Annotated in this window: 98 protein-coding genes, 2 tRNA genes, 3 rRNA genes and 1 other RNA gene (2 of these 104 cut by a window edge); 68 read left to right on the forward strand and 36 right to left on the reverse strand. The window is 71.0% G+C overall.

Features of this window, described 5'->3' with window-relative positions; translation table 11 throughout:
* Positions 1-364 carry the 5' portion of a low molecular weight protein-tyrosine-phosphatase gene (locus AB5J73_RS18145; RefSeq protein ID WP_370970851.1) on the reverse strand. The gene continues 98 nt to the left of window position 1, outside the view, so the window shows 364 of its 462 coding nt (coding positions 1-364); its start codon is at positions 362-364; its stop codon lies off the left edge, out of view.
* Positions 365-573: 209 nt separating this feature from the next.
* Positions 574-1,152 (reverse strand): gamma subclass chorismate mutase AroQ, encoded by a 579-nt coding sequence (gene aroQ, locus AB5J73_RS18150; RefSeq protein WP_370970852.1) that lies wholly within the window; start codon positions 1,150-1,152, stop codon positions 574-576.
* Positions 1,153-1,183: 31 nt separating this feature from the next.
* Here aroQ and AB5J73_RS18155 point away from each other — a divergent pair, with 31 nt between their 5' ends.
* The 4 genes from AB5J73_RS18155 (at position 1,184) to AB5J73_RS18170 (ending at position 5,804) form a co-directional block, all read left to right on the forward strand.
* The gene (locus AB5J73_RS18155; RefSeq protein ID WP_370970853.1) at positions 1,184-2,020 is read left to right on the forward strand and encodes a Nif3-like dinuclear metal center hexameric protein; all 837 of its coding nucleotides are present in this window, start codon (positions 1,184-1,186) and stop codon (positions 2,018-2,020) included.
* Positions 2,017-2,754 carry a zinc ribbon domain-containing protein gene (locus AB5J73_RS18160; protein ID WP_370970854.1) on the forward strand — a complete coding sequence of 246 codons (738 nt, stop codon included), beginning with the start codon at positions 2,017-2,019 and terminating at the stop codon, positions 2,752-2,754. The genes AB5J73_RS18155 and AB5J73_RS18160 overlap by 4 nt, the downstream gene beginning before the upstream one ends.
* Positions 2,751-3,878 (forward strand): bifunctional RNase H/acid phosphatase, encoded by a 1,128-nt coding sequence (locus AB5J73_RS18165; RefSeq protein WP_370970855.1) that lies wholly within the window; start codon positions 2,751-2,753, stop codon positions 3,876-3,878. Before AB5J73_RS18160 ends, AB5J73_RS18165 begins: the two co-directional genes overlap by 4 nt.
* Positions 3,879-4,061: 183 nt before the next feature.
* Positions 4,062-5,804: a hypothetical protein gene (locus tag AB5J73_RS18170; protein WP_370970856.1), complete on the forward strand. Its 1,743-nt coding sequence runs from the start codon at positions 4,062-4,064 to the stop codon at positions 5,802-5,804.
* On the opposite strand, the gene AB5J73_RS18175 is transcribed toward AB5J73_RS18170, so the two are convergent.
* The 6 genes from AB5J73_RS18175 to AB5J73_RS18200 form a co-directional block, all read right to left on the reverse strand.
* Positions 5,788-6,189, reverse strand: coding sequence for a contact-dependent growth inhibition system immunity protein (locus tag AB5J73_RS18175; protein WP_370970857.1), 402 nt, complete (start codon positions 6,187-6,189; stop codon positions 5,788-5,790). The two genes, AB5J73_RS18170 and AB5J73_RS18175, sit on opposite strands and share 17 nt — an antisense overlap.
* Positions 6,190-6,192: 3 nt before the next feature.
* Positions 6,193-7,434 carry an SLC13 family permease gene (locus AB5J73_RS18180; RefSeq protein WP_370970858.1) on the reverse strand — a complete coding sequence of 414 codons (1,242 nt, stop codon included), beginning with the start codon at positions 7,432-7,434 and terminating at the stop codon, positions 6,193-6,195.
* A 116-nt stretch (positions 7,435-7,550) separates the two neighbouring features.
* Positions 7,551-8,663, reverse strand: a complete 1,113-nt coding sequence (gene sfnG, locus AB5J73_RS18185) for a dimethylsulfone monooxygenase SfnG (RefSeq protein WP_370970859.1) — start codon at positions 8,661-8,663, stop codon at positions 7,551-7,553.
* Between the two features lie 31 nt (positions 8,664-8,694).
* Positions 8,695-11,544: an AAA family ATPase gene (locus AB5J73_RS18190; protein ID WP_370970860.1), complete on the reverse strand. Its 2,850-nt coding sequence runs from the start codon at positions 11,542-11,544 to the stop codon at positions 8,695-8,697.
* A 31-nt stretch (positions 11,545-11,575) separates the two neighbouring features.
* Positions 11,576-11,929, reverse strand: a complete 354-nt coding sequence (locus AB5J73_RS18195) for a hypothetical protein (RefSeq protein WP_370970861.1) — start codon at positions 11,927-11,929, stop codon at positions 11,576-11,578.
* Entirely contained in the window at positions 11,926-12,504 is a 579-nt protein-coding gene (locus tag AB5J73_RS18200) for a sigma-70 family RNA polymerase sigma factor (RefSeq protein WP_370970862.1), read from the reverse strand. The genes AB5J73_RS18195 and AB5J73_RS18200 overlap by 4 nt, the downstream gene beginning before the upstream one ends.
* Before the next feature lie 248 nt (positions 12,505-12,752).
* Here AB5J73_RS18200 and AB5J73_RS18205 point away from each other — a divergent pair, with 248 nt between their 5' ends.
* From AB5J73_RS18205 to AB5J73_RS18270, 14 genes are all read left to right on the forward strand, one after another.
* Positions 12,753-13,421: a DUF4142 domain-containing protein gene (locus AB5J73_RS18205; protein ID WP_370970863.1), complete on the forward strand. Its 669-nt coding sequence runs from the start codon at positions 12,753-12,755 to the stop codon at positions 13,419-13,421.
* Between the two features lie 8 nt (positions 13,422-13,429).
* Entirely contained in the window at positions 13,430-14,230 is an 801-nt protein-coding gene (locus AB5J73_RS18210) for a 4Fe-4S domain-containing protein (RefSeq protein ID WP_370970864.1), read from the forward strand.
* Positions 14,227-15,450, forward strand: a complete 1,224-nt coding sequence (locus AB5J73_RS18215; RefSeq protein ID WP_370970865.1) for an NAD(P)/FAD-dependent oxidoreductase — start codon at positions 14,227-14,229, stop codon at positions 15,448-15,450. The genes AB5J73_RS18210 and AB5J73_RS18215 overlap by 4 nt, the downstream gene beginning before the upstream one ends.
* A gap of 20 nt (positions 15,451-15,470) precedes the next feature.
* Positions 15,471-15,866: RNase P RNA component class A (rnpB, locus tag AB5J73_RS18220), an RNA gene on the forward strand.
* A gap of 50 nt (positions 15,867-15,916) precedes the next feature.
* Entirely contained in the window at positions 15,917-16,771 is an 855-nt protein-coding gene (locus tag AB5J73_RS18225) for a hypothetical protein (protein ID WP_370970866.1), read from the forward strand.
* 631 nt (positions 16,772-17,402) lie between these two features.
* The gene (locus AB5J73_RS18230; RefSeq protein WP_370970867.1) at positions 17,403-17,537 is read left to right on the forward strand and encodes a hypothetical protein; all 135 of its coding nucleotides are present in this window, start codon (positions 17,403-17,405) and stop codon (positions 17,535-17,537) included.
* A gap of 520 nt (positions 17,538-18,057) precedes the next feature.
* The gene (locus tag AB5J73_RS18235; protein WP_125307003.1) at positions 18,058-18,324 is read left to right on the forward strand and encodes a hypothetical protein; all 267 of its coding nucleotides are present in this window, start codon (positions 18,058-18,060) and stop codon (positions 18,322-18,324) included.
* 12 nt (positions 18,325-18,336) lie between these two features.
* Positions 18,337-18,864, forward strand: a complete 528-nt coding sequence (locus tag AB5J73_RS18240; protein ID WP_370970868.1) for a hypothetical protein — start codon at positions 18,337-18,339, stop codon at positions 18,862-18,864.
* Positions 18,865-18,867: 3 nt separating this feature from the next.
* Entirely contained in the window at positions 18,868-21,822 is a 2,955-nt protein-coding gene (locus tag AB5J73_RS18245; protein ID WP_370970869.1) for an ATP-binding protein, read from the forward strand.
* Positions 21,819-23,903, forward strand: coding sequence for a magnesium transporter (locus AB5J73_RS18250; RefSeq protein WP_370970870.1), 2,085 nt, complete (start codon positions 21,819-21,821; stop codon positions 23,901-23,903). Before AB5J73_RS18245 ends, AB5J73_RS18250 begins: the two co-directional genes overlap by 4 nt.
* Before the next feature lie 3 nt (positions 23,904-23,906).
* Positions 23,907-24,506, forward strand: a complete 600-nt coding sequence (locus tag AB5J73_RS18255; RefSeq protein WP_370970871.1) for a hypothetical protein — start codon at positions 23,907-23,909, stop codon at positions 24,504-24,506.
* A gap of 2 nt (positions 24,507-24,508) precedes the next feature.
* Entirely contained in the window at positions 24,509-25,510 is a 1,002-nt protein-coding gene (locus AB5J73_RS18260) for a C40 family peptidase (protein ID WP_370970872.1), read from the forward strand.
* Positions 25,511-28,413: 2,903 nt separating this feature from the next.
* Positions 28,414-28,623 carry a hypothetical protein gene (locus AB5J73_RS18265; protein ID WP_370970873.1) on the forward strand — a complete coding sequence of 70 codons (210 nt, stop codon included), beginning with the start codon at positions 28,414-28,416 and terminating at the stop codon, positions 28,621-28,623.
* Positions 28,624-28,654: 31 nt separating this feature from the next.
* Positions 28,655-28,852 carry a hypothetical protein gene (locus AB5J73_RS18270; RefSeq protein ID WP_370970874.1) on the forward strand — a complete coding sequence of 66 codons (198 nt, stop codon included), beginning with the start codon at positions 28,655-28,657 and terminating at the stop codon, positions 28,850-28,852.
* Here the strand turns inward: AB5J73_RS18270 and AB5J73_RS18275 are convergent.
* The gene (locus AB5J73_RS18275; RefSeq protein ID WP_370970875.1) at positions 28,849-29,793 is read right to left on the reverse strand and encodes an AAA family ATPase; all 945 of its coding nucleotides are present in this window, start codon (positions 29,791-29,793) and stop codon (positions 28,849-28,851) included. The genes AB5J73_RS18270 and AB5J73_RS18275 overlap by 4 nt on opposite strands.
* A gap of 130 nt (positions 29,794-29,923) precedes the next feature.
* Here AB5J73_RS18275 and AB5J73_RS18280 point away from each other — a divergent pair, with 130 nt between their 5' ends.
* Together AB5J73_RS18280 and AB5J73_RS18285 are read left to right on the forward strand one after the other, a co-directional pair.
* Positions 29,924-31,324, forward strand: a complete 1,401-nt coding sequence (locus AB5J73_RS18280) for an RNB domain-containing ribonuclease (protein WP_370970876.1) — start codon at positions 29,924-29,926, stop codon at positions 31,322-31,324.
* Positions 31,321-32,094 carry a helical backbone metal receptor gene (locus AB5J73_RS18285; protein WP_370970877.1) on the forward strand — a complete coding sequence of 258 codons (774 nt, stop codon included), beginning with the start codon at positions 31,321-31,323 and terminating at the stop codon, positions 32,092-32,094. Before AB5J73_RS18280 ends, AB5J73_RS18285 begins: the two co-directional genes overlap by 4 nt.
* Here AB5J73_RS18285 and AB5J73_RS18290 read toward each other — a convergent pair.
* The gene (locus AB5J73_RS18290; RefSeq protein ID WP_370970878.1) at positions 32,091-32,588 is read right to left on the reverse strand and encodes a hypothetical protein; all 498 of its coding nucleotides are present in this window, start codon (positions 32,586-32,588) and stop codon (positions 32,091-32,093) included. The genes AB5J73_RS18285 and AB5J73_RS18290 overlap by 4 nt on opposite strands.
* Positions 32,589-32,662: 74 nt before the next feature.
* On the opposite strand from AB5J73_RS18290, the gene AB5J73_RS18295 reads away from it, so the two are divergent.
* On the forward strand, positions 32,663-33,370 hold the full coding sequence (locus AB5J73_RS18295) for an MBL fold metallo-hydrolase (protein ID WP_370970879.1): 708 nt from the start codon (positions 32,663-32,665) through the stop codon (positions 33,368-33,370).
* Between the two features lies 1 nt (position 33,371).
* On the opposite strand, the gene AB5J73_RS18300 is transcribed toward AB5J73_RS18295, so the two are convergent.
* Together AB5J73_RS18300 and gabT are read right to left on the reverse strand one after the other, a co-directional pair.
* Positions 33,372-34,799 (reverse strand): aldehyde dehydrogenase family protein, encoded by a 1,428-nt coding sequence (locus tag AB5J73_RS18300; protein WP_370970880.1) that lies wholly within the window; start codon positions 34,797-34,799, stop codon positions 33,372-33,374.
* Positions 34,796-36,151, reverse strand: coding sequence for a 4-aminobutyrate--2-oxoglutarate transaminase (gabT, locus tag AB5J73_RS18305; protein ID WP_370970881.1), 1,356 nt, complete (start codon positions 36,149-36,151; stop codon positions 34,796-34,798). The genes AB5J73_RS18300 and gabT overlap by 4 nt, the downstream gene beginning before the upstream one ends.
* A gap of 107 nt (positions 36,152-36,258) precedes the next feature.
* On the opposite strand from gabT, the gene AB5J73_RS18310 reads away from it, so the two are divergent.
* The gene (locus tag AB5J73_RS18310; protein WP_370970882.1) at positions 36,259-37,704 is read left to right on the forward strand and encodes a PucR family transcriptional regulator; all 1,446 of its coding nucleotides are present in this window, start codon (positions 36,259-36,261) and stop codon (positions 37,702-37,704) included.
* A 79-nt stretch (positions 37,705-37,783) separates the two neighbouring features.
* Here AB5J73_RS18310 and AB5J73_RS18315 read toward each other — a convergent pair whose 3' ends face one another.
* The 3 genes from AB5J73_RS18315 to AB5J73_RS18325 form a co-directional block, all read right to left on the reverse strand.
* Positions 37,784-38,911, reverse strand: coding sequence for an IS481 family transposase (locus AB5J73_RS18315; RefSeq protein WP_370970883.1), 1,128 nt, complete (start codon positions 38,909-38,911; stop codon positions 37,784-37,786).
* A 132-nt stretch (positions 38,912-39,043) separates the two neighbouring features.
* Entirely contained in the window at positions 39,044-39,757 is a 714-nt protein-coding gene (locus AB5J73_RS18320) for a cache domain-containing protein (protein ID WP_370970884.1), read from the reverse strand.
* 35 nt (positions 39,758-39,792) lie between these two features.
* Positions 39,793-40,527 (reverse strand): FadR/GntR family transcriptional regulator, encoded by a 735-nt coding sequence (locus tag AB5J73_RS18325; RefSeq protein ID WP_370970885.1) that lies wholly within the window; start codon positions 40,525-40,527, stop codon positions 39,793-39,795.
* A 111-nt stretch (positions 40,528-40,638) separates the two neighbouring features.
* Between AB5J73_RS18325 and AB5J73_RS18330 the strand changes: the two genes are divergently transcribed.
* The 5 genes from AB5J73_RS18330 (at position 40,639) to AB5J73_RS18350 (ending at position 46,141) form a co-directional block, all read left to right on the forward strand.
* Positions 40,639-42,060 carry a gamma-aminobutyraldehyde dehydrogenase gene (locus tag AB5J73_RS18330; protein WP_370970886.1) on the forward strand — a complete coding sequence of 474 codons (1,422 nt, stop codon included), beginning with the start codon at positions 40,639-40,641 and terminating at the stop codon, positions 42,058-42,060.
* An 8-nt stretch (positions 42,061-42,068) separates the two neighbouring features.
* Complete coding sequence (locus tag AB5J73_RS18335) at positions 42,069-43,136, forward strand: ABC transporter ATP-binding protein (RefSeq protein WP_370970887.1); 1,068 nt, start codon at positions 42,069-42,071, stop codon at positions 43,134-43,136.
* 79 nt (positions 43,137-43,215) lie between these two features.
* A complete protein-coding gene (locus AB5J73_RS18340; RefSeq protein ID WP_370970888.1) occupies positions 43,216-44,418 on the forward strand; it encodes an ABC transporter substrate-binding protein in 1,203 nt (400 codons plus the stop codon).
* A 76-nt stretch (positions 44,419-44,494) separates the two neighbouring features.
* Positions 44,495-45,334, forward strand: a complete 840-nt coding sequence (locus AB5J73_RS18345; protein WP_370970889.1) for an ABC transporter permease — start codon at positions 44,495-44,497, stop codon at positions 45,332-45,334.
* Positions 45,335-45,343: 9 nt separating this feature from the next.
* Complete coding sequence (locus AB5J73_RS18350; protein WP_370970890.1) at positions 45,344-46,141, forward strand: ABC transporter permease; 798 nt, start codon at positions 45,344-45,346, stop codon at positions 46,139-46,141.
* On the opposite strand, the gene AB5J73_RS18355 is transcribed toward AB5J73_RS18350, so the two are convergent.
* Entirely contained in the window at positions 46,138-46,884 is a 747-nt protein-coding gene (locus AB5J73_RS18355) for an SDR family NAD(P)-dependent oxidoreductase (protein WP_370970891.1), read from the reverse strand. The genes AB5J73_RS18350 and AB5J73_RS18355 overlap by 4 nt on opposite strands.
* Before the next feature lie 93 nt (positions 46,885-46,977).
* On the opposite strand from AB5J73_RS18355, the gene AB5J73_RS18360 reads away from it, so the two are divergent.
* Positions 46,978-47,532 carry a TetR family transcriptional regulator gene (locus AB5J73_RS18360; protein WP_370970892.1) on the forward strand — a complete coding sequence of 185 codons (555 nt, stop codon included), beginning with the start codon at positions 46,978-46,980 and terminating at the stop codon, positions 47,530-47,532.
* Here the strand turns inward: AB5J73_RS18360 and pip are convergent.
* Positions 47,518-48,462: a prolyl aminopeptidase gene (gene pip, locus AB5J73_RS18365; protein ID WP_370970893.1), complete on the reverse strand. Its 945-nt coding sequence runs from the start codon at positions 48,460-48,462 to the stop codon at positions 47,518-47,520. The genes AB5J73_RS18360 and pip overlap by 15 nt on opposite strands.
* 427 nt (positions 48,463-48,889) lie before the next feature.
* Here pip and AB5J73_RS18370 point away from each other — a divergent pair, with 427 nt between their 5' ends.
* Together AB5J73_RS18370 and AB5J73_RS18375 are read left to right on the forward strand one after the other, a co-directional pair.
* Positions 48,890-49,816: an undecaprenyl-diphosphate phosphatase gene (locus AB5J73_RS18370; RefSeq protein WP_370970894.1), complete on the forward strand. Its 927-nt coding sequence runs from the start codon at positions 48,890-48,892 to the stop codon at positions 49,814-49,816.
* Position 49,817: 1 nt separating this feature from the next.
* Entirely contained in the window at positions 49,818-50,666 is an 849-nt protein-coding gene (locus AB5J73_RS18375) for a cytochrome c oxidase assembly protein (protein WP_370970895.1), read from the forward strand.
* A 110-nt stretch (positions 50,667-50,776) separates the two neighbouring features.
* Here the strand turns inward: AB5J73_RS18375 and panB are convergent, their stop codons facing one another.
* A complete protein-coding gene (panB, locus tag AB5J73_RS18380; protein WP_370970896.1) occupies positions 50,777-51,652 on the reverse strand; it encodes a 3-methyl-2-oxobutanoate hydroxymethyltransferase in 876 nt (291 codons plus the stop codon).
* 416 nt (positions 51,653-52,068) lie between these two features.
* On the opposite strand from panB, the gene lysX reads away from it, so the two are divergent.
* The 3 genes from lysX to AB5J73_RS18395 all read left to right on the forward strand — a co-directional run bounded on the left by lysX (position 52,069) and on the right by AB5J73_RS18395 (position 56,673).
* Positions 52,069-55,392, forward strand: a complete 3,324-nt coding sequence (lysX, locus tag AB5J73_RS18385) for a bifunctional lysylphosphatidylglycerol synthetase/lysine--tRNA ligase LysX (RefSeq protein WP_370970897.1) — start codon at positions 52,069-52,071, stop codon at positions 55,390-55,392.
* Positions 55,393-55,455: 63 nt separating this feature from the next.
* Positions 55,456-56,022, forward strand: a complete 567-nt coding sequence (locus tag AB5J73_RS18390) for a hypothetical protein (RefSeq protein WP_370970898.1) — start codon at positions 55,456-55,458, stop codon at positions 56,020-56,022.
* Positions 56,023-56,094: 72 nt separating this feature from the next.
* The gene (locus AB5J73_RS18395; RefSeq protein WP_370970899.1) at positions 56,095-56,673 is read left to right on the forward strand and encodes a DinB family protein; all 579 of its coding nucleotides are present in this window, start codon (positions 56,095-56,097) and stop codon (positions 56,671-56,673) included.
* Positions 56,674-56,682: 9 nt separating this feature from the next.
* Here AB5J73_RS18395 and AB5J73_RS18400 read toward each other — a convergent pair whose 3' ends face one another.
* Positions 56,683-57,213 carry a methylated-DNA--[protein]-cysteine S-methyltransferase gene (locus tag AB5J73_RS18400; protein WP_370970900.1) on the reverse strand — a complete coding sequence of 177 codons (531 nt, stop codon included), beginning with the start codon at positions 57,211-57,213 and terminating at the stop codon, positions 56,683-56,685.
* 82 nt (positions 57,214-57,295) lie between these two features.
* Here AB5J73_RS18400 and AB5J73_RS18405 point away from each other — a divergent pair, with 82 nt between their 5' ends.
* Together AB5J73_RS18405 and AB5J73_RS18410 are read left to right on the forward strand one after the other, a co-directional pair.
* On the forward strand, positions 57,296-58,633 hold the full coding sequence (locus AB5J73_RS18405; protein WP_370970901.1) for a S8 family serine peptidase: 1,338 nt from the start codon (positions 57,296-57,298) through the stop codon (positions 58,631-58,633).
* A gap of 7 nt (positions 58,634-58,640) precedes the next feature.
* Positions 58,641-59,255: a VOC family protein gene (locus AB5J73_RS18410; protein WP_370970902.1), complete on the forward strand. Its 615-nt coding sequence runs from the start codon at positions 58,641-58,643 to the stop codon at positions 59,253-59,255.
* Here the strand turns inward: AB5J73_RS18410 and AB5J73_RS18415 are convergent.
* Both AB5J73_RS18415 and secA2 read right to left on the reverse strand, forming a co-directional pair.
* A complete protein-coding gene (locus AB5J73_RS18415; protein WP_370970903.1) occupies positions 59,252-60,973 on the reverse strand; it encodes an NAD+ synthase in 1,722 nt (573 codons plus the stop codon). The two genes, AB5J73_RS18410 and AB5J73_RS18415, sit on opposite strands and share 4 nt — an antisense overlap.
* 102 nt (positions 60,974-61,075) lie before the next feature.
* Entirely contained in the window at positions 61,076-63,415 is a 2,340-nt protein-coding gene (secA2, locus tag AB5J73_RS18420; RefSeq protein ID WP_370970904.1) for an accessory Sec system translocase SecA2, read from the reverse strand.
* 156 nt (positions 63,416-63,571) lie between these two features.
* On the opposite strand from secA2, the gene AB5J73_RS18425 reads away from it, so the two are divergent.
* Both AB5J73_RS18425 and AB5J73_RS18430 read left to right on the forward strand, forming a co-directional pair.
* Positions 63,572-65,134: an alpha/beta hydrolase gene (locus AB5J73_RS18425; protein ID WP_370970905.1), complete on the forward strand. Its 1,563-nt coding sequence runs from the start codon at positions 63,572-63,574 to the stop codon at positions 65,132-65,134.
* Positions 65,119-66,591: an alpha/beta hydrolase gene (locus AB5J73_RS18430; RefSeq protein WP_370970906.1), complete on the forward strand. Its 1,473-nt coding sequence runs from the start codon at positions 65,119-65,121 to the stop codon at positions 66,589-66,591. Before AB5J73_RS18425 ends, AB5J73_RS18430 begins: the two co-directional genes overlap by 16 nt.
* Here AB5J73_RS18430 and AB5J73_RS18435 read toward each other — a convergent pair.
* Entirely contained in the window at positions 66,588-67,244 is a 657-nt protein-coding gene (locus AB5J73_RS18435; RefSeq protein WP_370970907.1) for an LppX_LprAFG lipoprotein, read from the reverse strand. The two genes, AB5J73_RS18430 and AB5J73_RS18435, sit on opposite strands and share 4 nt — an antisense overlap.
* An 87-nt stretch (positions 67,245-67,331) precedes the next feature.
* Here AB5J73_RS18435 and AB5J73_RS18440 point away from each other — a divergent pair, with 87 nt between their 5' ends.
* The 6 genes from AB5J73_RS18440 (at position 67,332) to rrf (ending at position 77,313) form a co-directional block, all read left to right on the forward strand.
* Positions 67,332-68,612: an MFS transporter gene (locus AB5J73_RS18440; protein WP_370970908.1), complete on the forward strand. Its 1,281-nt coding sequence runs from the start codon at positions 67,332-67,334 to the stop codon at positions 68,610-68,612.
* A 230-nt stretch (positions 68,613-68,842) separates the two neighbouring features.
* Positions 68,843-70,186, forward strand: coding sequence for a type I glutamate--ammonia ligase (glnA, locus tag AB5J73_RS18445; RefSeq protein ID WP_370970909.1), 1,344 nt, complete (start codon positions 68,843-68,845; stop codon positions 70,184-70,186).
* The gene (locus AB5J73_RS18450; protein WP_370970910.1) at positions 70,186-71,742 is read left to right on the forward strand and encodes an amidase; all 1,557 of its coding nucleotides are present in this window, start codon (positions 70,186-70,188) and stop codon (positions 71,740-71,742) included. The genes glnA (AB5J73_RS18445) and AB5J73_RS18450 overlap by 1 nt, the downstream gene beginning before the upstream one ends.
* A gap of 435 nt (positions 71,743-72,177) precedes the next feature.
* A 16S ribosomal RNA gene (locus tag AB5J73_RS18455) occupies positions 72,178-73,697 on the forward strand.
* A gap of 310 nt (positions 73,698-74,007) precedes the next feature.
* A 23S ribosomal RNA gene (locus AB5J73_RS18460) occupies positions 74,008-77,127 on the forward strand.
* 69 nt (positions 77,128-77,196) lie between these two features.
* Positions 77,197-77,313: ribosomal RNA gene (gene rrf, locus AB5J73_RS18465) — 5S ribosomal RNA — on the forward strand.
* Together the 16S, 23S and 5S rRNA genes form the textbook arrangement of a ribosomal RNA operon.
* A 62-nt stretch (positions 77,314-77,375) precedes the next feature.
* On the opposite strand, the gene AB5J73_RS18470 is transcribed toward rrf, so the two are convergent.
* A complete protein-coding gene (locus AB5J73_RS18470; protein WP_370970911.1) occupies positions 77,376-77,816 on the reverse strand; it encodes an Lrp/AsnC family transcriptional regulator in 441 nt (146 codons plus the stop codon).
* Between the two features lie 111 nt (positions 77,817-77,927).
* On the opposite strand from AB5J73_RS18470, the gene AB5J73_RS18475 reads away from it, so the two are divergent.
* From AB5J73_RS18475 to AB5J73_RS18500, 6 genes are all read left to right on the forward strand, one after another.
* Positions 77,928-78,350, forward strand: coding sequence for a rhodanese-like domain-containing protein (locus AB5J73_RS18475; RefSeq protein WP_370970912.1), 423 nt, complete (start codon positions 77,928-77,930; stop codon positions 78,348-78,350).
* Between the two features lie 15 nt (positions 78,351-78,365).
* A complete protein-coding gene (locus AB5J73_RS18480; protein WP_370970913.1) occupies positions 78,366-79,115 on the forward strand; it encodes a type 1 glutamine amidotransferase in 750 nt (249 codons plus the stop codon).
* Between the two features lie 97 nt (positions 79,116-79,212).
* The gene (locus AB5J73_RS18485; RefSeq protein ID WP_370970914.1) at positions 79,213-80,346 is read left to right on the forward strand and encodes an anion permease; all 1,134 of its coding nucleotides are present in this window, start codon (positions 79,213-79,215) and stop codon (positions 80,344-80,346) included.
* Positions 80,347-80,375: 29 nt separating this feature from the next.
* A complete protein-coding gene (locus tag AB5J73_RS18490; RefSeq protein ID WP_370970915.1) occupies positions 80,376-83,351 on the forward strand; it encodes a bifunctional [glutamine synthetase] adenylyltransferase/[glutamine synthetase]-adenylyl-L-tyrosine phosphorylase in 2,976 nt (991 codons plus the stop codon).
* 14 nt (positions 83,352-83,365) lie between these two features.
* Entirely contained in the window at positions 83,366-83,791 is a 426-nt protein-coding gene (locus tag AB5J73_RS18495) for a thioesterase family protein (protein ID WP_086861906.1), read from the forward strand.
* Complete coding sequence (locus AB5J73_RS18500) at positions 83,788-84,273, forward strand: N-acetyltransferase family protein (RefSeq protein WP_370970916.1); 486 nt, start codon at positions 83,788-83,790, stop codon at positions 84,271-84,273. Before AB5J73_RS18495 ends, AB5J73_RS18500 begins: the two co-directional genes overlap by 4 nt.
* A gap of 69 nt (positions 84,274-84,342) precedes the next feature.
* Here the strand turns inward: AB5J73_RS18500 and glnA (AB5J73_RS18505) are convergent, their stop codons facing one another.
* A complete protein-coding gene (glnA, locus tag AB5J73_RS18505) occupies positions 84,343-85,767 on the reverse strand; it encodes a type I glutamate--ammonia ligase (RefSeq protein WP_370970917.1) in 1,425 nt (474 codons plus the stop codon).
* Between the two features lie 270 nt (positions 85,768-86,037).
* Between glnA (AB5J73_RS18505) and AB5J73_RS18510 the strand changes: the two genes are divergently transcribed.
* A complete protein-coding gene (locus AB5J73_RS18510) occupies positions 86,038-86,427 on the forward strand; it encodes an RDD family protein (protein WP_247025318.1) in 390 nt (129 codons plus the stop codon).
* Between the two features lie 56 nt (positions 86,428-86,483).
* Here AB5J73_RS18510 and AB5J73_RS18515 read toward each other — a convergent pair whose 3' ends face one another.
* Complete coding sequence (locus tag AB5J73_RS18515; protein WP_370970918.1) at positions 86,484-87,212, reverse strand: DUF4191 domain-containing protein; 729 nt, start codon at positions 87,210-87,212, stop codon at positions 86,484-86,486.
* Between the two features lie 56 nt (positions 87,213-87,268).
* On the opposite strand from AB5J73_RS18515, the gene AB5J73_RS18520 reads away from it, so the two are divergent.
* The 6 genes from AB5J73_RS18520 to AB5J73_RS18545 all read left to right on the forward strand — a co-directional run bounded on the left by AB5J73_RS18520 (position 87,269) and on the right by AB5J73_RS18545 (position 92,197).
* Complete coding sequence (locus AB5J73_RS18520) at positions 87,269-89,368, forward strand: ATP-dependent DNA helicase UvrD2 (protein ID WP_370970919.1); 2,100 nt, start codon at positions 87,269-87,271, stop codon at positions 89,366-89,368.
* 694 nt (positions 89,369-90,062) lie between these two features.
* On the forward strand, positions 90,063-90,320 hold the full coding sequence (locus AB5J73_RS18525) for a hypothetical protein (protein ID WP_370970920.1): 258 nt from the start codon (positions 90,063-90,065) through the stop codon (positions 90,318-90,320).
* Positions 90,321-90,470: 150 nt separating this feature from the next.
* A complete protein-coding gene (locus tag AB5J73_RS18530; protein WP_370970921.1) occupies positions 90,471-90,824 on the forward strand; it encodes a WhiB family transcriptional regulator in 354 nt (117 codons plus the stop codon).
* Entirely contained in the window at positions 90,821-91,075 is a 255-nt protein-coding gene (locus AB5J73_RS18535) for a hypothetical protein (protein ID WP_370970922.1), read from the forward strand. The genes AB5J73_RS18530 and AB5J73_RS18535 overlap by 4 nt, the downstream gene beginning before the upstream one ends.
* Before the next feature lie 70 nt (positions 91,076-91,145).
* Positions 91,146-92,018, forward strand: coding sequence for a class I SAM-dependent methyltransferase (locus AB5J73_RS18540; RefSeq protein WP_370970923.1), 873 nt, complete (start codon positions 91,146-91,148; stop codon positions 92,016-92,018).
* Positions 92,015-92,197 carry a hypothetical protein gene (locus AB5J73_RS18545; protein WP_370970924.1) on the forward strand — a complete coding sequence of 61 codons (183 nt, stop codon included), beginning with the start codon at positions 92,015-92,017 and terminating at the stop codon, positions 92,195-92,197. Before AB5J73_RS18540 ends, AB5J73_RS18545 begins: the two co-directional genes overlap by 4 nt.
* 325 nt (positions 92,198-92,522) lie before the next feature.
* Here the strand turns inward: AB5J73_RS18545 and AB5J73_RS18550 are convergent, their stop codons facing one another.
* From AB5J73_RS18550 to AB5J73_RS18560, 3 genes are all read right to left on the reverse strand, one after another.
* On the reverse strand, positions 92,523-93,410 hold the full coding sequence (locus AB5J73_RS18550) for a hypothetical protein (protein ID WP_370970925.1): 888 nt from the start codon (positions 93,408-93,410) through the stop codon (positions 92,523-92,525).
* A gap of 162 nt (positions 93,411-93,572) precedes the next feature.
* Positions 93,573-94,913, reverse strand: coding sequence for an ABC1 kinase family protein (locus AB5J73_RS18555; protein WP_370970926.1), 1,341 nt, complete (start codon positions 94,911-94,913; stop codon positions 93,573-93,575).
* 60 nt (positions 94,914-94,973) lie between these two features.
* Positions 94,974-96,020: a TOMM precursor leader peptide-binding protein gene (locus AB5J73_RS18560; RefSeq protein WP_370970927.1), complete on the reverse strand. Its 1,047-nt coding sequence runs from the start codon at positions 96,018-96,020 to the stop codon at positions 94,974-94,976.
* A gap of 230 nt (positions 96,021-96,250) precedes the next feature.
* On the opposite strand from AB5J73_RS18560, the gene AB5J73_RS18565 reads away from it, so the two are divergent.
* Entirely contained in the window at positions 96,251-96,760 is a 510-nt protein-coding gene (locus AB5J73_RS18565) for a M48 family metallopeptidase (protein WP_370970928.1), read from the forward strand.
* Positions 96,761-97,165: 405 nt separating this feature from the next.
* On the opposite strand, the gene AB5J73_RS18570 is transcribed toward AB5J73_RS18565, so the two are convergent.
* The gene (locus AB5J73_RS18570) at positions 97,166-98,578 is read right to left on the reverse strand and encodes a zinc-dependent metalloprotease (protein WP_370970929.1); all 1,413 of its coding nucleotides are present in this window, start codon (positions 98,576-98,578) and stop codon (positions 97,166-97,168) included.
* 182 nt (positions 98,579-98,760) lie between these two features.
* On the opposite strand from AB5J73_RS18570, the gene AB5J73_RS18575 reads away from it, so the two are divergent.
* Positions 98,761-99,786: a PDZ domain-containing protein gene (locus AB5J73_RS18575; RefSeq protein ID WP_370973225.1), complete on the forward strand. Its 1,026-nt coding sequence runs from the start codon at positions 98,761-98,763 to the stop codon at positions 99,784-99,786.
* Between the two features lie 10 nt (positions 99,787-99,796).
* On the opposite strand, the gene AB5J73_RS18580 is transcribed toward AB5J73_RS18575, so the two are convergent.
* Positions 99,797-100,336: a PPA1309 family protein gene (locus tag AB5J73_RS18580; RefSeq protein ID WP_370970930.1), complete on the reverse strand. Its 540-nt coding sequence runs from the start codon at positions 100,334-100,336 to the stop codon at positions 99,797-99,799.
* Between the two features lie 149 nt (positions 100,337-100,485).
* Between AB5J73_RS18580 and AB5J73_RS18585 the strand changes: the two genes are divergently transcribed.
* The gene (locus AB5J73_RS18585) at positions 100,486-103,488 is read left to right on the forward strand and encodes a UPF0182 family protein (protein ID WP_370970931.1); all 3,003 of its coding nucleotides are present in this window, start codon (positions 100,486-100,488) and stop codon (positions 103,486-103,488) included.
* Between the two features lie 67 nt (positions 103,489-103,555).
* Positions 103,556-103,629, forward strand: a tRNA-Met gene (locus tag AB5J73_RS18590).
* A gap of 45 nt (positions 103,630-103,674) precedes the next feature.
* On the opposite strand, the gene AB5J73_RS18595 is transcribed toward AB5J73_RS18590, so the two are convergent.
* Positions 103,675-105,093, reverse strand: a complete 1,419-nt coding sequence (locus tag AB5J73_RS18595) for an FAD-dependent monooxygenase (protein WP_370970932.1) — start codon at positions 105,091-105,093, stop codon at positions 103,675-103,677.
* A 94-nt stretch (positions 105,094-105,187) separates the two neighbouring features.
* Between AB5J73_RS18595 and AB5J73_RS18600 the strand changes: the two genes are divergently transcribed.
* From AB5J73_RS18600 to AB5J73_RS18635, 8 genes are all read left to right on the forward strand, one after another.
* Complete coding sequence (locus AB5J73_RS18600; RefSeq protein ID WP_370970933.1) at positions 105,188-105,772, forward strand: TetR/AcrR family transcriptional regulator C-terminal domain-containing protein; 585 nt, start codon at positions 105,188-105,190, stop codon at positions 105,770-105,772.
* A gap of 77 nt (positions 105,773-105,849) precedes the next feature.
* A tRNA-Met gene (locus AB5J73_RS18605) sits at positions 105,850-105,923 on the forward strand.
* Between the two features lie 415 nt (positions 105,924-106,338).
* Complete coding sequence (locus tag AB5J73_RS18610; RefSeq protein ID WP_370970934.1) at positions 106,339-106,839, forward strand: PadR family transcriptional regulator; 501 nt, start codon at positions 106,339-106,341, stop codon at positions 106,837-106,839.
* A gap of 63 nt (positions 106,840-106,902) precedes the next feature.
* Positions 106,903-108,006 (forward strand): peptide chain release factor 2, encoded by a 1,104-nt coding sequence (gene prfB, locus AB5J73_RS18615; protein ID WP_370970935.1) that lies wholly within the window; start codon positions 106,903-106,905, stop codon positions 108,004-108,006.
* Between the two features lie 112 nt (positions 108,007-108,118).
* Entirely contained in the window at positions 108,119-108,808 is a 690-nt protein-coding gene (gene ftsE, locus AB5J73_RS18620) for a cell division ATP-binding protein FtsE (RefSeq protein ID WP_003082104.1), read from the forward strand.
* 48 nt (positions 108,809-108,856) lie between these two features.
* Positions 108,857-109,750 (forward strand): permease-like cell division protein FtsX, encoded by an 894-nt coding sequence (gene ftsX, locus AB5J73_RS18625; protein ID WP_370970936.1) that lies wholly within the window; start codon positions 108,857-108,859, stop codon positions 109,748-109,750.
* A gap of 47 nt (positions 109,751-109,797) precedes the next feature.
* Positions 109,798-110,280, forward strand: a complete 483-nt coding sequence (gene smpB / locus AB5J73_RS18630) for an SsrA-binding protein SmpB (RefSeq protein ID WP_086849338.1) — start codon at positions 109,798-109,800, stop codon at positions 110,278-110,280.
* Positions 110,277-111,173, forward strand: a complete 897-nt coding sequence (locus AB5J73_RS18635; protein ID WP_370970937.1) for an amidohydrolase family protein — start codon at positions 110,277-110,279, stop codon at positions 111,171-111,173. The genes smpB and AB5J73_RS18635 overlap by 4 nt, the downstream gene beginning before the upstream one ends.
* On the opposite strand, the gene AB5J73_RS18640 is transcribed toward AB5J73_RS18635, so the two are convergent.
* The 5 genes from AB5J73_RS18640 to AB5J73_RS18660 all read right to left on the reverse strand — a co-directional run.
* Positions 111,163-112,476, reverse strand: a complete 1,314-nt coding sequence (locus AB5J73_RS18640; RefSeq protein ID WP_370970938.1) for an acyltransferase — start codon at positions 112,474-112,476, stop codon at positions 111,163-111,165. The two genes, AB5J73_RS18635 and AB5J73_RS18640, sit on opposite strands and share 11 nt — an antisense overlap.
* Before the next feature lie 94 nt (positions 112,477-112,570).
* Positions 112,571-112,786: a hypothetical protein gene (locus tag AB5J73_RS18645; protein WP_370970939.1), complete on the reverse strand. Its 216-nt coding sequence runs from the start codon at positions 112,784-112,786 to the stop codon at positions 112,571-112,573.
* Between the two features lie 152 nt (positions 112,787-112,938).
* The gene (locus AB5J73_RS18650) at positions 112,939-113,529 is read right to left on the reverse strand and encodes a HEAT repeat domain-containing protein (protein ID WP_370970940.1); all 591 of its coding nucleotides are present in this window, start codon (positions 113,527-113,529) and stop codon (positions 112,939-112,941) included.
* A gap of 47 nt (positions 113,530-113,576) precedes the next feature.
* A complete protein-coding gene (locus tag AB5J73_RS18655; protein ID WP_370970941.1) occupies positions 113,577-114,218 on the reverse strand; it encodes a response regulator in 642 nt (213 codons plus the stop codon).
* Positions 114,219-114,257: 39 nt separating this feature from the next.
* Positions 114,258-114,593, reverse strand: partial view of a sensor histidine kinase gene (locus AB5J73_RS18660; RefSeq protein WP_370970942.1) — the final stretch only. It continues 798 nt past the right edge of the window; the window shows 336 of its 1,134 coding nt (coding positions 799-1,134); its start codon lies off the right edge, out of view — the gene reads right to left on this strand; its stop codon occupies positions 114,258-114,260.

The raw sequence follows: 114,593 nt of genomic DNA on the forward strand, positions 1-114,593 counted from the left end.
CCGGGACCTCGGCACCCTCGGGAGCCGACGGGTCGAACGACCGCAGCAGCCGCACCTTCCCCGGATCATCGACCCGCGAGCGCAGGAACTCGGCATGCCCTTCGTCGGCGGCCAGCAGCAGATCGGCGGCGAGGTCTTCGCCCGACACCTCGGACGCCACGTGCGCGGTCGGGTAACCGTGCGCCTTCAGCGTCGCCCGCGCCCGCTTGTCGGCAGGCTCCCCGGCATGCCACGGCCCGGTACCGGCACTGGTGACGCGGACGGCGTCGCCGAGGCCCGCCTCTTCCAGCTTGGCCCGGAACACCAGCTCGGCCATCGGGGAGCGGCAGATGTTGCCGGAGCAGACGAAGACGATGTGGGTCACGTCCGCGAGCGTAACCGGCCGGTTCACCCGGTCACCCGCTCGCTCGGCGGTACCCGTGGCCCGCGATCGGCACTTAGCGTGATCACGCGAGGACGCGAACCGGAAGGAAAGCGATCATGCACGGATGCTGCTCGAAGTGCACCGGTCAGGGTTGCGGCTGCTGCGGCAACTGCAACTGACGCTCCACCCGGCGCTCACGGCGGCGGCGGTCAGACGCCGCCGGGGCGCTGTTCTCGATCCGCGCACGTAGCCGCGGTCGCCGTGCCGAGTGCGCGGGTGTGCAGCGCGTCGAAGTGGTGGACGACGTCCGCCACGGCCGCCGACACCAGTTGGCGGGCCGGGCAGATGCGGGTCGCGCGGATGGTCGAAGTCGCCGCCAGCTCGGTCAGCAGGTCCGTGTTCAACCGGTCGATCACCGGGCGGAGGAGTGCGAGGTCGGGCCTCGGGGACGGGATCTCCGCCGGGTGCGCGGCCCAGCGCTCGTACAGCCCGCGCTGCACCAGCTTGTTCGCCTCGATCTGCGCGCGGAAGAACCGCACCGCGTCCGCCTGGGCGAGGCCGAGGTCCGGGGCCCGTGCCGCCACCGAGTCGTAGATCTGCTGCTCGCGCACCGGGTCGTCGATCGGCGACGGCGTGCCGTACTTCGCCGCGGCCACCCGGTCGGCGATTTCCACGCGCCGCGCGGCGAGATCGGTGAGCCGCCAGAGGCCGGGCGCCGAAGCCGAGGCCGGCGCCGTCACCAGGAAGAGACCGGACACCACCGCGAAGAGCACCGCCAGTACCCGCATGGCCCGCGAACGTACATGCGAAGATCCCCGGATGCCCGCACTCTCCGAAATCATCACCGTGCTGGAGCAGGCCTACCCGCCCGCGCTCGCCGAGTCGTGGGACGCCGTCGGCCTCGTCTGCGGCGACCCCGCCGAGCCCGTCACACGCGTGCTCTTCTGCGTCGACCCCGTCGCCGAGACCGTCGACGAAGCCGCGGAGCTCGGCGCGCAGCTGATCGTCGCGCACCACCCGCTGCTCCTGCGCGGCGTGCACGGCGTCCCGGCCGACACCGCCAAGGGCGCGCTCGTGCACCGGATGATCCGCGCGGGCATCGCCCTCTACTGCGCCCACACCAACGCCGACTCGGCCGACCCCGGCGTCTCCGACGCGCTCGCGCGGGCGATCGGGCTGCGCGTCACCGGCCCGCTGGCGCCCAACGCCGACGGCGTCACCGGCATCGGCCGCGTCGGCGAGCTGCCCGAGCCGGAGCCGTTCGGGGTCTTCGTCCAGCGCGTCGCCGACGCCCTGCCGGGGACCGTGCCCGGCGTGCTCGGCGCGGGCGACGAGGACCGCGCGATCCGCACCGTCGCCGTGTCCGGCGGGGCCGGGGACTCCTACCTGAAGCAGGCCACCGCGGCCGGCGTCGACGCCTACGTCACCGCCGACCTGCGGCATCACCCCGCCGGCGAGCACCTCGCCGGGGCGCACCCGGTGCCCGCGCTGGTCGGGCTGACCCACTGGGCCAGCGAATGGCCGTGGTGCGGGCAAGCCTCGGCGGTCGTGGCGCAGGCGTTTGCGGGTAACGTCGACGTTCACGTCTCCACGCGGCGCACCGACCCGTGGAACGTCCGCGCCGAGCGCACATCGAATCAAGAGGGAGCACCGTGAAGGCCGAACCCGCCGTGCAGCGCCAGTTGCTCGAGCTCGCCAAGGTGGACGCCGAGCTCTCGCGCACCGCACACCGCCGCCGCACCCTGCCGGAGCTGGCCGAGATCGACGCGGGGGAGAAGACCGCCCGCGAGCGCCGCGACGCGCTCGTCTCGGTGGAGACCGCCGCCTCCGACCTCGACCGCGAGATCGCCCGGCAGGAGAAGGAGATCGAATCGGTGCGCGCCCGCGAGGACCGCGACCGCAAGCTCCTCGCGTCCGGCTCGGTCAACTCGAAGCAGATGACCGACATCGAGCACGAGCTCCAGTCGCTGGAGCGGCGCCAGCGCGCGCTGGAGGACGACCTGCTGGAACTGATGGAGCAGCGCGAGGCCCTCGGCATGGACGCGCAGCGCACCGGCGCCGAGGTCGACAAGGCCGAAGCCGAGGTCGTCGCCGCGACCGCCCGCCGCGACGAGGCGTTCAAGGACCTCGACACCACTCGCGCGCGTCGCGAAGAAGACCGCGAGAAGCTGCTGCCGCGCTTCCCGGAGCCCCTGCTCAAGCTGTACGAGCGGGTCCGCGAGCACAAGGGCATCGGCGCGGCGCTGCTGCGCGCCCGCCGCTGCGGCGCCTGCCAGCTGGAGCTGGACCGCAACACCGTCAACGAGATCAAGGGCGCGCCGGAAGACGACGTCATCCAGTGCGAGAACTGCGGCGCGATCCTGGTCCGGACCGTGGAGTCGGGTCTGTGACGTCGCACGTGATCGTCGAAGCCGACGGTGGTTCCCGGGGCAACCCCGGGCCCGCCGGCTACGGCGCGGTCGTCAAGGACGCCGACGGCGGAGTGCTCGCTGAGCGCAAGGAGGGCCTCGGCGTCGTCACCAACAACGTCGCCGAGTACCGCGGGCTGATCGCCGGGCTCGCCGCCGCGGCCGAGCTCGGGGCGTCCACTGTGGACGTCCGGATGGACTCGAAGCTCGTGGTGGAGCAGATGTCCGGGCGCTGGAAGATCAAGCACCCGGACATGCAGCCGCTCGCCGAACAGGCCAAGGAGCTGGCCGCCGGCTTCACCCGCGTCAAGTACGAGTGGATCCCGCGCGCGCAGAACTCCCACGCCGACCGCCTGGCCAACGAGGCCATGGACGAGGCGACCGGCAAGCCGGCCGCGGGGAAGCCCGCCAGCCCGCCGAAGCTGCCGACCCGGAAGCCCGACCGCGCGACGGTGGCCTGGACCGGCGCGAAGGGCACCCCGACCCGGCTGCTCCTGCTGCGCCACGGCCAGACGGAGATGTCGGCGCTGCGCCGCTACTCCGGCCGCGGCGACGTCCCGCTCACCGAGCTGGGCCGCGCGCAGGCCGCCGCGGCGGCGAAGCGGCTGGCCGCGATGGACGGCCTGGTCGTCGACGGCGAGGCCGTTCCGATCATCTCGTCCCCGCTGACCCGCACGAAGCAGACCGCGCAGGCCGTCGCCGACGCGCTCGGCGGCCGCGTCGAGACCCACCCCGGGCTCATCGAGACCGACTTCGGCGACTGGGAAGGGCTGACGTTCGCCGAAGCGGCCGACCGCGACCCCGAGCTGCACGGTTCGTGGCTGGGCGACAGCTCGGTGCCGCCCCCGGGCGGGGAGAGCTTCGACGTCGTCCACCGGCGCGTCCGCAAGGCCCGCGACGAGCTGATCGCCGAGTACGGCGGCCGGACGTTGCTGCTGGTCAGCCACGTGACGCCGATCAAGACGCTGCTGCGGATGGGCCTCGACGCCGGCCCGCAGCTGCTGTTCCGGCTGCACCTCGACCTGGCGTCGCTGTCGATCGTCGAGTTCTACCCGGACGGCAACGCGTCGGTCCGCCTGGTCAACGACACCTCGCACCTGTCCTGACCGGTCGAATGTGGGGTGGATCACGCTCAATGCCGACGCGTGGCCGACCCCCGATGGGGTATTGGCTACAGTGTCTCGACCGCGTCGCCGCGGTGGCGGGTCGGCGGATCGACCCACTTCAGGGGGCGCCAGCTCGCGCGTATCCCACCGGCAGAAGCCTGCGGGCGGAACAGTGACGAGGACATGACGGCTAGCGCACTCACCGAGACCTCCCCGAGCGACGTCCCCGAGGACCCCGCGCCCGCGACGACCACGCGGAGCTGGGGCTCGCGGCTCGCGCCGGTGCTGGCCGTGCTCGCCGGCGTCGCGGCGGTCGCCGTCCACGCCACCCGCTACGGCCACTGGATCGTCGACGACGCCGCCATCACGTTCTCCTACGCGCGCAGCTTCGCCGACGGCCTCGGCCCGGTGCTGCAGCCGGGCGCCCCGCCGGTCGAGGGCTTCTCCGACCCGACGTGGATGGTGCTGCTCGGCCTCGGCAAGCTCGTCGGCCTCTTCGACCACGGCTCGCTCTTCGGGCTGCCCGACTACGTGCTGTTCCCGAAGGCGCTGGGCCTGCTGTTCACCGGTGGCATCCTGACCGCCTGCTACTTCGCCGCGAAGCAGATCTTCACCCGCTTCGCGTGGCTGGCCACGCTGATCGCCGGCCTGACGCTGGCGACCATCCCGTCGTTCGTCATCTGGGTCGTGTCCGGCCTGGAGAACTCGCTGTTCGCGTTCGCGGTGGTCACGCTGGCCGTGACGCTGTTCGTCTCGGTCAAGCGCGACGTGCTGCTGACCCCGAAGGTCGCGATCTGGGCCGGGGTCATGGTGGCCTTCGCCGCGCTGACCCGGCCGGAAGGCCTGATCTACGCGGGCGCGTACCCGCTGGCGGCGCTGTTCCTGCTGCGCTCCGGGCTGTTCTGGAAGAGCTTCCGCCTCGCGCTGCTGTCCGTGGCGGCGTTCGCGGTCCCGTTCGGCGCGTACGTCGTCTGGCGCCACGCCGAGTTCGGCCGGCTCCTGGCCAACCCGTCGGTGGCGAAGCAGCAGGGCCTGCCCGGCTTCGACGCGGTGAAGCGCCCCTTCGAACTGGTCGGCTACGCGGGCTGGGCCGGCGTGGTCGTACTGGCGCTGGTGATCGTGTTCGCGCTGGTCAAGGCCCCGTGGCGGCGGTCGCTGATCGCGCTGCTGGTGCCGCTGGGGCTCGGGATCGTCGCGTACGGCGTGATGGTCGCCGACTGGATGTACCAGCACCGCTTCGCCAGCCCGATCTGGCCGCTGGCGGTCATCGCGGGCACGCTGTCGGCGGGCGAGCTGCTGCGCCACCGCCGCGCCCTGCTGCGCGTCGGCGTGGTCGTGGTGCTGGTGGGCGCGTTCGTCCCGTCCGCGATCGGCTTCGCGGCCGCGGCGGACAAGTTCGCGAAGAACCCCAACATCACGGCGTGCCTGGTGGCGGACCGCTTCGGCCGCGGCTTCAACACGTACGCGGACATCCTGGGCCTGCAGAAGGCGTCGCTGCTACTGCCGGACCTGGGCGGTTCGTCGATGACCAGCCGCCTCGAGCTGGTGGACATGGCGGGCCTGGTCAACAAGCCGATCGCGGACCTGGTCCACGACAACGACCTGGCGGGCCTGCGCGACTACGTGTTCGACACGGTGAAGCCGACGTTCATCCACTCGTGGGGCCCCTGGGCGGCGGGCAACGGGATCGCTCTGGACCCGCGCCTGGACCGCGACTACGTGCTGATCTACAGCTCCCCGATCGAGGGGTTGCGCAACGGCGACTGGGTCCGCCGCGACGCGGCGACCGACCCGGCGAAGCTGAAGGCGGCCCAGGCGTACGCGGCGAAGACGATCCCGGCCGTGGCGGCCGACCGCTTCGGCGGCCCGCTGGACGACTGCGGGGCGACGATGAAGCCGGGTCAGACGATCACGATGCCCAGCTGATCCAGCGGAACGCGTCGATCTGCAGCTGGACGCTTTCCGGCGTGCCGGGGTGGTTGTCGAGCTTCGCGACCAGGCTCGACGCCCGGCGGAGTTCGCCGGGCTGCCAGTGGGCCGGCGGCACCTTCAGCAGGGCGACCAGCAGGTCACCGGGGTAGCAGTCGCCCTCGGCGAGCGGCTCCCGCTCCAGGCGGTCGAGCACGAGCGGCACCAGCAGCTCGATGCCGACCTGCTGGAGCAGCAGGAGCCGGAGGTCTTCGGCGCTCAGATCACCGACCGGCCTGCGCCGGAGTTCGTGAGCCGTCCGGACCAGGCGGGTCGCGTCGGCGGGCGGATCGCCCCAGGCGTGGCCCTCGAGCTGTTCGAGGCTCCGCGATGTGTCGGCCACGGTTCAGCCCGCCAGCCCCAGGCTCAGCCACAACGCCCCGGTCGCCGCGGCCAGGCACAGCGGGGTCGTGAGGGCGCCCAGTGCGTGGAACGTGCGGGCCGACGGCGGGGCCGGAAGCGTGCGGCGCCACAGCAGCGTCGCCAGCGACCCCAGGTAGGTCGCGTTCGGGCCGATGTTGACGCCCAGCAGGACCGCCAGCAGCACGCCCGGTGCCGGGTGCGGGCCGAGGACCGACAGCAGGATCAGGGTCGCCGGGAGGTTGTTGACCAGGTTGGCCAGCAGGGCCGCCACCCCGGCCGCGATCAGCAGGTCCAGCAGGCCCGTCGACGTCGGCAGCACCGAGCCCAGCAGGCCGCCGAGGACGTGCTCGGACACCGCCTCCACCACGACCGCCAGGCCCAGCACGAACAGGCACAGCTGCGGCGACGCCTCGGTCACCAGCTGCCACGGCCGGATCTTGCCCATCGCCAGCGCCCGGACGCCCAGGATCAGCGCGGCGAGCGCCGCGATCCAGACCGGCTCGACGTGGCCGAGCTGGCCGACGCCGAAGCCCACCAGCGTGAGGCCGAGGACGACCAGCGCGAACGTCGGGGTTCCGAGGTGCTGCTCCGGCTCGGTGGTCTCGCGCGGGCGCAGGTCCCGGGCGAAGAACCGCAGGAACACCAGCAGCTCGATGCCGATCGTGACCAGCCACGGCAACGCCATCAGCGCCGTGAACCCGGCGAACGTCAGCCCCGACGCGGCGAACGCCAGGAGGTTCGTCAGGTTGGACACCGGCAGCAGCGTCGACGCCGAGTTGGCCAGGTGCGCGCACGCGTAGACGTGCGGGCGGGGCGGGAGCTCCAGGCTCTTCGCGGTCGCGAGCACGACGGGGGTGAGCAGCACGACGGTGGCGTCCAGGCTGAGGATCGCGGTCACCCCGGCCGCCGCGGCGAAGGTGAGCGCCAGCAGGCGGCGGGGCTTGCCGTGGCACGCCTCGGCCAGGCGGTTGCCGAGCCAGCTGAAGACGCCGTCGACACTGGCCAAAAAGGACAAAAGCAGAATGGCGGCCAGGAAGCCCAGGGTCGGGAGGATCTCGACGGCCCGATCGCCGGCCGCTTCGGGGCGGACGAGCCCGAGCAGCAACGCGAGACCCGCCGCCGGCACCGCCGCGACCGCTTCGGGCCAGCCGCGCGGCCGGACGATGGCGAAGACCAGCACGACGGCCAGCAGCGCGAGGCTGCCCGCCCCTGCCCAGAAGTTCACCCGCTCACGCTAATCGACGACCGCGAAAGCGCCCCAATGTGGCGTTGGTTGCGTCCAACGCACCGAACGCCACATTGGGTGCGCTGGACGCACCGAACGCCACATTGGGGCGCTGGTCAGACTCCCAGTGGCTCCGGCGTCGCCGCGCCGCGGGCGAGGTCCTGTTCCTTGGCCCGGATCACCGGGAGCACCTCCTTGCCGAAGTGCTCGACGTCCTCCAGGTAGTGCAGGAACCCGAGCAGCAGCAGGTTCGCCCCGCGCTTCTTGTACTCGATCGCCCGGTCGGCGATCTGCTCCGGCGTCCCGATCAGCTTCGTCCGGAAGCCGTCGTTGTACTGCACCAGGTCCTCGAACCCCGAGTCCGCCCACATCCCCTTCGAGTCCGAAGTGGACTTACCCGCCTGCGCCACGGCCGACCGGAAGCCTTCGACCGCCTCGACGTTGGCCTTCTCGACGATCTCCTTCAGCACAGCGCGAGCTTCGCTCTCGGAAGAACGCGCGATCACGAACCCGTTCAGTCCGAATCGGACAGTCCGGTCGTTCGAAGCCGCGTACCCGCGAACCTCCGAAACCTGCTCGCTGAACCCGTCGAAGTCCTTGCCGTTGCTGAAGTACCAGTCCGAGACGCTCCCGGCCAGCTTCCGCGCCGCCGTGGAGTTGCCGCCCTGGAAGATCTCCGGGTGCGGGGCCGCGACCGGTTTCGGCTTGATGTCGAAGTCGTGGATGCGGTAGAAGTCGCCGCGGAACTCCGCGTGGTCGTTCGTCCAGAGTTCACGCAGGACGCGGATGAACTCCTCCGAACGACGGTAGCGCTCGTCGTGTTCCAGCCACGGTTCGCCGAGGCCGGTGAACTCGCCCTTGAACCAGCCGCTGACCACGTTCACCGCCGCGCGGCCGCCGGAGATGACGTCGGCGCTGGCGATGAACTTCGCCAGCACGCCCGGGTGCCACAGTCCCGGGTGGACGGCCGCGATCACCTTCAACCGCTGCGTGGCGAGCAAGAGCGCCAGGCTGAACCCGGTCGACTCGTGCTGGTAGGCGGCACCGTAGCTCGCGGTGTAGCGGACCTGGGAAAGCGCGTACTCGAACCCGCTGTTCTCGGCCAGCACGGCCAGCTGCCGGTTGTACTCGTAGCCCCAGTCCGTCCGCTGTTCGATGTCGGAGGTGACGAGGCCACCGCTCACGTTCGGGACCCAGTAGGCGAATTTCAACGGCTCTTCGAACGACATGGCCCGAGTAGAGCAACGACCCGGAAACGGGTCAACGCGCGTCCGCACGGTGGGACTTGGCCAGCGCACCACCGAGTTCCGCGCGGCCGGGAATGCCCAGCTTCCGGTACGCGCCCGACAGGTGCAGCTCCACCGTGCGCCGGGTCAGGTGCAGCGCCGTCGCGATTTCCCGGTTGGTCAGCCCTTGCGCGGCCATCACCGCGATCCGGTTTTCCTGACGGGTCAAGCCGTGTTCGTTGTCCTTGGCCGGGGTCAGCGCGCGCCGGGCCGACCGCAGCTCCTCCGCCGCGCGCCGGGCGAGCGGCCGCGCACCGCAGTGCTCGCTCAGCTCCACCGCCTGCCGCAGCGTTTCGATGGCCTTTTCGGACTGGCCGTGCCGCGCCAGGAGGCTGCCGAGCTCGGTCAGCGCCGTCGCCAGCTGCAGCCGCGCCGGCGACGTCCGCAGCGTCGTGATCGCCTTGGTCAGCGCGCGCTCGGCTTCGTCGTCCTCGCGCACGAGCCCCAGCGTCGTCAACGCCGTGCCGAGCGGCCGCGCCGCGCCCCAGCGGGCGGCGGCGTTGCTGTCCTCTTCGGCCAGCCGGGCCGCGTCGTCGGCTTGACCGAGCGCCAGCGCGGCCCGCGCGGCGTGCGCGCGCCACGGCACGAACCCCGGGAACCGCATGCCGTGGTGGGCCAGCCGCCGCCCGCAGCTGAGCAGGTCCTCGAACCCGAAGCGGGTGTACCCGGTCGCGACGCGCAGGCGGCCCCGCGCGTACAGCAGGTAGGTGTGGGTGAACAGGCCCTGGCTGGCGACGAAGTCCATCCGGTCCAGCAGCGACGTCGCCGCCTCGAACCGGCCCAGGTCCACCCAGCACTCGACGAGCTTCGCCGCGCACAGCACGCCGACCGGGCACGTCGTCGTGCCGCCGCGCTCGTCGAACCGGCGCAGCAGCGACTCGAAGTGGACGCTCGCGCGCTGCAGGTCGCCGCTGGCCTGCAGCGCGATCCCGCGAGCCAGGGTGGGCAGCGCACCGTGCGGCACGTGCACGTCCCACGGCTCGCGCTCGACGTCGAGGACGCGGCACAGCCGGTCGACGTGGGCCGGCTCGTCCGCGAGCACCGCCGTGGCGAGGGTGAAGAAGTAGTGCTGTTCGAAGAGTTCGCCGTCGTCGCCCGACCCCGGCTTGCGGGGGTTCCGGGTGGCGGAGCCCCCGGCCCGAGGCGGAGCCTCGGCGAACGACAGGGCGTCGGTGAAGTGCCCGAGCGCGTCCTGCGCCGACTCGCCGCTGCGGACCGCGTCGAGCGCCAGCAGCGCCGACCGGCTCCGCTGCGCCGCCGGGTCGGTCAGCGGCGCCCACTGCTCCTCGAAGTCGCGGAACTCCGGGGGCGGGCCCAGCCGGCTGCCCGCCTCGGCGAGGTAGGTCATGCAGAGCAGCGGCCAGACGGCGTCCGGCCCGCCGGCGTCGAGCCGCGCCGCGATCTGGCCCGCCGCGCTGATCGCGAGCCGGGCGTCCTGCCCGCCGCAGAGGGACAGCAGCATCGCGGTGGCGATGAACGCGGCCGTCTCGCGGTTGCCGATCGTGTCGACGGCTTCCCGCACCCGCTTCGCCGCGGCCGGCGGGTCGACCTGGAACTCCGCGTGGGCCAGCTGCAGCAGCACGGCCACCCGGCGCCCGGACGTCAGCCGTTCCGCCAGCGCCCGCCGCAGGTGCCGCGCGGCCAGCTCGGGCCGTCCGGAAAAGACGGCGTCGCGCGCGCTCAGCCGCAGCACGTCCACGCCCCACGGGATCCGGATCGACGTCGCTTCCAGCAGGTGCGCGGCGACCCGCTCGACCGGCGCGCCGGTCTCCGACAGCAGCTTCGCCGCCCGCCCGTGGTTGACCGCGCGGGTGGTCTGCGGCATGTCCTTCAGCAGGGAGTTGCGGACGAACGAGTAGGTCAGCACCGGCCGGTTGCTGTTGGTGAGCACGTGCAGCCGGACCATCGTGTCGATCGCCTGCAGCGCGTCGAGCTCGTCGACGCCGGCGAGCTGGGCCAGCAGGTCGAACCCGGCGTCCTCGCCGAGGATGGCCGCCGCGTGCAGGATCTCCGGCGCGTGCGGGAACTCCTGCATCCGCGTGTGGAGCACCTGGCCGATCAGCGACGAGCCGAGCTCGTGCGGGTCCGCGCCGGGCAGCAGCCGCGGCCGCAGGGCCTGCAGCAGGTACGGGTTGCCGCCGGTCGCTTCCCGGCAGGCGGTGGCGAGTTCGCCGGGGGCGAGGCCGAGGATTTCGGCCGCGGCCGCGTCGCCGAGGCCGTTCAGGGTGATCGACGCCGGCGTGCAGCCCGCCATCTCCAGCAGCGCGACCTCGTGGTGCGGCGGGTGCCCGGTCAGCGCGGTCAGGATGATCAGCACCGGCAGGTCGAGCACGCGGTTGCGGATGTAGGCGAGGCATCGCATGGACCAGGCGTCGGCGAGGTGCACGTTGTCGATGCCGAGGAACAGCGGGCCCCGGCCGGCCGCCTCGCGGACGAGCCCGAAGAAGAGTTCGAGCGCTTCGCTCTCCCCGGCCGGTCCGCACAGCTCGGTGGCGCTCGGGCGCGGCGTGCCGGGGTCGCTCAGCGCGTCGGCGAGCTGGCGGGCGAGCCCGCCCGGCAGGTGGCTCTCCAGCCGCGACCCGGTGGCGATCGCGACGGTGAAGCCCGCGTCCGCGGCCAGCGCCGCGACGGTGTGGAGGGTGGCGCTCTTGCCCATGCCGAACTCGCCGACCAGGACCGCGCTGGCCGCGCGGCCGCCGAGCGCGGCCGGGAAAAGGCTGGTCAGACGGCTGAGCTCGGGTTCGCGGCCGGGGAGCCGCGGGGCGGGACGCTTCGGTACCGAAGCCCCGCTGACGGGGTGCTCGGGATTTACTTCGGTATCCACCGTAAGGACTTTCATGTTGGGTTGGGGCAGACTACTGGAATCCGGCCGACCAGGGGAGATCCCGCGGAGCGCGGCCGGTACCGGCCACGACACGAGCAGGGGAGACGATGGACGCAGCCGATGCGAACCGGTCCTCCCCGCCGGCCGGCCCGGCCGCACCCCCGTCGGGCAGCGGGTAGCCGGGCCCGGCCGAACCGCCGGGCCGTGCGCCGCCGCGGGGGAGGTACCCGAGCCGGTCCGCCTCCGCCAGCGCTTCGCCCACCGAACGGAACTCGGCGACCAGGACCCGGCAGCGGGCGCAGTCCCGCAAGTGCGTTTCGAACTCCGCCGGGTCGTCGAGGACGCCGAGCCCGTGCGCCGCGGCGTCCCGGTGCTTCCCCGTCATCGCACCGCCACTTCGCCGAGCGCTTTCCGCAATTGCCGCATCGCCGTGTACAACCGTGATTTCACGGTTCCTTCCGGAATTCCCAGAATTTCCGCCGCCCGCCGAACCGTGTTTCCGGCGAGGTAAGTCTCGTAGATGACCGACTGGTATTTCGCGTCCAGTTCTCCCAATGCCCGAGTAATCGTTAGTGCGGCTAACGAACTGTCCGCTCGGTCGGCGGACTCGGCGTTTTCCGGGATGTCCAGAGCGACCTCCTGCGGGCGGACCCGGCGATTTCGCCAGCCGTCGATGACGATCCGGCGGGCCACCGTGAGCAGCCAGCCGCGCAGCATTCCGGGCTCGCGTTCGAGGGTGTCCGAGTGTTGCCACGCGCGGATCATGGTCTCCTGCACCACGTCTTCGGCCCACTGCCGGTCGTGGTTGGTCAGGGCCAGTACCTGCGCGAACAGGGTGGCGCGGAAGTCCTTGTACAGCAACGGGACGAGGTCGTCCGCCAGGTCCGGCACGGCGTCGACCGCGGTGGCGGACGAGGCGTAGCCGACGTGGCCGCGACTTTCTCTGCCCAGTGCTTCCATAAAGCTCGCAACCTCACCTGACTGGCGGACCGTGGGGCCATCGGAGCGTAGCGCAAAAACACTTAATAGGCCATATGCATTAGTTTCGGTGCCCTATTGGCCGCGGCGTCAACGACCGTCATCCAAGATCGGTTCAGAATGTGTCTTGTGATGCACGTCACAGGTCACTAAAAGGTGACAGCGAGAACCGGAACCCACCTTTCTCCCGTAGCTCCCGGTGAGGACTCCATCGCGAAGGGACAACGGGGATGCCGCTCCGATTCGTGGCGCTGCTGGCCGCCGTGGCCGCGTTCGCGCTCGGCTGCGCGATCCCGGCGTCCGCCGGCGAACTCCAGCAGATCGACCGCACCCTGCTGACCCGGCTGAAGCAGCACACGCTGTGGGCCGGGCCGTCGAGCAGGCTCGCCGCCGAGCGGGCCACCAACCGCCGCGTCCGCGCCGTCGCCGTCCGCATCGCCGACGACCAGGCCCGCCTCGACGTCGCCCTGCGCGCGGTCGCCGACCGGCTCGCGATCACCCTCCCGGGGGAGCCCACCGGCCAGGAGCGCGCCTGGGCGGCCGAACTCACCGCGGACTCCGGCGACGCGTTCGACCGCGCCTACGTCAACCGGCTCCGCGCCGAGTACGGCAGTCTCTTCGCGCTCGCCTCCGACGTCCGCGCCGGCACCCGCGACGACGACGTCCGCGCGTTCGCCCAGACCGCCGTCGACACCGCGCTCGGGCACCTGACGCTCCTGGAGAGCACCGGGCTCGCCGAAACCACGTCCCTGCTCGTTTCCGCCACCGAAGACGACACCCTCGGCGGCGGCGACTTCGCCGTCGGCGCCGTCCTCGTGGCCCTCGCCGCCGTCGCCACGTTCGGCCTGCTCCGCCTGCTCGGAACTCCCGGCAGGACCCCGCCGCGCACCCGGAGGTAAGCCGCCCCATGTCCCCCTCAGCCGCGCTGATCCCGGTGTCGCCGCACGACACCGGGATCGCCGAGGCGGCCGCGCTCTCCGGCCGCCTCACCTACCTCTGCATGTGCCTCACCCTGTGCTGGGGGGTGCTCGCCGCCACCGGCTGGGTCCGCCGGTTCAGCGGCCAGGACGCGCTGCGCACCGGGCACGTCCTGCTCGCCGCGTTCACCCTCGCCACCGGCACCGTGCACGGGCTGACCTTCCTCTTCCTCGAGGACGACCCGTTCGGCGCCGCCGACCTCCTGCTCCCCTTCTACGACGGGGCCCCGCGGCACGCCATCGGCATCGCCGGCCTCGAGCTGGTGATCGCCGTGTCGGTGACGGCGGGCCTGCGCCGGGGCGCGCGGGAAGCCCGCTGGCTGCGCTTCCACCAGGCCGGCTACCTCGCGATCGGCCTGCTCGCCGTGCACGCCTGGCTCGGCGCCGTCGCGAGCGGGCACCTGGCCGTGGTCTGGCTGGCCGGGATCACGCTGCTCGTCCCGCCGGTCCTGCTGTCGGTGTTGCGGGTGCTGCCGGCGGCGATGCTCGCCCGCGCCGGGCTGATCACCCCGCCCGAGCCGGAACCGGCGGCCCTGCGCGTCGACGTCGACAGCCACCGCTGCCACGCCTACGGCGTCTGCCAAAGCGAGGCGCCGCAGGTGTTCCAGCTCGGCCAGGACGGCCGGCTCGAGTACGAGAAACGCCCCGAGGCCGAGGAGGCCCCGAACGTCCGCGCCGCCGCGCGCGCCTGTCCCATGCGCGCCATCCACCTGCTGGGAGCGATCAGATGAGCGAACGCATCGTCATCGCCGGAGCCGGCCTGGCCGGCCTGCGCGCCGCCGAGCGGCTGCGCGAACTCGGGTTCGACGGCGAAGTCGTCGTCCTCGGCGCCGAACCCGGCATCGCCTACCACCGCCCGGCGCTGTCCAAGCAGCTCCTCACCGGCGCGGTCAGCCGCGCCGACACCCTCCTCGCCGATCCCCTCGAAGTCGACGCCGAATGGCGGTTCGACACCCCGGTCACGGCGCTGTCCCCGCACCGGCAGGTCGTCCACCTCCGCGACGAGGAGCTCCGCTACGACGGCCTGATCATCGCGACCGGCGTCGAACCCCGGCGGATGCCGGGCGCGCCGCACGGCCACCCGCGCGTGGTCGTCGTCCGCACCCTCGCCGACACCGTCGCCCTCCAGCGCGCCTTGGCCGGCAATCCCGGCCCGGTCGCCGTGATCGGCGACGGCTTCATCGGCTGCGAAGTCGCTTCCAGCCTCCGCGAGACCGACCGCGGGGTCGTCCTCATCGGACGGTCGCGCCCGCTGCTGGCCGACGTCCTCGGCCCCGACATCGGCGACTGGCTCACCGCGCTGCACACCGCCCGCGGCGTCCACCTCGAACTCGGCACCACGATCCGCCGCTGGCGCCCCGGGCCGACGTCCGTCGGGCTCGAGTTCGCCGACGGCCGCGCGCTCGAAGTCGCGTGCGTCGTCGTCGCCGTCGGCAGCGTCCCGGCGGTGTCCTGGCTGCGCGGCGCCAAGCTGCCCCTCGACGACGGCGTCGTCTGCGAGCCCACCTGCCACGTCGTCGGCTCGTCGACGATCGTCGCGGCCGGCGACGTCGCCCGCTGGCCCAACCTGCGCTACGACCCGGCCCCGCGGCGCGACGAACACTGGCTCAACGCCGTCGAAATGAGCCGCGCGGCCGCGGAAAACCTCCTCACCGGCCCGCAGGGCGCGCGGCCGTACACGCCGGTGCCGCGCTACTGGTCCGAACAGCACGGCGTCCGCATCCAGGTCGCCGGCCGCCCCGCCCTCGGCGCCGACACCGTCCTGCTGGAGAGCCCCGTCCCCGGCACGCGGCCGATCACCGGCTTCGTCCGCCACGGCAAGCTGATCGGGCTCATCGGCCTGGACAGCCCCGCCGCCGTCCTGCACTGGACGGCCGAACTGGCCCGCCAGCACCCCGCGCCACCGGTGGTCCGCCCACGCCACCACAGCGAGGCGGCGGCCGGCTACTGAGCTACCATCCAGGCTGCGGACGAGCTGGCAGGGCGGTCGCGGGCCGGGGCGACCCGGCCCGAGGAAAGTCCGGACTCCACGGGGCAGGGTGGTTGCTAACGGCAACCCGGGGCGACCCGCGGGAAAGTGCCACAGAAAACAGACCGCCCCCGCTTTCGGGCGGGGGTAAGGGTGAAACGGTGGTGTAAGAGACCACCAGCGTCCCGGGTGACCGGGACGGCTAGGTAAACCCCACCCGGAGCAAGGCCAAGAGGGAGCTCACGAGCTCCTGCGCAGGCGTTCGAGGACGGCCCGTCCGAGTCTGCGGGTAGGCCGCTGGAGCCTGCCGGCGACGGCAGGCCGAGATGGATGGCCGCCGCCCCGGGAGCCGCGAGGCGACCGGGGAACAGGATCCGGCTTACATGCCAGCTCGTCCGCCTCCCAGCGACTGGTTTCCCCGGCGGTTACCCGGTAGTAGGGTGCCGCTATGGCGGGTGACGAGAAGCGGTTCAAGTCGGCGTTCGATTCCCTGCACGCCCTGGCGTACTTCGCTCCCGAGGTGGACGAAGCGCTCACGGGCGCCGGACTCCGGCCGGGCCGGATGCCGTACTTCGCGGGCCGGTCCGCGGCCATGGGGGCGGTCGGGCCCGAGGTCGTCGCGGCCACGTTCTACAACTTCAACCCCGAGGTCGTCGCCCGCGTGATCCCGCGCGCCTGGACCCTGGCGACGCCGGAGCAGGTCCTCGAAGCCCGCGTCGACGGCGTCGACAAGGCGCTGACCCGGCTGCTCGGCGACCACGTGAAGAGCGACGAGGTCGCCGAAGCCGCCGAACTCGCGCGCGAAGCCGCCGCCGGGTGCACCGCGGAGGGCAGGCCGCTCTACGCCGCGCACGCGGGGCTCGGCTGGCCGGGGGAGCCGCACCTCGTCCTGTGGCACGCCATCACGCTGATCCGCGAGTACCGCGGCGACGGCCACATCGCCGCCCTCGTCCTCAACGGCCTGAGCGGCATCGAAGCACTGGTCACCCACGTGGCCACCGGCCGCGGCTTCCTCACCGCCACCGCCAAGCTGACCCGCGGCTGGAGCGACGAGCAGTGGGCCGCCGCCGAAGCCCGGCTCGTCGACCGCGGCCTCTTGGACGCCGAAAGCCTGCTGACGGAAGAAGGCGTCGCGGCCCGCGACCGGGTCGAGGTCGCGACGGAGGCCGCCTCGCGGGGGCCGTGGGAGCGGCTCGGGGGCGAGCGGACCGCGCGGCTCGAGGAGCTGTGCCGTGAGCTCAGCCGCCGCGTCGTGGAGGCTGGGGCGTTCCCGGACGGCGTCTTCGCGAAGCGTCGCCCTTAGCACTCAAGATCACGCTACTTGCCGGTGGTGCCTGGCTTCGAAATCGACGGAGATGTCGCCAGACTGAGCTCGCGGTCGATCGAGTCGCCCTGCGTCGGCCACGCGTGGTCGCGGCGGTGTCGGCGCTCGGCGTGAGCAAGTCCCGGGCATCGGGGTGAGTTCTCAGCACGCTGAGAACTATGGGTGGCAGGGGTCTGCTCCGAGTGCCATCGGCGCAACGGTGGTGGGGTGGATTTTCGTTGTGCCACGCCTGCCACAACGGTCGACAAGGCAGCCGGTATCTACGCAGCGTGCTTTGACCACTACGGCAAGTGGCTTCCATGATGTTGTTCGAAGCGACCCCTGAGCTGCAACCGTGCGGCCTCGCTGACGCCGGAGGCAAACCTGGACACACATCCCATGACAGGCGGCGTGAAGCTGCCGGCCCAGGCAAACGGGGCGCCACCTGCTGCAACAGGCGACGCCCCAACACGACAAATCCGCACGCGTCTGACGAGCAGGAGAGTGCCGCATGTCCAAGAGTAACGGCAGCAAACGACGTGACCCAGCCTCGGAGCCCCGTCGCACCCTGTGGTGGGCACTGATCAAAATCTTGGCCAGCAAGAAGTTGCATCGACGCTGTACTGACTCCATGCAGCTGCTCGGCAGGCTCGCGATCGCCCTGGCCACCCTGTCCGCGGTCGTGCTTTTGGTCCGCGGGTCGGACTTGGCCGCGGTCGTGCACGACTTGGTCGCTTTCCTCGTCCTTTTGAGGATCGCCGGCTGATGGCCTGGGTGCGCCCCCGGCGTACGGGCGACGCCGGGGGCGCATCTTCGCCAAGCGTCGCCTTTAGCACTCAAGATCACGCTATGTAGTGAAAAACTTGTGAAGTCCTGAGCGCCGCGTGACGGACGGAGGCGGTCTCCAAGATCGACATGGCCGCCGACCGGCCGAGGGGTCGTCACAGAACGGACTCACGCGACACGGCCGTTCGGGTCATGTCACACTGTTCCAGGCCGCACAACGGCCACGGTGCCAGTACCCACAGTGAGCAAATCCCGGGCATAGGGGTGAGTTCGTCAGCACACTGAGAAGTATGGGTGGCCGGGGTTCAACCCGAGGGCCCTTGCCGCGATGATGGTGGGCGTGGAGTTTTCCTGTGCCACGCGCACCGCACCGGTTGAAGAGGCAGCCGGTATTCACGCAGCGCGCTTTGACCACTACCCCTCGTAGCCCCCATGATGTTGTTCGAAGCACCGCCTGAGCCAGAACCGCGCGGCCCCCACCGCGCACCGGGAGTATCGCGATGACGACCTTGACCACCCTCGACACGCTGGCCGCCGGCGAGCTGGGCACGGGAAACGTGCGCACCTGGCTGATCGACAACATCATTCCCCTGGTGCTGCTGGCCGTAGCGCTCCTCCTGCTCTGGCTCGGTGGCGGCAAGGGCGACAACGCCGGTGTCATGCGCCGGCTCGCCGGTGTCGTCATCGCGCTCGCCATCATCGGACTCGCGGTCAGCGGGGCCGGCGTCAACGTGGGCCAGTGGATCGCCGGCCTGTTCACCGGCTGAGGCGGGGCCCGCGTGCGTATCAGGACGGATGACGAGGTCTACCGGGTCGACGCCGTGTGGCTCGGTCCCCCGAAAGCGACTTTTCCCTGGAGAGCCCGGTACGTCGCCTGGCTCATCGGCATCCCGACGTTCTTCGTCGTGCTCGGCGTCGAACGCTGGGCGGGCTGGAACTTCGGGTTCTTTTCGACGGCGTGGGCGTTCGTCGCCACCATCGTCGTCACCCGGCTGCTGACCGCCAAGATCAGCCACGAGCGCCCGCTCGGCACCGTGGTCGCGATGGCGGGGCGCGAGCTCAACACCCCGAGAGAACTGACCACGGGCACGGGCGGCGCGGTGAGCGCCAGCCGGGTCCGGGTGCGGGCCGAGCGCCCGTTGCCGAAGCACCGCCGGAGGCGGCAGTACCAGCACCACGGCGGCCAGCCGGGTGCGGCGCCGCCCATGCCACCCTCGACGGGGGCGCGCCGCGCCGCCGCGCCGGTTCACCAGGGAGCACCACGAGCGCGCCGGGGCCGCGGCAACGCGGCCCGGGCCGGGAGGTAGTCGTTGTTCGGTCGCGGCGATAGCCGAGGAAAACGGGGTCGGGACGCACACTCGGGCGCGTGGCAACCGCCCGAGCAGGTCCGCGCGTCGCGGAACGGCTCGGGTGGCAAGGCCCGGCGCCTGACCGGGGAGCAGGCGATCCCCGCGTATACCCCGTCGATCGCGGTGCGAAGCATCGACGGGCACCTGGTCCGCACCGGGTTCGAGGTCTACGCCTGGTACCGGCTCGCGCCGCAGCGCTGGTCGTTCCGCTCGGACTCGCAGCGGCGCGACCTGATCGCGGCCATCGCCGGCCAGTACGCCGAGCTGCAGGGCCGCTGGCTGCACCTGCGCGTGACGAACCGGCCGTACCCGATCCGGATGTGGGCCGAGGCGCACGTCTACAACGCGCACGGCCGTCCCCAGGACGTCCCGGGCGCGATGTCGTTCGACGACTACCTGATCGGCGAGCAGCAGCAGCTCATGGGCCGCTCGATGGCCGAAAAAGAGGTCTACATCGGGGTCCAGGTGCAGACCCGGCGGATGGTCGACCGCGCGGTCGAACGCGCCGCGCCGGTGCTGCGCAAGATCCTGCCCGAGGCCGTCGACGCCGAGCTGACCGCGCTGGACTCCGAGGTCGAGCACCTCGACCAGGTCATCGGCAGCGCCGGGCTGGAAGGCCGTCCGGTGCACGCCGAGGAGATGTCCTGGCTGATGCACCGCTCGTGCTCCCTCGGCCTGCCCGCGCCGCGGAACATGCCCGCCGTGCCGGGCGCGGCCTGGGAGCCCGAAGACCTGGCCAGCTTCACCGACGCCGCCGACTTCTACGCCGAGCCGTACGCGCCGACGGTGACCGTCCGCGGCCGCACCGGCTCCAACGCCGGCGTCTCGCGGCACCTGGCGGTCCTGACCGTCGGGCAGATGCACGGCCTGCAGATCCCCGAGGTCGACGACCCGTGGATCCAGCACGCCGACCGGCTGCCGGCCGCGGTCGAGGTGTCCGCGCGCATCTACGTCCGGCGCCCCGAAGAGGTCGCCGGCGAGCTGCAGCGCCAGATGAACAAGGTGCGTTCGCAGGTCAAGCACTACACCGACGAGCACGAGCTGGAACCGCCGCAGTCGCTGTCCCGGCAGGCCGGGCGCGTGCTGGAGATCGACGACGAGATGACGTCGGGCTTCACCGCGCTGGCCACCCGCGTGCGCTCCTGGTGGCGGCTGGCGGTGTCCGGCCCGACCGAGCGCGACGCGCTGCGCCTGGCCCAGCAGCTGCTCGACCTGTACAAGCCGAAGATCGCCATCGAGCACCCCGAAGCCCAGTACGCGCTGGCCAGGGAGTTCATCCCGGGCGAGCCGCTGGCCTCGGCGGCGTACATGCGCCGCGGCTCGGTCGTCTGGGGCGCTTCGGCGGTCCCGACGGCGACCGCGGAGGTCGGCGACCGCCGCGGCATCCTGCTCGGCGAGACGTGCACGGCGACCCGCCGCCCGGTGGCCTGGGACCCGTGGATGGCCCAGGAGATCCGCGACGGCTCGGGCCTGACGGCGATGGTCGCCGGCCTGGGTGGCGGCAAGTCGTTCCTCGGCGGCGGCATCGTCTACAAGACGCTGCGCGCCGGGGCGAACTGGACGATCCTCGACCCGTCCGGCCCGCTGTCGCGGCTGTGCGACCTGCCGGAGCTGCGGCCGTACGCGCGCCCGATCAACCTGCTCAACGCCCAGCCGGGGATCCTGAACCCGTACCGGGTGGTCGCCGAGCCGCTGATCGAGCACTTCATGGACGAGGACGACCCGGAACGGTCGTGGCGCCGCGAGAAGGCACTGGCGGGCGCGACGCGCCGGCGTCTGGTGCTCGACGTGCTGACGGGCGTCCTGCCGTACGAGGTCTCGCGGATGGCCCAGACCCGGATCGTGCTGCTGCGCGCGGTCCGGACCGTGGGTGGCCGGTTCGACGCCGACCCGGGCCAGGTGATCGACGCGCTCCGGCGGGATTCGAGCGAGCACCACGAGCACGCGGGCGTCGTCGCGGACTTCCTCGACGAGATGCGCGAGCGGATGGCGCTGCTCATCCCGGAGACGGACGCGGACCCGTATTCGGAAACGCGTGACGACCGCCTGACGGTCCTGACGATGGCCGGCCTGACCTTGCCGAAGGACGGCGTCCCCCGCGAGTACTGGACGGACGCGGAGTCGCTCGGCGTCGAGATGCTGAACCTGGCGGCGTGGCTGACCCAGCGGTCGGTGTACGAGAAGCCCAAGGAGATGCGCAAGGGCGTCTGGATCGACGAGGCGTTCTTCCTGTCCGAGGTCCCGACCGGCCGCGTGCTGATGAACCGCTTCGCGCGTGACTCGCGGAAGTGGAACGTCCGCGTGCTGCTGTCCTCGCAGATCCCGGCGGACTTCCTGAAGATCCAGGGCTTCGTGGCCCTGCTGGACTCGGTGTTCGTGGGTCGTCTGGACGACGACGACGCCCAGGCGGACGCGCTGCGTCTGCTGAAGGTCCCGGTGGGTGTCGGTTACGAGCAGGTTGTCGCTGCTTTGGGCCGTCGTCCTGGAGCGCAGCGGAGTGGCTTGGAGCGCGACGTCGAGCCCCGCCAGTTCATCTTCGGCGACGGTGCCGGCGGCGTGGAGCGCATCCGCGTCGACTTCTCGGGCCCGCACCTCGATCACCTGCGCGCGGTCATGGACACGACCCCGGGTTCGAAGGACGCCGCGCCTTCGCGGCGTCCTGGGAACGAGCTGGCGTTGCCGGCGGAGGAGAAGAAGCCGTACGTCGCGGTCCCGCCGGAGGACGACATCGAGCTGGAGCAGGACTTCGAGCTGGCGGCGGAACTGGAGGTCGGCCTGGCCGACGAGAACCTCCTGGGCGCGCCGGATCCCTTGGCGTCGGAGACCGGGGAAGTGGAGGGCGGGGTGCAGCCGTCCAACGGGCAGCAGCACGCCCGCACGGGTGGAAAGGGCGGCACCGGCCGGGACGCCGCATGAACACCGTGCTGACGCTCGCGGTCCTGCTGACGATGGCCGCGGGATGGCACTCGCTCAAGCGGCGGATCAAGGAAGGCCCGCGGCCAGGCCGGCGCACACCCGGACGCAAGGCGACGATGTTCGCCGTCATGCTCGTCCTCGGCCTGCAGGCGATCGCCACGGCCCCGGCGGCGAGCGCGGCAGCGTGCGGCGAGGCCCCCAACCCGGAACGCCCCGGCGCGGGCATGGTCGGCGCGATCGACCCCGCCGAAGGCCACGGCGAGGCGGGCAGCGCGTACGTCGACTACAGCTACGCCGGGTTCGTCTGGAACACCTTCGAGACGAACTGCTCCGGGCTGAACCTGACGCCGCCGGGCTCGACGCTCGACACCTGGGGCGGCAACCAGCTGTTCAACCTGGGCAAGAACATCGTCGGCGCGACGAACTCGCTGCACTACACCGTGCTCGAGGGCGGCCTGCTCAACCCGATCTACAGCGCGGTGAAGTCGGGCGCGGAGAAGGTCTACAACAACATCTACGCCCAGCTGTTCGGGCTGGTCGCGCTGGTCATGTCGATCATGCTGTTCCGCAACATCTGGCGCGGTGACCTCGCCGCGGTCAGCAAACGGGCGCTGTACGCGCTGGCCGGCGTCTGGCTCGCCGCCTCGTCGCTGGCGATGCTGCGGTACTTCGACCCGATCGACAAGGCGATCGTCCAGACCACGACGAACATCCAAGCCGGGTTCGTCGACGACTCCGACAACCGGGTCATCCGGCACGTGCTGCCGACGAACCTGCACAACGAGATCGTCTACAAGAACTGGATCCGCGGGGAGTTCGGTTCGCCGACCGCGCCGCAGGCCGACCAGTTCGGCCGCCCGCTGCTGGACGCGCAGGCGTTCACCTGGGCGCAGCTGCGAAACGGCGACGACGGCAACCAGGCCGTCATCGACGGCAAGAAGAACGCCTACAAGGACATCTCCACCAAGCTCGGCCCCGCCACCGGCTACTTCACCGGCGAAGCCGGCGGCCGCACCGGCGCGGGCTTCCTCTCCCTCGGCCAGGCCCTCGTCTACTCCCTCTTCCAGCTCCTGGCCAAGGCGTCAGTCCTCCTCGCCCAGGTCCTGATCCGCCTCTTCGCCCTCACCGCCCCGCTCATCGGGCTCGTGGCGCTCCTGCACCCGGAGATCCTGCGCCGCGTGCTCAAGGTCGCCGGCGGGGTCGCGTTCAACCTCGTCGTGCTCTCCGTGCTCGCCGGGGTGCACGCCCTGCTCCTGCAGGCCATCTTCGACGCGAGCAACTCGCTGAACATGCTCACGCAGATGGTCCTCGCCGGGCTCATCACCGTGCTGCTGTTCATGGTCGGGCGGCCCGTGCGCCGGCTGTGGCAGATGGTCGAGATGTCGGTCAGCATGGTCGGCGCCGCCGTGCCGTCGCCCGGGGGCGGGATCTTCTCCCGCTTCAAGCGCAACCGCAACGGTCCGACGCCGCAGGACGAGTTCTGGCAGAACGTGCGGGACACCGATGACGTCGTCGACGGTGAGCAGCGCGGGCCGCTCGGGGCGACCCACGGTGGTGGCCGGTTCCGGCCGGAGGCCACGATCTTCGCCAACGCCCAGCGGCTCGACAACGCCTCGGGTGCCGCCCGCCCGGCCGCCGCTTGGTCCGGGGCTTGGCCGGGCGCCGTCGGAGGCGGCGGTGCCGCGGGCGCGCTGCCCGCGGGCGGGCGGCCCGGCTCGTCGGTGTTCGGCCAGTACAACCCCGCCAACGGCGACCCGGGCGACTACGTCGTCGTCGGGGCCAACGGCCGGCCGACCACGCGGGAGGAGAGCCGGCGCGTCGACACCTCGCCGGTGGCCGACCGGCGGTGGAACGACGAGCCCGAGCCCGTCGTCGTGCCGTCCGACCTGCGGGCGCCGGAATCCGGGTTCAGCGACTACCCGGCGCAGGACGCGCCCCGGGCGCCGGGGGTGCGCGCGCAGCCGCGGCGCGTCGACCCGGAAGTCGTCGCCGGCAAGCCGGTGTTCGTGCTGTACCGGCCTTCGCGGGGCATCGAAGTCCGCGAGGAACCGCGGGACACCGACCACGTCATGGGGCGGTGACCGATGCCGATCCGCACCAACCGCGGCCGCGCCGCGGTCTACCGGCGCCTGTGGGGCTGGCCGCTGCGCTCGCCGCGCCACCTCATCGGCGCGCTCGTGTTCCTCGCGATCGTCATCACCGCGCTCGGCATCGTGCTGCCCAAGGTCGTCGGCAAGCCGCAGGCGAAGGCGTCGCCCACCACCGGGACCACCACGTCCGTCACCACGACCCCGCCGGGCGTCGCCGCGCCGGTACCGACGTCGAACCTGCCGACGCGGCTGTCCACCCCGCTGGCCACGCCGACCCCGGCCCCGCCGAACGCCGACGCCGTCCGCGTCGCCAAGGAGTGGGCCGCGGCCTGGGTGAACCACCCGGCCGGCATGACGTCCGACCAGTGGCTCGCGCAGCTGAAGCCGTTCACCACCGAGGAGTACCTGCCGGTGATGGGCACGGTGGACCCGGCGAACATCCCGGCCACGAAGGTGACCGGTGACCCGGTCGTCGGCACGTCCTACCCGAACTCGGTGCAGCTGACCATCCCGACCGACGGACCCAAGCTCGCGATCACGGTCATCAGCACCAACGCCGGCTGGCGCGTCGCCGACTACGACCAGGCGAGCTGAGCGTGCGGCGCCTGGGGTTGTGGCTGGGGCTGATCGTGTTCGTCGCGATCGGCGCACTGGTCGTGACCGCGGTCGCCGCGAAGGTCGTCATCGACAACCAGCAGGCCCAGGCGGGGAGCATGTCGCTGATGAGCTGCGACGCCTCGGTCGGGCCGACCCAGCCCGGCCAGGGCGAGCGCGGCACGGTCGACGCGTCCAAGCTCGACGACGAGCAGCGCGGCATCGTCGCGGTGATCATCTCGATCGGCAAGCAGCGTTCGCTGGCGCCGCGCGCGTGGCAGGTGGCGATCCAGGCCGGGATGACCGAGTCCGGGCTGCACAACCTCACCTACGGCGACCGCGACTCCCTCGGCATCTTCCAGATGCGCCCGTCGATGGGCTGGGGGACGGTCGCGCAGGTCACCGACCCGACGTACGAGGTCAACAAGTTCTACGACGTCCTGCTCGCGGTGCCGGACTGGGAGAACAAGCGCCCGGGCGACGCGGCGCAGGCGGTCGAGCGTTCGGGATTCCCGGACCGCTACCACAAGTGGGAGCCGATGGCGGCGACCCTGGTGGAGAACGTCGGCCAGGTCGTCGACGTCGTCGCCTGCGGCACCGGGCTGGGGCAGCTGCTGCCGCCGAGCCAGGCCGCGGCGCAGGCGATCAGTTTCGCGCTGGGCGAGCAGGGGAAGCCGTACGTGTGGGGCGCCACCGGCCCGAACTCGTACGACTGTTCGGGGCTGATGCTCCGCGCCTACGAGTCGGCCGGGATCATCCTGCCGCGCGTGTCCCGCGACCAGTACCACGCCGGCGCGTTGCTGCCGGTCCGAGAAGCGCAGCCGGGCGACCTGATCTTCCTGGCCACCGACCCTTCGGACCCGAATAGCATCCACCACGTGATGATGTACCTGGGCGACGGCAAGGTCGTCGAGGCCCAGCAGACCGGCGTGCCCGTGCACACGCGGCCGTTCAAGTTCGACGAGGCGGAAGTGGTTCCGCAGGCGGTCCGCCCCGGCGTTTAGCATGGGTCGCAGAGGGCCTTGACACGAATCGGCCGATTCACCCGACGTCGCGGCGCTTTCCACGAGCAGGCGGCCGCGTACTGGCAGAGGATGAGCACGTGGGACGTAAATTCGGCAAGCGAGGCAAGTCCGGCGGCAGCGAGCCCCGGGACCCGGCGTCGCTGTTCGGCGCGCCCCAGCCACCCCGGCAGTCGGCCCGCCCCGCGTCGAGCACGCCCCTCGCCGACCAGCTGAGCCAGGGATATCCGGGGGTGGACGCGGGCTACGTCGTGCTGCCGAGGTCGCTGGCGGAGGGCATGTCCCTGCCGTGGCAGCACCAGATGGCGGCCCTGCTGGCCCAGTTCCACGCGGAGCACGCCCGGCTGGCGTGGCCGATCTACCGGGTGGTGCCTTCGCGGTACGAGAAACTGGCGGACCTCGACGAGGAGCAGCTCGCGGAGGCGGGCTACCTGGTGGAGATGGACGCCGACGGCGAGATGGTCTACCGCGAGCGGAGCGGCCGGAAGGTCGAGGACCCGCTGAACACGACGGTGCTGGTGTCATCACTGGACCCGATCCCCAAGCCGGTCGCACGTCCGGCTCCGCCGCCTCCCGGGGCGCGTCCGACGCCGGGGCAGGCGCCGGCGCCGATGAACATCGGGCCGGCGCCGGTGTGGCGGACGGTGCCCCAGCCGCCGCCGGCACCTTCGGTGCCGGGGACGCCGGAGCAGCCGGTGCCCTGGGGACGTCCGGAGGAGGGCGGGGCGGGTTCGGCGGAGCAGTCTGGGCCTCGGCATGCGGCACGTCCGGGAGCTGGTGCGCCGACTGGTTCGTCTGCTGCGTCGCCTGCCGGTTCGCCCGCTGTGTCGTCCGCCGGTGCGCCGGCTGTGGGGTCCCCCGGTTCGCCTGCCGATTCGCGCGCCAGTTCGTCTGCTGCGGAGTCGCGGCCGGTCCGAACGGAGCGGCCCGAGACTCCCGCGCGCCCCGCCGAGACACAGCCGGCTCCTGCTGCGTCGGTTTCTCCCGCGGTGGAGGAGAAGCCGGTCCACCCGGTCCCGCCCGACTTCCAGGCCGGACCGCCGACGATGCCGGCCGGCGTCGCGCAGCCGTCGCCGGAGATCAGTGCTCCTGAACCTGCCGACGAACCGGAGCCGGCTCACGGCAGTGCTCCGACGGAGGACGCCGCCGAACCGGTCTCGGATGCCGGTTCGGAGTCATCGAGTGGCGAGCGAGAATCGTCGCCCGGTGTGATCGGCTCGCACCTGCCCCGGCCGCCGTGGGGGACCGCCGACCTTTCGGTTTCCGGCACCAACCCGGCCCTGGCATCCGGGACCCCGATCGAGACTCCGGCCCCTGGGGCTATCCCCGCACCGGGGCACGTCGAAGACCCGGCCGCCGCGCAGGGGCAGGTTCCCGAGACCAGCCCGGCCGCGGCGTCGGAGGAGGTGCCCGCCGCGCAGGGGCAGGTTCCCCAGCCCAGCCCAGCCGTCGCGCAGGGGGAGGTCCCCGAGTCCAGCCCGGCTGCCGCGCAGGAGCCGGCTTCCGAGCCCGCCCCGGTCGCTGCACAGGAGCTGCCTCCCGGGCGGGCGCCGTTGGACCAAGGCCCGCCGCCCGAAACCTCGCCGGGGCCGGTTCCGGGGTCTAGCCAGGCGCACGCACGAGAAGCGATTTCCGACCCTGCGCCGGCGCCGGAGCCCAGTCCGGCTCCGCCGCAGAGCGAAGGGCTCAGCTCCGCGCACGCTCAGCGCCCGGCCGACCCTGCCTCGCAGGCGCCGTTTTCGGGATCGACTCCGATCCCAACGCATGCCACTCCGCTGGAGCCGGCGCCCGGCCTCAGCCCGGCCCCGCCGTCGAACGAGGGCGTGAGCCCCGCACAAGGACCGGCCGCCCCGCCCCCGGGATCGACTCCGGTTCGCACGCCAGCGGCTTCGGAGGCGGCGCCCGGCACGGCCTCGTCGCAGAGCCAGGGATCCGAGCTCAGCTCGGCGCACGCTCAAGACCCTGCCCCGCTCCCGGGCTCAACTCCGGTGGAGGCCACGCCGCCGGAGCCGGTGCCCAGCCCTAGCCCGGTTCTGCCGCACAGCGACGGCCCCGCGCATGCTCAAGGACCGGCCGAGACCACTTCGGCTGCCCCGCAGGCGCCGCTCCCAGGACCAACTCCCGCGGAGGCCACCCCGCCCCAGGGACCGGTGCCCGGCCCGGCCTCGTCGCAGCCCGAGGGCCCCGGACTCAGCCCGGCGCATGCTCAAGGACCCGCCGACCCCGCCCAGGCCGCCCCGCAGGTTCCACTTTCGGGGGCGGCTCCGGCGCAGGCCTCTCCGCAGGGCCCGGCGCCGGCGCAAGCCACCCCGCAGCGGCCGCTTTCCGGGGCAGCTCCAGCACAGGCCACTCCGCAGGGCCCGGGCCCAACTCCCGCGCAAGCCACCCCGCAGGAGTCGCTTTCCGGGGCAGCTCCGGCGCAGGCCTCTCTGCAGGGTCCGCCCTCTGGCTCGACTCCCGCGCAAGCCACCCCGCAGGGGCCGCTTTCCGGGGCAGCTCCGGCGCAGGCCTCTCTGCAGGGTCCGCCCTCTGGCTCGACTCCCGCGCAAGCCACCTCGCAGGGGCCGCTTTCCGGGGCAGCTCCGGCGCAGGCCACTCCGCAGGGCCCGGGCCCAACTCCCGTGCAAGCCACCCCGCAGGGGCCGCTTTCCGGGGCAGCCCCGGCACAGACCACCCCGCAGGGCCCAACCCCCGCGCAAGCCACCCCGCAGCGCCCCACCTCAACTCCGGCCCAAGCCACCCCTCAAGCGCCGCTCCCCCCACCACCGGGCACCACCCAAACCCCCCGCCCCAAGCCCGTCTTCCCGGGCCCGGAGTCGACCCCCCAACCGTTCCCCACCCGCCACGCCGCCCCAGCTCGGCCGGTCTTCCCGGGCCCCGGCACCATGCCGCCCGTTCCGCCCACCAGCGCGCGCCCGGTCTTCCCCGGCAAGGACACCCCGCTCCCTCAACCGACGACCCGTCCCGAGCCCGAAACCCCACCTCGAGGCACCCCGCGCGGGTGGTTCGACGAACACCCCGAACAGCAGGAAGAACCCCAGGACTTCGGGCCCACCGGCCAGCCGACCGAGATCCCCTACAAGTACAAGCGCTGACAGCCGGGCGGGCAGCTGCCAGGCTAGGGGCATGTCCAAAGACCCGAACCCGGACCAGGGGTGGTACTACAACACCCGCACCAACCAGGTCGAGCACCTCGAACGCAGCCGCAGCGTCGACCTGCTCGGGCCCTACCCGGACGAGGCCACCGCCCGGCGGGCGCTCGACATCGCCAAGGAACGGACCCGGCAGGCCGACGCCGCCGATGCTTCGTGGAACGACGACTAGACCGGTAGCTGCGGGCCCAGGACGAAGTCGGGGTCCACCTGCGAGGCCAGGTCGGCGCCGGCCCACGCCGTGGCGTTGCGCAGGTGGAACTCCACCGCCTGGCGCTGGTAGCGGGCCCAGTCGCGCTGCTCCGCGTCCACCGCGGCTCGCATCGAAGCCAGCGTCTCCCGGTTGCGGGGCTCCAGCTCGGTGATCGGGCGGGCCGTGCCGCGCTCCGCCGCGCGGACGTGGCGGGACGCCGACAGCCAGCCCAGCAGCGCGTCGCCGACCTGGTCCTGGAGGAACTCGACGTCCTCCGCGTCCGTCACCTTGTTGCCCACCACCACGAGCCGGACGCCGAAGTCGCGGGCGTAGTCCGCGTACTGGCGGTACACGCCGACGCTGCGCACCGTCGGCTCGCACACCAGGAACGTCACGTCGAACCGGGTGAACAGGCCCGAAGCGAACGCGTCCGCGCCCGCCGTCATGTCCATCACGACGTACTCGCCGTCGACGTCCACCAGGTGGTTGAGCAGCAGCTCCGCGGCTCCCACCTTCGAGTGGTAGCACTTGACGCCCAGGTCGTCCTCGTCGAACTGGCCGGTGACGCCGAGCCGCACGCCGCCCAGCTGCCGGAAGCACGTCGAGAAGACCGGGTTGTCCTCGAACGGCCGGACCAGGCGGGAACCGCGGCCCGGCGGGGTCGTCTTGATCATCGACGCCGCGTCGGGGATGCGCGGGTTGTCGCCGCGCAGGTAGTCCTTGATCAGGGCCATGTTGTCGCCGAGCGTCGGCCAGGCCAGTGCTTCTTCCTCGGTCGCGCCGAGCGCCACCGCCAGGTGCTGGTTGATGTCGGCGTCGATCGCCAGCACCGGCAGGCCGGCGTCGGCGAGGTACGCGACGAACAGCGACGAGAGCGTGGTCTTGCCGCTGCCGCCCTTGCCGACGAACGCGATCTTCACTTGTCGGGCACCCTTCTGATAACGAAGACGGTTTTCATTATTGCCGGATCAACGTACACCCGACCGGCCCGCGCCCGATCGGGCGATCATCGGCCCCTTCCGGGGTTAGGGTTGGGGGGTGCCTCCCCTGGTGATCAGGACACACTCGGCGGGCGGGGACTTCGGCCCCCTGCGCGCCGAGTTTTCGCTGCCGGAGTCGTTCGGGCCCGACGTGCTGGCCGAAGCGGAGGCGGCGGTGCTCGACCCGCTGGCCGAGCCTCGCGAAGACGCGACCGCGCTGCCGTTCGTCACCATCGACCCGCCCGGGTCCAAGGACCTCGACCAGGCGATGGTCGTCGAGAAGACCGCGCGCGGCTTCCGCGTGCACTACGCGATCGCCGACCTGGCCGCGTTCGTGCCGCCCGGCGGCGCGCTCGACCGCGAATCACGCCTGCGCGGGCAGACGCTCTACCTGCCCGACGGCAACGTCCCGCTGCACCCGCCGGTGCTGTCCGAAGGCGCCGCGAGCCTGCTGCCCGGCGAGGTCCGGCCCGCGGTGCTCTGGACCATCGAGACCGACGAAGCCGGCGAGCCGACGTCCACGCGGGTGCGCCGCGCGCTGGTCCGGTCCACCGAGCAGTTCGACTACGAGACGGTGCAGGCCGCGCTCGACGCCGGGAACCCGCACCCGTCGGTGGCGGCGCTGCCCGAGCTGGGACGGCGGCGGCGCGAACTGGCCGTGCGCCGCGGCGCGGTCGAGCTGCAGCTGCCGGAACAGGAGATCAGCGGCAACCCCGACGGCGGCTGGGTGCTCGCGCGCCGGCCGCGGACGGTCGTCGACGCCTGGAACGCCGAGATCTCGCTGCTCACCGGGATGGCGGCGGCGCGGATCATGATCGACGCGCGGGTCGGCGTCCTGCGCACGCTGCCCGACCCGGAACCCGAGGCCGTGGACTGGCTGCGCCGCTCGGCCGACGCACTGGGCATCGCGTGGGCGCCGGAAGCGACCGTCTCGGAGTTCCTGTCCGCCTTGGACCCCGGGCAGCCGGCTTCGATGGCGCTCTACGCCGACACGACGCGGCTGCTGCGCGGTGCGGGCTACACGGCGTTCGACGGCGAACTGCCGGCGCTGACCACGCACGCGGGCATCGGCGGCGCGTACGCGCACGTGACGGCGCCGATCCGGCGGCTGGTGGACCGGTTCGCCACGGAGATCTGCCTCGCCGTCTCGGCGGGCCGTGAGGTGCCGGCGTGGGTGCGCGCGGCGCTGGCGGACGTGCCGGAGCGGATGAGCGCGTCGGACACCCTCGCCGCGAAGGTCGAGCGGGCCTGCATCGACCAGGTCGAGGCGTGGGTGCTGGCCGAGCACGTCGGCGGCGAGTTCAGCGCGGTGGTGCTGCGCGCGGACGAGAACAAGGCGGAGATCCTCGTCGAAGACCCGACGGTGATGGCGAAGTGCGCGGGGGAGAAGCTGACCGCGGGCGAGCGGATCGGCGTCCGGCTGACCGCGGTGGACGTCGAGCAGCGGAAGGTGTCGTTCGAACGCGCATGACCCACCTCGTCGACGACCTCGGGGAGCCGGTGCCGCTGTCCGGTCCGGCTTCGCGCGTGGTTTCGCTCGTGCCGTCGCTGACCGAAGCGCTCGAAGTGAGCGCGCCCGGACGCCTGGCCGGCGCCACCGACTACTGCACGCACCCGTCCACTTTGGACGTCCCGCGGGTGGGCGGGTCGAAGTACCCGAAGCTCGACCGGGTCCTGGACCTCGCCCCGGACCTCGTGCTGGCCAACTCGGAGGAGAACCGCCAGGAGGACGTGGAACGCCTGCGCGCCAACGGGATCCCGGTCTGGGTGATGACCGCGGCGGCGTCCGTGCCCGCCGCGCTGGGCTCGCTGCGGCGGATCCTCACCCAGGCGTGCGAGCTGGACGAGCCGGGCTGGCTGGTCGAAGCGGAGGAGCTCTGGCGCGAGACCCGGCCGGTGCGCTTCCACGCGGTGGTCCCGGTCTGGCGCAAACCGTGGATCGTCCTGGGCCGCGACACCTTCGGCGGCGACGTCCTGCGCCGCGTGGGCGTGGCGAACGTCTACGCGGGCTCGGCCGAGCGTTACCCGCGGCCGGACGTCGAGGAGCTGCGGGCGCACCTGCGCGCGGACGCCGACCTGCTGGTGCTGCCGGACGAGCCGTACCTGTTCACCGCGGAGGACGGCCCGGACCACTTCCCGGACGCGCGGTACGCCCTGGTCTCGGGGCGGCACCTGACGTGGTACGGACCTTCGCTGGTCGAGGCGCACACCGCGCTGACGGAGGCGCTGGGCGGCGGCTAAGCCCGCAGCCAGGTCGCGAGGCGGTCGAAGTGCTCGCTCGTCAGCCCGGTGTGCGCGTCGACCGGGATCAGCTCGGTGGGCAGCTCCGCGCGGCGGTCGAGGAACGCCTGCCGGGCGGCGGGGAACAGGTCGAAGTCGTCGTCGAACCAGGCCAGCGGCCGGCCCGCGGCGAACCGGCCGACCGGCCCGAACTTCCACGACGGCTGCGGCCCGGCGAACTCGACCACCGGCAGCGGCGGCAACCCGATCGCCGGGCCGATCTGGCGGTTCGCCCGGTGCTCCCAGCTGGTCGCCCAGGCCAGCTCGGCGTTCGCGGCGGCGGCCAGTGCCAGCAGCGTGGGGCCGTGGTCCGGGTTGAGCCAGATCCGCAGCCGCTTGCGGCTCCAGCGGGAGAGCCGCAGCCGGTGCTCGAGGTAGCCGGCGGGTTTCGCGTGGCGCGCCGCGGCCCACGGGCTCAGCGGGCCGTCCACGTCGAGCAGGATCAGCGGTCTCACCCCTGCTTGGTAGCCGGTCCCGGGCCCGGGAACAAGAGATTGCGCCCGGCGCGGTCGCCTGACACGGTGAGCCGATGCTGAACGAAGTGGCCGACGGTGTCTGGGTCCGGCAGAGCACGTGGGTCTGGAGCAACACCACCGTGGTCCGCACCGGCGACGGCCTGCTCGTGGTCGATCCCGGCATCGAGGGCGCCGAGCTGGACGAGCTCGCCGACGACCTCGAGCGGCTCGGCCTCCCGGTGGTCGCCGGGTTCTGCACGCACCCGCACTGGGACCACCTGCTCTGGCACCCCCGCTTCGGTGACGTCCCGCGCTACGCCACCGCCGCCTGCGCCCGGATGGCCGGGGAGGTGCGGGAACGAGCGCAGGCGATGGCCGCCGAGACCGCGACCGGTGTTCCGCTCGACGTCATCGGCCTCCTCACCCCGCTGCCGGCCGACGGCGGACCCGTGGCCGGCGAGGTCGTCGAGCACGACGCGCACGCCGTCGGGCACGCCGCCCTTCTGCTCGCCGACCGCGGTGTCCTCCTCGCCGGCGACATGCTCTCCGACGTCCTGATCCCGCTCCTCGACCCCCGCCGCACCGGGCAGCAGGAGGCCTACGAAGCCTCGCTCGACCTGCTGGGCAAGGCCGCCGAGCACGTCGACGTCCTGATCCCCGGCCACGGTGCCGTGGCCCGGGACCAGGAGATCGCCGCCCGCTTCGCCGTCGATCGCGCCTACCTCGAAGCGCTGCGGCGCGGCGAAGAACCGGCCGACGAGCGTTGGGGGAAGCGCCGGTAGCTCAGAGCGTCAGTCCGGTCAGGACGGTCACCCGCTCTTCGGTGAAGTCCGCCATCGCCGACGCCGGGCCCTCGCGGCCCACGCCGGAGTCCTTCACCCCGCCGTAGGGCATCTGGTCGGCGCGGAAGCTCGGTACGTCGCCGACGAGCACGCCGCCCACCTGCAAGGCCGCCGACACCTCGAACGCCGTCGGCAGGTCGCGCGTGAACACCCCGGCCTGCAGCCCGAAGCGGGACGCGTTGATCCGCTCGACGCCCTCGGCCACCGAGGCCACCCGGACCAGCGAAACCACCGGGCCGAACACCTCCTCGGCCATCACCGAAGCGTCCTCGGGGACGTCGGCCAGCACCGTCGGCTCGACCGTGGCGCCCGACCGCCCGCCGCCCGTGAGCAGGCGGCCGCCCGCGGCCACGGCCGAAGACACCCACGATTCGACCCGCGAAGCCGCGTCGGCGTTGATCAACGGGCCGACGTCGACACCGTCGGCACGCGGATCTCCGGTCCGCAGCGCCTCGACCTGTTCCAGCACCTTTTCCTGCACCGCGTCGAAGACGTCGGAGTGCGCGTAGACCCGCTGCACCGAAATGCACGACTGGCCGGCCTGGTACATCGCGAAGGTGGCGATCCGCTGCGCCGCGAAGTCGAGGTCCGGCCAATCCGGGCAGACGAGGACCGCGCCGTTGCCGCCGAGCTCGAGGGCCACGTGCTTGCGCGGGACGCGGTCGCGGATGGCCCAGCCGACCGGGACCGAGCCGGTGAACGACACCACCGGCAGGCGCGGGTCCTCGACCAGCTGCGACGACGTCTCGTTGTCCACCGGCAGGATCGACCACGAGCCGGCCGGCAGGTCCGTCTCCGCCAGGATTTCGCCCAGCAGCAACGCCGTCAGCGGCGTCGCGGGCGCGGGCTTGAGCACGATCGGCGCGCCGACCGCGATCGCCGGGGCCACCTTGTGGGCGACCAGGTTGAGCGGGAAGTTGAACGGCGTGATGCCCAGCACCGGGCCGCGCGGCACCCGGCGCACCAGCGCGAGCCGTCCGGTGCCGCCCGGGTCGGTGTCGAGGCGCTGCAGCTCACCCGAGAACCGGCGGGCTTCCTCGGCCGCCCAGCGGAACGTCGAGACCGCGCGGCCGACTTCGCCGCGCGCCCACTTCAGGGGCTTGCCGGACTCGGCCGTGATGAGCTGCGCGATCTCTTCGGACCGCTCGCCCAGCGCGCGGGACACGTGGTCCAGCGCGCCGGCGCGGACGTGCGCGGGCAGCGTCGCGAACTCGCCGGCGACGTCGTGCGCGGCCTGGACCGCGGCTTCGACGTCCGAGGCGGACGGCACGAAGTGGGCGCCCGCGGAAGAGCCGTCGAAGGAGTGGCGGACCTCGGCGGTCGCACCGCCGGTGACCGGCTTTCCGGCGACCCAGAAGGGGAAAGTCATGCGAGAGCCTCCGTGCGGACAGCGTGTTCGAGGACCGAGAGGCCCTCGTCGAGCAGGTCGTTGGGCAGGGACAGCGGCGGCAGCAGCCGGACGACGTTGCCGTAGGTGCCGCAGGTCAGCACCACGACACCGGCCCGGTGGCAGGCCGCGGCGACGCGCTTGGTGAGGTCGGCGTCCGGCTCGGTGGTGCCCGGGCGCACGAACTCCGCGGCCAGCATCGCGCCGCGTCCGCGGACGTCGCCGATCACGCCGGTTTCCGAAGCCAGCGCGCGCAGCCGCGGGAGCACGGCGTTTTCGATGCGCTTGGCCGACTCCGCCAGGTTCTCCGCCTTCATCGTCTCGATCGAGCCGAGCGCGGCGGCGCAGGCGATCGGGTTGCCGCCGTACGTGCCGCCCAAGCCACCGGACGCCACCGCGTCCACGAGTTCGGCGCGGCCGGTGACGGCGGACAGCGGCAGGCCGCCCGCGATGCCCTTGGCCGTCGCGATCAGGTCGGGCACGACGTCCTCGTCGGTGGAGGCGAACCAGGAACCCGTGCGGCAGAAGCCGGTCTGGACCTCGTCGGCGACGAACACGACGCCGTTTTCCCGGCACCACGCGGAAATCGCGGGCAGGAAGCCGCGCGCGGGCTCGATGAACCCGCCTTCGCCCTGGATCGGCTCGAGGACGACCGCGGCGACCTGGTCGCCGCCGATCTGCTTCTCGATCCGGTCGATGGCCAGCGCGGCCGCTTCCGGGCCGGCCAGGCCGTCGCGGTAGGGGTACGAGCCCGGCACGCGGTAGACCTCGGGCGCGAACGGGCCGAAACCGTGCTTGTAGGGCACGGACTTCGCGGTCATGCCCATCGTCAGGTTGGTGCGGCCGTGGTAGGCGTGGTCGAACACGACGACCGCCTGGCGGCCGGTCGCCACCCGCGCGATCTTCACGGCGTTCTCGACGGCTTCGGCGCCGGAGTTGAACAGCACGGACTTCTTCGCGTGGTCGCCCGGCGTCAGCTCGGCCAGCGCTTCGCAGACCTCGACGTACCCCTCGTACGGCGTGACCATGAAACAGGTGTGGGTGAACCAGCACGCCTGCTTGCGGACGCGGTCGACGACCGCGGGCGCGGAGTGCCCGACGTTGGTCACCGCGATGCCGGAGCCGAAGTCGATGAGGACGTTGCCGTCGGCGTCGGTGAGCAGCCCGCCGCTGGCGGAGGTGACGTAGACGGGCAGCACCGAGCCGACCCCGGCGGCGACGGCGTTCGCGCGGCGCTCCTGCAGCTCGCGCGAGACGGGGCCGGGGATCTCGGTGCGCAGCCTGCGCTGCCGGGGCGCCGGGGCCTGCGGCTCGGCGGTGGTGCTTGCGGTCACGGCGTGCTCCTGCGGACGCGGACGGGGTGGACGTCCTCAGGATGAGTCCCGCCGCGACCGCCGTCAGCTGGCCGTTCCGTACAAGAAGGCGCGTAGAATTGGCCGTTATGGCACTCACGCTGGCCGGACTGGCCGCCGACCGCCCGCTCGGGCTGCGGGTGCTGACCGGCGACGACCTCCTGGACCGCCCGATCGGCTGGGTGCACCCGACGGAGCTGACGGACCCGCAGGCGTTCCTCGAAGGCGGTGAGCTGCTGCTGACCACCGGGCTGGCCCTGGACGAGGAGTCGGCACCGGCCTACGTGCGCCGCCTGGTCGCCGCGGGGGTCGCCGGGCTCGGCTTCGGTGTCGGGCTGAGCCACGACGCCGTCCCGCGGTCGCTCGTCTCGACGGCGGCCGACGTCGGGCTCCCGGTGCTGGAGGTGCCCCGCGAGACGCCGTTCATCGCGATCACGCGCGCGGTTTCGCGGGCGGTGGCGGCCGACGAGTACGCGGCGACGGTCCGGATCGGGCGCGCCCAGCAGGAACTGACCCGCACGGCGGTCGGCAAGGGCGGCCCGCCGGGGGTGCTGCGCAAGCTGGCGAAGCTCGTCGACGGCTGGGTGCTGCTCTTCGAACGCACCACGGTCGTCGAAGCCGCTCCGGCGAGCGCGCGGGCGTACGGCGCTTCGCTGCGCGAGGAGCTGGAGCGCCTTCGCGCCGGCACGCGGGTGGTCGTGCTCGACGAGCAGGAAGTCGTGCTGCAGACCCTCGACACGAGCGCGCGGCGGGTGCTCGCCGTCGGGGCGTCGCTCGACACCGCGGCGCACCACATCGTCAACACCGCGGTGTCGGTGCTTTCCCTGGCGCTGGAACAGGATCGCGCGCAGGCCGCGGCGCGCCAGGCGTTGCGCACCGGGGTGCTGGAGCTGCTCGTCGGCGGCCAGGCCGAACTGGCGTTGCGGGTGCTGACCGCGTCCGGGGCCGAGGCGCCGGCCGCGCCGTGGTCGGTGCTGGCGTTCACGGGCGCGCCCGCCGCGCGGCGCAAGCTGCTCGGCGCGCTGGAGAGCGAGCCGGTGTTCGCGGCGCGCCGGGGACCGTCGGTGGTGGCGTTCGGTGCGGCCGACGCCGTGACGGACGCGGCGCTGCGGGTCGGCGGCCTGCACGGCGGGCTGGCCGGTCCGGTGTCCCCGGCGGACTTCGCGGCCGGCCTGGAGCAGGCGGAGCTGGCGGCCGGGGTGGCGGAGGCGGAGGGGAAGGTCCTGGTGTCGGCGGCCGAGCACACCGGCCGCGGCCTGCTCTCGCTGATCGAACCCGCCGTGGCGCAAGCGTTTGCGCGCGGGGTGCTGACACCGTTGCGGAACCACGACGAGACGGGTCGCGGCGACCTCGTGGACTCCCTGCGCTGCTGGCTGGAGCACCACGGCCACTGGGACACCGCCGCGGCGCGCCTGGGCGTCCACCGCCACACGCTGCGGAACCGGATCAGGAAGGCCGAGGAGCTGCTGGGCCGCGACCTCGACTCACCCGGCGTCCGCGCCGAGCTGTGGGTCGCGCTCCAGGCTCGTGAGTGAGGAACAGTGTTCTGACACTGTGTCCTGTCTCAGGACCTCACAGACAGATCTGGCTCAGGACTTCCCGGACAGTTTCTGGTCAGCGAGGCGTTGGTAGCGTACCGACCGGTCCAGCGTGAGCTGGCAGGGTGACCGTGTCGCCGACCATGACGGTGACACGGTCACCCTGCCAGTAAACGGTGGCGGTCCGGTGCGCCCAGGCGCGGCCCAGAACGAGGGAACATCCGGAGAAGGCGATCACTCCGGTGGCCGAGACGGGCCGGGTGGTGACACCGCTGGGCCGGCGCGGGCCGGTGGCGGGGGTGGCTTTCGGTCGGGTGTCGTAGCGTTGCTGGGGTGTCTGGCCGTCCAGGCTTTGGTGGCGACGGTTGTTGTAGATCGTCCGGTATTCGTCGAGAAGCTGTTGCAAGCCGGTGAGATTCTCGGCGGGCGGTCGGGCGGCGAGCCATTTCTGCAGGGTCTGGTGGACGCGTTCGTCCTTGCCGCAGGTCTGCGGGTGGTGCGGGGTGGACGCGATGGTGGTGATCCCGAGTTCGGCGAGGCGGCGTTCGAGTTCGACCATCCGGCCGCGGTGTTTGCCGGTGAAGGCCAGCCCGTTGTCCGAGAGCTGCCTGACGGGCAGGCCGTAGCCGGCGAAGGCCTGTTGCAACGCGGCCCAGGTGCCGGCGGTGGTCTCGCCGGTCGCGGCGTGGGTGCCGACGTCGAGGCGGGAGTGGTCGTCGAGGATCTGGATGATGCAGACTTTGGTGCCGTCGGCGAGGGGGTGCTCCATGCCGTCGATCTGCCAGCAGCCGTTGGGGTCGGCGTATTCGTACCGGCGCCGGGTCCGGGGTTTCTTGCGGGGTTGCGGGACGATCTGGCCGTGGGCGCGCAGGATGCGGTGGATTGAGGCGCGGGAGGGAAGTGGGAGCTGCCCGGTGTCTTCGAGTCGCCAGCGGATCGAGATCGGGCCGTTGTCCAGGCCGTCGTCGGCGAGTTCCTTGCGGGCTCGCAGCACCGCCTCGGCCACTGCCGGGCCGAGTGCGGTCGGGTGGTGGTGCGGGGCGGTGCTGCGGTGGGTGAACCCGTCTGCGCCTTCGGCGCGGAACCGGGTGACGTATTTGTAGAAGGTGTCTCGGGACAGGTCGTGTTCGTGGCAGAACCGCGCCACGTTGATCTTTTCGCCGTGGGCGACTCGGGCGACCGCGGCGATGAACTCAGGATCCATCGAAAACCCTGCTCTGCCCATCGAAGCATGGTCACCGTTGAGGGTGTGGTCACCGTGTTGATAGGCCGGTCAGTGTCTGTGAGGTCCTGAGACATCAACTGTCGGCGAAGTCCTGAGACTCGACACAGTGTGCTAACCCTGTTTCTCACTCACGAGCACGATCGGGGAGTCGCCGCAGCGCCGCAGCACCGGGCCGGGTTCCGCGCCCGCCGACCACCAGGCCGGGACGTCGACCTCCCGCACCAGCGAGCCCGTCGGCTGCCGGACGCTGTTCGACACGATCACCCGCCCCTGCGCGTTCAGCAGCGCCGCCCCGCGCCCCAGCGCGCGCAGCCGCGGCCGCACCGCCCGCTCGAACTCGCGCACGTACACGTCCGCGCCCACCACGCCGGCGAACGAACCGCCGCGGGACACCGGGATCGTGAACGTCAGCGTGTACTCGTCGGTGCAGAGGTAATCCACGTACGGGCCGTTGATGTGCCGGCGCCCGGTGTCGCGCGGGACCGTGAACCACGACTGGCGCGTGTAGTCGAGGAAGTTCTCGCTGCCCGGGTCGAGGCTGATGAACAGCTGGGCGGGGGGCGAGCCGGCCGTCCACCACTCGAAGCCGAACTCGGAATCGGCGAGGACGCGGGGCGCGCTGACGAAGCCCGCGCCGATGATCAGCCCGCCCAGTGCCTCGGTGACCTGCGGGCGGATCCGGTGCAGGGCCGCCGCCGACGGGGTCTCCGCCAGCACCGATTCGGCCGCCGCCAGCAGCGGCTTCAGGCGTTCGAAGACCCCTTCCACCAACGCCGAGACCTGCTCGACGACCTCGTCGCCGGCCAGCGTGCGGGTGTCGTTCACGGTGCTCACCTCGGGTGTGCGGAGTACTGCGGAGTTTAGGGGGCCAGCAGGCCGAGGTGCACGTCCGCCAGCCGGTCGAGCGCGCCGAGGAGGTGCTCCTCGGTGAGCTTGCGGGCCAGGTCGCCGTCGGCCGCGTCGATCGCCGCGGTGATCGCCGCGTGCTCCGCGCAGGAGTGTGCCCCGGGCTCGAGCGGCAGCCACAGCAGGCCGCCCAGTTCGCTCTGCAGGTGGACTTCTTCGTGCGTGAGCCGCGGGGACTGCGCGGCCGCCGCGACCTCCAGGTGGAACTGCCGCTCCGCCCGCGTGAAGTCGATGCCGTGGGCCGTGCGGAGGTCGTCGGTCGCCAGCCGCAGCCGGGCGATGTCCTCGGGGGAGCTGCGTTCGGCGGCCAGCTTCGCCGCGGCCCCGGCGATCGCGAGGTAGTGGTCGCCGACGTCCCGGAGGTCGGACAGCGACACCTCCTGCAGCCGCGCGCGCCACGCGTCCGACGGCGGGTCGGCCGGCGCGCGCACGAAGCTGCCGCCGCTGCGGCCCCGGCGCGTCTCGACCAGGCCCTGCTGCCGCAACGCCACGAGCGCTTCCCGGACCGTCACGGTCGAGACGCCGAACTGCGCGGCCAGGTCGGCCTCGCTGGGCAGCTGCTCCTCGTCGGCGAGGAAGCCGAGCGTGATGGCGTCGACCAGCCGCGCCGCCACCGCTTCCGCCCGCCCGACCTGGCCGAGCGGCGCGAACATGGCGGACCGCGCGCTGTGCGACATGCCCTGGCGCATCGTGCCCCTTCGCCCGTCGGAGTACCCGTTCGCACCAATCTTGCCCGATCCTCTTGTCCTATTACATATGGACTTATATGTTTTAGCCTCCGACTGCAGCTGGGAGTCACCGTGCAGGAGCTGAAGCACTACGTCGGCGGCGCGTACGTCGAGTCCAAGTCGGGCCGGACGGCCGAGATCGTCGACCCGGTCACCGGGCGGCCCTACTGCACCGCGCCGATCGCCGGGCCCGAGGACGTCGACAACGCGCTGCAGGTCGCCGCGGCCGCGTTCGAGACCTGGCGTGCGACGACCCCCGCCCAGCGCCAGCTCGCGCTGCTCAAGATCGCCGACGCGCTCGAAGCCCGCGCCGACGAGATCGTCCGCGTCGAGTCCGCGAACACCGGCAAGCCGATCGCGCTGACCACGGCCGAGGAAATCCCGATGGTCCTCGACCAGGTCCGCTTCTTCGCGGGCGCCGCGCGCGTGCTCGAAGGCCGCTCGGCCGGTGAGTACCTGGAGGGCCACACGTCCTTCGTGCGCCGCGAGCCCGTCGGCGTGTGCGCCCAGGTCACGCCGTGGAACTACCCGCTGCTGATGGCCATCTGGAAGATCGCGCCCGCGCTCGCCGCCGGCAACACGATCGTGCTCAAGCCGTCCGACACCACCCCGGCGTCGACGCTGCTGCTCGCCGAGATCGCCGGCGAGTTCCTGCCGCCGGGCGTGTTCAACGTGATCTGCGGCGACCGCGACACCGGCCGCGCGCTGGTCGAGCACGACATCCCGGCGATGGTGTCGATCACCGGCTCCGTCCGGGCGGGCATCGAAGTCGCCAAGTCCGCCGCCAACGACGTCAAGCGCGTGCACCTCGAGCTGGGCGGCAAGGCGCCGGTCATCGTCTTCGCCGACGCCGACCTCGAAGCCGCCGCCGAAGCGATCGCCGTCGCGGGCTACTTCAACGCGGGGCAGGACTGCACGGCCGCCACCCGGGTGCTGGTGGCCGACGAGGTGCACGACACCTTCGTCGCGGCGCTCACCCGCCAAGCGGAAGCGGCGAAGACCGGCAAGCCCGACGACGAAGACGTCGCCTACGGCCCGCTCAACAACGCCGCCCAGCTGGCGAAGGTGTCCGGGTTCGTCGACCGGCTGCCGGCGCACGCGACCGTCCACTGCGGCGGGCACCGGGCCGGCGACGAGGGCTACTTCTACGAAGCCACCGTGGTCTCCGGCGTCCGCCAGGACGACGAGATCAGCCAGAACGAGATCTTCGGCCCGGTCATCACCGTCCAGCGGTTCTCCGACGAGGCCGAAGCGCTGAAAGCCGCGAACGCCGTCCAATACGGCCTGGCGTCGTCCGTCTGGACCCGCGACCACCAGCGGGCCATGCGCGTGTCGGCGAAGCTCGACTTCGGCTGCGTCTGGATCAACACGCACATCCCCCTGGTCGCCGAGATGCCGCACGGCGGGTTCAAGAAGTCCGGCTACGGCAAGGACCTCTCGCTATACGGCCTCGAGGACTACACCCGCGTCAAGCACGTGATGAGCGCACTGTGAGGCTCGCGATGCCCAACCAAGCACCGGCCGAGACGCGGGAAGAGCCCGCGGCGCCCGGAAGCACGCGCCCGGCGATCCGGCTTTCCGGGCTGCGCAAGCACTTCGGGGACGTCCACGCGGTCGACGGCGTCGACCTCGACATCCCGCCGGGCGAGTTCTTCTCCATGCTCGGCCCGTCCGGCTCCGGCAAGACGACGGTGCTGCGCATGATCGCCGGGTTCGAGCTGCCCACCGCGGGCACGATCGAGCTCGAAGGCCGGGACGTGAGTCAGCTCGCGCCGTTCGAGCGCGACGTCAACACGGTGTTCCAGGACTACGCGCTGTTCCCGCACATGACCGTGCAGCAGAACGTCGAGTACGGCCTGAAGGTCAAGAAAGTCCCGAAGCGGCAACGCCGCGAGCGCGCGCTGGAAGCGCTGAAGACCGTGCGGCTGGCGGACTACGGCTCGCGCAAGCCCGCGCAGCTGTCCGGCGGGCAGCGCCAGCGCGTCGCGCTCGCCCGCGCGCTGGTCAACCGGCCCAAGGTACTGCTGCTCGACGAACCGCTCGGTGCGCTCGACCTCAAGCTGCGCCAGGCGATGCAGCTGGAGCTCAAGCAGATCCAGCGCGATGTCGGCATCACGTTCGTCTTCGTCACCCATGACCAGGACGAAGCCCTCACCATGAGCGACCGCATCGCGGTGTTCAACGACGGCAAGATCGAGCAGGTCGGCCCGCCGGAGGAGGTCTACGAGCGCCCCGCGAGCGCGTTCGTCGCCGGGTTCGTCGGGACGTCGAACCTGCTGGGCGGGCGCGGCGCCGAGACGGTCATCGGCCGGCCGGGGCTGTTCAGCATCCGGCCGGAGAAGATCCGCATCGACGGCGACCTGTCCGAACCCGCCGCGGTGGGGGACACCAGCGCCACCGGCACGGTCACCGACGTCGTCTACGCCGGGGCGACCGTGCGGTACGCCGTGGCGCTCGACGCGGGCGGTCAGCTTTCGGTCGTCCGGCAGAACACCGACGGCGGCGCGACGTTCGCCGACGGCCGCGTCCGGCTCAGCTGGCGCGACGAACACAGCTTCCAGGTCCAGTGACATCCGGGGCTTCGCCCCGGGCCGGGGGCTCCGCCACCCGGAGCCCCCAAAAGCGCCAGTAGTTCCCAGAAGGGTTGCCATGAAGAACAGGAAGACGCGGCTCGCCGGGCTCCTCGGCGCCAGCCTGCTGTTGGCTGCATGTGGCACGTCGGGCTCGAACTCCGCCGCGCCGCCCGGCGCGCAGGGGTTCACCCCGCCGAAGCTGGAAGCGCTCAAGGCGCTCGGGCAGCCGGAAGGCCAGCTGAACGTGCTCGCCTGGCCGGGGTACGCGGAGAACGGCTCCAACGACCCGAAGGTCAACTGGGTCACGCCGTTCGAGCAGCAGACCGGGTGCAAGGTCAACGTCAAGCCGTTCGGCACGTCCGACGAAGCCGTGACGCTGATGAAGACCGGGCAGTACGACGTCGTGTCCGCCTCCGGTGACGCGTCGCTGCGGCTGGTGGCTTCCGGGGACGCCGAGCCGGTGAACACCGCGCTCGTGCCGAACTACGCCGACGTCCAGCCGTTCCTGAAGGACAAGTCGTGGAACAGCGTCGGCGGCGTCTCCTACGGCATCCCGCACGGCTGGGGCGCGAACCTGCTGACCTGGCGCACCGACAAGGTGACGCCGGCGCCGACGTCGTGGTCGGTGATGTTCGACGCGAACTCGCCCTACAAGGGCAAGGTGATCGCCTACGACTCGCCGATCTACATCGCCGACGCCGCGCTGTACCTCCAGGCGCACCAGCCGGACCTGGGCATCAAGAACCCGTACGCCCTCGACGACAAGCAGTTCACCGCCGCGGTGAACCTGCTCAAGCAGCAGCGGCCGCTGGTGTCCGAGTACTGGTCGGACTACCTCAAGGAGTCCCAGGCGCTGAAGAACGCCGACGCCGTCGTCGGCACCGCCTGGCAGGTCACGGTCAACCTGACCAAGGGCGAGGGCGCGCCGCTGGAGTCGGCCGTGCCGAGCGAAGGCGCGACCGGGTGGTCGGACACCTGGATGGTCGCGGCGAAGTCGGCGCACAAGACGTGCGCGTACAAGTGGCTCGACTACATCGTCAGCCCCAAGGTCAACGCCCAGGTCGCCGAGTACTTCGGCGAAGCGCCGGCGAACCCCAAGGCGTGCGCGGAGATGACCGACAAGACGCTCTGCGACACCTACCACGCCAACGACGCCGGGTACGCCTCGAAGATCGCGTACTGGACCACGCCGATCCAGCAGTGCCTCGACGGCCGCACGGACGTCAAGTGCAAGGACTACGGCGAGTGGACGAAGGCCTGGACCGAGATCAAGGGCTGACCCCCGAACCCCGGGGGCGGCGGGCTGTGTCCCCCCACTCCGCCCGCCGCCCCCGGACCTCTCCCTGCGAGGTGTGATGACCGCCGTTTCCGCCTTCTTCTACCGGAAACCCAAGCTGCGCCTGGGTTTCCTGCTCTCGGCGCCGCTGCTCTGGCTCGGCCTGGCCTACCTGGGCGCGCTCGCCGCGCTGTTCGTCACGGCGTTCTGGCACACCGACGCGTTCACCGGCCAGGTCGTCGTCGAGTGGTCGCTGGACAACTTCAAGACGCTGTTCACCGACGCGGTGTACCGCACGATCACCTTCCGCACGGTCGGGATCGCGGCGCTGGTCACGGTGATCGACGCCGTCGTCGCGTTCCCGATGGCCTACGCGATGGCGAAGCTCGCTTCGCCGCGGGCGCAACGGATCCTCGTGATCGCGGTGATGACCCCGCTGTGGGCGAGCTACCTCGTGAAGGCGTACGCGTGGCGTTCGATGCTGTCCGGCAACGGCGCCCTGAGCTGGCTTTCGCCCGGCTACGGCGTCACGGCCACGATCATCACGCTGTCGTACCTCTGGCTGCCGTACATGATCCTGCCGATCTACGCGGGCCTCGACCGGCTGCCGGACTCCCTGGTGGACGCTTCGGGCGACCTGGGCGCCCGCTCGCTGCGGACGTTCCGGTCGGTGATCCTGCCGCTGACGTTCCCGGCGATCGTGGCCGGTTCGATCTTCACGTTCTCGCTGTCCCTCGGCGACTACATCGCGGTGAAGATCGTCGGCGGCACGTCGCAGATGCTCGGCAACGTCGTCTACGACAACATCGGCGCCGCCAACAACCTCCCGTTCGCGGCGACGGTGGCGACGGTGCCGGTCGTGATCATGCTCGTGTACCTGGCCGCGGTGCGCCGCACCGGCGCGCTCGACAACCTCTAGGAGCCCTCGGTGCGGACGTCTCGGGCCTTGCTGTGGACCGCGCTGGGCCTCGGCCTGGCGGTGATCTACTTCCCGCTGGTGGTGGTGCTGCTCAACTCCTTCAACGCGGACACGACGTTCGGCTTCCCGCCGACCCGGTTCACGCTGGAGTGGTGGAGCCGGGCCACGTCGAACGAGGGTGCCCTGCACGCGCTGTGGACGAGCGTCCAGGCGGGGCTCGCGGCGACGGCGATCGCGCTGGTGCTCGGCACGATGGCCGCGTTCGCGCTGCAGCGCTACCGGTTCTTCGGCCGCAACCCCGTGTCGCTGCTGATCATCCTGCCGATCGCGCTGCCCGGGATCGTCACGGGCATCGCGCTGAACAACGCGTTCCGGACGATCCTGGGCATCGACCTCGGCCTGCTGACGGCGATCATCGCGCACGCCACGTTCTGCATCGTGGTGGTGTTCAACAACGTCGTCGCGCGGCTGCGCCGGATGGGCGGGAACCTCGAGGAAGCGTCGATGGACCTCGGCGCGACCGGCTTCACGACGTTCCGGCTGGTGACGTTCCCGATGCTCCGCTCGGCGCTGCTGGCCGGCGGGCTGCTGGCGTTCGCGCTGTCGTTCGACGAGATCATCGTGACGACGTTCACGCTGGGCACGGGCATGGAGACGCTGCCGATCTGGATCTACAACAACCTGTTCCGCCCCAACCAGGCCCCGGTCGTCAACGTCGTCGCGGCGGTGCTGGTCGTGGCGTCGACGGTCCCGGTGTACCTGGCCCAGCGCCTGTCGGGCGACACGGCGTCCGGTGGCCGGCTCTAGTGCACCGACCGGACCGTGCCGCCGTCGACGCGGATCGTCGCGCCGCTGACGTAGTCCGCCGCCGGGCTCACCAGGTAGCCGACCGCGGCGGCGATCTCCTCGGGGCGGCCGAGGCGCCCGGCGTCGTTGGGCACCAGGTCGCGGGCCGCCGCGCGTTCGATGTCCGCCCACTCGGTGCCCCAGCCGTGGTCCGGCGCGATCCCGGTGAGCAGTTCGCGCACCGAGTCCACCAGGATCGCGCCGGGGGAGACGACGTTCGACGTCACGCCGGTCCCGGCGAGTTCGCGGGCGAGTGAGACCGCGAGGTTGTGCCGCGCGGCGAGCGTCGCGGTGTAGTGCGGCTGCGTCGCCATCGGCTGGATCGCCAGTCCGCCGCCGATCTGGATCACCCGGCCCCAGCCGCGCGAGCGCATGCCCGGCACGAACCGGTGGACCATCCGGACCGCGGAGACGACGTTCGCCTGGTACATCGCGCTCCAGGCGTCCGGCGTCGCCGCGGTCCAGGAGAGGTGGTCGTACGCCCCGGCGTTGTTGACCAGGACGTCGACCTCGCCGGCGGCTTCCGCCACCGCGTCGGCACCCGCGTCGGTCGACAAGTCGCCGAGGGCCACGCCGGCCGCGCCGATCTCCGCCGCGACCTTCCCGGTGCGGGCGGCGTCGCGGCCGTGGACGACCACCGCCGCGCCTTCGGCGGCCAGCAGCCGGGCGATCGCTTCGCCGAGGCCCGCGCTCGAACCGGTCACCAGAGCTCGTTTACCTGCCAATTCGAGGTCCACGGAACACTTCCGATCATGTCTACAGTCGTATACTTACGAGCTAAGTCTACACTCGTATACATGAGAGCCCGCAATGCCGCCGCCACCCGCGAAGCGATCCTGAACTCCGCGCTCGAAGCCTTCACCCGCGCCGGGTACGACGGCGTCGGCGTGCGCGAGATCGCCGAGTCCGCCGGGGTCACGGCGATGCTCGTGAACCGCTACTTCGGCTCCAAGGAAGGGCTCTTCGCGGAGGTCGTCGAAGCGGCGATGGCCGAGCGGACCGTGCTCACCGACGACCCCGCCACGCTCGCCGCGGACATCGCGGCCGCGCTGGTGCGCCGGACCGCCCCGGACGCCGGCCGGCTCGACCCGTTCCTGCTGATGCTGCGGTCGGCGCCCAACCCGCGCGCCGCGGAGATCCTGCGGGCGGGCATCGAGCGGCACGTCGAGAAGCACCTCACCGACGTCCTCCCGGCGGCGGCGGGCACCGAAGGCCCGGCGCTGGTCCTGTCCGTGATCGCCGGGTTCTGGGTGCTGCGCACGCTCATCGGCAGCACCGAGCTCGCCCGCGCGGACGAAGCGGTCGTCAAGCGCAAGCTGGAAAGGGTGTTCGCCGTCCTACTGGCGGAATGAGTCCGTCGCCGCGCGCAGGGCCGCGAGCATGCCCGGGTCGGTCACCGCGTGCCCGGCGCCTTCGACGAGCTTCAGCTCCGACCCCGGCCAGGCCCGGTGCAGCTCGTACGCCGTGATCGGCGGGCACACCGTGTCGTAGCGGCCCTGCACGATGACGCCGGGGATGCCGGCGAGCTTGCCCGCGTCGCGGACCAGCTGGCCGTCGGCCAGCCAGGCGCCGTGGCGGAAGTAGTGGACGGCGAGGCGGGCGAAGGTCAGCGCGAACGCCGGTTCGGCGTACTGGCGGACGAAGGATTCCTGTGGCACCACCGAAACCGTCGCGCCCTCCCAGGTGCTCCACGCGACCGCGGCCCGGTGCCGGACTTCTTCCGAGGGGTCTTCGAGCAGCGTGGCGTACGCGGCGAGGGGGTCGTCCCGCCGGTCGGCCGGGATCGGGGCGAGGAAGGCTTCCCACTCGCGCGGGAACAGGTTGGCCGCCCCGCCGCGGTAGATCCAGTCGAGCTCGCTCGGCCGCACGGTGAACACGCCGCGCAGGATGATTTCGCTGACGCGCGAAGGGTGCGTCTCGGCGTAGGCGAGGGCGAGCGTCGCGCCCCACGAGCCGCCGAAGAGCTGCCAGCGGTCGATGCCGAGCCGTTCGCGCAGCAGTTCCATGTCGGCCACCAGGTGCCACAGGGTGTTGGCGGTCAGGTCGTCGGCGCCCGGCGTCGACTGCCCGGAACCGCGCTGGTCGAACAGGACGATCCGGTACGCCGAAGGGTCGAAGTGCCGCCGCGCCATCGGTGCGATCCCGCTGCCGGGCCCGCCGTGCAGGACCACCACCGGCTTGCCGTCGGGGTTGCCCGCCTCCTGGCACCGGATCCGGTGACCGTCCCCGACGTCCAGGAACCCTTCGGCGCGCGGGGGGAGTGGCGGGTAGAGCTCGTCCATGCCCGTCACTTTGCCGGAGGGTCCCGGCCGTCGTCCCGACACCCCGCCGCCAGGGATCGGGACGACGGCCGAGAAAGGTGGGAGCCCGCCCCCGCCGCCGGGCTGAGCGGGCTCCCGTCCGAGGGGCGTCAGCCGCCGTGGTGAGGAGGAGCCGGAAAGGGGAAGCCGCCGGTGCGGTCACGACGGCCGAACATCCGCGCACGCATTTCCCGTCCTCCTCGTCGAGGTTCGATGCTTCGTCGTGGCGGCGACGGGCTAAACGCTAAGCCACGAGCCGAACACGAGTCAAGAACATGATTGATGTTCATGGATGTGAACGCCCGCTGTGAGGACGCTGAGTGTCCCCATCCCCCTTGCCCGGTGTTAACGAATGGGCCGGTACTTTCCGGTGTCGGCGGTGCTCGAAAAGGGGACGGAAAGGCACGGAATGTCCGCGGTGACCTACGTCGAGGCGATTGTCGTCGGCGCCTTGCAAGGGGTGTCGGAATTGTTTCCGGTGTCCAGTCTCGGCCACAGCATCCTGTTGCCCGCCTGGCTCGGCGGTACCTGGCAGCGGGACCTGAGCATCGGGAAGGATTCGCCGTACCTCGCGGTGCTCGTGGCGATGCACGTCGCCACCGCGCTCGCGCTCGTGCTGTTCTTCCGGAAGGACTGGATCCGGATCATCGGCGGCCTGTGGACGTCGATCCGCCACCGCGAGGTCCGCACCCCCGACCAGCGCCTCGCGTGGCTGCTCGTGCTCGCCACCATCCCGGTCGGGCTGGCCGGCCTGCTCTTCGAAGGGCTGCTGCGGGACTTCCTCGGCAAGCCCGTGCCGGCGGCGATCTTCCTCGCGCTCAACGGCGGTGTGCTCTACGCGGCCGAGAAGTTCTCGCACAAGAAGCCGTCGGGCGACGACGACACAGTGGATTTCTCGGCCGAGGAAACCCTCGTCATGCGGGCGGTCACGGTCGAGGAGAAGACCGACGTCCGGCTGGCGAAGCTGCGCGTGGGCGAGGCGGTGCTGGTCGGCGCGGCGCAGATCCTCGCGCTGCTGCCCGGCATCAGCCGCTCGGGCATCACGATGGTCGCCGGCCTGCGCCGCGGCCTGGACCACGAAGACGCGGCGCGCTTCGCGTTCCTGCTCGCCACGCCGGTGATCCTCGCCGCGGGCGTGCTCAAGATGCCGACGCTGTTCGCCCCGGAGAACCACGCTTCACTCGGTCCCGCGCTCGTCGGCAGCGTCGTCGCCGGGGTCGCTTCCTACATTTCCGTCCGGTTCCTCACCGGATACTTCGAAACGCGCACTCTGACCCCGTTCGCCATTTACTGCGTGCTCGCCGGAATCGGCAGCCTGATCTTCTTCGCGGTCTGACGTGCCACTGACGCTCGACGCCCCGGCCGTCCTCTGCGTGCTCGTCCTCGGCACGCTCTACGTCCGCGCGGCGCACGGGCGCGGGTGGCCGCGCGGCCGCACGACGGCGTTCCTCGCCGGGCTGGCGACGATCGTCGTCGTCACGTGCTCTCCGCTGGCCGTCTACGACACGACGTTCTTCTGGGTCCGCGCGGTCCAGACGGTCACGCTGCTCATGGTCACGCCGCTGTTGCTGGCCCTGGGCGCCCCGATCCGGCTCCTGCTCGACACGCGGCCCGCGGTCCGGCTGCGGCGCCACGGCCGCGGGAAGGTGGCGCGGGCGCTGACGTTCCCGCCGGTCGTCACGCTGACGCTGGTCGTGCCGGTGCTCGTGCTGTACCTGACCCCGCTCTACGACCTGGTGCTGCGGTCGTCGCTCGTCGACGGCCTGGTCCGGCTCGCGCTCGTCCTGTCCGGCTTCACGTACTTCTGGACCCGGCTCGGCCTCGACCCGACCCCGCGGCGCGACCCGCACCTGGTGTCGGTGTGGATCGCGTTCACCGAGGTGATCTTCGACGGCGCGCTCGGCCTGGTCCTGTGGCTGGGCCCGCTGCTCGCGCCCGCGCACTACGCCGCCGCCCACCCCGGCCACGGCCCGGACCCCCGCACCGACCAGATCATCGGCGCGGGGGTGCTGTGGATCGGCGGTGACGTCGCCGGCCTGCCGTTCGTCGTCGCGTTGTTCGTGCGGTGGGCCCGCGACGACGAACGGCGCGCGAAGCAGATCGACGTCCAGCTGGACGAAGCGCCCGCGACCGGGCTGTGGTGGGAGAACGACCCGGCGCTGGCCGAGCGGTTCCGGCGCCGGTGACCGAGGTGCCCGAGCGCCCCAATGTGGCGTTGGTTGCGTCCAGCGCACCCAATGTGGCGTTCGGTGCGTCTGACGCACCGAACGCCACATTGGGGCGCTTCAGGACGGTGTCAGTCGTGGAAAGCGTGTTCCGGCGCCGGGAACTCCCCGCGGCGGACGTCCTCCGCGAACGCCGTCGCCGCGTTCTGCAGCACCGTCGCCACGTCGGCGTAGCGCTTCACGAACCGCGGGGCCTTGCCTCGGCGCAGCCCGGCCATGTCCTGCCAGACGAGCACCTGGGCGTCGCAGTCCGGGCCCGCGCCGATGCCGACCGTCGGGATCTTCAGCTCCGCCGTGACGCGCTTCGCGGCTTCGGCGGGCACCATCTCCATCACCACCGCGAACGCCCCGGCCTCCTGCAGCGCCAGCGCGTCGGCGAGCAGCACGTCCGCTGCTTCGCCGCGCCCCTGCACCCGGTAGCCACCGAGGTTGTGTTCACTCTGCGGGGTGAACCCGATGTGGCCCATCACCGGCACGCCGGCCGACGTCAGCGCCTCGACGTGCGCGGCGAACCGCCGCCCGCCTTCGAGCTTCACGGCGTGCGCGCGGCCCTCCTTCATGAACCGCACCGACGTCTCGAGCGCCTGCTGCGGCGACAGCTGGTAGGAGCCGAACGGCAGGTCGGCGACCACGAGGGCCCGCTTGACCGACCGGGTCACGGCCCGGACCAGCGGCAGCAGCTCGTCCACCGTCACCGGCAGCGAGGTGTCGTAGCCGAACACATTGTTGGCCGCGGAGTCGCCGACGAGCAGCACCGGGATCCCGGCCTCGTCGAACAACGCGGCGGTGTACATGTCGTACGCGGTGAGCATCGGCCACGGCTCGCCGCGTTCCTTCAGCTCACGCAGGTGGTGCACGCGGACTTTCCGGCCCGTCGCCGGCTTGGTGCCGGGTCCGGTGCCGTAGGGGGCCGCTTCTTCGGCGGGCCCGTTCGCGGGGGCAGACATCGTCGTCGACCGTCCTTCCCTCGAGGCCTCGGTGAGGTCCCCGGGTCGTGGAGCAGGGGCGTCCCAAAGCGTGGCACGCGCGCGTGCGGGCCCCCAACCTCCTGGGACCAGCTTCACACCCTCGGGGACGACGGCTCCACCAAGGTCGCGAATGACTCATTGGGGACCTCCGAGGTCCCCAATGAGTCATTCGCGACACCACAGCAGCAGCCGGCACCACCCGACCTCGACGGGAACACCGGCCTGAACGTCCCCTTCAGAGCGGCGGGACCGGGGCGACTTCGCCGGGATCCTGCCCTCGGGGACGACGCACCGTCAGCCTTCAGGTTGATGCCCGGGGACAACCAACCTGTGTTCACTGACGTCAAGAAGACGGCATGAGCACCGATCGGCCGCGAAAGGCGACGAAAGCAACGATGGGAACCCTCGCGAGCACACGCCCGCGCCTCCCGAAGTGGAAGGCGAAGGCGGGCGGCATCGTCGCGACCGTGGTCCAGCTGGCCGCGGTGTTTTCGGTGATCCTCCTCTTCACGAACGGCCCGCACGGGCGCCTGCTCAACGGCATCGACATGGCGTTCTCCGTCCTCAGCGTGCCGACCAGCGCGAGCCTGGTCATGGTGCTGCTGCTCGTGGTGCTCGGCGGGGCGCTGCGGCGGCGCAAGGCGGCGGCGCTGTACACGCTGGTGCTGTTCCAGGTCGGCGGCCTGGTGCTCACGCTGGCCCTGCAGGCGACGCTGCTGTGGTCGCCCGAACTGCTGACGCTGGGCCCGAAGCAGGTCCGGCACATCCCGGCGCAGGTGTGGGCGCTGACCGTGGCCGACGTCGTCTCGATCGCGCTGATTGTGTTCCTGCTCGCGCTGCGCCCGGCCTTCCCGGCCCGGCTCGCGCCGAGCGCCTGGCGCGACGGCCTGACCGCGCTGTTCGGCGGGTTCGCCGCGGTCATCCTGGTCGGCTGGGGGCTCGCGGAAGCGTTTCCCGGGCACCTCGGCGACACGTGGGAGCGCTTCGCCTGGGTCGTGAACCACGCCACCGGCGAGAACCTCCAGCTGCGCCGGATCGGCGTCGGCGAGGGGCCCGCCTGGCTGGACGTCTTCATCGACCTCAGCGCGACGGCGGTCGCCACCGCGGCGCTGTACCTCCTCTTCCGCGGGGTCCGCAGCCGCCGCCTGCGCACCGACGACGAGGAGCTCCGCGTGCGCGAGCTCCTGGCCGCGCACGGCGAGGACGACTCCCTCGGCTACTTCGCGACCCGGCGCGACAAGAGCGTCGTCTTCTCGCCGAACGGCCGTGCCGCGGTGACCTACCGCGTGCTCGGCGGCACCAGCGTCGCCAGCGCCGACCCCATCGGCGACCCCGAGGCGTGGCCGGACGCGGTCCGCGCGTGGCTCGACGAGACGCGCACGTACGGCTGGACCCCCGGCGTGCTCGGGGCGAGCGAAAGCGGCGCGAAGGCGTACACCGACGCCGGCCTGCGGGCACTGGAAATCGGCGACGAAGCGGTCCTCGACGTCCGCGAGTTCAGCCTCGCCGGCCCGGAGCGGCGTTCGGTCCGCCAGGCCGTCAAGCGCATCGAGCGCGCCGGCTACACCTCGCGGGTCCGCCGCCACGGCGAAATCCCCGACGGCGAGATGGCCGACCTGCTGGCCAGGGCCCAGGCCTGGCGCGGCGCCGAGACCGAACGCGGGTTCTCGATGGCGCTCGGCCGGCTCGGCGACGCCAGCGACGGCCGCAGCGTGATGGTCGAGGCCTACGACGCCCGCGGCGACCTCCGCGGCCTGCTGTCCTTCGTCCCGTGGGGCCGTCGCGGCCTGTCGCTGGACCTCATGCGCCGCGACCGCGACGCCGAGAACGGCCTCAACGAGTACATGATCGCCGAAGTCGTCGCGGCCGCGCAGCACCTCGGCGCGCAGCGGATCTCGCTCAACTTCGCGATGTTCCGCGCGGTGTTCTCCGAGGGCGAGCGCATCGGCGCCGGCCCGGTGCTGCGGGCCTGGCGCGGCGTCCTGAGCGTCTTCTCGCGCTTCTTCCAGCTCGAGTCGCTGTACCGGTCCAACGCGAAGTACGGCCCGGACTGGGTGCCGCGGTTCCTCTGCTACTCCTCGGCCCGCCGGCTGCCGCGCGTCGGCATCGTCGCGGGCGCGCTCGAAGGGTTCGTCCCGACCGGGCGGGCGCGTTCGCTGCGCCTGGAGACGGTCGGCGAAGACTTCGTCGCCCGCGCCAAGGAGATCGAGGAGTCGGCGGCGACCCCGGCCCCGAAGCAGGTGCGGCGGCCCGAGCAGGTCCGGGTCCGGATCGCCAAGCTCGGCAAGCTGCGCGACGCCGGCATCGACCCGTACCCGGTGGGGTTCCGCCGAGACGACCACATCGGCGACGTCGTGCGGAAGTTCGGCGGCCTGGCGGCGGACACGGCCACCGGGCACCGGGTCCGGATCGCCGGGCGCGTGCTGAACCTGCGCATCCTCGGCGGGCTGTGCTTCGCCCGCGTCAAGGACTTCAGCGGCGAGATCCAGCTGATGCTGGAGGCGGGCGAGCTCGACCTCGCCCGCTGGCGGACCGGCGTCGACCTCGGCGACCACGTCGGCGTCAGCGGCCAGGTCGTGACGTCGAAGCGGGGCGAGCTCTCGGTGCTCGTCGACGAGTGGACGGTCACCGCGAAGTGCCTGCACCCGTTGCCGGACAAGCGGAAGGGCCTCACCGACCCGGAGACGCGGGTCCGGCAGCGCTACCTCGACCTCGCCGTCAACCCGGACTCGACGAACATGCTCCGGCTGCGGTCCACCGTGGTCCGCGCGGTGCGCGACCGGCTGCACCACGCCGACTACCTCGAAGTCGAAACGCCGATGCTGCAGACGGTGCACGGCGGCGCCAACGCGCGCCCGTTCGTCACCCACATCAACGCCTACGACATGCGGATGTACCTGCGGATCGCGCCCGAGCTGTACCTCAAGCGGCTGTGCGTGGCCGGCGTCGAGCGGGTCTTCGAGCTCAACCGCAACTTCCGCAACGAGGGCGTCGACGCGACCCACAACCCCGAGTTCACGATGCTCGAGGCGTACCAGGCGTACGCGGACTACGACACGATGCGGACGCTGACCCGCGAACTGGTCCAGCACGCGGCCGAAGCGGCGTACGGCGCCCAGGTCGTGCGGCGCCCGGACGACGGCGGGAAGCTCGTCGAGCACGACATCTCCGGGGACTGGCCGGTGATCCCGGTCCACGATGCCGTCTCGCGGGTCTTCGGCGAGCAGATCGACTCGGGGACGTCGGTGGCCGAGCTGCGTCGCCTGTGCCTGGCCGCCGGCGTGCCGGTGGGGGAGGACCCGAGCCACGGCGACCTCGTGCTGAAGGCGTTCGAGCACCTCGTCGAGGGCGCGACCGTGCTGCCGACCTTCTACACCGACTACCCGACCGACGTCTCGCCGCTGACCCGCCAGCACCGCGCGGACCCGCGGCTGGCCGAGCGCTGGGACCTCATCGCGTTCGGCTCCGAGGTCGGCACCGCCTACACGGAGCTGACCGACCCGATCGAGCAGCGGCGGCGGCTGGAAGCGCAGTCCCTGCGCGCGGCCAGCGGCGACGTCGAGGCGATGGAACTGGACGAAGACTTCCTGCTCGCCCTGGAACACGGCATGCCGCCGACCGGTGGCCTCGGCCTGGGCGTCGACCGGCTGCTGATGATGCTCACCGGGGCGTCGATCCGCCAGACGGTCCTGTTCCCCTTCGTCCGTCCGCACGCGTAACGAGTCAGCCGACAGGCAAGCGTCACACCGCCAGGTCGCGGCCGTTCGCTTACTGTGTGCCTCGTGCGCACGGCTCGGATCGCCTCGGCCCTCCTGATGGGGGTGGCCGTCCTCGGGTATTCGGGGTGGCTGCTGGAGTTCTTCCTCCCGACGGGCGTCTCGCCGGTCCACGACCCGGTCGAGGCGCTGCTGGCCGGACCGCCGGTGTTCCGGGTCCTGCTGGCCGTCTCGGGGGTCGCGTTCCTGCTCGCCGGCCCGCCGCTGCACCGCCTCGGCCCGGTCCAGTGGTCGGCGCGGCTCAGCTCCGTCTCGGTGAGCGCGTTCGGCCTGGTCGTGCTGGTCCAGGCCGCGTACCCGGAGCGGAGCGACCTGATTTCGTCGCTGCTCAGCGTCGTACTGGTGGTCGGCGTGATCAGCCTGATCCTGTGGTGGCCGCCGGGCTGGCGCGCGCTCGCGGTGGCCGGGCTGGCCGTGGTGATGGCGACCTGGCTGGCCGTGGTGCTGTCGCGGCAGCTGGACGCCTACGAGGGGGTCTTCACGCGGGTCCAGCTGGTCGTGCGGGCCGCGATGTACGGCATCGGCGGCGCGTACGCCTTCGTCAAGCCCGCGCCCCGGCACGCGCACCGATAGCGCGGTTTTCGTCCGGAACGTCGGTGCCGGGTGGCACGATCGCCGCAGGAGTCCCTTTGCGGAAGGATCGACATGGCGGGAAACGTGCGTCCGGTGGCCGACGAGCGTGACGGGCTGCTGAGCTTCCTGGAGCAGCAGCGGTACGTGCTGAAGTTGGCGGCACACGGGTTGACGGACGATCAGGCGAGAACCACGCCGACGAAGAGCTCGCTGTCGGTCGGCGGGCTGATCAAGCACGTGGCGGCCACCGAGGACGGCTGGCTGGACACGATCCTGCAGGTGCCGCAGAAGCCGTTCGCGGAGAGCGTGGCCGAGTACGAGTCGGCGCACCGGCTGCTGCCGGACGAGACGCTGGCGGGCGTGCTGGCCCGCTACGACGAGGTCGCGGCGCGCACGGCCGAGGTCATCGGCGGCATCGAGGACCTCGGCCAGGCGGTGCCGGTGCCGAAGGGCGTGCCGTGGTTCCCGCAGGACGTCGACGCCTGGTCGGTCCGGTGGGTGCTGCTGCACCTGATCCAGGAGACGGCCCGCCACGCGGGCCACGCGGACATCGTCCGCGAGCACATCGACGGCGGCACGGCGATGCCGTTGATGGCGGCGGCCGAAGGCTGGCCGGAGTCCCCGTTCATCAAGCCCTGGCAGCCTGCCTGAGAAAAGCTTTCAGAACAGGGTCGGCTCGTCCGCCAGGGCGCCTTCGATCACCAGCATCCGGCGTTTCGTGTCCACGCCGCCGCGGGCGGAAAAGCCGCCGTCCTTGCCGCCCGCGGCCAGGACGCGGTGGCACGGCACGACGATCGGGAACGGGTTGTGCCCCATCGCCTGCCCGACGGCCTGCGCCGACCCGGGCTGCCCGAGCCGGTGCGCGATGTCGCCGTAGGTCAGCGTCTTGCCCGGCGGGATCGTCCGCGCGACCTCGTAGGCCCGGCGGTTGAACTCCGGCACCGCCGAGAAGTCCAGCGGGATCGACGTCAGGTCCGGCCGCGCGCCGCCCAGCAACGCCACGATCCCGTCCACCGCCGCCCGGACCGCGGCCGGCGGCGTGCCCTCGGCCGCGTCGGGGAACCGCCGCAGCAGCCAGGCGCGGGTCCGTGCGCCACTGCCTTCGGGCAGGGACGTGCCGATCACGACGTCGTCGCGCCACGCGAGCCCGCAGACCCCGATCGCCGTGTCGAACACCGTGAAGCCCGTCATGCCGTCAGCCTACGACTGAAGAGGGGTACCGCCGCGGCAATTGATCGCTAAGTTCGGTTTGGGCGGATTTCGAGGAGGACGCGTGCGGCGACTGGTTCTGGTGACGGCACTGCTGCTCGGCCTGATCGCCACCCCGGCGGCGGCGGACCCCCTGGTCATGCCGCACGTCGTCGTCACGCACCACACCTGGTGGGCCGAGCAGGTGGTCGAGCACGCCGGGGGCACTGTCGTCGCGAGCTACCCGCAGATCGGCGTGGTCGTCGCGTACACGGCGAAGGACGACTTCGCCGCGAAGGTCCGTGCGACCCCGGGCATCGACGCCGTCGGCGCGACGCGCACCGCGAAGGTCCCGAAGGAGTTCTTCGCGCCCCGCAAGGACGTCCGTTACACCGGCCCGAACTCGCCGAACTCCGGCCAGGTCCCGCCCGAGGGCACCGCCTGGGACGTCCCGGCGCTGCACCTCCCCGAAGCGCACGCGGTCACCGAGGGCAGCAAGCGCACCGTCGTCGGTGTGCTCGACGTCGGCGTCGACGACACCCACCCGGACCTCGCGGGTGCCTTCGACCGCAAGGATTCCGTGTCCTGCCTGGCCGGCTGGGCCGACCGGAGCCCCGGCGCCTGGCGGCCCACGCTCGACGGCCACGGCACGCACGTCGCCGGCACGATCGCCGCCGCCCGCAACGGAACCGGGGTCGTCGGGGTCGCCCCCGGCGTCCGGATCGCCGCCGTCAAGCTGGCCGAGCTCGACGACACCGAGACCGCCGAGAGCATGGTCTGCGGGTTCGTCTGGGCCGCCGAGCACGGGTTCGCCGTGACCAACAACAGCTACCGCTCGATCCCGTGGCGCTACAACTGCGACGACCAGCCGGACCAGGCCGCGGCGAAGCTCGCCGTCGGGCGGGCGGTCGCCTACGCCCAGCGCCGGAACGTCCTCGTCGTCGCCTCGGCCGGCAACGCCGGGATCGACCTCGACACCCGCTCGGTCGACCGCGAAAGCCCGGCCGACAGCACCCCGGTGGAGCGCGCGATCGACCCGACCTGCACCCGGCTGCCGCACGAGCTGCCCGGCGTCGTCGGTACGGGCGCGCTCGACGAAAAGCTGCTCAAGGCGAGCTTCTCGAACTACTCGGCGTCGCGGATCAGCGTCGCCGCGCCCGGCGCGCGCGTCTGGTCGACCTGGCCGAACGGCGAATACCGGTCGGCGAGCGGGACGTCGATGGCCGCGCCGCACGCGAGCGGCGTCGCCGCCCTGATCGCGAGCGAACACCCGCGCTGGAGTGCCGAGCGCGTCAAGCGGGCCCTCTACGACACGGCGACGCCGTTGCCGTGCCCGGACGCGGTGTGCTGGGCCATCCCGGTCGGCACGACGTACTACGGTCACGGGATGGTCGATGCGGCGAGCGCGGTCGGCGCGGGATGATGGCGCGGTGCTCGATCACCTCGTCTACGCCGGCCCCGACCTCGCCGCTGCCGTCGCCCGCGTCGCCGACCTGACCGGGGTCACCCCGGCGCCGGGCGGCAGCCACGTCGGCCTCGGCACCGCCAACCACCTCGCCGACCTCGGCGCGGGGATGTACCTGGAGGTGATCGGCCCGGACCCGGCGCAGCCGGACCCGGACGTGCCCCGCCCGTTCGGCATCGACGACCTCACCGAGCCCGCGCTGGTCGCGTGGGCGGTCCGCACGACCGACCTCGACACGACGATCGCCGAGGCCCGTGCCCACGGCTTCGATCCGGGCGACGCGCGCGAGATGTCCCGCGCCACCGCCGACGGCGAAACGCTGCGCTGGCGCCTGACCCCGCCGAGCGCCCCGGGCACGCTCCGGCCGTTCCTGATCGACTGGGGCACCACCCCGCACCCGACGACCCGGGGCCTGCCGTCCCTGCCGCTCCTGATGGTGACGGCCACCCACCCGGACCCGGCGTCGGTCCACACCGCGACGGAGGCGCTCGGCCTGGAGTTCCTGGTCCGCCGCACGGAAAAGGCGACACTGACAGCGGCCCTCCGGACTCCGGACGGCCGCCAGATCGCGCTCAGCTAGGCCTTGCCCTCGCGCCACAGGTTGGTCATCGGCAGGCGCCGGTCGCGGCCGAAGGCCTTGAACGTGATCTTCGTGCCCGGCGGGTACTGGCGCCGCTTGTACTCGGCCTTGTCGACCATCCGCACGACCCGGTCGATGGTCTCCGCGTCGAACCCGGCCTCGATCAGGTCGGCGTACCCGCGGTCGCCCTCGACGTAGTCGTCGAGGATGTCGTCGAGCAACGCGTAGTCCGGCAGCGAGTCGGTGTCGACCTGACCCGGCCGCAGCTCGGCCGACGGCGGCTTCGAGATCGAGTTCTCCGGGATCGGCGGGGTCTCGCCGTTCTTCGCCGCTTCGGCGTTGCGCCAGCGGGCCAGCTGCCACACGTGCGTCTTGAAGACGTCCTTGATCGGGGCGAACGCGCCGACCGCGTCCCCGTAGATCGTCGAGTACCCGACGGCCAGCTCGGTCTTGTTGCCGGTGGCGAGCACCAGGTGACCGTCCAGGTTGGACAGTGCCATCAGCAGCATGCCCCGCGTCCGCGCCTGGATGTTCTCCTCGGCCAGGCCGGTCAGGGAAAGCTGGTCGACGTACACGCGGACCATGTCCTCGACCGGCTCGACGCGGTAGTGCGCCCCGATCCGCTGCGCCAGGTCGGCCGCGTCGTCCTTCGAGTGGCCCGAGGAGTACTTCGACGGCATCGAGACGCCGTAGACGTTGTGGCCGCCCAGCGCGTCCGCTGCCAGTGACGCGCAGACCGCCGAGTCGATGCCGCCGGAGAAGCCGAACGTCACCGACGTGAAGCCGTTCTTGTGCACGTAGTCGCGCAGCCCGACGACGAGCGCGTGCCACACCTCGGCCTCGTCCGACAGCGGTTCGCTGATCACCGGCGCGGCCGTCGGCTCGTACGACGGCAGCGGCTCCGAGCTCAGCACGCGGCGCCGGACGTGCAGGCCTTCGAGCTCGCCGTCGGCGGCGTGCCCGCCCGCGGTGAGGTCCATGTCCAGCACGAGCAGGTTTTCGACGAACTGCGGCGCGCGCGCCACGACCGAGCCGTCCGCGGCGACGACGAGCGAGTCGCCGTCGAAGACGAGGTCGTCCTGCCCGCCGATCTGGTTGGTGTAGACCAGCGGCGCGCCGGCTTCGGCGGCGCGGCGGGCGATCAGCGGCAGCCGCTGCTCGTCCTTCGAGCGTTCGTACGGCGACGCGTTCGGCGCCACGACGAGGTCGACACCCGCGCGCCCGAGCGCCGAGATCGGGCCGCCGTCCTGCCAGATGTCCTCGCAGATGACCATGCCGATGTCGAGCCCGTGGAACCGGACGACGTCGAGCGTGGTGCCCGGTTTGAACCAGCGGTGCTCGTCGAACACGCCGTAGTTGGGGAGGTGGTGCTTGAACTGCCGCGCGACGACTTCGCCGCGGTAGAGCGCCGCCGCCGCGTCGCGCGGGCCGACCTCGTCGACGTCGAGGTAGCCGATGTAGGTGAGCACTTCGCCGCACCCGGCTTCGTCGAGGCGGCGCGCCAGCGACTCCACACCTTGGCGGGAGGCCTCGGCGAAGGTGCGGCGCAGCGAAAGGTCCTCGACGGGGTAGCCGGTCAGGGACATCTCGGGGAAGACCACCACGTGGGCGCCGGCTTCGGCGGCCCGGCGGGTCCAGTCGACGTGCAGGTCGGCGTTGCCGTCGAGGTCGCCGACGGTGGGGTTGACCTGGGCGAGCGCGATGCGCAGTTGCGGCATGCCGCCATTCTGTCCCACGGCCACCCGGTCAGCCGAGCGAATGTGGGCGAAATCGAAAGACCCCCGCCCGGCAGCACCGGGCGGGGGTCTCCGAACGGAAATCTACTTGCGCTTGATCATGCTCCGGACCTTCTTGATGGTCTGCTCGAAGTCCGAGTCGAACGGGTTGTCGTGGACCAGGTACGTCCACGTCGTGTTCGCCCGCCGCACCCCGGCCTCGCCGAGGTCGATGCCCTCGTCGGTCAGCTCCGCCTCTTCGAGGGTCTTCGCCGCCCGCGAGTCGGCCTCGCCGATGATCTTGTGGAACTCCGGGATCGCCGCGCGGTGGAACTCGTCGAGCGGCGTCTCCCGCGCCAGCGCCCGCAGGTGGATGCTCTCGCGGACGTCGGTCAGGTACGCGAGGTGGTCCGACCACAGCTGGTCGATGTGGAACAGCAGCACCTCGCGGCACATCTGCTCCAGCTTCTCCTGGTCGTCGAGCTTTTCCTTCAGCTCGCCGAACTTCTCCGGGTGCGCCTTCTCAAGCTGCTCCGCCGCGTACGCGGTGCGAAGCACCTTGTCGCGGTGGGTCAGCAGGTCACGCCGCTGGCGCTCGATCAGCCGCGTGTAGCGCCACGTGTTGCGGTGGATCTCGAGGTCGACGCCCTCGGCGACGCGCTGGGCGTGGTTGAGCTGCCGCAGCGCCGCGCCGTCGGTGATCTCGCCGGTCTCCTCGTCGTCGACGATGCCCTCGGGCACGTCCGGCGCGTTCGACAGGACGAGCTCGTCGTTCAGGCTCGCGAAGAAGATCGCGCTGCCCGGGTCGCCCTGGCGGCCGGAGCGGCCGCGCAGCTGGCCGTCGAGCCGGCTCGACGGGTACCGCGCGGTGCCGATGACGTGCAGCCCGCCCAGTTCGACGACCTCTTCGCGGGTCGCGCCGTCGGTGCCGCCGAGCCGGATGTCGGTACCGCGGCCCGCCATCTGCGTGGACACGGTGACCGCGCCCTTCTTGCCGGCCTCGGCGATGATCGCGGCCTCTTCGGCGTCGTTGCGCGCGTTGAGCACGACGCACTCGAGGTCGACCTTCGCCAGCTTCTCGGCCAGCTCTTCGGACTCGGCGACGTCCTGGGTGCCGACGAGGATCGGCCGCCCGGTCTCGTGGACCGTGCGGATCTCCTCCTCGATCGCCCGCAGCTTCTGCGACGGCGACGCGAAGACGCGGTCCTCGAGGTCCTCGCGGATGTTCGGGGTGTTCGGCGGGATGACCGCGACCTCGAGCTCGTAGAACTCGCGCAGCTGCTCGGCGACGGCGACCGCGGTACCGGTCATGCCGGCGACCTCGGGGTAGCGCGCCAGCAGCGCCTGGACGGTGATCGAGTCCAGGATCTCGCCGCGGTCGGTCGCGGTGACCTGCTCCTTCGCCTCGACGGCCGCCTGGAGGCCGTCCGGCCAGCGCTGCAGCTCGGCGACGCGGCCGCGGGCGGCGTTGATGAGCTGCACCTTGCCGTCACGCACGAGGTAGTCGACGTCGCGGGTGAGCAGCGCGTGCGCGTGCAGGGCGACGTTCACCGCGGGGAGCCGGTCGGACGCCGTCTCGCCGTAGAGGTCGTCGACCTCCAGGCCGAGCGACTTCGCGACCACGGACGCGCCGGCGTCGGTCAGCCAGGCGTTGCGGCCCTCGCTGTCGGTTTCGTAGTGCAGGTTGAGCCGCAGCCGCCGGACGACCTTCGCGACCTCTTCGTCGGCGTCGGTGTGGTCGATCGAGCCGGCCATCACCAGCGGGACGCGGGCCTCGTCGACCAGCACCGAGTCCGCCTCGTCGACGATGGCGACCTCGGGGGCGGGCTGGACCAGGTCGTCGACCGACGTCACGAGCCGGTCGCGCAGGACGTCGAAGCCGATTTCGGCGACCGCGCCGTACGTGACGTCCTTGGCGTACGCCTCGCGACGCTCCTCGCGGGAGTGCGCGGGCTCGACCCAGCCGACCGACACGCCGAGCAGGGCGTACACCGGGCCCATCCACTCGGCGTCGCGGCGGGCCAGGTAGTCGTTGACCGTGACGACGTGCACGCGCTTTCCGCGGATCGCGTAGCCGGCCGCGGCCAGCGCGCCCGCGAGCGTCTTGCCCTCACCGGTCTCCATCTGCACGACGTGCTTGGTGAGCAGGCCCATCGTGCCCAGCACCTGCACGTCGAACGCGCGCTCGCCGAGCGCCCGCCGGGCGGCCTCGCGGCCCAGCGCGCACACCTCGACCAGCTGGTCGTCGCCGAACGCGGTGTCCTTCAGCGTCTCGCGGAGCTTGCCCGCCCGCTCGGTCAGCTCCTCGTCGGAGAGCTTCTCGAGCTCGGGTTCGAGCTTCTCGACCGCGGGCAGCAGTGCTTCGTAGCGGGTCAGCTCGACGCTGCCCGGCCGCTGGATGATCCGGCGGAGCTTCTTGCCCACCCGGCTGATCAGTGCTGCCACCCCTGGTCTCCCGTTCTCTCTCGCTCGACCGGCCTTCCACCACCCAACGCGACGGTGGTGCGTTCGAGTTCCGCGGCCGGATGGGACGATCCAACCGTGTTCCCTCATCCCAGCGCCAGGTCCGGTCGTCGCCGGATCACCGCAATTGCGACATCCGTGCTGATCGCGGCCTCGCTGGCCGCCTGCACGTCTCCCGGCAAGCCGGCACCGGTCGCGCCGACGACGGAGTCGCACCCGCCGTCCGGGCCGGTGCCCGCCGGCTTGGAGCGGTTCTACGGCCAGAGCCTGTCCTGGGCCGACTGCGCACCTTACGCGACGTCGGAGGACTCGCGGTCGGCGTTCCAGGCGAAAGACGTCCAGTGCGCCCGGCTGACCGTGCCGCTGGACTACGCGAAGCCGGCGGGGGACACCATCACACTGGGCCTGCTCCGGCACAAGGCCTCGGACGAAGGCGCCCGGATCGGGTCGCTGGTCGTCAACCCGGGTGGGCCGGGAGCGTCGGGCATGGTCGCGGCCGCCGGGCTGGTCAAGCCGGCCACCAGCAGCGGCCTGGCCAAGCGCTTCGACCTGGTCGGCTTCGACCCGCGCGGCATCGGCGCGAGCCAGCCGGCCATCCACTGCCTCACCGACCAGGAGCGGGACGCCGACCGCGCCGACGACAGCGAGACCGACGGCTCGCCGTCCGGGGTGCTCAAGCAGGAAGCGCAGGAAAAGGACTTCGCCGCGAAGTGCGCCCAGCGCACCGACGACGGCGCCGGGATGCTGGCCAACGTCGGCACCCGCGACGTCGTGAAGGACCTGGACGTCCTCCGTTCGGTCCTCGGCGACGAAAAGTTGACCTATTTGGGCTACTCCTACGGCACCCGGATCGGGTCGGCTTACGCCGAAGCGTTCCCGAAGAACGTCCGCGCGATGATCCTCGACGGCGCGGTCGACCCGGAGCAGGACGCGGTCGAGTCGCTGGTCGCGCAGGGCCAGGGCTTCGGGACGGCGTTCACCGAGTTCGCCAAGTGGTGCGCCGCCCAGCAGGACTGCGCGCTCGGCGGCGACGCGAACGGCGCAGTCACGGCGTTCCAGAACCTCGTCCGCCCGCTGATCGACTTCCCGGTGCCGGTCGGCGACGGCCGCAAGCTCTCCTACGAGGACGCCACCACCGGCGTCATCCAGGCGCTCTACCAGGAGAGCCTCTGGGACACGCTCAACTCCGGCCTCAACGAGCTCAAGCAGCAGCGCGGCGCGACGCTGGAGAAGCTCGCGGACATCTACAACGAGCGCGACACCGACGGCAAGTACGGCACCACGCAGGACGCCTTCACCGCGATCCGCTGCGTCGACGACCCGCGCGTCACCGACCCGCAGGTCATCCTCAAGGCGCAGGAGGAGTACGTGAAGGTGGCGCCGTTCCTCGACGACGGCCGCCCGGCTTCGGCCGCTCGGGACGCGTGCGCGTTCTGGCCGGTGCCGAACACCTCCGAGCCGCACGTGCCGAACGTCGAAGGCCTGGCGAAGACGCTGGTCATCTCGACGACCAACGACCCGGCGACGCCGTACCAGGCCGGCGTCAACCTCGCGAAGGGGTTGAAGGGCGCGCTGCTCACCTTCGAGGGCACCCAGCACACGGTGTTCCTCCAGGGCGTGAAGTGCGTGGACGAGGCGGGCGTGGACTACCTCGTCGACGGCACGGTGCCGTCGGACGGGACGCGGTGCTCCGGGCAGTAGCGGCGCTGGCGCCGGTCCTGCTGCTGGTGGCGTGCACGAGTGCTCCGGCACCCGTGCCGCCGCCCCCTTCTCCCACGCCTGACCTGGGTAAGTTCACGGGGCAGAAGCTCACGTGGACCCCGTGCGGGGACGCGCTGGATTGCGCGCACCTGACCGTGCCGCTGGACTACGCCGCCCCGGCGGGCAAGACCGTCACGGTCGGCCTGCTGCGGCACAAGGCGGCGAAGCAGCGGATCGGCTCGCTGGTCGTCAACCCCGGCGGGCCGGGCGGTTCGGGGACGGCGACGGCCGCGGCGCTGGCGAAGTCGCCGGCCGCCGCGCCCCTGCTCGACCGGTTCGACCTGGTCGGGTTCGACCCCCGCGGCGTCGGCACCAGCGAGCCGCGGATCACCTGCCGCACCGGCGCCGAGGTGGACGCGGACCGCGCGTCGGACGTCGAAAGCGATTCGTCGCCCGATGGGGTGAAGAAGCAGCTCGCCGAGACGACCGCGTACGGCGCGAAGTGCGCCGAAGCGACGAAGTACGGCAAAGAGTTCCTCGCCAACGCCGGCACCCGGGACGTCGTCCGCGACCTCGACGTCCTCCGCGCGGCGCTCGGCGACGAGAAGCTCACCTACCTCGGCTACTCGTACGGGACGCAGATCGGCGCGGCCTACGCCGAGGCGTACCCGCGCAGCGTCCGCGCGATGGTCCTCGACGGCGCCGTCGACCCCGCGCAGAGCCTGGTGGACTCGCTGACCACGCAGGCCGCGGGCTTCCAGGACGCACTGGACGAGTTCACGAAGTGGTGCGCGTGCCCGTTCGCCGGCAGCACCGAAGCGTTCCAGCGGCTCGTGCGGCCGCTGATCGCGAAGCCCCTCGCCGCCGGGACCCGCAAGCTGTCGTTCGAGGACGCGGTCACGGGCACGTTCGGCGGGCTCTACGCGCGCTCGGACTGGCCCGCCCTGAAAGCCGCGCTCGCGCAGGTGGCCCAGGGCAACGGCCGGACGCTGCTGGCCTTCGCCGACGACTACTACCAGCGCGACCCCAGCGGCCACTACAGCGGCGCGATCGACGCGTACTTCGCCGTCCGCTGCGTCGACCACCGGCGGGTGACCGACCGGGCCGCGATCGACCACGCGCACGGCGAGATGCTGGCCGGCGCCCCGTTCCTGGCCGGCGGCACGCCCGACACGAGCGAGCTCGACATCTGCTCGACCTGGCCGGTCCCGCCGACGTCGGCCGAGCACGAACCCCGCGCGCCCGGCCTGCCGAAGCCGCTGGTCGTCTCGACCACCCACGACCCGGCGACGCCGTACCGCCAGGGCGTGGCCCTCGCGGACGACCTCGACGGCGTCCTGCTGACGTACGAGGGCGTGCAGCACACGGTGTTCCTGCAGGGCAACGCGTGCGTGGACCGCGCGGGCGTCGCCTACCTGCTCGACGCGAAGCCGCCGGCCGCCGGGACCCGCTGCTAGCCGAGGTCGACCGGCTCGTTCTGCCTGGTCAGCGACAGTTCGATCATCACGGGGCTGAGGTGGTCCCCGGCCGGCGGGATCTGCGCCCACAGGCGGGCGAACCGCCGCGGGCCGTCGGCCGACACCCACACCTTGACGATGACGTCCTCGGTGACCTGCGGCAGCACGCCGTGCGCGACGGCCGCGGGCACCTTGCCGCCGACGCGCAGCGCCGCGGCGCCGTCGACGTTCTCCTTGCCCTCGGTCTCGGCGTCGGTCACGCCGTCGAGGAGCCGCTTCAGCCCGGCGGCCGGGCCGAGGAACGCCCCCACGGTGTACATCTCCGGCAGGCGCCCGACGTCGGGATCCGTCGTGACCTCGTCCTCGCGCACGGTGAAGCGGAACTTGGTGTGCCCGTCGCCGTCCTGGACGTCGGCCGTGCCGGTCGCCCCGCTGCCGTCGTCGAGGGTCGCGTCGCCCTCGATCTGCCGGAGCGGGAAGCCGGGGAGCACGCCGTTGACGCCGGCGGCGAAGTGCACGCTGCGGACCGCGGCGAACGACGTCGCGGCGTCGCGGACCAGGTCGGCGCCCGCGGGGAAGGGCCCTCGCGTGTCCGGTGATCCGGTGCAGCCGGCGGTCAGCAGGAGCACGAGCAGGAGGGCGAGGCGGGGCATGCCGCGAGGGTAGTCGTGGCCCGATCTTTGCGGACGATGTCCTCCCGGCCACTTTCGACGTCTCGCGCGCGCGGCGAGACTGCGTAGGTGACTGTTGAGACCCGTCCCGCCCCGAAGCTGCACCGCGCCTGGCCGATCGCCGGTGCCGCCTTCGTCGCGCTGCTCGCTTCCGCCGGCTTCCGCGCCGCCCCCGGCGTCCTGATCGACCCGCTGCACCAGGAGTTCGGCTGGTCCACGGCCACGATCAGCTCGGCCGTCTCGGTCAACCTCGTGCTCTTCGGCCTCTTCGCGCCCTTCGCGGCCGCGTTGATGGAGCGCTTCGGCATCCGCCGCGTGTCGGCGACGGCGCTGTTCGTCATCGCACTCGGCGCCGGCGGCACGGTGTTCATGACCGCGAGCTGGCAGCTCATCCTCTGCTGGGGCGTCCTGGTGGGTCTCGGCACCGGCTCGATGGCCATGGGCTTCGCCGCGATGGTCGCGGCCCGCTGGTTCGTCCGCAGCCGCGGCGTCGTCACCGGCGTCCTGACCGCGGCGGGCGCCACCGGCCAGCTGATCTTCCTCCCGCTCATCGCGAACCTCGCGGTGAGCTCCGGCTGGCGGACGGCGTCGCTGGTCATCGCGATCGCCGCGCTCGCCGTCGTCCCGGTGGTCCTGCTGGTCATCCGCGACCACCCGGCCGACGTCGGCACCACGGCCTACGGCGCGCCGGCCGACGCGGAGGTCACGCGCCCGGCCCCGACGACCGGCTCGGTCCGCCGGGCGCTCTCGGTGCTGCGCCAGGCCGCCCGCACCCGCACGTTCTGGCTCCTCGCGATCGGCTTCGCGATCTGCGGCGCGACGACGAACGGCCTGGTCGGCACCCACTTCGTCCCGGCCGCCCACGACCACGGCATGCCCCAGACGACCGCGGCGAGCCTGCTCGCACTGGTCGGCGTCTTCGACGTCGTCGGCACGATCTTTTCCGGCTGGCTCACCGACCGCGTCGACCCGCGCCTCCTGCTCGGCGTCTACTACGCGCTGCGCGGGCTGTCGCTGGCCCTGCTGCCGCAGCTGTTCACCGACAGCGTGCAGCCGAGCATGTGGGCGTTCATCCTGTTCTACGGCCTCGACTGGGTGGCCACGGTCCCCCCGACGGTCGCCCTCTGCGTCCGCGCCTTCGGCGACGCCGGCCCGATCGTGTTCGGCTGGGTCTTCGCCAGCCACCAGCTCGGCGCCGCGTTCGCCGCCTCGGCCGCCGGCCTGGTCCGCGACCAGCTCGGGAACTACAACCTGGCCTGGTACGCGGCCGCGGTCCTGGCGGTGCTGGCGTCGGCGGCGTCGCTGGCCATCACCCGGGCGAAGAAGCCCGTTCCGGTGCTCGCGACCTGACTTCGTCACCCTCGGCGCATCGGCTGCCGAGGTGTCGCGAATGACTCATTGGGGACCTCCAACGTCCCGAATGAGTCATTCGCGACCCTGGTGGAGCGGCTCCCACCGGACCGGAAGCGCCGGCCCGAGGCGCCGCGCGAACAAGCCCGTTCCGGTGCTCGCGAGCTGACTTCGTCACCCTCGGCGCGTCGTGAAACATCCCGTTAACACGCTGTCGTTAGGGTGCGGCCATGGATCGCCAGCAGGAATTCGTGCTCCGCACGCTCGAGGAGCGCGACATCCGTTTCGTCCGTCTCTGGTTCACCGATGTGCTGGGGTTCCTCAAGTCCGTCGCGGTCGCGCCCGCCGAGCTCGAGGGCGCGTTCACCGAGGGGATCGGCTTCGACGGCTCGGCCATCGAGGGCTTCGCGCGCGTCTACGAGTCCGACATGGTCGCCAAGCCCGACCCGGCCACGTTCCAGGTCCTGCCGTGGGAGACCCCCGACGGCGGCCCGTACTCGGCGCGCATGTTCTGCGACATCGCGATGCCGGACGGCTCGCCGTCGTGGGCCGACCCGCGGCACGTCCTCCGGCGTCAGCTCTCGAAGGCCGCCGAAGCGGGCTTCACCTGCTACGTGCACCCCGAGATCGAGTTCTTCCTCCTCGCGAACCTGCCCGACGACGGCAGCGAGCCCGAGCCCGCGGACAACGGCGGCTACTTCGACCAGGCCAGCCACGCGACGGCGACGCACTTCCGCCGGCACGCCATCGAGACGCTCGAGGCGATGGGCATCTCGGTCGAGTTCAGCCACCACGAAGGGGCACCGGGCCAGCAGGAGATCGACCTCCGCTACGCCGATGCGCTGACGATGGCCGACAACGTGATGACGTTCCGCTACGTCGTCAAGGAGGTCGCGCTGACCCAGGGCGTGCGCGCGACGTTCATGCCGAAGCCGTTCACCGACCAGCCCGGCTCGGGCATGCACACCCACATCAGCCTGTTCGAAGGCGACCGCAACGCCTTCTACGACGCCGAGGACCCGCACGAGCTGTCGGAGACCGGCAAGGCGTTCGTCGCCGGCCTGCTGCACCACGCCAAGGAAATCTCCGCGGTCACCAACCAGTGGGTGAACTCCTACAAACGCCTGATCAGCGGCAGTGAAGCGCCGACGACGGTCTCGTGGGGCCGGGCGAACCGCTCCGCGCTCGTCCGCGTCCCGATGTATTCACCCGGAAAGGCGTCATCCCGACGGGTGGAGATCCGTACGCTGGACTCGGCGTGCAACCCGTACCTGGCGTACTCGGTCATCCTGGCCGCCGGGCTGAAGGGGATCGAGAAGGGCTACGAGCTGCCGCCGCCGGCCGAGGACAACATCTGGCAGCTGAGCGACTCCGAGCGGCGCGCCGCCGGGTACGCGCAGCTGCCGCAGAACCTGGGGGAGGCGCTGTCGGAGATGGAGAAGTCCGAACTCCTCCCGGAAGCGCTCGGCGAGCACGTCTACGACTTCTTCCTCCGGAACAAGCGCGTGGAGTGGGACAACTACCGCAGCGCGGTCACCCCGTACGAACTCCGAACCCTGCTCCCGGTGCTCTGATGGGGCGGCGGCCGGTGTTCCTCGCGATCCTGGCCGCCGCACTCGTGTTCGTCACGGGCGCACCCGCGACAGCGGCACCGGCGCGCTTCGACCTCGACTCGGCCGACATCCCGGCGCTGCAGGCGCGGATGGCGTCCGGCCGGCTCACCGCCGTGGGGCTGACCAGCAGCTACCTCGAGCGGATCCACCGGATCGACGGCAAGGTCGACGCGGTGCTGGCGCTCAACCCGGCGGCCTTGAGCCAGGCCGCGGCGAGCGATGCCCGCCGTCGGGCGCACCGCCTGCGCGGCCCCCTCGACGGCATCCCGGTGCTGGTCAAGGACAACGTCGACACCCGCGACCAGTGGACGACGGCGGGCTCGCGGGCCCTGCGCAGCCTCCCGGCGAAGGACGCCACGCTGATCACCCGGTTGCGGGACGCCGGGGCGGTGCTCCTCGGCAAGGCGAACCTGTCCGAATGGGCGAACTTCCGCGCCGCGAAGCCGACGTCCGGCTGGTCGGGCGTCGGCGGTCAGACGCACAACCCGTACGTGCTGGACCGCAACCCGTGCGGGTCGTCCGCCGGCTCCGCGGCCGGCGTCGCCGCGTCGCTGGCCCAGGTCGCGATCGGCTCGGAGACCGACGGCTCGATCGTGTGCCCGGCCGGGATGACCGCGACGGTCGGCCACAAACCCAGCCTCGGCCTGGTCAGCCGCACCGGCGTGGTGCCGATCTCCGCCGAGCAGGACACCGCCGGCCCGATCGCCCGCAACGTCGTCGACGTCGCGCTGACGCTGTCGGTCCTGCAGGGCCGCGACCCCTCGGACCCGGCGACGTCCCGGTACCCGGACTCCCAGCCGACGGACTACGCGAAGCTGCTCAAGCCGGGCGTCCTGCGCGGCGCGCGGATCGGCCTGTGGCGGCTGCCGGTGCTCGGCCCCGACACCGACAAGGTCATGACGTCCGCTCGGAACTCCCTGGTCAAGGCGGGTGCGACGGTCGTCGAGGTGACCCCGCCGTACCAGGACCGGCTGCTCGAGCTGGAGTTCCCGGCGCTGCTCACGGAGTTCCACCGGGACATCGACAAGTACCTGGCGACCCGGCCGCGCGGGCCGCGGAACCTGGCCGAGCTGATCGCGTACAACCGCGCGGACCCGCTGGAGCAGACGTGCTTCGCCGGGCAGGAGCTGTTCGAGGAGGCACTGGCCGCGCCGCCGCCGACCGACCCGGGGTACCTCGCCGGCCGGGCGGAGCTGTCCGACCTCGCCCGCCGCTCCCTCGACGAGACCTTGGCGAAGTACCACCTGGACGCGATCGCGTCGCCGACGAACCCGCCGGCGTGGAAGACCGACTGCGCGGTGGGCGACAACGACGTGATCCCGTCCTCGACCCCGGCCGCGGTGGCGGGCTACCCGGACGTGACCGTGCCCGCGGGGATTGCCGGCGCCCTCCCGGTGGGTATCTCGTTCATGGGCGCCCGGTGGTCGGACGCCCGGGTGCTGGCGCTCGCGGCGGACTTCTCGCGAGCGGCTCCGGCCCGGGTTCCGCCGCGGTACTTGCCGACCTTGCCGTCGTAGCCGCGGGGGACACGCTCTGACCTGCGGCAATGGCGTTAAGTGACCCCCCTGTTCTGGGGTGGTTTCGAGGCATGTAATCTTCTCTTCGTCGCCAGGAACACCGGGTCACACCGGGGCCGCAAGCCCCGGAGGCCAGGCCGGGACGAGCGGGTTGACACCGCGGATCGGACCGGGTAATGTTCAGCGTCGGCCCACGAGCGGCCGCCGAATCCCTACGACTAACATCGTAGGCTGAGGCATGCTCGACCAAAAGCTTGTGAATATCGCTTGGAACAACTGCCGAGGATATAGCCGCTGATAAGGCGGTGAGTCCAGAGTGTGTTGCTTGAGAACTCAACAGTGTGCTAGTGAACTAAGCCAGTAGAGCTTATATATGAAACCCCCTCGTCGGGGTTTCCTTTGAGAAGCAAGAAATTGCCTCGATTAAACTATTCATTGTTGGAGAGTTTGATCCTGGCTCAGGACGAACGCTGGCGGCGTGCTTAACACATGCAAGTCGAACGCTGAACCACTTTCGGGTGGGGATGAGTGGCGAACGGGTGAGTAACACGTGGGTAATCTGCCCTGCACTCTGGGATAAGCCTTGGAAACGAGGTCTAATACCGGATATCACAACTCTAGGCATCTAGTGTTGTTGAAAGTTCTGGCGGTGCAGGATGAACCCGCGGCCTATCAGCTTGTTGGTGGGGTAATGGCCTACCAAGGCGACGACGGGTAGCCGGCCTGAGAGGGTGACCGGCCACACTGGGACTGAGACACGGCCCAGACTCCTACGGGAGGCAGCAGTGGGGAATATTGCACAATGGGCGCAAGCCTGATGCAGCGACGCCGCGTGAGGGATGACGGCCTTCGGGTTGTAAACCTCTTTCGCCAGGGACGAAGCGCAAGTGACGGTACCTGGATAAGAAGCACCGGCTAACTACGTGCCAGCAGCCGCGGTAATACGTAGGGTGCGAGCGTTGTCCGGATTTATTGGGCGTAAAGAGCTCGTAGGCGGTTTGTCGCGTCGGCCGTGAAATCTCCACGCTTAACGTGGAGCGTGCGGTCGATACGGGCAGACTTGAGTTCGGTAGGGGAGACTGGAATTCCTGGTGTAGCGGTGAAATGCGCAGATATCAGGAGGAACACCGGTGGCGAAGGCGGGTCTCTGGGCCGATACTGACGCTGAGGAGCGAAAGCGTGGGGAGCGAACAGGATTAGATACCCTGGTAGTCCACGCTGTAAACGTTGGGCGCTAGGTGTGGGCGACATTCCACGTTGTCCGTGCCGTAGCTAACGCATTAAGCGCCCCGCCTGGGGAGTACGGCCGCAAGGCTAAAACTCAAAGGAATTGACGGGGGCCCGCACAAGCGGCGGAGCATGTGGATTAATTCGATGCAACGCGAAGAACCTTACCTGGGCTTGACATGCGCCAGACATCCCCAGAGATGGGGCTTCCCTTGTGGTTGGTGTACAGGTGGTGCATGGCTGTCGTCAGCTCGTGTCGTGAGATGTTGGGTTAAGTCCCGCAACGAGCGCAACCCTTATCCTACGTTGCCAGCGCGTCATGGCGGGGACTCGTGGGAGACTGCCGGGGTCAACTCGGAGGAAGGTGGGGATGACGTCAAGTCATCATGCCCCTTATGTCCAGGGCTTCACACATGCTACAATGGCTGGTACAGAGGGCTGCGATACCGCGAGGTGGAGCGAATCCCTTAAAGCCGGTCTCAGTTCGGATCGCAGTCTGCAACTCGACTGCGTGAAGTCGGAGTCGCTAGTAATCGCAGATCAGCAACGCTGCGGTGAATACGTTCCCGGGCCTTGTACACACCGCCCGTCACGTCATGAAAGTCGGTAACACCCGAAGCCCATGGCCCAACCCTTCGGGGAGGGAGTGGTCGAAGGTGGGACTGGCGATTGGGACGAAGTCGTAACAAGGTAGCCGTACCGGAAGGTGCGGCTGGATCACCTCCTTTCTAAGGAGCACAACACATCCAGTGAGCTCAGCTTGCTGGGGTGGCCAGGGTTTAACACCCGAATGTGGTGTTGTTCTGGTTGCTCAAGGAATTGTGGAACTACTGGTTAAGGCTCACCGCGGTAGTGATACCGCCGGCTAGTACTGCGGAGCTTGCTTCGCGTGGAACCCCGGTCGTGGAGCTGGGTGGTGGGTTGTTCGCTGTGCACACTGTTGGGTCCTGAGGCAACACGCCGAGGGGCTAACCCCCTAGGGACGTTTGTTTCTGGTGTGGTGTTTGAGAACTGTAGAGTGGATGCGAGCATCTTTGTGGTCAAGTTGTTAAGGGCACATGGTGGATGTCTTGGCTTCAGGAGCCGATGAAGGACGTAGGAGGCTGCGATAAGCCTCGGGGAGCTGTCAACCGAGCTGTGATCCGAGGATTTCCGAATGGGGAAACCCAGCACCAGTGATGTGGTGTTACCCGCACCTGAATATATAGGGTGTGTGGAGGGAACGCGGGGAAGTGAAACATCTCAGTACCCGTAGGAAGAGAAAACAACCGTGATTCCGTGAGTAGTGGCGAGCGAAAGCGGAAGAGGCTAAACCGTGCGTATGTCAAGCTGTCAGGCGTTGTATGTGCGGTGTTGTGGGACCCGCCTTGAAGAGACTGACATTTCTTCGGGTTGTTGTGCTGGTTAGTGGAACCGCTTGGGATGGCGGGCCGGAGTGGGTGAGAGCCCCGTACGCGAAAACCAGTTTCAAGGACCTTGGTGGTGTTCCCGAGTAGCAGCGAGCTCGTGGAATTTGCTGTGAATCTGCCGGGACCACCCGGTAAGCCTAAATACTTCCTGAAGACCGATAGCGGACGAGTACCGTGAGGGAAAGATGAAAAGTACCCCGGGAGGGGAGTGAAAGAGTACCTGAAACCGTGTGCCTACAAGCCGTCAGAGCCTGTGATGGGTGATGGCGTGCCTTTTGAAGAATGAGCCTGCGAGTTAGTGCTGCGTGGCGAGGTTAACCCGTGTGGGGTAGCCGTAGCGAAAGCGAGTCTGAATAGGGCGATTGAGTCGCGTGGTCTAGACCCGAAGCGGAGTGATCTACCCATGGCCAGGGTGAAGCGACGGTAAGACGTCGTGGAGGCCCGAACCCACTTAGGTTGAAAACTGAGGGGATGAGCTGTGGGTAGGGGTGAAAGGCCAATCAAACTCCGTGATAGCTGGTTCTCCCCGAAATGCATTTAGGTGCAGCGTCACGTGTTTCTTGCCGGGGGTAGAGCTACTGGATGGTCTAGGGGCCTTACCGGGTTACCGAAATCAACCAAACTCCGAATACCGGTTAGTGAGAGCGTGGCAGTGAGACGGCGGGGGATAAGCTTCGTCGTCGAGAGGGAAACAGCCCAGAACACCAGCTAAGGCCCCTAAGTGTGTGCTCAGTGGGAAAGGATGTGGGATTGCCCAGACAACCAGGAGGTTGGCTTAGAAGCAGCCACCCTTGAAAGAGTGCGTAATAGCTCACTGGTCAAGTGGTCCTGCGCCGACAATGTAGCGGGGCTTAAGCACACCGCCGAAGCTGTGTCATTCATGCGTTACATCGGCTTCACTCCTTGAGGGTGTTGTCTAGTGGTATGGATGGGTAGGGGAGCGTCCTGCATCCAGGGAAGCGGCGGCGGAAGCCAGTCGTGGAGGGTGTGGGAGTGAGAATGCAGGCATGAGTAGCGAATGCAGAGTGAGAAACTCTGCCGCCGGATGACCAAGGGTTCCTGGGCCAGGCTAATCCGCCCAGGGTAAGTCGGGACCTAAGGCGAGGCCGACAGGCGTAGTCGATGGACAACGGGTTGATATTCCCGTACCCGAGCATGTGCGCCCATGACGAGGCGTTTGATACTAACCACCCAAAGCCGTCGCTTGAAGCCTTCGGGTGGATGGTGGTGTGTGGAGCGTGGGACCTGATTTCGTAGTAGTCAAGCGATGGGGTGACGCAGGAAGGTAGCTCCGCCAGGCGATGGTTGTCCTGGTGTAAGCGTGTAGGCCGAGTGGTAGGCAAATCCGCCACTCACGTAGGCTGAGACGTGATGCGTAGCCGTTTGAGGCGAAGTAGAGTGATCCTATGCTGCCGAGAAAAGCCTCTAGTGAGTGCATGCACGGCCCGTACCCCAAACCAACACAGGTGGTCAGGTAGAGAATACCAAGGCGATCGGGTGAACTGTGGTTAAGGAACTCGGCAAAATGCCCCCGTAACTTCGGGAGAAGGGGGGCCAAACATCCTGAAGCTTTTTACAGGCTAGGGGTGGGTGGCCGCAGAGACCAGCGGAAAGCGACTGTTTACTAAAAACACAGGTCCATGCGAAGTCGCAAGACGATGTATATGGACTGACGCCTGCCCGGTGCTGGAACGTTAAGAGGACCGGTTAGCCTTTCGGGGCGAAGCTGAGAATTTAAGCGCCAGTAAACGGCGGTGGTAACTATAACCATCCTAAGGTAGCGAAATTCCTTGTCGGGTAAGTTCCGACCTGCACGAATGGCGTAACGACTTTCCGGCTGTCTCAACCACAGGCCCGGCGAAATTGCACTACGAGTAAAGATGCTCGTTACGCGCGGCAGGACGGAAAGACCCCGGGACCTTTACTATAGTTTGGTATTGGTTTTCGGTTCGGCTTGTGTAGGATAGGTGGGAGACTGTGAAGCTGCAACGCTAGTTGTGGTGGAGTCGTTGTTGAAATACCACTCTGGTCGAATTGGGAATCTGAACCTCGGGCCATGATCTGGTTCAGGGACAGTGCCTGATGGGTAGTTTAACTGGGGCGGTTGCCTCCTAAAGAGTAACGGAGGCGCCCAAAGGTTCCCTCAGCCTGGTTGGCAATCAGGTGTTGAGTGCAAGTGCACAAGGGAGCTTGACTGTGAGACAGACATGTCGAGCAGGGACGAAAGTCGGGACTAGTGATCCGGCACCTCCTGGTGGAAGGGGTGTCGCTCAACGGATAAAAGGTACCCCGGGGATAACAGGCTGATCTTGCCCAAGAGTCCATATCGACGGCATGGTTTGGCACCTCGATGTCGGCTCGTCGCATCCTGGGGCCGGAGTAGGTCCCAAGGGTTGGGCTGTTCGCCCATTAAAGCGGCACGCGAGCTGGGTTTAGAACGTCGTGAGACAGTTCGGTCCCTATCCGCCGCGCGCGTAGGATACTTGAGGAAGGCTGTCCCTAGTACGAGAGGACCGGGACGGACGAACCTCTGGTGTGCCAGTTGTTCTGCCAAGGGCATGGCTGGTTGGCCACGTTCGGAAGGGATAACCGCTGAAGGCATCTAAGCGGGAAGCCTGTTCCAAGATGAGGTATCCCACCCTTTGTGGGTTAAGGCCCCCAAGAGACCATTGGGTTGATAGGCCAGAAATGGAAGCACAGTAATGTGTTGTCGAGTTGACTGGTACTAATAGGCCGAGGACTTGTCTACGAAGATGTTGCGCATCCACTCTACGGTTCTGAAACACCACACGGAAGCGTGTGTGTTGTTTCGGAGTGTTTCGGTGGTTATAGCGTCAGGGAAACGCCCGGTCCCATTCCGAACCCGGAAGCTAAGCCTGACAGCGCCGATGGTACTGCAACCGAAGGGTTGTGGGAGAGTAGGACACCGCCGAACTTAACGTGAAGGAAGGGCCTGGGCCCGGTTGAGACTGGTTGTCTCCCGGCCCAGGCCCTTTTTCATGCCCGCGTCACGGGGCGCCGGCGCAGCGGGGACGACAGCACCAGTGACGTCGTCGTCTCGCCGAAGCGCTGGATCTTCTCGACCAGCGCCTCCAGTTCCGCCGTGTCCCGGCACAGCACCCGCAGGATCCAGCACTCGTCGCCGGTGACGTGGTCCGCCGCGACGACCTGGGGGAGCGGGAGCACCGCCGTCCGGAACCTCGGGGTGTCGAGGCTCCGCACCCGGGCGCGCACCAGCACCTCGATCGGCAGGCCCAGCTTGGTCGTGTCGACGTGGGCCGCGTACCCCGTGATCACGCCGCGGTCCTCGAGCCGGCGCACCCGTTCCGTCACCGCCGAACCCGACAGCGACACCCGGCGGCCCAGCTCCGAAAAGCTCAGCCGGCCGTCGGACTGGAGCAGCTCCAGCAGGTGCCAATCGACGTCGTCGAGGTCCACCACAACTCTCCCGGGTTCGCACGGCCAGAACGCGGAAATCCCCGGCGCACCGGGGCTCCCACGCCGATTCTCCCCTGTGCCCGCACGCCCCGGACCAGCAGGATTCTCTTCATGACACGCACACTCACGGTCCCCGCTCCGGCGCCGGAACTCGCCACCGCCTACTTCGGTGCCGAGCTCGCCTTCGAGGTCGACCCCGACGACCTCGTCCGCGACCTCGAAGCCGGGCAGACCGACGGCTACGTGGTCGTCGAGACGCGCGCGCCCGCTGCGTTCGCCCAGGCGCGCATCCCCGGCGCGGTCAACCTGCCCTACCGCGACCTGACGGCGGAGAGCACGAAGCACCTCGACCGGGACGTCGTCTACGTCTGCTACTGCGAGAGCGCCAACTGCAACGCCGCCACCAAGGGCGCGCTCAAGCTGGCGCAGCTCGGGTTCCGCGTGAAGCGGCTCTCCGGCGGCATCTCGAGCTGGATCGCGGCCGGCTACCCCGTGGAAGGAACCGCGGCCCCGGGGATCCGCTGCGCCTGCTGACCTACCCTGGAAACCGTGACACGACTGCTGATCATCCAGCCGGACACGTCGGATCCGCTCGGCCCGCTCGGCGACTGGCTGACCGAGGCCGGCGCGGAGCTCGACGTCCGGCTGCCGCCGGCGGACGAGCTGCCCGCCGACCTCGACGGCTACCGGGGTGTCGTCTGCCTCGGCGGCGGCATGGGCGCGGAGGACGACGCGAAGCACCCGTGGCTCGCCGAGGTGCGGCGGCTGCTGTCGAAGGCGGCGTCGAAGCGGCTCCCCACCCTCGGGATCTGCCTCGGCGCGCAGCTGGTGGCCGTCGCGACCGGCGGCCGCGTCGAGGTAGGGGCGGACGGGCCCGAGGTCGGCCCGCACCTCGTCGCCAAGAAGGACGCGGCGTGGACCGACCCGCTCTTCGCCGACCTGCCGCTGATGCAGGACGTCCTGCAGTTCCACAGCGACGTGATCACCCGGCTCCCACCCGGCGCCGAACTGCTCGCGTCCGCACCCCTCTACCAGAACCAGGCCTTCCGGTTCGGCCGTTGTGTCTACGGCGTCCAGTTCCACATCGAGACGACACCCGCTGTCGTCGAGAGCTGGGCCGCGGAAAGCCCGCAGGAGGCGGAATTCGCTCGTCCGGGCTCACTCGACCACGACGCGCTGACCGCAGTGCACACCGACATCGCCGAAACCTGGCGTCCGTTCGCGCAGCGGTTCGTCCGGTTGGCCGCCGGTGACCTCGAGCCGGCCGCCGAGAGTCAACGCTCGTTACCGCTGGCTTAACGGCAGATGTCACAAACAGCTACGGCCTTTTAACGCCAGGCGTCACCCGTCAGGTACCTTGCGGGAAGAGTCCCCACAAGGGCGTTCGGAGGTCGGGGTGGAGCCCTCGTTGCTGGTCGTGATCGTGGTCGTCACGGCTCTGGTATTCGATTTCACGAACGGGTTCCACGACACCGCGAACTCGATGGCGACGTCGATCGCCACCGGCGCGCTCCGGCCGCGGGTGGCCGTCGCGATCTCCGCGGTGCTGAACCTGGTCGGTGCTTTCCTGTCGGTGGAGGTCGCCAAGACGATCTCCAGCGGGCTGGTGGACGACACGAAGATCGGCCCGTCGATCGTCTTCGGCGGGCTGATCGGCGCGATCGTCTGGAACCTCGTGACGTGGTTCGTCGGGCTGCCGTCGAGTTCGTCGCACGCGCTGTTCGGCGGCCTGATCGGCGCCACCTGGGTTTCGGCGGGGGCCGACTCGGTCCACTTCGGAAAGATCGTCGAGAAGGTCCTCGTGCCCGCGGCGGCCAGTCCGGTGATCGCCGGCCTCGTCGCGATGGCCGCGACCTACCTCGTCTACCGGTTCCTGGTCCGGGGCCGCCCGGCGACGCGCGGCTTCAAGGTCGGCCAGATCGTCTCGGCGTCACTGGTCTCGCTGGCGCACGGCACGAACGACGCGCAGAAGACGATGGGCGTCATCACGCTCACGCTCGTCAGCGCCGGCAGCCTCCCGTCGGGTGCCGCCCCGCCGGTCTGGGTGATCATCAGCGCCGCCTGCGCCCTCGCGGCCGGCACCTACCTCGGCGGCTGGCGCATCACCCACACCCTCGGCAAGGGCCTGACCGACATCGAGGGCCCGCAGGGCTTCGCCGCCCAGACCAGCTCGGCGCTGGTCATCCTGATCTCGTCGCGGCTGGGTTTCCCGCTGTCGACGACGCACGTGTGCTCCGGCGGGATCGTCGGCTCCGGCGTCGGACGGCGGGAAGCGCCGGTCCGCTGGCGGATGGCGGGCCGGATGGTCATCGCGTGGCTGTTCACGCTGCCCGCGGCGGCGATCGTCGGCGCGATCTCCGGCAAGATCGCTTCGCTCGGCAACGCGGGCACCATCGCCGTCGGCGTGGCCGGCCTCGGCGTGGGCGTCGGCATCTACCTCCTTTCGCGCCGCCACCCCGTGACCGCGCACAGCTTCCAGGTGCCCGAGCCGACGCCCGCCGAGACCGAACCGGGCCGCCTGGCCGCCTGAGCCGGGTTCCCCGGCTACGGTGTTCGGTGATGGCAGACCGCGCGCGAACGACCGCTTCGGCGGCGAGGTACGGCTTCACCGATGCCCGTGCCGAGGGTCAGTTGCGCGCGGCCGGCTGGTGGGACGACGCCGGCCCGGTCGCCGCGGCCGCCGACGTGCTCGCGGCGCTGTCCCGCAGCGCCGACCCGGACCTCGCGCTGCGTGGTCTGGACCGCATCCGCGAAGCCGACGACGCCGAGTGGACCCGCCTCGAAGAGCAGCTGCGCGCCAACCGGACGTTCCGCGGCCGGCTCCTCGGCGTGCTGGGCACGTCGAGCGCGCTCGCCGACTTCCTCGCCGCGAACCCGGACCAGTGGCACGCGCTCACGGGCGACAAGTGCACCGACTCCGCGTGCTATCGCGAAGCCCTGCGTGCGGCGTTGCTGCGTGCCGACGGCTCGGTGCTGACCAGGCTCGAAGCCGAGCAGGCCCTCAAGATCGCTTACCGCGGCCAGCTGCTCGGCATCGCCGCCGCCGACCTGGGCCACCTCGTCGAGGCCGGGCTCGAGCACCCGCGCTACGCCGAGGTCGCGGCTCAGCTGACCGAGCTCGCGGAGGCCGCGCTGGCCGCCGGGCTGGTGGTCGCCGAGGCCGAGGTCGGGAAGCCGGCCGAGGGCTCCCTCGCCGTGATCGCCATGGGCAAGTGCGGCGGCCGGGAGCTCAACTACGTCAGCGACGTCGACGTCATCTTCGTCGGCGAAGGCAACCTCGGCGTGGCCACGAGGCTGGCGAGCACGATGATGCGCGTCGTCGGCAAGGCGTGCTTCGAGGTCGACGCGGCGCTGCGCCCCGAAGGCAAGGCCGGCGCGCTGGTCCGCACCCTGGAAAGTCACCAGGGCTACTACCAGAAGTGGGCCAAGACCTGGGAGTTCCAGGCGCTGCTCAAGGCGCGCCCGGTGGCCGGCGACGCCGAGCTCGGGCGGCAGTACGCCGAGATGGTCGCGCCGCTGGTGTGGTCCGCGGCCGATCGGGACCACTTCGTCGACGAGGTGCAGCAGATGCGCCGCCGCGTCGAGGGCCACGTGCCGTCCGAGCACGCCGAGCGGGAGCTGAAGCTGGGCCGCGGCGGCCTGCGGGACGTCGAGTTCGCCGTCCAGCTGCTGCAGCTCGTGCACGGCCGGGTGGACGCGGACCTGCGCTCACCGTCCACGATGGACGCGCTCGCGGCGCTGGGCGAAGGCGGTTACGTCGGCCGCCAGGACGCCGCCGAACTGGGCGCGTCGTACGAATTCCTGCGGATGCTCGAACACCGCCTCCAGTTGCGGCGGTTGCGCCGGACGCACCTGTTCCCGGCGGCGTCGGAGACCGCCGAGCTGCGGATCCTCGCGCGGGCCAGCGGCATCAAGCCGGCCGGCGGCAAGAGCCCCGGCGACGCGCTGCTCGCGGAGTTCCGGCGGCAGGGCCAGGGCATCCGGCGGCTGCACGAAAAGATCTTCTACCGGCCGCTGCTGCAGTCGGTCGCGAACGTGCCGACCGAGGCGCTGCGCCTGACCACCAAGCAGGCCGCCAGCCGGCTCGCCGCGCTCGGCTACACCGCGCCCGACGGGGCGCTCCAGCACATCAAGGCCCTCACTTCGGGCGTCTCGCGCCGCGCCGCGATCCAGCAGGCGCTGCTGCCGGTGCTGCTCGACCTCCTCGCCGACACCCCCGACCCCGACGGCGGTCTGCTGTCGTACCGGAAGGTGTCGGAGGCGCTCCAGGACACGCCGTGGTACCTGCGGGTGCTGCGGGACGAGGGCACGGTCGTCGAGAACCTGGCGCTGCTGCTCGGGACCTCACGGCTGGTGCCGGACCTGCTGGTCCGCGCGCCCGAGGTGCTGCGCCTGCTCGGCGACCCGGCCCGGCTGCTGGGCCGCACGCCCGCCGAGGTCGCGACGTCGCTGCGGGCCACGGTCCGCCGTCAGCCCGGGGTGAACGCCGCCGTCGCCGCGGCGCGCTCGCTGCGCCGCCACGAACTGCTGCGCGTCGCCTGCGCGGACCTGCTCGGGCTGCTCGACGTGCCCGCGGTCTGCGAAGCGCTTTCGAGCGTCTGGGTGGCCGTGCTGCAGGGCGCGCTGGCCGCGGCGTTCCGCCAGCGCCAAGCCGAACTGGGCCGGACCCCGGCGCGCATCGCGGTCATCGGGATGGGCCGCCTCGGCGGCGCCGAACTCGGCTACGGCTCCGACGCCGACGTCCTCTTCGTGTGCGAGCCTGCCGAAGGGGTCTCGGACGCCGACGCGGTGAAGTTCGCGTCGTCGGTGGCGGAGAGCGTCCGGAAGATGCTGGGCGCGCCGAGCTCCGACCCGGCCCTGGTCGTCGACGCCGACCTGCGGCCCGAAGGCCGGAGCGGGCCGCTGGTGCGCACGCTGGAGTCGTACCGCGCCTACTACGCCCGGTGGGGCGAGGTGTGGGAGGCGCAGGCGCTGCTGCGCGCCCGGTTCGTCGCCGGCGACGACGAGCTCGGTGAGCGGTTCACCGCGATGATCGACCCGATCCGCTACCCCGAAAACGGCCTGGACGGGACGAAGGCGCGGGAGATCCGCCGCATCAAGGCGCGCGTGGAGACGGAGCGGATGCCCCGCGGCGCGGACCCGACGCGGCACACGAAGCTGGGCCGGGGCGGTCTCGCCGACGTCGAGTGGACGGTCCAGCTCCTCCAGCTTCAGCACGCTTGTTCGGTGCCGGGCCTGCGGACGACGTCGACGCTGGACGCGCTGGCGGTGCTCCCGGAGGCGGGCCTGGCCGAGCCGGCCGAGGCGGAGTCGCTGCGCGAGGCGTGGCTGCTGGCGACCCGGGTCCGCAACGCGGGGATGCTGGTCCGCGGCAAGGCGGTCGACGAGGTCCCGGGCTCGGGCCGCGACCTGGCGGCGGTCGCCCGCGTGCTCGACCACCCGGCGGCGGACGACCCCGGCGAGTTCCTCGACACGTACCGCCGCATCACGCGGCGGGCGCACACCGTGGTGGAGCACTTGTTCTACGAGGCCTGACCTAAAGTGGGCTGGTGACCGATCGCGAGCCGTTCCGGACCCGGATCAAGGTCCGGCACTACGAGCTGGACACCCTGGGCCACCTCAACCACGCCGTCTACCACTCGTACGGCGAGGTCTCCCGCCTGGAGCTGCTGGAAAAGGCGGGCGCGCTCAAGGGACTCCCCGGCGTGGCGTCGGTGCTGCTGGAGACGCACGTGGTGTTCCGCCGCGAGCTGCGCGCGGGCGACGAGGTCGACGTGACGTGCGACGTCAAGTTCGGCAGCGGCAAGACGTTCAAGATGGACTCGAACATCTACAAGCTCGACGGCACGCTGGCCGCGGAGATCACCTGCACGCTGGGGCTGATGGACCTGGAGCTCCGCAAGCTGGTCCCGGACCCCCGAGGCCGCTTCGAGGCCGCGGGCGCGGACCTGCGCGTGCTGTCGACGGCCGAATGATCCGCCCGGCGGTCGATGCTGACTGGCCGCGGATCTGGCCGATCGTCCACGACGTGGTCACGGCACAGGAGACGTTCGCCTACGACCCGGCTATGACCTCGGAAGAAGCCCGGCGCATGTGGCTCCTTCCGGCCCCGGCCCGCACGGTGGTCTTCGCCGAGGGCGACGAGGTGCTGGGGACGGCGAACATGTACGCCAACCGTCCCGGCCCCGGGAACCACGTGGCGTCCGGAAGCCTGATGGTCGCGGCGTCCGCCCGTGGCCGCGGAGTGGGCCGCGCCCTGACGACGGACCTGATCGCGTGGGCGCGCGAGTCGGGCTTCGCGGCGATCCAGTTCAACGCGGTGGTGGACACGAACACCGCGGCGGTCTCGCTGTACGAGAGCCTGGGCTTCACGACACTGGGCGTGGCCCCGGGCGCGTTCCGCCACCCTGTGCTCGGTGACGTGGGCCTTCGCATCATGTGGCTGAACCTGCGCTGAAACGAGAAACGCCGGCGGCGAGGGCTCTTCGCTCCTCACCGCCGGCGTGACCTTGGCCGGGTTACCGGATCACACGTCGTAGTACAGGCTGAACTCGTACGGGTGCGGGCGCAGGCGCAGCGGGTCGATCTCGTTCTCGCGCTTGTACGAGATCCACGTCTCGATCACGTCCGGCGTGAACACGCCGCCCTCGAGCAGGTAGTCGTGGTCCGCCTCGAGCGTGTCGAGGACCGTGCCGAGGTCGCCCGGGACCAGCTTGACGTCCTTGGCCTCCTCGGGCGGGAGCTCGTAGAGGTCCTTGTCGATGGGGTCCGGCGGCTCGATCTTGTTCTTGATGCCGTCGAGGCCGGCCATCATCATCGCCGAGAACGCCAGGTACGGGTTGCCCGACGAGTCCGGGCAGCGGAACTCGGCGCGCTTGGCCTTCGGGTTGTTGCCCGTGATCGGGATGCGGACGCACGCCGAGCGGTTGCGCTGCGAGTAGACCAGCGAAACCGGGGCCTCGAAGCCCGGGACCAGGCGGTGGTAGGAGTTCACCGTCGGGTTCGTGAAGGCCAGCAGGCTCGGGGCGTGCTTGAGCAGGCCGCCGATGTAGTGGCGCGCGGTGTCCGACAGGCCGGCGTAGCCCGACTCGTCGTGGAACAGCGGCTGGCCGTCCTTCCACAGCGACTGGTGGCAGTGCATGCCCGAGCCGTTGTCGCCGGCGAGGGGCTTCGGCATGAACGTCGCCGTCTTGCCCGCCGCGAACACCGTGTTCTTCACGACGTACTTGAACAACTGCAGGTCGTCGGCCGCGTGCAGCAGCGTGTTGAACTTGTAGTTGATCTCGGTCTGGCCGGCGGTGCCCACCTCGTGGTGCGCGCGCTCGATCTCGAAACCGATGTTCGTCAGGTTGCGGACGATGTCGTCGCGCAGGTCGGCGAAGTGGTCGACCGGCGGGACGGGGAAGTAGCCGCCCTTGAACTTCGTCTTGTAGCCCTGGTTGCCGCCCACCTCGTCGGCGCCGGTGTTCCACCAGCCCTCGACCGAGTCGATCTCGTGGAAGGAGGCGTGCTCGGCGGAGTCGAAGCGGATCGAGTCGAAGATGTAGAACTCGGCTTCGGGACCGAAGTACACGTTGTCGGCGACGCCGTACTCGGCGATGTACTGCTCGGCCTTGCGCGCGATGTTGCGCGGGTCACGGCTGTACGCCTCGCGCGTGAACGGGTCGTGCACGAAGAAGTTGAGCGCGAGCGTCTTCGCCTTGCGGAACGGGTCGATCCGCGCGGTCGCCGCGTCCGGCAGGAGCAGCATGTCGGACTCGTGGATGGACTGGAAGCCGCGCACCGAGGAGCCGTCGAACGCGAGACCCTCTTCGAAGGCCTCTTCGGTGAAGGCCTTCGCGGGGACCGTGAAGTGCTGCATCACGCCGGGCAGGTCGCAGAACTGGACGTCGATGACCTCGACGTCCTCATCGGCGATGAGGCGCTGGATGTCGTCTGGAGTAGTGGGCACCCTCGGTGACTCCTTCTCGTTCGAGCTCGTACGGCAGTGCTCTCTTCGGCTCACGCTAAAAGCGCGGTGTTGCCCGACCGTCACCCGTATGTTTCGCCGGTGTTAACGGGTGGGTGGATACCGCCTATCCGACCAGGGCGAACGTGGTCCGCGCCACCGGCATACCCTGGACGGGTGGCGAGATGGACCGGTGAATGGCTGCCCGGCACCGGCGAGGGCGGGCAAGCGGAGGCTCGAGACGGCTCGCGCTGGCCGGGCGAGAAGTTCGGTTTGCCCGAGTCGGGCGTCGGCTCGGCGGCGACCGGGGGCGCCCGGCTGCTCGGGCTGATCGTCGACCTCGCCGTCGCGGCCCTGGTCACGGCCATCTTCCTGCATCCGAGCCTGCAGGACCCGGCCGCGATGCAGGTGTTCAACCTCTGGTCCGGCGGCGTGTGGGCGATCATCTCGGTCGTTTCGGCCGGCTTCTTCGGCTTCACCCCCGGCATGGGCGTCGTCGGCATCCGCGTCGCCCGGCTCGACGGCGCCGCGCTGGTCGGCCCGCCGCGGGCGCTGGTCCGGGCGGTCCTCACCTTCTTCATCATCCCGGCGGCAGTCCGCAACGCCGACGGCCGCAGCTGGCTGGACCGGCTGACCGGCACCGTCGTCGTCCGGCTGCGCTGAGCTCGTGAAAAAGGCCCCCGTCCGGCTCGGACGGGGGCCTTTCTCGTACGCGGGGGTCAGCGGCGGCGGATCGTCCGCTGGACGTTGCGCATCTTCGCGCCGGCCGGCATCGGGCCCTTCGGCATCGCCGCGCCGCGGTTGCCGAGGGCGGCGAGCTTCGCCTCCAGGGCGTCGACCTGGGCGGGCTTGAGGTTGCGCGGCAGCTTCATCAGGTAGCCCTGGAGCTTCTTCAGCGGGACCTGCTTGTCCTCGTGCCCGATGATCACGTCGTAGATCGGCGTCTCGCCGACCAGGCGGGAGACGCGCTTCTTCTCCTGGGCGAGGAGCGTCTTGACGCGGTGCGGCGCGCCCTCGGCGACCAGCACCACGCCCGGGCCGCCCAGCACGCGGTGCACCGCGTCGAGCTGGGTGGTCGCCGCGACGGTCGGCGTCACCTTCCACTTGCCGCGGAGGTTCTCCAGCGCCCACGCCGCGGCGCCGGGCTGGCCGTCGGCTTTCGAGTAGACCGTCTTCTGGACGCGCCGGCCGAAGATGATCATGGCGAGCAGGGCGCCGAGCACGATGCCCAGCGGCAGCAGCACCCACTGCGAGTCGAAGAAGAACCCGATCCCGAACAAGACGCCGGCGACGACGACGATCGAGCCCACCATCCACGGGATGAGCCACGGGTCTTCCTTGCGCTGCATCTTGAAGGCCTCGAAGAGCTGGCCACGGCGTGCCTTGCTCGCCGCGCGCTTCTCCTTCTTGGCCTGCTTGGCCGCTTCCTTGTCCTGCTGTCCCGCCATATGACCAGGATACGGCCGCGTGCCCCTGCCCCGATTCCCCGTCCCCCTCTGCGAGGATGCGGGACGTGACTGGCGTACTTTCCCCGAAGGGCCACTCCCGCCTGCTCGACGGCCTCGACCCCGAGCAGCGTGCCGCCGCCAGTGCCCCGCGAGGGCCGGTCTGCGTCCTGGCGGGGGCCGGCACGGGCAAGACCCGCACGATCACCCACCGGATCGCCCACCTGGTCAAGTCCGGGCACGTTTCCGCAGGTCAGGTGCTTGCTGTCACCTTCACGACGCGGGCCGCGGGCGAGATGCGGACCCGGCTGCGCGGCCTCGGCGTCGACGCGGCGCAGGCGCTGACGTTCCACGCCGCCGCCCGCCGCCAGCTCCGGTACTTCTGGCCGCGCGTGGTCGGCGACCGGCCGTGGGACCTGATGGAGAACAAGCTGCGGTTCGTCGGCCAGGCCGCGAACCGGGCGAAGCTCGGCACCGAGGTCGAGGTCCTGCGTGACCTGGCGAGCGAGATCGAGTGGGCGAAGGCGTCGCTGGTCAGCCCGGACGACTACCCGGCCGTGACCGCGCGCGCCCAGCGGGACGTCCCGGCGCCTGCCGCGCAGATCGCCGAGGTCTACCGGACCTACGAAGAGCTGAAGAACGCGGCGCAGGTGCTCGACTTCGACGACCTCCTGCTGCACACGACGGCGGTGCTGGAGGAGCACGGCGTCGTCGCCGAGGAGTTCCGCGACCGCTACCGCTGCTTCGTCGTCGACGAGTACCAGGACGTGACGCCGCTGCAGCAGCGCCTGCTCGACGCTTGGCTCGGCGGGCGCGACGACCTGACCGTCGTCGGCGACGCCAACCAGACCATCTACTCCTTCGGCGGCGCGTCGCCGCGGTCGCTGCTGGAGTTCACGCGGCGCTACCCGGACGCCACCGTCGTCCGGCTCGAGCGCGACTACCGGTCGACACCCGAGGTCGTCTCGCTGGCGAACCGCGTGATCGGCGCGGCGCGGGGCCGCCCGGCGGGCTCGCGGCTGAAGCTGATCGGCCAGCGGCCGGCGGGCCCGGAGCCCCGCTTCGCCGAGTTCGACGACGAGGCGGTCGAGGCCGAGGCCGTCGCGCGGCGCATCCGCGAGCTGCTGGACGGCGGCGTCACGGCGAGCGAGATCGCGATCCTCTACCGCGTGAACGCCCAATCCGAGGCGTACGAGTCGGCACTGGCCGACGCGGGCATCCCGTACCTGGTCCGCGGTGGCGAGCGGTTCTTCAACCGGACCGAGGTCCGCCAGGCGATGTCCGCCCTGCGCGCGGCGAGCGGCGACGTCAGCTCGGACCTGGTCACGACGGTCCGTTCGGTCCTCGCCCGCGTCGGCCTCACCGAGTCCCCGCCCGCCGGCGGCGCGGCGAAGGAACGCTGGGACGCGCTCCTGGCGCTCGTCGAGCTGGCCGAAGAGCTCGCGTCGACGGTCGCGGACGCGGACCTGCCCCGCTTCTGCGCGGAGCTCGACCAGCGCGCGGCGGCCCAGCACCCCCCGACGGTCGAGGGCGTGACGCTGGCATCGCTGCACGCGGCGAAGGGCCTGGAGTGGGACGCGGTGTTCCTCGTCGGCCTGGCCGAGGGCACGATGCCGATCCTCCACGCGGGCGACGACGAAGCCGCGATCGAGGAGGAGCGCCGCCTGTTCTACGTCGGCGTGACGCGCGCCCGCGAGCACCTGTGGCTGTCGTGGGCGCTGGCCCGGACACCGGGAGCGCGCCGCAACCGCCGCCGCAGCCGCTTCCTGTACGGCCTGATCCCGGAGGACCACCCGGCCGCCCGCGTGGCCCGCGCCCAGCAGAAGCCGATGGCGGCGAACCCGGTGAAGACCCGCTGCCGCGTCTGCGGCGGCCCCCTGCTGGAGACCATCGAGGTCAAGCTCGGCCGCTGCGGCCGCTGCCCGTCCACAGTGGACGAGAACCTGCTGGAACGCCTGAAGTCCTGGCGTGGCGACCGGGCCCGGGAGCTGAAGGTGCCGGCGTTCGTCGTGTTCACGGACGCGACGCTGATGGCGATCGCGGAGCAGCGCCCCCTGGACGAGGCGGCACTGGTGACGATCTCGGGCATCGGCGCGACGAAGCTCGAGCGCTTCGGCGCCGAGATTCTGGGAGTGGTCCGGGCGTCTTCGGAGTCCTGAGCCGGCGGGCGTCCGCGGGTGCCCGCGCTCAGGGGGCGTGGCCCGCGCCGACCCCGGGCGGGCGCGGGTTGCCGGGTTCGTCGCGGGCATGTGCGAGCGGCGGGTCCCGGCATCGCTGGTGGGGCTGATCCCCGCGGCATGTCCGGCGGGGTCAGGCCGATCCCACGGCTTGCCCGGCGGGCGGGCTCTTGCAGCTTGCGTCGCGGTCGTGCGGCTCGGGGAGTTGGGCCCGTGCGGCGGACATGCGCGGCTCGGCCGGTGCCAGCGAGTGGTCCCCGCGGCTCGGCCGCCGGCTGCTGCGGCCGGCGCGGCGGGGCCAGCGTGCTGCTGCGGTCGGCTTCAGCGGGTGGGTCGGTGCGGCGGGGCCGGTGGCAGCTGCTGCCGGGCTTCAGCGGGTGGGTCGCGCGGCTCGGCCGGTGCGCTGCTGCGGCCGCTGCGGCGGATCCGTGCCGCGGGTGCGGCGGGGCCGCGCCGATGCGGTGTTGACCGCGTCCGATCCATGATCGACGCGGCGAACCCGCTGCTCAGGGGCGATCTTCGTAACTTCGAGGATTTTCCCGTTAATTGAGTTGCCTCGGTGTGGTGGGGAGCAATAACCTGCCAGTACCGAGCCCGAAGGGCTCGGCTGGGGATCCACGTTGACAGCGCCGCTCGGCGGACGCGTGTGCAGAGTACAGAAGGAGGTGCCGGTGAAATGACCATCAACATGACGCTCACGATCCCGGGCACCCGTCTGTCCTGCGCCGCGGAAGTTGCGGCTGCTCAGCGCCCGGGCACCGGTGTGTCCGTGAGCGCGCACGAGATCCGTGGCATGCGCCGTGTCGAGCGGCGTTGGGCCACCGGTGTCGTCGTCTTCGGGACGCAGGGCGTTCTCGCCGCGTACCCGCAGGCCGATCTGCCGACCGTCAAGCAGTTCCGTGTTCCGTTGTCGATACGGGAGCGAAGTTCCTGACCTAGTCAGGACACGAGGCTCACGAAGGCCGCGGAACCGGAAAACCCGGATCCGCGGCCTTCGTGTTTTTGGCTGCACAACCCAAGAGGAACAGCGTTGCCCAGCTCCAGCACTCACCCGAAAACCCGTGCGACACAAGGAGGAACCACCATGTCATCGGCCATCGCCTACACCTCCGGTGAGGCAATATTCGCCGACCTGCTCGACCCCATCGACGTCCCCGACGTGGCGCTGCCCTGCCGTTCGGGCGACGCGGACCTCTGGTTCGCGGAGTCCCCGGCCGAGCTCGAGCGCGCGAAGGCCCAGTGCGCCGACTGCCCGGTGCGCGAGGCCTGCCTGGCCGGTGCGCTGGCCCGTCGCGAGCCGTGGGGCGTCTGGGGCGGCGAGATCTTCGAGCGCGGTGTCGTGATCGCGCGCAAGCGGCCCCGTGGCCGTCCGCGCAAGAACGCCGCCGTCGAGCCCGCCGCCGCCAAGGCCGGCGATCACCGGAGCGCCGCCGCATGAGCGTCGAACCGGTCACGACCAGGGATTACGAAGCACACACCAGCGGTGAACCGCTGCAGTTGACGAAGACCGAGATCGAGGAGATCAGCGAGATGTTGCTTTACGAAGAACTGTCGAGGGCCCGAATACGGGATCTCGAAGAGGGGGTCCGCGCCCAGCGGGCCCGAGGTGGCGCACGTGCCGTCCGCCGGTGGAGCCGAGTAGCCCGATGGGCGGCCCGCCGCGCGGAGCGGTACCAGGACCAGAGCTGAGCGCAGGGCCCCTGCCGCCTTCGGGTGGCGGGGGCCTTCGCGCTCGACTCGTTCGGTGTTCAATGGGCTGATGCCCGGACACACCCACCACGACATCGACTGGGCCGACCGCCTGGCCCAGCTGCGCATGGCCGACGCGCTCGACGCGGACGCGCTCACGCCCGTCGCCCGGCGGCTGCTCGCCACGGTGGCCGAACGCCCGACCGTCGTCGACGTCGGGTCCGGAGCCGGCGGGATGAGCGTGCTCTTCGCGCGCGAACTCGCCCGCGCGGGCGGGGGCACCGTCGTGCTCGTCGACGCCACGCCGGAACTGCTCGCCGAGGCGCAGCGAGCCGTCACCGAAGCGGCCGGCGGCGCCGTCGAGGTCGTCGCCCGGCGGGCGGATCTCGCCGACCCGGAGCTGGCCGCGCGGGTGCCCGCCGCCGACCTCGTGTGGGCCGCCGGCGTCGTGCACCACGTCGGCGACCAGCAGGCCGCGCTGCGCACATTGGCCGGCTTGCTCCGGCCGGGCGGGGTGCTCGCCATCGCCGAAGGCGGGCTCGACCTGCGGTGCCTGCCCTGGGAGCTCGGCGTCGGCCGCCCCGGGCTGGAGCAACGGCTGCTCGCCGCCCGGGGCGAGTGGTTCGCCCGGATGCGGGCCGAGACGGACGGCAGCGTCGCCATGCCCTACGGCTGGCCCCGCGCGCTTCGCGAAGCCGGGCTCGAGGACGTCGAGTCGTTCGGCGCGCTCATCGACCACCCGGCGCCGGGTTCGGACCGGCTGCGCGAGTACGTGCTGCACCGCGTCGGCTGGCTCGCCGAGTCGGTCGGGGAGTGGCTCGCCGCCGATGACCGCGAGGCGATCGCCGCGCTGACCGACCCGGGGAGCCCGGACTTCCTCGGCCACCGGGACGATCTTTTCCTGTTCGGCGCCAAGACAATCCACTGTGGACGGTTGCGGTGACCGCCCCGGAGCCGCCGGCGTGCACCCGCTGCGGTCGCCGGCGCGCGGACGACGATCCGGCTACGGCGCTCGCTTGGGTGTCCACGCGCGAGCGGGGTGCGCTGCGGTGGTTGTGCCCGGACTGCGCTCGGCAGCACGTGCGGGACATCGAGGGCAAGCTGCCCGACGAGTATTGGTGATCGATCCTCCTGCCGGGTTGGGGGGCGCGGGGGCGCGAGTGGTGGTGGGGCGTGATCTGGCCTTCGCGGGGTCGGTCGGGCCGGGCGTGAATTGCCGCGGGCCGGTTGGGAGTGCCGGTCGGTCCGGGCGCGGGGCGTCGTGAGCGGTCTCGGATGTCGGTCGGGTGTTGGTGGCCGGGCGTGGGTTGCCGCGGGTATTCGGGTGTCGGTTGGGCGTAGGTGGGGCCGGGCGTGGGGTGCCGTGGGCCGCTGGGGGTGGCTGGTGGGAGCGTCGTGCTCGGTGTGGCCTCCTCGGGGTTGACGGGGGCCGGTGGGGGCCGGGGTTTCAGGCTGCGTCTCCCGAGGTCGACATCGGGATGGCGCGGACCCGGGGGCGGGGTGTGCGGGATGCTTCGCCGTACGCCCGGGCCAGCTCTTGGGCTACCTCGTGGGGGACCTTGCGCAGCTGGCGGACCGTGCAGCGGACCAGGACGATGCCCGTTGCCGCCAGGGCCAGGTGGCTGAAGCCGCCGGAGGGGCCGGGGCCGCAGCGGTACTGCCAGGCCAGGCCTTGCTCGTCCCACCAGGCGTCGGCCTCGCCGATGCGGCGGCCGCGGCGGTCGCAGATCGTCACGTCCCAGTTCGGCGGTGGGAGGCGGGCCGTTTCCAGGACGCGGGTGGCGAGGCCGTGGGCCTGGATCGGGCCCTCGTCCAGGTCGCGCAGCACCCGCCGGACCGCTGACGTGCCGCGCTGGGGGCCTGCGTCGAGCTCCCGCACCAGCTCCTGGCGGTCGCACAGGCCCCAGTAGAGGGGCAGTGTCAGCAGGTGACGGATCCGGGCCGGATCCGGCTCCGCGCGGGCCAGGTCGAGCGCGGCCCTGGCCGGTGGGGCGAACGGCAGGCCGTCGACCTCGACCGGGGCCGGCAACCGGGACGTGCGTGCCGCGCGGACGCCTTCGCACGCCACCACCCGGCAGTGGTCGGGCACCAGCAGCCGGATCTCCTCCGCCGGTGGGCACTTGACGCCGTGGGCCTGCAGCGCGTCCGCGCCGGTGATCACCACCTGCGGCCCGTACCGCACCAGCGCGGCGTGCAGCAGCTGCTGCCGCGTCGGGGCCGTGTTGCGCAGCAGGACGACGCCGGGGTGCAGGCGGCGCCACGGCCCGCCGCGGCCGCAGAGCCGCCTGGTTCTTCGATCGGACACCCCGGCCCTTCGCAACTGTTCGAGGTTCATCACCTCGCAGGTGCCGGGGTTACTGAGGGACAGTGGGTCGGTGCACTGAGTAGCAGCCATGCATCGAGCATGACGGCTCGGCCAACCGGGTGGAACCAGCTTCCCCGCAGCTGTGGACAACTCGACGGCAACCGCCCCTTCGCGGCCCCGCCTGTGGACAACTCAGCCGGCGAATCCGGGCTGCCAGCGCTCCACGATGCCGCGCGCCGGGATCTCCGCGTCGAGCTGGCAGAGGATGCCCGTCGAGCCCGCCGTCACCCGGTGGATCATCAGGTACTCGGGCGGCAGGTTGAGCGAGCGGCCGACCCGGAAGTCGTTGCCGCGGCTGTCGCCGACCCGCCAGGCCTGCTTCTGCATCCACCGGCGCGTGAAGTGGAACGTCGGCTCGGCCAGCGGCTCGGTGAACGGCGCGAGGTACGCGAGCACCTCGTCCGCGGTCAGGTCGCTGTCCGGCCGGATGAACCGGTTCTCCCGCAGCAGGCGCATCAGGTCGGCGGACTCGCCGTCCAGGGCCAGCCGCGTCATCTCGCCCAGGTGGCGGGGGATGCCGTCGGGCAGCCGGGCGACGCCGCCGAAGTCGATGACGCACAGCCTGTCGTCGGTCGTGATCATGAAGTTGCCCGGGTGCGGGTCCGAGTGCAGCAGGTGGACGCGCTCCGGCGACGAGTAGTGGAACTCCGCCAGCAGCCGGCCGGCGAGGTTGCGGGTCTCGCGGTCACCGTCCGCGATCACCTTGGACAGCGGGGTGCCGTTCGCCCACTCCGTCACGACGACCTTCGGCGCGCTGGCCACCACCCGGGGCACCAGGATGCCGGGATCGCCGTCGAACGCCTTCGCGAAGGCGCGCTGGTGCTGGGCCTCGGCCTGGTAGTCGAGCTCCTCGTTCATCCGCTCGGCGAGCTCGGCGAGCAGCGGCTTGACCTCGGTGCCGGGCACGAACGCCTGGAACAGCCGGCTGAACCGCTGCAGCTGCCGCAGGTCGCTGCGCAGCGCTTCGTCGGCGCCCGGGTACTGCACCTTGACGGCGACCTCGCGGCCGTCGTGCCAGACCGCGCGGTGGACCTGGCCGATGCTCGCGGCCGCGGCCGGCTCGTCGTCGAAGGACGCGAACCGGCTGCTCCAGGTGCGGCCCAGCTGCTCGGCGAGCACCCGGTGGGTCTGCCGAGCGGCCATCGGCGGCGCGGCGGCCTGCAGCTTCGTCAGCGCCTCGCGATACGGCTTCGCCATGTCGTCCGGCACCGCCGCCTCGAAGACGCTCAGCGCCTGGCCGAACTTCATGGCCCCGCCCTTGAGCGTGCCGAGCACCTCGAACAGCTGCTCGGCGGCCTTGGCCGAAAGTGTCGCGCTCACCTGTTCCGCGCTCTGGCCCGCGAGCCTCTTGCCCCACCCGCCGACCGCCCGGCCGGCGATGCCGAGCGGGAGACTGGCGAGCTTGGCGGTGCGGGCGGCACCTTTGCGCGGCATCGCGGTGTCACGATCGCCCGGGTCGCGGAAGTCGGTCACACCGGCGATTCTGCCTTGCGTCAGCGGGCGCGCGCAGCCTGCTTGCGCGGTGTTAGTGGCCTACGTCTCCTGATGTAGGGGTCGCGCGCCGCAACCGCACTTCGGGTGCGGCGGCCAGCCGCGGTGGCGGATGCGGCCGTCGTAGGCGTCGATCTCGAGCGTCGCGTTCCACACCGGCGGCGCCGGCGCGCCGGGGGAGAGCAGCCGCATGGCCTGTGCGACGGCCAGCGATGCGCACGCCTGAACCGCGCCGAGGTCGGGCCGCTGGTGGCGGCCGGCGAGCTGCCCCGCGACGCGCGGCCAGCACGGGTCGCGGTCCGTCCGGTGCAGGTCGGCGCAGCGCAGGCACGAGCTGCGGCCCGGCACGACCAGCGGCCCGACGATGCCCGTGCCGTCGCGGACGCGCACCAGCAGGTGCGGGACGCCGTCCTCCACCAGCTCGGCGACGACCTCCGGCGCGGGCACGACGGCGTCGGTGAGCAGGACGAAGTCCGGGTACCGGTCGTGCAGGCGCGTCACGCGGACTTCGGGGTCGACCCGGTGGAGCAGGTCGGCGAGCGCCTGCCGACGGCTCCGGCCCAGGTCCGCGGTGGTGAAGCCGGAGCCGAGGTCGTGCTCGGTGACCGCGCCGGACTGCTGGAGCTCGACGTGCCCGACGCCGGCGTTGGCCAGCAGCACGGCCACGGCGACCGCCACCCGGCCGTTGCCGTGCACCGCGACCGCCGCGGCGCGCCTCCGGTCCGCCAGCGCGGCCTGGTGGTGCCGGGCCCGCAGCGACCAGAGGCCGGTTTCGCCGCGCAGCCCCGGGCCTTCGGGGCGGCCGGCGTCGGTTACCAGGCCGAGCGCGGTCAGCTGCCGCAGCAGCGTCCGCAGCTGGTCGCGGTGTTCGCTCTCGGCGAGCAGGAGCCGCTCGACGGGCTTGCTGCCGTCGAGCGCGCGTATTCGTTCGGCGAGATCGGGCGCCAGGTTTTCGACGATCACGCCGTGGCGCGGGTCGAGGCCGATCTGGATCTCGCGCGGGCCTCGATCGAGCACGGTCAGGCCCGGGAGCAGGGCGGGATGGGTGGGCAGGAGGACCGGGGGCATGTCCGCGGTGGAGAGGAGCATGTCCGCAGGATGGCACCCCGGACCGACCGGAAGGCTCGCGAAGACGCCGGATCGGCCGAGTTGTCCACAAGTGGAGAGGCCTGTGGACAACTCGGGTCTGTGACCTCAAGGCGCTCGGAGTTGTCGGTGCCTGGCCTTACCGTTGTCGAGTGGTCGAAGCACGCATGCCCTCGCTGAGAGGCCGGGGGGACACGAACCCCCCGTCGGACACACCTGGACACAAGGTCGAAGTGCGGCGCAGCCAGCGCCGGCACCGGACGGTCACCGCGTATTGGAAAGACGACACGCTCGTCGTGCTCATCCCCGCGCGGATGACCAGGGCGGAGGAGAAACACTGGGTCGCCGAGATGGAGCGCAAACTGCAGCGCTCGGAACCACGCCGGCCGGCGTCCCCGAAGACGTCGGACGAGGCCCTGCTCGCGCGCTGCGCGCTGCTGTCGGGCAAGTACCTGGGCGGTGACGCGACGCCGGCGAGCGTCCGCTGGGTGCCGCCGATGCGCACGAGGTGGGCGTCCTGCACGCCGGTCGACGCGACCATCCGGGTCAGCGACCGGCTGCGGAAGGTGCCTCCCTGGGTGCTCGACTACGTGCTCGTGCACGAGCTGGCGCACCTGCGTGAGCCGGGGCACGACGCGGCGTTCTGGGCGCTGGTGCGGCGGTACCCGAAGACCGAGCGGGCGATCGGGTACCTCGAGGGGTTGTCGGCTGCCGCCGGGTGGGGGATTTCCCTCGAGGATTGAGCGGTGGGGTGGCCGGGGTGACCTGCTGGTCCGGCGGGTTGCCCCGGTTGCTTTCGGGGCGCTGGGAGGCGCCGGAGGGGAGGTAGTGGGTCGGTGGTCGCCGGTGCGCCGGGAGAGGTGAGAGGTGCGGCCGGGGCGATGACGCCGGGAAAGGCAGGGGGAGGGCGATGGCGCGGGGAGGGCGATGGCGCGGGGACGGGTGAAGGGCCTGGAGGCGCGCGAGAGGCAGCGATTGACTGAGCGGTCGCCGGGACGGCGCCGAATGCCAGAGGGCCGGTGACCCGCTGCGCAGGTCACCGGCCCTCTGGACCACAGCTCAGGGCGATCGGCTGCCCTCGGCTTCGGCTTGGGGTGATCGACTGTCCTCGGCCTCAGCTCGGGGCAATCGACTGCCGCGGCCTCAGCTCAGGACTGGCCGCCCTTGTCGGAGTCGGAGCCCTTGTCGGGATCGGTGTCAGAACCGGTGTCAAAGCCGGCGTCGGGCTCCGACGGCGGGTTCGCCTTCTCCCGCTCGGCCCGCTCCGTGCGCTCCAGCTCGGCGATCGGGTCCAGGTCGTCGAGGGAGCCGGTCTCGCCGACGCGGTCCGCGAAGTCGATGGGCTCGTCCAGGTCCTCCGCCGTCGGCATCAGGTCCGGGTGGGACCAGAGGCCGTCGCGCTTGTCCGAACCGTGGCGGTCGCCCACCAGGCTCCACAGGTTGGAGGCGTCGCGCATGCGGCGGGGGCGCAGCTCCAGGCCGACCAGGGTGGCGAACGTCTGCTCGGCCGGGCCGCCCGTTGCGCGGCGGCGGCGGAGGGTTTCGCGCAGGGCGTCCGCGCCCGGGAGGCGGTCGCCGACCGCTTCGGCCACCACCACGTCGACCCAGCCTTCGACCAGGGCCAGGAGGGTCTCCAGGCGCCTTAGCGCCGCCTTCTGCTCGTCCGTCGTCTGGGGCTCCAGCAGGCCCGAGGACATCGCCTCTTCGATGCTCGCCGGGTTCGACGGGTCGATGCGGCCGGCCAGGGACTCCAGGGCCGAGGTGTCGACCGTGATGCCGTGGGCGAACTCCTCGACCGTCGCGAGCAGGCGCTGGCGCAGCCACGGCACGTGCGTGAACAGGCGCTGGTGCGCGGCCTCGCGCGCGGCCAGGAAGACCAGGATCTCGCTGTTCGGCAGCTCCAGGCCGTCGGCGAACTTCTCGATGTTCGCGGGCAGCAGCGCCGACGTTCCGGCGGGCGCCAGGGGGAGGCCGATCTCGGACGCCGTCAGCATCTCCGACGCCAGCTGGGCGAGCGCGTTGCCGAGCTGGGAGCCGAACGCCATGCCGCCCATCTGGCCCATCATCTGGAGCAGCGGGCCGGCGGCCTGCTTGGCCTCTTCCGGCAGCGCCTGCATCCACGCGCCCGAGATCTGCTGGGCGACCGGGTCGCAGAGCCGCTGCCACGTCGGCAGGGTCTTCTCCACCCAGGTGCGCGGCGACCAGGCGACCGTCGACGTCGCGCCGGCCGGGAACACCGTCGCCGCGTCGAGCCACAGCTCGGCGAGGTGGGCGGCGTCGCGGACCGCGGCGTTCGCGTCGTCGCCGCCGCTGAAGCCGAGGCGGCTCTCGCCGGTGTTGCCGGCGCTGCCGAGGGTCTGGAGGGCGATTTGCTTGGCGAGGTCGTAGTTCACCGGCCCGCTGGAAGTACCGGCCTGGCTGAGCATCTGGCCCAGCTGGCTCAGCATCTGCCCGAGCTGGTTGAAGGCCTCGGCGCCGGACTGCGGCCCGCCTTCCGAGGGGTCGTTCTCACCTCGTTTGTCGGGATCGGACGGTCCGAAGCCGAACGGGGGTTTGCTCATGTGTCCACCGTACGCGGGTCGGCGGCCGTCGAGGGGGTCAACTGGACCCGTGTGCGTGGCCTTCACCGAGAAGCGAACACGGTCACCGTACGCTGTCGGTCGTGACCAAGTCCTCCGAGGAGACCGCCCCCGCGAAGAGCGCGCCGGAACCGGCGGCGGAACCGGCCGGCGAGGCCCGGCGGATGACCCGCCGCGGCTGGACTCTCGTGGTCAGCGGCTCGCTGTTCCTGATCTTCGTGGTGCTCGGCTCGGTCGTGCCCGTGCCGTTCGTCGCGATCAGCCCCGGCCCGACCTACGACACGCTCGGTCGCGACGCCGCGGGCAACCCGGTCATCCAGGTCACCGGTCACGACACCTTCCAGACCACCGGCGAGCTGCGGATGACGACCGTCTCGCTGCACGACGGCGTCACCCTCTTCCAGGGCCTCGGCTTCTGGGCCAGCGGCCGGTACGCGCTCGCGCCGCGCGAGGAGTACTTCAAGCCCGGCGAGACGAACGAGCAGGTCAAGCAGGAGAACATCCAGCAGCTGCAGGACTCGCAGACGAACGCGCAGGTCGCCGCGCTGCGCAAGCTCGGCTACCCGATCAAGGTGCTGGCGAAGCAGATCGTCTCCGGCAGCCCCGCCGACCACGTGCTTTCGCCCGGCGACAAGCTGATCACCGTCAACGGCAAGAAGGTCGTCGAGGCCGCCGACGTGCGGGCCGCGCTGGCCGGCACGCTGCCCGGCCAGACCGTCCAGATCACCTTCCAGTCCGACGGCCAGCCCGAGCGGACCGTGCCGCTCACGCTCGCCTCGCGCCCGGACCGCAAGGAAGGCTTCATCGGCCTCACCGCGGTCGACCGCGCCGACGCGCCGTTCACCGTCAACATCTCGCTGCAGGACGTCGGCGGCCCGTCGGCCGGCCTGATGTTCACGCTCGCGATCATCGACCGGCTGCAGCCCGGTGACCTGGCCGGCGGGCGGCACATCGCCGGCACCGGCGAAATCACCGAGACCGGTGAGGTCGACCCGATCGGCGGGATCTCGTTCAAGGTCGTCGGCGCGCGCGAGGCGGGCGCGACCGACTTCCTGGTGCCCGAGCACAACTGCGCCGAGGCGAAGACCAACGCGCCGGCCGGGCTCAACCTCATCAAGGTGTCCACACTGGACGACGCGCTCACGCAGCTGGGCAACCTGAAGGCGGGCCGGCCGACGGCCGCCTGCTAGCCCGGACGAGCTAGGGGAGCAGCGTCGCCTTGAGCGCTTCGACGAGGTTCGGCGCCAGGTCCGGGCTTTCGACGATCTCGTCGATCGGCTCGTCCGCGTCGGCCCCGCGCAGCCGCATCACGCACGCGCCTTCGCCGTCGCGCAGGACCGCGGCCACCAGGCGGGCCTCCGTCCGCTGCGGGTGGTCGGCGGCCGCGCGGCGCAGGCTGTCCGCGTCCGCCTCGGCCACGTCCGGCAGCTCCGACTCCGAGCCCGGCGGCAGCACGATGATCTCCTGCGCCAGCGCGCAGCCGATCACCAGATCGGGCCACGCGATCCGGCCCAGCGCCTCGGCGAGGTCGCCTTCGGGCAGCGCCTCCTGCGCCACCGGCGTCAGCGGGTTCGCCCGGTCCAGCTGCCCGGCCAGCTCCGGCTGCTCGTCCAGCAGCGCCGCCGTCGGCACCAGCGCGAACAGCTGCGGCGGCTGGTCCCAGCCACCCGCGGCCATGAACTCCTCGATCTCGCGAGCGAGCGCGGCCACGCCGGCCGGTCGCGCTTCGTCTGCTGCCATGCGCACATGGTGTCAGGCCGGCCGGCGCGCGACTGCCGCGAGTCCGGTTTGGGCGGGTCCCGGGAACTTCACCGGGCATCCGTAGAGTTAGGGAATCAGGGGGCGCACGCGCCCCTGCTCAAGTGTTGACGAAGACAGGAGCGTGTGCCGTGGCGACTCGGCCCCCGGTGAGCCTGCCGAAGCTGTCCCGGCGGAGCCGGATCCTCCTCATCATCGCCGCGGTGATCGTGCTGGCGCTGCTGCTCGGGGCCCGCCTCCTCGACACGTACGTCGATTGGCTGTGGTTCGGCGAAGTCGGCGCGCGGTCGGTGTTCACCACCCAGGTGGTGACCCGGATCATCTTGTTCTTCGCCGTCGGCCTGCTCGTCGGCGGGGCGCTCGCGACCAGCCTGATGATCGCCTACCGGACCCGCCCGGTGTTCGTCCCGATCTCGGGCGCCGACGACCCGCTCGCGCGCTACCGCTCGGCGATCGTCGCCCGCATCCGGCTCTTCGGCATCGGCATCCCGGTGCTGACCGGGCTGATCGCCGGGCTGTCCGCCCAGGGCGACTGGCAGGTCGTGCAGCTGTTCCTCAACGGCACCTCGTTCGGCCAGACCGACCCCGAGTTCGGCAACGACGTCGGCTTCTACGCCTTCGACCTCCCGTTCTACAACTGGCTGCTCGGCTGGCTGTTCATCACCGTCGTCATCTCCTTCTTCGGCGCGCTGATCTCGCACTACGTCTTCGGCGGCATCCGGCTGGCCGGCAAGGGCGGCCAGCTGGCCGGCCCGACCCGCGCGCAGCTCGCCATCACCGTCGGCCTGTTCGTGCTGCTGAAGGCGGCCGAGTACTTCTTCGACCGCTACAACCTGCTGCTGTCCGACCGCGGCGCCCCGCTGTTCATCGGTGCCACCTACACCGACCTGAACGCGGTCCTGCCCGCGAAGCTGATCCTGCTGTGCATTTCGGTGATCTGCGCGGTCGCGTTCTTCGCCGGCGCGTTCCTGCGCAACCTGCAGCTCCCGGCGATCGCGCTGGTGCTGCTCATCCTGTCCAGCATCCTGGTCGGCGTCGCATGGCCCGCGATCCTCGACCAGTTCTCGGTCAAGCCGAACGCGAACGAGAAGGAAGCGACGTCCATCCAGCGCAACATGGACGCCACCCGCCGCGCCTTCGGCCTCACCGACATCGAGTACCAGCCGTACACCGGCGCCTCCACCGCGACGGCGGACCAGCTGAAGGCCGACACCGGGACGATGTCGAACATCCGGCTGCTCGACCCGAACGTCCTGTCCGACACCTTCACCCAGCGCGTCGGCCGCGAGAACTTCTACGGCTTCCCGGCGAAGCTGGACATCGACCGCTACACCGTCGGCGGCGTGTCGCAGGACTACATCGTCGCGGCGAAGGAGATCAAGACCGAGGGCCTGACCGGCAACCAGACCAGCTGGATCAACAAGCACCTCGTCTACACCCACGGCAACGGCTTCGTCGCCGCGCCGGCCAACACGATCGACCGCGCGGTCAAGGACGCCAACTCCGACGGCGGCTACCCGGTCGCCACGACGAGCGACACCCAGAACCCGAGCGGCGCCGGTTCGCCCGGCCCGAACCAGCCGGGCATCGAGGTCAAGCAGCCCCGCATCTACTACGGCGAGCTGTCGGCCGCGGACTCCGACTACGCGATCGTCGGCGGTACGTCCGGCAACGCGCCCGGCGAGTACGACACCGCGACCGACCGCTACACCTACAACGGCAGCGGCGGCGTCTCGATCGACAACTGGTTCAACCGCCTGGCCTTCGCGGCCGAGTACGGCGAACGCAACATCCTGTTCTCCGACGCCATCGGCGACAACTCGAAGATCATGTACAACCGCGACCCGCGCGAGCGCGTCAGCAAGGTCGCGCCGTGGCTGACCCTCGACGGCGACCCGTACCCGGCCGTCGTCGACGGCAAGATCCAGTGGATCATCGACGGCTACACCACGCTCAACAACTTCCCGTACGCCCAGCAGACCCAGCTCGGCGCGGCCACCAACGACTCCCTCAACGGCGTCGCCCGGCAGGCCAACAGCTCCATCAACTACATCCGCAACTCGGTCAAGGCCACCGTCGACGCCTTCAACGGCACCGTGACGCTGTACTCGATCGACGACAAGGAACCGGTCCTCAACGCCTGGGAAAAGGTCTTCCCCGGGCTCGTGAAGCCCAGCTCCGAGATCTCCCCGGACCTGCGTGCCCACTTCCGGTACCCGGAAGACCTCTTCAAGGTCCAGCGCGAGCTGCTGTCGCGCTACCACGTCAGCAACCCGCAGGAGTTCTACTCGCAGCAGGCCTTCTGGAGCGTCCCGCAGGACCCGACGGCCGAAGGCGCGAGCAACCCGACGGCGGCCGGCGCCGCGAACCAGCCGGGTTACTACGTCCTCGCGGACACCCCGGGCCAGAGCAAGCCGACGTTCCAGCTGACGAGCTCGCTGACCGGTCTGCAACGGCAGTACCTCGCGTCCTGGATGTCGGTGTCCTCCGATCCCGGTGACTACGGGAAGATCCGCGTCCTCCAGCTACCGAGCGCGGCCACCGGGGCCACCCAGGTCGACGGCCCGGTCCAGGTGCAGAACCGGTTCCAGAGCGATCCACGGGTGGCGCAGGACCGGACGCTGTTCAACAACCCGAACGTCACCCCGATCTACGGCAACCTGATCACGCTGCCGGTCGCGCAGGGCTTCCTCTACGTCGAGCCCGTCTACATCCGGCAGCGCAACCAGACCAGCTACCCGCAGCTGGCCCGCGTCCTCGTCTCGTACGGGCCGAAGGTCGGCTACGGCGCGACGCTGCAGGAAGCCCTCGACCAGGTCTTCGGAGCCGGCACCGGCGAAGCCACCACCACGCCACCGCAGGCCGGCCAGCCCACGACCACGCCGCCGACCACCCCGTCCACGACACCGACCACCCCGCCGAACAGCGGCGGCGGCAACGCGGCCTTGGACAAGGCGGTCACCGACATCCAGGCGGCGATCGCGAAGCTGAAGGCAGCCCAGCAGTCGGGCAACTTCGCGGACCAGGGTGCGGCGCTCGCGGCCCTCGACGCGGCGGCCCGGGCGTACGAAGCAGCCAAGTCCGCAACGCCGTCCAGCAGCACCCCACCGCCCAGCAGCCAGCCGGGAGGGTGACCTCACTTACCCAAGTGGGACCTGCTTTGCACCCCGTTGAAACGGTGGCGTAGGGTAGGTCTCACGACGCGGGGTGGAGCAGCTCGGTAGCTCGCTGGGCTCATAACCCAGAGGTCGCAGGTTCAAATCCTGTCCCCGCTACTGGAAGAAGAGGCGCAGCCGATGGCTGCGCCTCTTCTTTTTTGCTCAGGCGAGCCAGCCGTCCACGGAATCCGTTGCCGTGGCGACATAACCGTCCGGGCGGACCAGCACCTCGGTCAGGTCGGGCCACGGCAGCGCGGGCACTCGGGCCACGACGACGTCCGGGTGGGGCGATGCGGACCCGGTCGTGGTCAGCAGGACGAACTTTCCACTGTGGAACAAGTCGCTCACGTGGCCGTCGCCGAGCGGGAAGTCCGGCAGGCGCGCGCCTGCCGGGCCGGGTTCTTCCGACGCGTACCGGATGTCCAAGCCGGACACCATCCCGGACAGCCGGCGGCGGACCTCCGGGATCGCCGCCAGGTCTTGGAAGAGGAGCCGCATCGCGCGCTGTTCCGGGCTCGCCGGGATCAGGGCCGTTTGGGCTGCGACGTTCTGCAGGACCGCTTCCGCCACCGGGCGGCGTTCCGCTTCGTACGTGTCCAGCAGGCCCGCCGGAGCGCGGCCGGTCAGCTCCGCCGCCAGCTTCCAGCCCAGGTTCATCGCGTCCTGGACGCCGAGGTTCAGGCCCTGGCCGCCGGCCGGGAAGTGGGTGTGCGCCGCGTCGCCGGCCAGGAAGACCCGGTCCACGCGGTAGCGGCCGGCCAGGCGGGCGTCGTCGGAAAACCGGGAAGCCCAGCGGATTTCGGCGATTTCGACCTCCTCGCCGAAACTTTCGCGGACCACCGCGCGCACCTCGTCGTCGGTCACCCGCGCCCGCAGGTCCGCCGGGCGGTTCAGCCGGTCGCCGTAGCTCAGCCGGTACAGGTTCGGCTCGTCCAGCGGGATCAGGCCGACGAACGAACCCGGCGCCGCCGCCGACCGCACCAGGTTCCGCATCGACCGCCACTCCGTCGGCGCGCCCGCCGGAGCCGAACGGAACACCACGTCCGCCGAGACGCCGTGACCGCGCCCTTCGAACCCTTCGAACGGCAGGTTCAGCGCCTTCCGCACCGCGCTGCGGCCACCGTCGCAGCCCACCAGGTACGCCGCGCGCACCCGGACGTCGCCCGCCGTGACCGTCACGCCGCCGGCGTCCTGCGTGAAGCCGCTCAGCGCTTGCCCGCGGAGCACCTTCACGCCCTGCTCGGCCAGGCGCTCCTCCAGCGCCGCTTCGACCTGGGCCTGCGGGATGCCCACCTGGTACGGGTGCCGCGTGTCCCAGCCCGCGTAGCTCACCGGGATCATCGCGAAGTGGCCTTCGGGCACGGTCGTGAACGACCGCTGCTCCGCTCGGGCGAGCAGGCCCCGCAGGTCCAGCACCTCCGCCGTGCGCGGCTGCAGGTTCAGCGCCTTCGACAGCCCGGTGCGCGCGGCCAGCCGCTCCAGCACGACGACGTCCACTCCGGCCAGCGCCAGTTCGTTCGCCAGCATCAGCCCGGTCGGGCCCGCTCCGGCGACGACCACGTCCGCGGTCAGCTCGTCCATCCCCAGCTCCTTAACAACGTTAAATTGACCTTACCCGAGGATGCCCTTAACATCGTTAAATTGTCAAGGCGGTACCACGAGGAGAGTCGAAACCATGGCCCTGACCAGGCAGGACATCGCACGCTCGGGGCTGAAGCTGCTCAACGAGGCCGGCCTCAACGGGCTCACCCTCCGGCTGATCGCCGCCGATCTCGGGGTCAAGGCGCCGGCGCTCTACTGGCACATGAAGAACAAGCAGGAGCTGCTCGACGAGATGGCGACGCAGATGTACCGCGATTCGGCGGAGGACCGCCTGCCGCCGGAGTCGCTGGGGGAGTGGGACGCCATCGCGCACAGCGCGCGGGCCCTGCGGCGGATGATGCTGTCCTACCGCGACGGCGGGAAGGTGTTCGCCGGCACCTACCTCGGGGACACCGGCCTGGTCCCGCCGAGCCCGCTGCGCCGGAGCATCGGCGCCGGCCTGGACGAGCGCCGGGCCGCTCAGGCGCTGTTCACCGTGTACAGCTACGTCGTCGGGTTCACCATCGAAGAGCAGGCCGTCTACCCGAAGCCCGGTGAACTGGACGAGCGCTACCGCAGCGAGGAGGCCGGGGACCTGCTCGCCGACGTCGATTCGCGGTTCGAGGACGGGCTCGCCATGGTCCTGAGTGGAGCACGGCTGTGGCTCGGAGTGGCGTAACGCCTGGTCAGCCGGTTGGGGGACCCCGGTGCAAACCCGGTCGCGACCCCGTGTAATCTATTCAAGTACCACAACGGCGCGGGGTGGAGCAGCTCGGTAGCTCGCTGGGCTCATAACCCAGAGGTCGCAGGTTCAAATCCTGTCCCCGCTACAGAGGTCAGAGGCCTGTGTTCGCAGAAAACGCGAACACAGGCCTCTTTCGCATTGTATTGGGGGTCGAACCCCCAAACCCCCGCCAAGAGGGCTTCGCCCCCTTGGATTCCCCGCCGTGGTCCATTTCTTCTGCGGATTCCGCGATGGGAACACCGCGACGGGATGGTTGCGGTGCGTGTCCGGTCTCGGCCAGCCGGGGAAAGCCGCCCGCGGGACTCACCTGCCTGGAGGTGTCGCGGCCGTTCGCGTGCGGCTGGTTGGACCAAAGAACCGCGGCGATGGTTGCGCTGCGTGTCCGGGGTCCACAGTGGACCTGGTCGCATTGGGCCGAACGAGGGGATCTCACTAGCCACAATGGACAGATCTGCTGACCACTGTGGACACAGCGGCCGATAAGTGGGAATGTAGGGGACGTGTCCGAATTGAATGCAACAGCCGCCGCCCTGCTCGGTCTGCTCCACGACGGTCCCGCCACCGGCGGGCAGCTCGTCGCGGGAGCTGGTGAGCGATTCGGCGCCTTCTTCAGCGTCACCCGCAGCCAGGTGTACCGGGAGCTCCCGGCGCTGTCCAAGGAAGGTCTCGTCCGGCTCGGCAAGCAGGGCCCGCGCTCCAGCCAGCAGTACCTGATCACCGCCGCCGGCAAGAAGGCCTTCAAGGCCTGGCTGACGTCCGAGGCCGGTCCCGACCACCTGCGCAGCCCGCTCATCCTGCGGCTCGTGCACGCGGGGTCGTTGACGGCGAAGCAGCGCCAGTCGCTGCTGGAGTCGGCCCGGGCCAGCTACGGCCAGCAGCTCGACGACGCGAAGGCGGCCACAAAGGCGGCCGACGGGCCGTACGAAAAGGCCGTCGCCGAGTTCGCCCAGGCCCAGGCCAAGGCCGCGCTGAAGCTGCTCGACGCCATCCCCGCGGCCTGAGGTTCGCGCGCCCACGACCGGTCCTCGCAACCGGTCGTGGGTTTTGCCGTAACCTTGACAAACGTGAGTGATGAGTTCGACGCGGCACTGAGGGACCTGACCGGCAAGCTGACGCAGATCGAGTCGGTGATGGACCTGGATGCGCTGCGTGCCCAGGTGGCCGACCTGGAGGAACAGGCCTCGAGCCCGACCCTCTGGGACGACCCGGAGGCGGCGCAGAAGGTCACCAGCCAGCTGTCCCACCGGCAGGGCGAGCTGCGCCGGGTCAGTGACCTGCGCCAGCGGCTCGACGACCTCGGCGTGCTGTACGAGCTCGCCGAGGCCGAAGGCGACGCCGGCAGCATGGGCGAGGCCGAGACCGAGCTCGCCGACCTCGGCAAGTCCATCGACGGCCTCGAGGTCCGCACGCTGCTCTCGGGGGAGTACGACGACCGCAACGCCGTCGTCACCATCCGTTCCGAGGCCGGCGGCGTCGACGCGGCCGACTTCGCCGAGATGCTGCTCCGCATGTACCTGCGCTGGGCGGAGCGCCACGGCTACCCGACCGACGTCTACGACATCTCCTACGCCGAAGAGGCGGGCATCAAGTCGGCGACGTTCAAGGTCAGCGCCCCCTACGTCTACGGCACCCTCTCCGTCGAGCAGGGCACCCACCGGCTCGTCCGGATCTCGCCGTTCGACAACCAGAGCCGCCGCCAGACGTCGTTCGCGCACGTCGAGGTGCTGCCCGAGGTCGAAGAGGTCGACCACGTCGACATCCCGGAGAAGGACATCCGGGTCGACGTCTACCGCTCGTCCGGCCCCGGCGGCCAGAGCGTGAACACGACCGACTCCGCGGTGCGCATCACGCACATCCCGACGAACATCGTCGTCTCCTGCCAGAACGAGAAGTCGCAGCTGCAGAACAAGGCCGCCGCGATGAAGGTCCTCCAGTCGCGGTTGCTGCAGCGCAAGAAGGAAGAAGAGCGCAAGGAGATGGACGCGCTCAAGGACGGCGGCTCCAGCTGGGGCAACCAGATGCGCTCCTACGTCCTGCACCCGTACCAGATGGTCAAGGACCTGCGGACCGAGTTCGAGGTCGGCAACCCGACCGCGGTGCTCGACGGCGACATCGACGGCTTCCTCGACGCCGGCATCCGCTGGCGCAAGCAGACCGCAGCCGTCTGATCGGCGCAGCGGGTGTTCGCACGACCGCTCACCGTGCGCGAACGCCCGCTGCTCCACCCGGGTGGACCGGGCAACCGGGGCTTCACGAGACCGGTGGGTAGTATGCCGAATCGTGATCCGGCTCGAAGAGGTTTCCAAGGTCTACAAGACCTCGACGCGGCCCGCGCTCGAGCGGGTGTCCGTCGACATCGAAAAGGGTGAGTTCGTCTTCCTCATCGGTCCCTCGGGATCGGGGAAGTCGACCTTCCTCCGGCTGCTGCTGCGCGAAGAGACGCCGAGCAAGGGCCGCGTGATGGTGTCCAACTTCGACGTCGCCAAGCTGGCCCGCCGCCGGGTCCCCCGCCTGCGGCAGACCATCGGCTGCGTGTTCCAGGACTTCCGTCTGCTGGCCAACAAGACCGTCGCGGAGAACGTCGCGTTCGCCCTCGAGGTCATCGGCAAGCCCGGCCCGACCATCAAGAAGGTCGTCCCCGAGGTGCTCGAGCTCGTCGGGCTCGACGGCAAGGCCGACCGGCTGCCCAACGAGCTCTCCGGTGGTGAGCAGCAGCGCGTCGCGATCGCGCGCGCGTTCGTGAACCGGCCGCTGGTGCTGCTCGCCGACGAGCCGACCGGGAACCTGGACCCCGACACCAGCCAGGACATCATGCTGCTGCTGGAGCGGATCAACCGCACCGGCACCACCGTCCTGATGGCGACCCACGATCACTCCATCGTGGACTCCATGCGGCGCCGAGTCGTCGAGCTGCAGCTCGGCCGGGTGATCCGCGACGACGCCCGAGGCGTCTACGGCATCGGTCGCTGAGACCCGCCCACCCCGCACCGACCCCGACCCCAAGGACCTGCACCCGCCATGCGCGCCAGTTTCGTCTTCAGTGAGGTAGTCACCGGCCTGCGCCGGAACGTCACGATGACCATCGCGATGATCCTGACCACGGCCGTGTCGCTCGCCATGCTCGGCGGCGGCCTGCTGGCCGTGCGCACGATCGACAAGATGAAGTCCAACTTCCTCGCCGACGTCGAGGTTTCCGTCTACCTCACCGACGACATCAGCGCGACGGACAAGAACTGCACCCAGGCGCTGTGCCAGTCGCTGCGTTCGGACCTGCAGAGCAACAACGGCGTCGAGTCGGTCGTGTTCGAGAACCGCGACCAGGCCTACGACCGGTTCAAGAAGATCTTCGAGAGCCAGCCGGAGCTGATCGCGCTCACCGGCCCCGAGTCGCTGCCCGCGTCGCTGCACGTGAAGCTGAAGGACCCGGACCGCAGCGACTCGATCGTCTCGGAGTACGCCACCAAGCCGGGCGTGCGGAAGGTCGACGACCAGAAGAAGTTCCTCGACCGCGTGTTCAACGCCTTCAACGGCGTCCGGAACATGGCGTTCGGCGCCGCGCTCATCATGGCCATCGCGGCACTGCTGCTGATCGCCAACACGATCCAGGTGTCGGCGTTCACCCGGCGCACCGAGGTCGGCATCATGCGGCTGGTCGGCGCGACGCGGTGGTACACGCAGCTGCCGTTCCTCCTGGAGGCGGTGGTCGCCGGCGCGGTCGGTGCGGTCCTCGGGATCATCATGCTGATCATCACGAAGGCCGGTTTCCTCGATTCGGTGTTCACCGGGGACGTGTTCCCGAAGATCACGATGCTGGAGCTGCTGTTCCCGGTCGCGCCGATCCTGCTGGCGGTGTCCGTGGTGATCTCCGCCATCACCGGTTACGTCACGCTGCGCCTGTACGTCCGGCACTAGCGTTTAACCGGCTGCTTGTCCTGCCCGGAATCACGTAGAGTGGTCGTATGCCCAAGGAACGTGGCCAGAAGGTGATCGTGTCGAACCGCAAGGCGCGGCACGATTACTCCATCCTCGACACCTACGAGTGCGGTCTCGTGCTCGTCGGCACCGAGGTGAAGAGCCTGCGCGAGGGCAAGGCGTCCCTGGCGGACGCGTTCGCGACGGTCGACGACGGCGAAGTGTGGCTGCGGAACGTGCACATCCCGGAGTACACGCAGGGCACGTGGACCAACCACACGCCCCGGCGGACCCGGAAGCTGCTGCTGCACCGGCGCGAGATCGAGAAGCTCATCGGCAAGACCAAGGAGAGCGGGCTCTCCCTGGTCCCGCTGTCGATGTACTTCAAGGACGGCAAGGTCAAGGTCGAGATCGCGCTGGCCCAGGGCAAGAAGGCCTACGACAAGCGGCAGACGCTCGCCAAGCGCGACGCGGAGCGCGACATCAGGAAGGCCATGGGCCGCGCCCTGAAGGGCCGGTTCACGGAGTGACGGCGGGCCCGGCTTCCGACGCTGACGTCGCTCGGTGGACGGCGTCGCTCGGCCTGCCGGGCCTGGTCGACCTGCACGTCCACTTCCTGCCGAAACCGGTGATGGACAAGGTCTGGGCGTACTTCGACCAGGCTTCGACGCACTACGGCACCGAGTGGCCGGTGCACTACCGGACGTCCGAAGAGGAGCGTCTGGCGACGCTGCGGTCGCTCGGGGTGACGCGGTTCGCGCCGCTGGTGTACCCGCACAAGCCGGGGATGGCGGAGTGGCTGACCTCGTGGGCGCTCGAGTTCGCGGCGCGGGTGCCGGACGCCGTGCCGACCGGGACGTTCTACCCCGAGCCCGGCGCCGGGTCCGCTGTGGACGGTGCGCTGCGCGCCGGCGCCCGGGTGTTCAAGGCGCACGTGCAGGTGGGCGCGTACGACCCGCGTGACGACCTGCTGAAGCCGGTGTGGGGCGCGCTGTCCGACGCCGGCGTCCCCGTCGTCGTCCACTGTGGACACGGACCGTTGCGGGGCGACTTCACCGGGTTGTCGGTCTTCGAAGAGGTCCTCGCCCGGCACCCCCGGCTGACGGCCGTGCTCGCGCACGCGGCGATGCCCGAGTTCGGGACGGCCTTCGAGCTGCTGGCGAAGTACCCGCGGGTGCACCTGGACACGACGATGGTGGGCGTGCCGTTCGCCGAGGCGATGTCGCCGCTGCCGCCGGACTGGACGGCGCGGCTGGCGGAGTACGCCGGCCGCGTCGTGCTCGGCACGGACTTCCCGAACATCCCGTACTCCTACGCGACGCAGCTGCGGGCGATCGCCGGCTGGGCGGCCGACGATCGCCTGGGCGAGCCGTTCCTGCGGGCGGTCCTGCACGACACCCCGCTGCGGCTGCTCAACGCTTGAGCAGCGCCCGCTCGCTCACCGCCACCGCGCGGCCGAGGTAGCGCGTGCCGATCGCGGTGACCGGGATGTGCTTGCCCGCCAGGAGGAACCCGGCCGTCGCGAGGACCACCCACGGCACCGGGCCGTGCGCGATGCCGTCCGACAGGGGCGCGAACCCGTGCGCGGCCAGGCCGAGCAGGCCGCCGGAAACCAGCAGCCCGGCCACGACCAGCTGCGGCAGCTTCGCGGTGGCGTCGCCGGTGTCGCGCTGCATCTCGAACTGCGCGAACAGCCGCAGCAGGCCGAGCAGCACCAGCCCGCACACCGCGAACCACGCGGGCGCCATGACCAGCCAGAGCAGCGTGCCCGGCGCCGGGGTCTCGTAGCCGAGGCCGTACACCGTCACGCCCGCGACCACGATCAGCGCCGGCATGTGCCAGAGGTAGACGCTCATGAACCGCGCGCCCAGCCAGCTCAGCGCGTTCCCGATGCCCGGCCGCGCGGCGAGCGCGTTGAGCTGCGGGCGGAAGGCGAGCAGCAGGCCGATCTGGCCGACGGCGAGGAAGGCGAGCAGCACGGTCGGCGGGCTCATGTTCGACACCGGCGCGCCGGGCATCCCGATCATGCTGGCCGGGTACGGGCCGAACGCGACCATCAGCGCGGTGATCCCGAACCCGGCGGCCGAGAGCGTGAGGGCACCGCGGCGGGTGAGCGTGCCGAGGCGGCCTTCGACGTAGTGGAACCCGAGCTGGTGGACGGCGACCCAGACGAAGATCGCGTTGGCGTAACCGAGGTAGCCGAGGTCGTTGAAGCGCGCGACGTCGACCAGGATCCCCGCGGCGCCCATCACCAGCGGCACCTTGAGGCCCCAGCGCCGGTGCGCGGCGACCATCAGCGGCGTCAGCAGCACGACGAGCACGTACACGGCGAGGAACCACAGCAGCTGCGCGGCGATCGCGCTGCCGACCTGCAACGGCTGCGGCGGAACGCCGAGGCCGCGCAGGAAGTCCGGGACGACCAGCCAGACGGCCAGCAGCGGCAGCACTGGGACCATCAGCCGCTTGATGCGGGCGGCGAGCCACGTCCGCGTGGATTCCGCGCGGCGGAAGGAAATCAGGCCGGCGGCGCCGCCGGCGAAGAAGACGAGCGGCATCACCTGGCTGAGCCAGGTGACGACCCACCAGCCCGGCGTCGCGAGGGCGTTCCCGGTGGCGAGGTGGCCGTCGGAGTAGGAGAGCACCGGCATGACCCAGTGCTGGGCGATGACGGCGAGGATGGCCCCCGCCCGGACGACGTCGAGGAAGCGGTCCCGGCTCGTTTGCATGCCGTTGAGCTTGGCCGTTCCGGCGTGCCGGAACAGCGGTGCTGACCGGCGTCTTCGGGGTCCTGTTCACCCCCGGTGCGTACGGGGGTTCTCCCTACCTCAGCCCGTCCGGCTCGGGTTCGTGCTGCGTCGCGGAGACGCGGTACTCCCAGCCGTGGTCGGTCAGGCCGAGCTCGTACCGGGTCTCGATCTTCGGCCCACCGTGCAGGTGGATGTGCCGGATCACGGTGCCGGGCACCGGCTCGGCGTCCCCGAGCTCCTGGACGCGGCCGTCGAGCGGGCCGCCGAAGAAGCGGACTTCGTCGGTCATCTGCTCGCTCCTCTCGTCGGCGGGTCCGCTCATGGTAGGTGAGCGGTGCTGGGGGTGCCGCCCGCGGAACGGGTGACCCTGAGTCCACCCTACGGGACTTTTGGTCACCGGCCGCCCGGCCGCGGGTAACTCCGCACGCTCGCGACGGGCGGTCAGAGGAACCACGGGTCGGAACCGCGGTTCAGCAGCCACCACAGGGACGCGTCGACGCCGGAGAGGAAGTCGCGGTCCCCGCCGGGCCGGTGCAGCGCCCCGGTGGCCAGGTGGTGCTCGGCCTCGACTTCCGCGGCCGTCGGCCGGGGCCCGCGCCATCCGCCGCGGAGGACCGGAGTGGACTTCGCGAAGCCCTGCGTCCACCCGAGCGCGTGGATCGCGCCGCGCCGCAGCGCGGTCTTTTCGCTGTCCACGGCGGAGCGGAGCAGCGTCATGACCTCCGCGTCGGCACGCAGCCGCGGTTCGGGGGTGGCCAGTCCCAGCGCCGCCACCACCGCCACCGGGGGCTCCGGCGTCCGCTCGACGATTTCGAGCACGATGCCGGACGGCCACCGGAACACGGTTTCCACGCCGTCGAGCCAGATGTCGGGAGCGTCGGCGGTGCTGCCGTTGCGCCACAGCTGGGCGAAGAAGCTCCCGGCGGGCGAGTCCCAGCCCCAGACGCTCTGCTCCTCCCAGCCGGGGAGGTCGATCCCGTCCTGGAACTCCTGGCCGGGCGGGCGGTCGTGGTTGCGCGAAGCGCTGCTCATGACGACCCTCCCCGCACAGTCCTTGCCTGACGGACGAGAACCTTCGGTCAGCGGCCCAGGTACGTCAGCACCGCGCGGACGCGGCGGTGTTCCTCCGCGCTCGCCTCGAGGCCGAGCTTCGAGAAGATGTTCCCGATGTGCTTCTCCACCGCGCCGTGCGAAACGACGAGCGAGTTCGCGATCGCCGTGTTCGACAGGCCCTGGGCCATCAGGCCGAGGACCTCGGACTCGCGGGCCGTCAGCGCGTCCAGCGGGTTGCGGCGGCCGCGGGCCATCAGCTGGGCGATGACGTCCGGGTCGATCGCCGTGCCGCCGTTCGCGACGCGGCGGACCGCGTCCAGGAAGTCCGCAACGTCCGCGACGCGTTCCTTCAGCAGGTAGCCGACGCCGCCGGCGCCGCCCGAGAGGAGCTCCACCGCGTACGACTCTTCGACGTACTGCGAGAGCACCAGGACCGGCAGGCCCGGGATCTCCTTGCGCGCCGCCAGCGCCGCGCGCAAGCCTTCGTCGGTGAACGTCGGGGGCATGCGGACGTCCACGATCGCCAGGTCAGGCCGGTGTTCCTGCACCGCGCCGAGCAGGTCGTCGCCGTTGTCGACCGCCGCGGCCGTTTCGATCCCCTCGTCGGCGAGCAGGCGCGTGATCCCCGCCCGCAGCAGGACGGCGTCTTCGGCGATGACTACCCGCATCCGGCCCCCAAGCTCGTGGATGAACGGGGTCCAGCCTATTCACCACCGGCAGGGGAGGTCAGCCCGGATCACCGTCGGCCCGCCGACCGGGCTGACGACCGTGATCACGCCGTCGATCGTCGCGGCGCGGTCGGCCAGGCCGGCCAGACCGCCGCCCGGGCGCACCTCGGCGCCGCCGTGACCGTTGTCGGTGATCTCGACGACCACGTGGTCGTCGGTCCGCCACACCTTCACGCCCGCTTCGGTCGCGCCGGAGTGCTTCGCGATGTTCGTCAGCGTCTCGCCGACGATGAAGTACGCCGTCGTCTCGACCGCCGCCGGCGGCCGGGGCTCGACGTCCACCTGGACGTCCACCGGGATCGGCGACTTCGCCGC

The organism is Amycolatopsis sp. cg9, assembly GCF_041346945.1.
Lineage (GTDB): Bacteria > Actinomycetota > Actinomycetes > Mycobacteriales > Pseudonocardiaceae > Amycolatopsis.

What these genes read in the sequence shown, in the direction of transcription:
- AB5J73_RS18250 (WP_370970870.1), top strand. Translation starts at nt 21,819, where the DNA reads ATGAACACCGTGCTGACGCTCGCGGTCCTGCTGACGATGGCCGCGGGA.
- AB5J73_RS18640 (WP_370970938.1), bottom strand. Translation starts at nt 112,476, where the DNA reads ATGCAAACGAGCCGGGACCGCTTCCTCGACGTCGTCCGGGCGGGGGCC.
- AB5J73_RS18215 (WP_370970865.1), top strand. Translation starts at nt 14,227, where the DNA reads ATGAGCGAACGCATCGTCATCGCCGGAGCCGGCCTGGCCGGCCTGCGC.
- AB5J73_RS18645 (WP_370970939.1), bottom strand. Translation starts at nt 112,786, where the DNA reads ATGACCGACGAAGTCCGCTTCTTCGGCGGCCCGCTCGACGGCCGCGTC.
- AB5J73_RS18195 (WP_370970861.1), bottom strand. Translation starts at nt 11,929, where the DNA reads ATGACGGGGAAGCACCGGGACGCCGCGGCGCACGGGCTCGGCGTCCTC.
- AB5J73_RS18225 (WP_370970866.1), top strand. Translation starts at nt 15,917, where the DNA reads ATGGCGGGTGACGAGAAGCGGTTCAAGTCGGCGTTCGATTCCCTGCAC.
- AB5J73_RS18500 (WP_370970916.1), top strand. Translation starts at nt 83,788, where the DNA reads ATGATCCGCCCGGCGGTCGATGCTGACTGGCCGCGGATCTGGCCGATC.
- AB5J73_RS18400 (WP_370970900.1), bottom strand. Translation starts at nt 57,213, where the DNA reads ATGACGGGCTTCACGGTGTTCGACACGGCGATCGGGGTCTGCGGGCTC.
- AB5J73_RS18370 (WP_370970894.1), top strand. Translation starts at nt 48,890, where the DNA reads ATGTCCGCGGTGACCTACGTCGAGGCGATTGTCGTCGGCGCCTTGCAA.
- AB5J73_RS18335 (WP_370970887.1), top strand. Translation starts at nt 42,069, where the DNA reads ATGCCCAACCAAGCACCGGCCGAGACGCGGGAAGAGCCCGCGGCGCCC.
- AB5J73_RS18200 (WP_370970862.1), bottom strand. Translation starts at nt 12,504, where the DNA reads ATGGAAGCACTGGGCAGAGAAAGTCGCGGCCACGTCGGCTACGCCTCG.
- AB5J73_RS18285 (WP_370970877.1), top strand. Translation starts at nt 31,321, where the DNA reads ATGACCCACCTCGTCGACGACCTCGGGGAGCCGGTGCCGCTGTCCGGT.
- AB5J73_RS18560 (WP_370970927.1), bottom strand. Translation starts at nt 96,020, where the DNA reads ATGCTCCTCTCCACCGCGGACATGCCCCCGGTCCTCCTGCCCACCCAT.
- pip (WP_370970893.1), bottom strand. Translation starts at nt 48,462, where the DNA reads ATGGACGAGCTCTACCCGCCACTCCCCCCGCGCGCCGAAGGGTTCCTG.
- AB5J73_RS18520 (WP_370970919.1), top strand. Translation starts at nt 87,269, where the DNA reads ATGCGGGACGTGACTGGCGTACTTTCCCCGAAGGGCCACTCCCGCCTG.
- AB5J73_RS18155 (WP_370970853.1), top strand. Translation starts at nt 1,184, where the DNA reads ATGCCCGCACTCTCCGAAATCATCACCGTGCTGGAGCAGGCCTACCCG.
- panB (WP_370970896.1), bottom strand. Translation starts at nt 51,652, where the DNA reads ATGTCTGCCCCCGCGAACGGGCCCGCCGAAGAAGCGGCCCCCTACGGC.
- AB5J73_RS18475 (WP_370970912.1), top strand. Translation starts at nt 77,928, where the DNA reads ATGACACGCACACTCACGGTCCCCGCTCCGGCGCCGGAACTCGCCACC.
- AB5J73_RS18310 (WP_370970882.1), top strand. Translation starts at nt 36,259, where the DNA reads ATGGCACTCACGCTGGCCGGACTGGCCGCCGACCGCCCGCTCGGGCTG.
- AB5J73_RS18575 (WP_370973225.1), top strand. Translation starts at nt 98,761, where the DNA reads ATGACCCGCCGCGGCTGGACTCTCGTGGTCAGCGGCTCGCTGTTCCTG.
- AB5J73_RS18540 (WP_370970923.1), top strand. Translation starts at nt 91,146, where the DNA reads ATGCCCGGACACACCCACCACGACATCGACTGGGCCGACCGCCTGGCC.
- glnA (WP_370970909.1), top strand. Translation starts at nt 68,843, where the DNA reads ATGGATCGCCAGCAGGAATTCGTGCTCCGCACGCTCGAGGAGCGCGAC.
- ftsX (WP_370970936.1), top strand. Translation starts at nt 108,857, where the DNA reads ATGCGCGCCAGTTTCGTCTTCAGTGAGGTAGTCACCGGCCTGCGCCGG.
- AB5J73_RS18205 (WP_370970863.1), top strand. Translation starts at nt 12,753, where the DNA reads ATGCCGCTCCGATTCGTGGCGCTGCTGGCCGCCGTGGCCGCGTTCGCG.
- AB5J73_RS18550 (WP_370970925.1), bottom strand. Translation starts at nt 93,410, where the DNA reads ATGAACCTCGAACAGTTGCGAAGGGCCGGGGTGTCCGATCGAAGAACC.
- AB5J73_RS18435 (WP_370970907.1), bottom strand. Translation starts at nt 67,244, where the DNA reads ATGCCCCGCCTCGCCCTCCTGCTCGTGCTCCTGCTGACCGCCGGCTGC.
- AB5J73_RS18270 (WP_370970874.1), top strand. Translation starts at nt 28,655, where the DNA reads ATGTCCAAAGACCCGAACCCGGACCAGGGGTGGTACTACAACACCCGC.
- lysX (WP_370970897.1), top strand. Translation starts at nt 52,069, where the DNA reads ATGGGAACCCTCGCGAGCACACGCCCGCGCCTCCCGAAGTGGAAGGCG.
- AB5J73_RS18395 (WP_370970899.1), top strand. Translation starts at nt 56,095, where the DNA reads ATGGCGGGAAACGTGCGTCCGGTGGCCGACGAGCGTGACGGGCTGCTG.
- AB5J73_RS18230 (WP_370970867.1), top strand. Translation starts at nt 17,403, where the DNA reads ATGCAGCTGCTCGGCAGGCTCGCGATCGCCCTGGCCACCCTGTCCGCG.
- AB5J73_RS18515 (WP_370970918.1), bottom strand. Translation starts at nt 87,212, where the DNA reads ATGGCGGGACAGCAGGACAAGGAAGCGGCCAAGCAGGCCAAGAAGGAG.
- AB5J73_RS18360 (WP_370970892.1), top strand. Translation starts at nt 46,978, where the DNA reads ATGAGAGCCCGCAATGCCGCCGCCACCCGCGAAGCGATCCTGAACTCC.
- AB5J73_RS18600 (WP_370970933.1), top strand. Translation starts at nt 105,188, where the DNA reads ATGGCCCTGACCAGGCAGGACATCGCACGCTCGGGGCTGAAGCTGCTC.
- AB5J73_RS18170 (WP_370970856.1), top strand. Translation starts at nt 4,062, where the DNA reads ATGACGGCTAGCGCACTCACCGAGACCTCCCCGAGCGACGTCCCCGAG.
- AB5J73_RS18315 (WP_370970883.1), bottom strand. Translation starts at nt 38,911, where the DNA reads ATGGATCCTGAGTTCATCGCCGCGGTCGCCCGAGTCGCCCACGGCGAA.
- AB5J73_RS18490 (WP_370970915.1), top strand. Translation starts at nt 80,376, where the DNA reads ATGGCAGACCGCGCGCGAACGACCGCTTCGGCGGCGAGGTACGGCTTC.
- AB5J73_RS18535 (WP_370970922.1), top strand. Translation starts at nt 90,821, where the DNA reads ATGAGCGTCGAACCGGTCACGACCAGGGATTACGAAGCACACACCAGC.
- AB5J73_RS18580 (WP_370970930.1), bottom strand. Translation starts at nt 100,336, where the DNA reads ATGGCAGCAGACGAAGCGCGACCGGCCGGCGTGGCCGCGCTCGCTCGC.
- AB5J73_RS18650 (WP_370970940.1), bottom strand. Translation starts at nt 113,529, where the DNA reads ATGAGCAGCGCTTCGCGCAACCACGACCGCCCGCCCGGCCAGGAGTTC.
- AB5J73_RS18300 (WP_370970880.1), bottom strand. Translation starts at nt 34,799, where the DNA reads ATGACTTTCCCCTTCTGGGTCGCCGGAAAGCCGGTCACCGGCGGTGCG.
- AB5J73_RS18345 (WP_370970889.1), top strand. Translation starts at nt 44,495, where the DNA reads ATGACCGCCGTTTCCGCCTTCTTCTACCGGAAACCCAAGCTGCGCCTG.
- sfnG (WP_370970859.1), bottom strand. Translation starts at nt 8,663, where the DNA reads ATGTCGTTCGAAGAGCCGTTGAAATTCGCCTACTGGGTCCCGAACGTG.
- AB5J73_RS18415 (WP_370970903.1), bottom strand. Translation starts at nt 60,973, where the DNA reads ATGCCGCAACTGCGCATCGCGCTCGCCCAGGTCAACCCCACCGTCGGC.
- AB5J73_RS18525 (WP_370970920.1), top strand. Translation starts at nt 90,063, where the DNA reads ATGACCATCAACATGACGCTCACGATCCCGGGCACCCGTCTGTCCTGC.
- AB5J73_RS18340 (WP_370970888.1), top strand. Translation starts at nt 43,216, where the DNA reads ATGAAGAACAGGAAGACGCGGCTCGCCGGGCTCCTCGGCGCCAGCCTG.
- AB5J73_RS18295 (WP_370970879.1), top strand. Translation starts at nt 32,663, where the DNA reads ATGCTGAACGAAGTGGCCGACGGTGTCTGGGTCCGGCAGAGCACGTGG.
- AB5J73_RS18210 (WP_370970864.1), top strand. Translation starts at nt 13,430, where the DNA reads ATGTCCCCCTCAGCCGCGCTGATCCCGGTGTCGCCGCACGACACCGGG.
- AB5J73_RS18255 (WP_370970871.1), top strand. Translation starts at nt 23,907, where the DNA reads ATGCCGATCCGCACCAACCGCGGCCGCGCCGCGGTCTACCGGCGCCTG.
- AB5J73_RS18235 (WP_125307003.1), top strand. Translation starts at nt 18,058, where the DNA reads ATGACGACCTTGACCACCCTCGACACGCTGGCCGCCGGCGAGCTGGGC.
- AB5J73_RS18570 (WP_370970929.1), bottom strand. Translation starts at nt 98,578, where the DNA reads ATGAGCAAACCCCCGTTCGGCTTCGGACCGTCCGATCCCGACAAACGA.
- AB5J73_RS18325 (WP_370970885.1), bottom strand. Translation starts at nt 40,527, where the DNA reads ATGCGCCAGGGCATGTCGCACAGCGCGCGGTCCGCCATGTTCGCGCCG.
- AB5J73_RS18265 (WP_370970873.1), top strand. Translation starts at nt 28,414, where the DNA reads ATGCCGCCCGTTCCGCCCACCAGCGCGCGCCCGGTCTTCCCCGGCAAG.
- smpB (WP_086849338.1), top strand. Translation starts at nt 109,798, where the DNA reads ATGCCCAAGGAACGTGGCCAGAAGGTGATCGTGTCGAACCGCAAGGCG.
- AB5J73_RS18655 (WP_370970941.1), bottom strand. Translation starts at nt 114,218, where the DNA reads ATGCGGGTAGTCATCGCCGAAGACGCCGTCCTGCTGCGGGCGGGGATC.
- AB5J73_RS18595 (WP_370970932.1), bottom strand. Translation starts at nt 105,093, where the DNA reads ATGGACGAGCTGACCGCGGACGTGGTCGTCGCCGGAGCGGGCCCGACC.
- AB5J73_RS18450 (WP_370970910.1), top strand. Translation starts at nt 70,186, where the DNA reads ATGGGGCGGCGGCCGGTGTTCCTCGCGATCCTGGCCGCCGCACTCGTG.
- AB5J73_RS18530 (WP_370970921.1), top strand. Translation starts at nt 90,471, where the DNA reads ATGTCATCGGCCATCGCCTACACCTCCGGTGAGGCAATATTCGCCGAC.
- aroQ (WP_370970852.1), bottom strand. Translation starts at nt 1,152, where the DNA reads ATGCGGGTACTGGCGGTGCTCTTCGCGGTGGTGTCCGGTCTCTTCCTG.